This is a genomic window from Aeromonas oralensis, assembly GCF_049665575.1.
Lineage (GTDB): Bacteria > Pseudomonadota > Gammaproteobacteria > Enterobacterales > Aeromonadaceae > Aeromonas > Aeromonas hydrophila.
Window position 1 is genome coordinate 3,785,001 of sequence record NZ_CP187186.1, and the last position, 112,946, is coordinate 3,897,946.

Here is a 112,946-nt window from a genome sequence, read left to right on the forward strand (position 1 = left end):
GGCATTGGGGTTGGTCACGGTGAAGCGGGAGCCTTCCAGACCTTCGGTGTAATCCACGCTGCCGCCAACCAGATACTGCAGGCTCATGGGATCGATCACCATGGTGACCCCGCTCTTCTCGACCACGGTATCCCCTTCGTTGATCTTCTCATCGAAGGTGAAACCATACTGGAAACCGGAGCAGCCACCGCCCGTGATGTACACCCGCAGCTTGAGCTCGGGATTTTCTTCTTCGGTGATCAGGGTCTTCACCTTGTTGGCTGCCGCATCCGTCATCTGGATAGGCAACGGGGCTTCTGCTACTGCACTCATTACTGACCTCACAACCGTTAAATCCACAAACATGGAAACCGCGAAATTATCCAATACCCGACCATTCAGTTCAAGTATTCACCAAGCTTCTTACTGTGCAGCCGGCACGGGTGCCGGTGGAGCGACCACCAGCGGCTTGATTACCTCGCCCCATTCAGCCAGCAGCTCCTGAGCCGGTTGCCGGCCATCCTTGCTGATGGTGACCCGTACCCGATCCGGTACAAAGCCTTCCGGCAACTGCCAGTTGCCTTCCAGCAGCTGGAAGTAACGCAACGCATAGCGCCCCTCCCCCACCTTCATACCCAGCTCGCGGCTGCCGAGTGTTCTGGGCTTGTCGCCTTGACTGCCTTCCACCTTTATCTGTACCTGACCGCGAAACAGTTCGCGCTTCTTGGCAGGCTGAGTCAACGCCAGCCGATAGTGATAACGGCCGGGGATACTGGTCTCCTGCAGGGTGAGGTTGTCGATCACTACCCCCACCTGCTCGCCGGTGGGGCGCATGATCCGCTCGAAGAAGGCCAGCTGGCGCTTCTGTTCCTGTACCTGGGCTTCCTGATCCCTGAGCGTCTGCTGCAACTGCTCGAACGCCGCCTTTTGGGTAGCCAGCAGCGTCTCCTTGATGCCAAGCTCGCTCTTGAGCTGGCCGATGGCCTTGCCTTGACGCTCCAGCGTCTCCTGCTGCACCGTCAGCAGGCTGCTCTGGGCCAGCTCCTGGCGATTACCGACGAAATAGCCGATGAGCGCCCCCACCATTAGCACCGCCAACCACTTCACTATCTGGGACATAAGGCCTCTTTTGTTACTACGCATACTGCGGCCACGCTCCCTTCACTATACGCGACTCAAGCAGATTCAGGCCGGCAGACAAAGGGTTAACCGGCGGTGATGCCGCTTTCTCCCCGCTTTTGACGCGCAGCAAGCCGTAAAGTTCGCTCGAGGATCTGGGAATAAATCGGGCGGCCCCCCAACCACTGAGCCACCAGGGTCGCACCGACCGTGGTGATCATCATGGGCAGGATCAGCTGATAGTTATCGGTCATCTCGGTCACCAGCACGATCCCCGTGATGGGAGCACGCACGGTGGCGGCAAACAGCGCGCCCATACCGGCAATGGCAAAGGCGCCAGGCTCGATGCCCAGCTCCGGGAAGGCCGCATGAAACAGGTGGCCGAACACCACCCCGAACAGGGTGCCCAGCGCCAGGGTCGGGGCAAACACCCCACCCGGTGCGCCGGAGCAGAAACAGACCAGGGTAGCCACCAGCCGGATGGAGAAGATGAGGAACAGGGTGGCCATCGCATACTCCCCGCCCATCAGATGGGGGATGAGCTCGGTACCGCCACCGGTCACCGCCGGGGCAACCAGCGACAGCACGCCGAAAGTCCCCGCCACCAGCGTCCCGATGGCCACAAAACGATGGCGCTTGTTTTGATGCAGCGCCAGATAACCATCCTGACAGGCCAGCACCAGCTTGTTGAAGACAAAACCCAGCACGCCGAAAGCGGCCCCCATGAAGAGGAACAACCAGAGCGCCCTCAGGGCCGGCGCGTCATAGTGAGGCAAGCTGATCACCGCCCCCTGCCCCTTCATGTTCTGCAGCATCAAGGTCGCCATGATGGCGGAGATGCCCACCGCCTTGATGGCCAGAAAGGAGTAGCGAAACTGCGGGCGCATCTCCTCCATCACAAACAGGATCCCCGCCAGCGGCGCATTGAAGGCTGCGGCCAGACCGCCGGCCGCCCCAGCTGCCAGCAGGGCGTGGCCATGCTCCTTCGGCAGCCGGAAGAGATCCGCCACCATCTTGCCGAGGTTGCCGCCGATCTGCACCGAAGGTCCTTCCCGCCCCAGCACCATGCCGGAGCTCAGGGTGCAGATGCCACCGAAGAACTTGACCGGCAACACCCGCCACCAGCGTACCGGGCGCAGCTCGTCCATGGCCCCCTCAATCTCGGGAATGCCCGAACCACCCGCCTCGGGTGCAAAAGTATGGGTCAGGAAATAGCCAATGCAACCCAGCAAGGCGCTGAAGCCAAAGCCGAGCAGGCCGAGCTGCCACCAAGGGCGATCGGCCAGCAGGTCGACACGCTGCTGTGCCAGCCAGTGCACGCCGGACTCGAACAGTCCGCAGACCAACCCGGCCAGGGTGCCGACCAGTGCCGCCAACAGCAGCACCAGCAGGGGCATCTTGTCTTGATGAATGATCCGCCGCAGGACGGGGCCGCGGGGAGGCGAGAGCGGTTCTGAGGAGGAGAGAGCTTGTTGCGACATGAAAAAACCACATTCGTTTGCTGACGGAGGTGACGATCATCCGGCCTGCTGTCCGGCTGCCCAGCACCGGGCCTTTCTGCTATAGTCGGCCCGTTTCATTTAACACGGGGCAGTCCTTGGCCGGGGTCAAGAGCGCAAGCATACTCCAGCGTCCCCTGACTGCCGAGCCGCAATCGGCCACCTGCGCCTGTGTGACGACCAAAATCCCATTAAGGATGATCCATGTCAAAATCAGATCAGCTGTTTGAACAGGCCCGCCAGACCATTCCGGGCGGCGTCAACTCACCGGTCCGCGCCTTCAATGGGGTCGGCGGCACACCCCGCTTCATCGATCACGCCGATGGCGCCTACCTCTATGACGTGGATGGCCAGGCCTATGTGGATTACATCGGTTCCTGGGGCCCCATGCTGCTGGGTCACAACCACCCGGCCATCAAGGCCGCCGTCATCAAGGCGGTGGAGAAAGGGCTGAGCTACGGCGCCCCGACCGAGATCGAAGTGCTGATGGCCGAGAAGGTGCGCCAGATCGTGCCCTCCATGGAACAGGTGCGGATGGTCAACTCCGGCACCGAGGCGACCATGAGCGCCATCCGGCTGGCCCGCGGCTACACCGGTCGCGACAAGATTGTCAAGTTCGAAGGCTGCTACCACGGCCACGCCGACTCCCTGCTGGTCAAGGCCGGCTCCGGCGCCCTGACCCTGGGTCAGCCCAACAGCCCGGGCGTCCCGGCCGACTTTGCCAAGCACACTCTCACCTGTGTCTTTAACGATCTGGACTCGGTGCGCGAAGCCTTTACCCAGTACGGCAGCGAGATCGCCTGTATCATCGTCGAGCCGGTGGCCGGCAACATGAACTGCATCCCGCCGGTACCCGGCTTCCTGGAAGGGCTGCGCACCATCTGTGACGAGTTCGGCGCCCTGCTGATCCTGGATGAGGTGATGACCGGCTTTCGTGTCTCCCTGCGCGGTGCCCAGGGCCACTATAACATCGACCCGGATCTCACCACCCTCGGCAAGATCATCGGTGCCGGCATGCCGGTCGGCGCCTTCGGCGGCAAGAAGAAGGTGATGCAGCACATCGCCCCGACCGGCCCCGTCTATCAGGCAGGCACTCTCTCCGGCAACCCGGTGGCCATGGCCGCCGGCCTAACCATGCTGGATCTGCTGCTGGAGCCGGGCCTCTATGAGCAGCTGAGCGCCAAGACCGCCCGGGTTGCCGAGGGGCTCAAAGCGGCCGCCGCCAGGCACGGTATCCCGCTTGCCATCAACTACGTGGGTGGCATGTTCGGCTTCTTCTTCACCGACGAGTCCGAGATCACCCGCTACGAGCAGGTCACTCGCTGTGACATGGAACGCTTCAAGCGCTTCTATCACCTGATGCTGGAAGAGGGCGTCTATCTGGCGCCGAGCGCCTACGAGGCGGGCTTCCTGTCGCTGGCACACGGCGACAAGGAGATTGAACACACTCTGGCCGCCGCCGAGCGCAGCTTCGCCAAGCTGGCCGGCTAAGCCGCCGCTTGTCGCAAAAGGGCCCTTCACGGGCCCTTTTTCATTGCCGCTTCGGCGCCCTTCGGCCTCCCCCGGTACGCCCGATGTTGGTGCAGCATTTGTGCAAATGACACGGCGCTGTCACCAAATGGTGCATATCCCGCCCCTCTATCCGTCATAAAACGGGCCCACAATTTGCACCCTGCAAGTTGGATGCAAGCCCGTTTGAGCGAGGTGTATATGGCGGAAATGAGCCCCATCGATGTGCTGCGACGCTATCAGGAGTACGAAGCCGAACTGGCCCCCCTGCTGCTGGGGCTGCTCACGGCATCACCCGATTCACTCAGCAGTTATCCCTTCATCCTGAACCAGGCTCCCAGCCGGGAACCGCTCGAGATCCTGCCACCGGTGCCGGCGCCGCAAGCCCGTTTGCATCTAATCGTGAGAGGCCAAGGCCGTGAGCTGACTCTCTGCCTGAACCAACTCATCGCCTGGCTGATGGGGGACAGGGAGCGACGCCGGGCCATGCCCTGGTTCAAGGGGGTTTATGTGGTGCTGAGTCTGGCGCTGTTTCTGATCGTCGCGACGCTCATCTGGCACGGGCTGGAGCAACTCTATCTGCTGCTGTGCGGGGCGCAGCAGAACCGATTGGGGGCCTTCAGCGCCATCATCTTCCTGACCCTGGCGCTGGCGGTATTCGACTTGGGCAAGACCATTCTGGAAGAGGAGGTGCTGCTGCATAAGGACATCTTTCGCCACAGCGCCATTCGCCGCACCATTACCCGCTTCATCGCCGCCATCTTGATCGCGGTCTCCATCGAGGGGCTGCTGTTGCTGTTCAAGGGCTCGCTCGGTCAGAGCGAACTGCTCTGGCCGGCGGTGGGTGTGATGGGGTGCGCCGTGGGGCTGCTGCTAGCCCTCGGGCTCTATGTGTTTCTGGGGGCCAGGGCCGAAGCGGCACTGGTGCAGGCTAGCCTGCGACCTCTGCCAGCCGGGGTTGTGGCGCCCTCCGCGCCGCCCGCCAGGAGGCGTACATGGTCCAGGAGGTATAGATGACGATGAAGGCCACCAGCCATTTGAGCATCGCCATGTCCATGGATTTGACCAGTATGGCCGCCAGCACCACGCCGACAGGGCCGAAGATGGCCACCGCCAGCACCGCCTTGGCGTCGAAGGCTCCTTTGCGGATGAAGGTGCCTGCCGAGAAGACGCTGAGCACGGCGGTGGAGCCCATCATGATGGGAAACGCCGCCAGCGGATTCATGCCGAGCAGATAGACCAGGGTCATGCAGGGGGCGAACAGGCCGATGCCCACGTTCATCAGCACGCCGAAGATGAAGTTGCCGAGCAGCGCGATCCCGAGCTTGTAACCGGTCAGCCCCATGGCGTCGCCACCGAGGGGGAACAGCCCAAGCAGACCCGCGAAGATGAGGCCGGCCACCACCAGCAGGGAGACCGCCATCACCAGCCGGATGGTCTGGCGATCGAACGAGGCGACGTGGCGCGCCCCCCAGGCAGCCCCGGCGGCCGCGGCCACCATCATGCCGATGAGGGTGAGCGGATCCACCTGCACGGCGCCGATGAAAATCAGCGACTGGGTGACCGTCGGCAACACGCACTGGCCGTTGAGGGTGCCCGGCAGCAGCCGATCGTCGATCAGCTTGAACTGCTTGTAGCAAGCAGTCTTCACCGCGAAGCTACCAACCCCCAGGGTATCGAGAAAATTGGCGACAAAACCGATGGCCGCCACCGGCCAGAAGGGGGTCGACTCCAGCCTCCCCTGTTGCCGTTTGTGCCACCAGGCCCGTACCAGCATGAAGATGAACACCAGAGCGCAGATGATGAATATCAGGCGCAAAAGATTAATTAACATACAGAATTCTCCAGCAACGGGCGGCGATTCTAAGGCAGCAAAAATAAAAAATCTTGGTCAGGATCAAGCATTCAGCCCATGCAAACGATTATCTGGAGAAAGTCATGACGAGCACGCCCGAACGAATCTGCTAATACTTGTCTATGAGGGCCAGCAGGCCTGGGGCCACCGGTGGTAGTCATGGTCATTTCGCGACGACCACAGTCACCGGCGGGAAGTAGCCAAAAAGAAGGCCGGTATGCACCGACCTTCTTTTTTATTGCTGACTCGCCGGCGTTTTGCCCGCCAGCCACTGCCAACCCGGCAGGCGTGGCAGTCGCTGGGCAATCCAGCCGATCAGCGCATCCGACAGCCCGGTCAACAACAACAGCGGCAGGCAGAGCAGGGTCAGCGACAGGGCCCCCACATAGACATCCGTCAGCCAGTGAGCACCGGAGAGGATGCGGGGCGCCGAGAACAGCGGCACCATCAGCAGCGCGGTCACCCCGGCCCAGCGCGGCAGATGGCGCAGGGCAAAGCCGGCGAAGATCATCAGGAACAGGGCGTGATCGCCGGGGAAGCTGTCGCTGGAGGAGTCCTTGGTCGGGATCCCGCTGAGCTGGGTCACCCGCAGCGCGTCCGCCACCGTCAGGGTCGGGCTGGGCCGACTGACCGGCAGCAGATGACCGAACTGGTTGATCACCAGGGCCCCCAGCAGCATGACGATCCCCATGGCCACCAGCCGGCGGCGTCCCTGCTCGTCCGCACGCCAGAAGCAGCGAGAGAGGATCAGCCCCATGCAGGAGAGCACCGCCAGATCGAACAGCCGGTTGTTGGTCACGGCCACCAGATTTGCCCACCACTGGGCCTGACCCAGCCAGCCATTGACCAGATGGAAGACGGCGAGATCCCACTGATCCCAGGGACCGTGCTCGGGCAGAGCAGCCCAACTGATGGCGATGAGACCACCCAACAGATAACAGGGTATAAATTTGCGCATACGAACTCTCCTCCCCGAAAAATGGGCCCGTATTTTAAAGCATAAAAATAGTGACGTGAATCACACAAACGGGGGAGGAAGGCGTCATGCCTCCTATCCGGAAAGTCGGCGCGTCCCCTGCCGGCTTGGCCTGTTGCAGCCTTGCGGCTAGTATGGAGTCCCTCTATTTCGCGAGATGACGAGAGCTATGCGCAGCTACCTTCGGATGATGTTGTTTGCCCTGGGCCTGCTGGCCGGCGTGCAGATCCCGGGTCTGATCGACCTCTACTACCAGCGGCTGGATGCCCGCCTGCAGCAGGCCAGTCTCAGCTTGGCCCCTTTTCAGGAGACGGCGGATCAGCACTTCGACGGCGATCTGACGGCCCTGGTCAACCACTACCGCATCAACCCGGATCCGGTATTCGCCAAGGATGCAGCCAGCCTGCAGTTGCTGGTCAGCCAGCGCCAGACCCTGCAGCAGGAGAACATCTACAAGCACCATCCCTGGTACCGGCAACTTTCCCACCTGCTGCTGCGCGCCGAGCCCCAGCTCTGGCAGGATACCCTGCAAAACTACAGCTACATGGTGCCGCTCAAGCAGGCCGCCATCGTCTGCGGCATGGCGGCAGGCCTGCTGGCAGCCCTGCTTGGCGATCTGCTGCTTAGCTTGGTGTTGTTGCCGTTTCACCGGCAGCAGCCCCGAACACGCTACGCGCCGCGCTGACGAAACCGACGCGGTGGCTCAGGCAGACGGAAACAACAAAGGGGCCAATGGCCCCTTTGTTGTTTCCGGCCAGTGTCACAGCTCGTATGGCAGCCGCGACTGGCTCACCAAACGCTGGAGCGCCAGCACCACCTGGGGATCGAACTGGCTGCCGGAGCGTGACTGGATATATTCCATGGTCTGGGCCAGCGACCAGGGCTCCTTGTAGGGACGCTTGCTGAGCAGGGCATCGAACACGTCGACCACGGCCACGATACGGGCCGACAGCGGGATCTGCTGGCCGGCCAGCTGCTCCGGATAACCCTTGCCATCAAAGTGTTCATGGTGACCACGAGCAATCTCGGCCCCCAGCGACAGATAGCTGGTCCCCTCCACCATCTCCCCCGCCTTGTGCAATATGCTGGCGCCGATGTCCGCGTGCTGCTCCATGATGGCTCGCTCATCCGGTTCGAACCGGCCCGGCTTGTGCAGGATGTGGTCCGGCGTGCCCACCTTGCCCACGTCGTGCAGTATGCTGGCCATGCCGATCATGTCGACAAAGCCCGGCGTCAGTTCATCGGGATAGACCCCCGCCTGCTGCAGCTCGGCCACGATGGCATCGGAGAGCTTCTGCACCCTCAGCACGTGATCGCCGGTATCCGAATCGCGGAACTCCGCCAGCGCCGCCAGTGCCACCACGGTCGCTTCCTGGGCCCGCAGCAGCTGGTTGTAGAGATAGAGGTTGTCGTACGCCGCCGAAATGCGCTGACAGAACACGTCCAGCAGGTCGCACTCGAGCGGGTCGAGCGGCTGGGTGGGGGTGAAATTGAGCACGAACTCGCGCCCGTTCTGGGCCGCAATATAAAGCGCATCCTGGGGATGCTCGAAGCGGTTGCAGCGGTTGGTGAGCGCACTCATCACCGAGTCGTGCAGGGCCGGGAAGGTACTGAGCGGCACATCGCTCAGCAGGGATTCATAGTCGCCGGTGGCAGCCAGTATCTCCAGCTCCTGCGAGCCGGGCCGGCGCTCGGCGCAGATGGCGCCTTCGGTGCCCACGTCGAGAATGGCGCTGATCTGCTTGAGCACGCCGGATGCAAATTCCCGCAGCGAATGCAGATGATAGAGATCCCCCGCCCCCTCCAGTATCTTGCCGAGCCCCTGCCGGCTCTTGTCGATGGCGCAGAGGGTCTCGTAGGAGCGCAGGGAGGCGATGACGGTGGTATAGAGCTTCTGCACCGTCAGCTCGGTCTTGGTCTTGTAGTCGTTGATGTCGTAATCGAGGATCACCCGCTGCTCCGGGGCCTGCCCCGGCTGGCCGGTACGCAGCACGATGCGCACCAGGCTGTTATGCATCTCGTTGCGGATCTGGTGCACCAGCCGCAGGCCGGCATCCTCGGTCTCCATCACCACGTCAAGCAGGATCAAGGCGATGCGCGGGTTGGCCAGCAGCATGCGGGCCGCTTCGGCGCCGCTGTAGGCGTTGAGCAGTTCAAGCGGGCGGGATTTGTACTGAATGTTGGAAAGTGCCAGCCGGGTGGCATGATGAATGTCCGGCTCATCATCGACGATCAACACCTGCCAGGGGTTGATCGCTTTGGTTACCACGGCCTCATCGTCATCCAGCTCGATGATGTCGTCATCCAGCCAGAGCTCGTCCTTGTCTTGGGCACTGCTCATATCGTTCACGCCTCCAGGCGCTGCATGAGGGTACTGACAGTATGTACCATCAGGGAGCGATGGATCACAAGCCCCTGCACTTGCCCCCTCGTGCCCGCCCAGTGCCGGCCGGCTTATTCGAACGGTTCGAGATAGGCCTGGATTGCCTTCCTCAGCCAGGCCAACACCTTGCCGTGATAGGCATTTTCCGACAGATAGACGCCGTAGTCACGCCACTGCAGCCTGAACTTGTGCTTCAAGGTCAGCAGCTCCCCTTGCCGCAGCTGGCTCTGGATCAGCGGCGACGGCAGCACGGCCCAGCCGAGGCCGTCGAGCACCGCATCGCGCATCAGCTCGAAGCTCGACAGCCCGATGTGGTGCCCGCCGATGGGCAACAGGCTCTTGACCGAAAATTCGTCCACATAGGAGAGGGTGACCTGGGTATGACCGGTTAGATCCTGCTGCAATACCCGCTTCAGGCTGGCCAGCGGGTGGCTCGGGGCCACCACCATCAGGGTGCGGATCGGGTTGAGCACCTCGATGTTGAGACCGCTGCGCTCCTGCTCCTCGGTGATGAGGCCGAAGGCGGCGTCGACAAACCCCTCCTCCACCAGCGCGGGCAGCTCCGGTGGCGAGGCCAGCACCAGCGAGATGCTGGTGCCGGGAAACTGGTGGCGCAGCGCCCCCAGCATCTCCCGCCACACCGCCTCGGGAATGGCGTCATCCCGCGCCACCCGCAGCGCCACCTCGGCACCGGAGGCGTAGTGTTCGCACTTGAGTTTGAGGCTGTTGGCGGCCTGCAGCAGCCGCTTGCAGTCATCCAGCACCTGCTCGCCAATCTCGGTCAATCGGCTCTGGTTGGCGCCTCGTTCAAAAAGTTCGACGCCAAGCTCAACCTCAAGCGCCGCTATCGCCGTGCTGACTGCGCTGCGACTCTTGCCAAGCCGGCGCGCCGTATTGGCAATGGAGCCACTGCTGGCTGATTCCACAAAGAGTTGTATCTGGTAGAGCTTCATGATCTGGGTCGTGAGCTGGGTATCCGATATTCACCTTACCTTGCCCTCTTCTAGCAAGGCAAACCGTCAGCGTCTGAATTGTCGACGCTCAGCGATTCTGCCGCCTGAGCAAGCTGCGGCTATCATGGCCCCGTCGCAGCAACAAAAGGACATTTTATGTTATTCAATCGCATGCTTCTGGCCCGCATCTTCCTGACGGGCGCCATCCTGACCGAGGTCGCCGGGACCTCCAGCATGGCCATGATCCCGGAGAACGAGGCCGGCTGGCTCAACTATCTGCCGATGTGGCTGCTCATCTCCTTCTCTTATCTGTTGTTGGCCAAAGCCGCCAAAACAATCTCCATTGGTATTGCCTTCGCGCTCTGGGAGGGGCTGGGGATCGCGCTGATCACCGTCGTCTCCGTACTCTTCCTCGACTACCACCTGAATGCTCAGGAGTTGATCGGACTGGCGCTGGCCATAGTGGGTATTGTTCTGGTGACAATGGGTGAAACCCATGATGAACCGACTGCGGACACCGGCAGCATCCGCCGCCTTGGTACTGCCCATGACGAACCGACCGCAGGCACCAGCAGCACCCGCCGTCTTGGCGCTGCCCATGACAAACCGGCCGCAGGTACTGGCAGTACTCGCTGCCTTGGCGCTGCCAAGGAGGCCGTATGCACCCGTTGATCATCGTACTGGGGGCGGCACTGCTGGATATCGGCGCAAACATGGCGATCAACCGCTCGGTTGGTTTTCGTCACAAAGGCTGGGGATTTCTCGGCATCCTGCTGGTGCTGTGTGCCTTCACCCTGCTGTCGGAAGCGGTGAGCACCGGCAAGATCGATCTGGCCGTGGCCTACGCCACCTGGGGTGCCATCGGCATTCTGGGCACCGCCCTCGGTGGCTTGCTGCTGTTTGGCGAGCGGCTCAAGCCCATCGGCTGGGTCGGCATGCTGGTGATGGCCGTCGCGGTCACCCTGCTCACCACCGCCTGATCACCCCCTCACGCACTGCACACCATGAAAAGAAGCCGCCCGGCTAACCGGGCGGCTTCTGCTCTTTATGGGGGCAATGCAGGCTTGCGGCAGGTCTGCCTCAGCGGCCCGCTTCGTAGAGCTCCAGCGGCAAGCCGTCGGGGTCGGCGAAGAAGGTAAAGCGCTTGCCGGTCAGCTCATCCACCCGCACCGGCTCCACCTCGACACCATGACCCTGCAGATGGGCGATGACCCGGTCGAGCTCAGCGACCCGAAAGGCCAGGTGGCGCAAGCCGCACGCCTCCGGCCGGAAGGGGCGCGGCGGCGGCGCCGGGAAGCTGAACAGCTCCAGCTGGCTGCCGTCCGGCAGCGCCAGATCCAGCTTCCACGACTGGCGCTCCTCGCGCAGCGTCTCGGCAATGATGGGCAGCCCCAGCACCTGGTGGTAGAAGTGGCGCGAGCGCGCATAATCGCTGGCAATGATGGCCACGTGGTGAATGGCATCGAACAGGGGATGTGACATAAGCACTCCGGGCAAGCGGGCAGCCTGAGCTGCCCGCTGCGGTCAGTTGAAGAAACCGTTGAACCAGTTGTCCAGCGCATTGGCCGGGCTGGACACCGGGCTGGCGCAGCCCATGGGCTCGGCCAGCCCGGCCAGCTTGGCCGGCACCTGCAGACTGCCCGGGCAGTCGCTGGTGACCCGGGTGCCGCTGGCGCGGGAGAAGCTGGCCCAGCTCACCCCTTGCGGCATGTTCATGGCCAGGCTGTTGACCCCACGCTGACTCATGTAGCCGCTGAACAGCTGCAGAGCACCGCTGGCACCGGTCAGGCCGGCCGGGGTGTTGTCGTCGCGACCGACCCAGATGCTGACCAGCTCGTTGTTGTCGAGCCCGGTGAACCAGGAGTCGCGCAGCTCGTTGGTGGTGCCCGTCTTGGCCGCCATGGTGGTGCCGGGGAACTTGGCACCGAGCGCGCGCGCCGTGCCCTGGCTCACCGTCTTGGTCATGGCGAACAGGGTCAGCCAGCTGGCCTGCTCATCGGTCACCCGCTTGGCTGCTTCGTCATGCTGATAGAGCTTGCTGCCGTCGCTGTTGACCACCGCCCGGATCGCCGACAGCGGCTGGGTCAGCCCCTGGTTGGCGATGGGCAGGTACATCTGGTTCACCTCCATCGGCGAGAGCGCCACCGCCCCCAGCACCAATGAGGGATAGGGCTGGATTTCCTGCTCCACCCCCAGCTTGTGCAGGGTGTCCACCACCTTGTCCAGCCCCACCTGCAGCCCCAGATTGACGGTCGGCACGTTGAGAGAGCTGGCCAGCGCATCCATCAGCGGCACGCTCTGGCGGAACTTGCGATCGTAGTTTTGCGGGGTCCAGATCTGGCCATCCTTGCCGCGAATGCGGATCGGCTGGTCCTTGAGCGGCGTGCCCAGGGTCAGGCCGTTGGAGAGGCCGGTCAGGTAGACCGCGGGCTTGACCAGGGAGCCTATCTGGCGACGGGCATCCAGCGCCCGGTTGAAGCCGGCGTAGCGCGGATCCCGGCCGCCCACCATGGCCACCACCTCGCCCTTGTGCCAGTCGGAGACCACCATGGCCGCTTCCAGCTTCTTCTTGCCGCGCAGCTTCTCGATCTGGGCCAGACCCGACTCCACCGCCTGCTCGGCGGCGTGCTGGGCGATGGGATCCAGACTGGTGAAGATCTTGAGGCCGGACTGCTTGAGCAGATCCGGACCGAAGCGGCTCTGGATCTCCCGCTTGAGCAGGCCCATGAAGGCCGGAGTGCGGCCATAGCTCATCTGGCCGCGGGTAATGATGCCAAGGGGCTGCTTGCTGGCGAGCTCATACTCGGCCGGTTGCAGGCTGCCGTGATCCATCAGCAGCTTGAGCACCAGATCACGACGCGCCTTGGCCCGCTCCGGGAAGCGCCAGGGATCGTAATAGGAGGGGCCCTTCACCATGCCCACCAGCAGGGCCACCTGATCGATGTCCAGCTCGTTGACCGGAATGCCGAAGTAGAAGTAGGAGGCGAGCCCGAAGCCATAGACCCCCTGGGAGAAGTTCTGCCCCAGATAGACCTCGTTGAGGTAGGCCTCCAGGATCTCGTCCTTGCTGTAGCGATAGTCGATCAGCACCGCCATGTAGGCTTCCTGCGCCTTGCGCCACAGGCTCCGCTCCCGGGTCAGGAAGAAGTTCTTGGCCAGCTGCTGGGTCAGGGTACTCCCCCTGCACAGTGCGACCCGCCAGCAGGTTGGCCGCCATGGCGCGCATGATGGCCACCGGCGAGACGCCGCCGTGCTGGTAGAAGTCGCGATCTTCGGTGGTGAGCAGAGTGATCAGCAGGCTGTCCGGCACCTCGGCGATGCGCACCAGCAGGCGGTCCTCCCGATCCTCGGTGTTGAGGCGATCGAGCAGCACCGGGTCCATCTGGGCGTAGCCGAGCTGACGCTGGTTCTCCAGCGACTGGATCCCCTCCAGCCGCGCGCCGTTGAAGGTGAGGCGCAGGCCACGGGCGGCATCGGCTCCGTCATGGAATTCGAACGGCCGGCGGATAAGCTCGATGCGGTTGCCGCTCACTGCATACTCGCCCGGGGTGTGGGGCTGGCGCACCTGCTTGTAGCTCAGCATGTTGAGCTCGCGCAGCATCTGGGCCTGGGAGAGGCGCTGGCTGGGATAGAGTTCCAGCGGCCGGCTGTAGACCATCACCGGCAACTGCCACTTCTCGCCGTCGAAGCGTTCACGCACCTTGGTATCGAGGTAGATGCCAAACACCACCATGAAGGCCGCCCCCACCAGGGAGAGCTTGAAGCCCAGCCAGAACAGCGTGCGCCAGATGGTGCGTTTGGGCGCCGCCTTCTTGGGGGTGCGCTTGCGTCGTTGCGTTGCCATAAATCCTCTTTGCTTTCCTTTCTACTTGTTATGTCGCGTTCGCGAACGTCCGATCAGACTTGGCCAATCGAACCTACATCCCCATCTTCTTCTTGGTGACCCTGGTCGGCATCGCCTCCAGCGGATTGTCCGGCCAGTAGTGGCGGGGATAGCGTCCCTTCATCTCTTTTTTCACCAGCTCGTAGGAACCGGCCCAGAAAGCAGCCAGATCGGCGGTGATCTGCAGCGGCCGCTGGGCCGGGGAGAGCAGCTCCACCACCAGCGCCACCCGGCCATCGGCCACGCACGGGGTCGCAGCCTGGCCGAACATCTCCTGAATGCGCACCGGGATCACCGGCGCCTGACCCGGCTGATAGCGGATCCGCACCCGGCTGCCGGTCGGCGCGGTAAAGTGGCCGGGCAGCGCCTCATCCAGCCGCTTGGGGAATGGCCAGGGTAGCGACTGGCGCAGGATGTCGCTCATATCGAGTTTTTTCAACTGCTCCAGCCGGGTCATGCCGCTCACCGCTGGCAGCAGCCACTGCTCGAGGTCGGCCAGCAGGCTCGCCTCGTCCATGGCTGGCCACCCTTCGTCGGGCAACCAGTCGCGGGCACAGCGCAATCGGGCCAGCAACCCCTCGCTGGCGTCATCCCAGGGCAGCACATGCAGCCCCTTGCGCCGGATGCCCTGCAGCAGGCAACGCCCCTTCTGTTCATCGGAGAGATCCGTCAGCGGCCGCTGGCTCAGCACCAGCTCGCCGAGCACCTGCTGGCGTTCGGCCCGCACCCGCTCCTCGCGCTCGTCCCAGTCGAACCACTGGCGCTCGCTCACCAGCTCAGGCAACTGGCGTACCAGTTCATCCAGCTCTATCGGTTCGGCGATGAAGATGCGGCTGCCGCGCTCGTTCTGGCCCATCTCGATGGCAATGAGCGCCCCCTGCCCCTGACAGGGGTGACCTTCTACCAGATCGCAGCTCACCCCGCCACTGAGCTGATAGCGGCTGCCGCTGCGCAGCTTGCCGATGCGATCGGGCCAGGCGAGGGCGCACAGCAGCCCCAGCCATTGCCCCTGAGCACTGGCGGCACGGGCGCCGAGCCGCTCGAACCAGCGGGCCGCACTCTGGCGCAAGGCCCCCTGGCGGCGGTGAAACAGCACGGAGAGGCGCTCCGATCCTCGCAGATCTTCTTCCAGCAGCGCCACCAGGAAAGCCGCATCGGCGACAATCCCTGTCAGACCCTCGGCCTCCAGCTCGCGCGCGCGCAGCAGCATCCGGGCCAGCCGGGGATGGGTACCGAAGGCCGCCATGGCGCGGCCGGCCGGGGTAAGTTGTTGCTCACCCTCCGGCTTCATGGCCCCGAGGCTCACTAGCAGCCGCTGGGCGCTGGCGACGGCGGCGGCCGGCGGCATGTCCAGCAGTGGCAGCTCTTCGACCTTGGCCCCCCACTGGGCGGCGTCCAGCAGCAGGCCGGTCAGCTCCTGGGTGAGGATGTCGGGTGGGCTCTGCTCGGCGAGGCGCTCCTGCACCTCGCTGCTCCAGAGCCGGTAACAGACACCGGGGCCGAGACGACCGGCACGACCCGCCCGCTGGGTGGCGGAAGCTTTGGCGATGGGGCGGGTCTCCAGCCGGGTGACGCCGCTCTTGATGTCGAAGGAGGCACGCCGCTCCAACCCGCTGTCGACGACGACGGAGATCCCCTCGATGGTGAGCGAGGTCTCCGCCACATTGGTGGTGAGCACCAGCTTACGGCGCCCCGCAGGTGCCGGCTCGATGGCCGCCTGCTGGGCCGCCATGTCGAGGCGACCGTAGAGGGGGGCGAGGGTCACCTCGTCCGGCAGCCGCCCTTCCAACCACTGCGCCAGCCGCTCGATCTCCCCCTGGCCCGGCAGGAACACCAGCAGGCTGCCGGCGTGGGCGGCCAACGCCTCCAGCACCACGGCGCCGACCTGGGGTTCCAGCCACTGCTGGCGATTGGCGGGACGATAGTGGTAGTCGATGGGAAAACCGCGCCCCTCCGATCGAACCACTGGGGCCTCCGGCAGCAGGGTCTCCAGCGCCATGCCATCCAGGGTGGCGGACATCACCAGCAGCTTGAGGTCATCGCGTAGCCCTTGCTGGCTCTCGATGGCGAAGGCCAGCGCGGTATCGGCATGCAGGCTGCGCTCGTGGAACTCATCGAAGATGACTAGGGAGACGCCGGTGAGCTCAGGATCCTGCTGCAGCATCCGGGTCAGCACCCCTTCGGTGACGATCTCGAGCCGGGTGGCGGCACTGGTGCGGCTCTCGCCACGCACCCGCAGGCCGATGCGCTCGCCCACCTTCTCCCCGAGCTGACGCGCCAGAAAACCCGCGATGTTGCGCGCTGCGAGGCGTCTGGGCTCCAGCATGATGATGCGACCGGGCAGCCGATGCTGGCGCACCAGCTCCAGCGGCAACAGGGTCGATTTGCCCGCGCCGGGCGGCGCCTGCAGGATCACGCTGGCATGGTTGTCGATGGCGGCAAAGAGTGCGGGCAGCACCGACACTATGGGGAGGGAAGACAAAGGGATCTGCACCTTCTTGTTGCAAGTCGTAAAACGGCGCCTATTCTGCCACAGCCTGCCCGGCCACCGTGAGCGGATGTCGGGCCGGCGAGACAGGATGCAGTGGCTGCCATAGAATGGGCCACCCTGTCTGCGTGAAAGAGGCATGCTCACCCGAATGGCCAAACTCTTCTTTGCCCTGCCCGCCGAGGCGCTGGCACCCGATCTCGTCGCCTGGCGCGACCAGCTGCCCTGGCCGGGTCAACCGGTGCCCGCCGCCAATCTCCACCTGACGCTGGCCTTTCTCGGCGAAGCGGATCAGCTCACCACCACCCGCCTGATGGCCGCCGTCGAACGCCAGCACTGCCCGCCGCTCACCATAGCGCTCAATGAAACCGGCTGGTTCGGCCGCGCCAAGGCCGCCTGGGTTGGCCCGACGGAGTGGCCCAACGAGCTCACCGTGCTGGCCAGGGCGCTGCGTCGCCACGGCGAGAAGCTGGGGCTTGGTAACGGCGAGCAGGGCTATCGCCCCCACGTCACCCTGTCGCGCAAGGCGAGCGAACCGCCGGCACTGCTGCCCGCCCCCGATTTCGTGCTGCAGGCCGACCGCTTCTGCCTCTATCAATCCCTCTCCACCCCGGACGGGGTACGCTACGAGCCCCTCGCCTGCTGGCCGCTGCGGGCCAGAGAGAAAATGGCATCCTGACCGGCGGCCATGCCCAGACTCATCGATTAAGAGAGCCATACCATGATCTTCGATCCCCCCTGCAATCCGGGCAGCTGGTCTCCCGTTACAAGCGCTTCCTGACCGACGTGCAGCTCGACAACGGCGAGGTGATCACCATCCACTGCGCCAACACCGGCGCCATGACCGGCTGCGCCGAGCCGGGCACCCGGGTCTGGTACTCCACATCAAGCAACCCCAAGCGCAAGCTACCCCACAGCTGGGAGATCGCCGAGAGCCCGGCCGGTCACTTCATCTGCGTCAACACTGCCCGCGCCAACCAGCTGGCTCGCGAGCTGATCGAGCAGGATGCTCTCGCCCCGCTGCGCGGCTATGCCAGGCTGCGCACCGAGGTGAAATACGGCGAAGAGAACAGTCGCATCGATCTGCTGCTGGAAGATGACCACCGGCCTGCCTGTTATATCGAGGTGAAATCGGTGACCCTGCTCGACGAGCGGGAGCAACCCGGCATGGGCTACTTCCCCGATGCGGTCACCACCCGTGGCGCCAAGCACTTGCGTGAATTAATGGCCATGAAGGCGGCAGGCCACAGAGCCGTGCTGTTATTTATGGTTTTGCACTCCGGAATCGTGAGAATGCGCTCGGCAGCGCATATAGATCCGCACTATAGTCTGCTTATTGAGCAAGCAATTACGGCAGGGGTTGAAATTTTATGCTATCGACCCCATGTTGGGGTGCAGAGCATGGTGGCCCAAGATTTTATCCCGTTTGAATCTTGTCACCTGCTACCCGAGGGCAGCGAATAAATGTTGGAGTGGGTAACATTATTGGTACGGCTTGTTTGCCTCCACGTTACCCTTCTGCTATAGATGTCGCCCTCAATTTATGGATGGCACGGGTAGCGTGCTGAATTAGGAGACAGGGCATGCCAACAGGCGAAAACAGGAAATCTCTGGGCCCCCTGGCCATTGCGGGTGTGGCGCCTTACCAGGAAAAACCGGGTGAGGAGTACATGAATGACCAACAAAAGGCACATTTTCGCAAGATCCTGGGAGCCTGGCGCAACCAACTGATGCAGGAAGTTGACCGCACCGTTGACCATATGAAAGATGAGGCTGCCAACTTTCCGGATCCCGTGGATCGCGCCGCGCAAGAAGAAGAGTTCGCTCTTGAACTGCGTACCCGCGACCGTGAGCGCAAGCTGATCAAGAAGATCGAGAAAACCTTGCTGCTGCTCGAAGACGATGACTTCGGTTACTGCGAACACTGCGGTATCGAGATCGGTATCCGACGTCTGGAAGCCAGACCCACCGCCGACCTCTGTGTCGACTGCAAGACCCTGGCTGAAATCAAGGAAAAACAGATGGCCGGTTGATACCGACCTCTGGCATAACAGAAAAAAGGGAGCTCGCGGGCTCCCTTTTTTATTGAGCTTTTGGCCGGGCCGTCCCAGAATGCAGCCTCAATGTCCCGTTTGCCCAAATCCGCATGCCCGTGAATACCATCCCCTCGTCCCAGGCCCGCCCTTATATCGGCCGCTTTGCCCCCTCCCCCTCAGGTCCGCTTCACTTCGGCTCCCTGATCGCGGCGCTCGGCAGTTTCCTGCAGGCCAGGGCACGACAGGGGCGCTGGCTGGTGCGCATCGAAGATATCGATCCGCCGCGGGAGATGGCGGGAGCCGCCCCGCTCATTTTGCAGACCCTGGAGGCCCATGGTCTGCAGTGGGATGGCGAGGTGATGTACCAGAGCCGGCGCCACGGCCGCTATGACGAGATCATCGACCAGCTCTACCGGGCCGGCGATCTCTACTGGTGTCGCTGTACCCGGCGCGAAATCATGGCGAGCGGTGGCTTTTACAACGGTCACTGTCGCACCCTTGGTCTCACGGCAGAGGGTTGCGCCGCCCGCGTGCGCCAGCACCACCCGGTGTACGATTTCGAGGATGGGCTGCAGGGCCGCATTGCGGTGCCGGCGGCGCTGGCCGAGGAAGATTTCATCGTGCGCCGGCGCGATGGCCTCTATGCCTACAACCTGGCGGTAGTGGTAGACGACATGGATTGCGGCATCACCGAGATAGTGCGCGGCGCCGATCTGCTGGAGCCGACGGTGCGCCAGATTGCCCTCTACCAGACGCTGGACGCCCCCGTGCCCGCCTGGGTGCATCTGCCGCTGGCGGTGCAGGCCGACGGCAACAAGCTCTCCAAGCAGAATCACGCGCCGGCGCTGGCACAGGACGAGGTGCGCCCGGCCCTGTGGCAGGCGCTGCACTTTCTCGGCCAGTGCCCGCCTCCCGAACTGATGGCGAGCCGGGTGGACGAGATCATCGACTGGGGCATCGCCCACTGGCAGCTGGCCCGGGTGCCTGCCAGCGAGAAGATTGCGCTGACAGCAGGCGTAAACGAATGGACAGTTCAGGGATGATTTGGGTGTGAATCAGCGCGGTTTGCGGTGATTTAGCCGGGATAATCCGAGTCAAACGAGATCAATTGCCAGCACGGTTTTTCATTTGGTTAGGCGTGAGCTATGCGCAGGTAGACCGCTATTTTTTGGCTCGGTTTGATTCAAATGAGCTGAAGTAGCCACATGGTTTTTCATTTGTGCAGGCGTGAGCTATGATAGGCCGCTATTTTTTTGGCCTCCCGTCAATTTGAAGTCATAACGAGGTGTACCATTTTTTCCCAGATCGCAAACTTTTGCCGCAAAGTGCTCGGCAAGGAAGACGGCGAGCAGTCGGCGGAGTCCCCCATTCCGGCCCGTGTCGCCGGACAACGTCGTACCTTGAGCCGTGACCAGCACCCGATTTCGCGCAAAGAGATCAGCGAGAATGCACTCAAGGTGCTCTATCGCCTGAACAAGGGCGGCTACGAAGCCTACCTGGTCGGCGGCGGAGTCCGGGATCTGCTGCTCGGGAAGACGCCCAAGGATTTCGACATCGCTACCGATGCGACGCCGGAGCAGATCAAGTCACTGTTCAGCAACTGCCGCCTGATCGGTCGCCGTTTCCGGCTGGCCCACATCGTCTTTGGTCGTGACGTGATCGAAGTGGCCACCTTCCGCGGTCACCACCATCAGGTCAATACCAGCAAACATGTGTCGGCCCAATCCGATGAAGGCATGCTGCTGCGCGACAACGTCTACGGCACCATCGAAGAGGATGCCGAGCGTCGCGACTTTACCGTCAACGCCCTCTACTACAGTGCCAAGGATTTCACCCTGCACGATTTCGAGGGCGGGCTGGAAGACTTGGCCGAGCGCAAGCTGGAGCTCATTGGCGATCCCGAGACCCGCTACCGCGAAGATCCGGTGCGGATGCTGCGCGCCGTGCGCTTCGCCGCCAAGCTGGACATGACCATCAGCCCGCGTACCGCCGCCCCCATCAAGGAGCTGGCGCCGCTGCTGCAGGATATTCCGGCGGCCCGCCTGTTCGAGGAAACCCTCAAGCTGTTCCTGGCTGGCGATGGCCTGGCCACCTACAAGCTGCTGCGCGAATACGGCCTGTTCCAGCAGCTGTTCCCGCAGGTGGCAGCCCTGTTCACTCCGCACGGCAACTCGCCCTACGAGCAGTTCATCGAGCTGGCGCTGATCGATACCGACACCCGGGTCCGGGAAGACAAGCGCGTCACCCCCGCCTTCCTCTACGCCACCCTGCTGTGGGGCTGTGTCGAGGCCCGCGGCCGGGTGCTGGAGAACGAGAGCGGCCTGCCCTGGTATGACGCCTTCATGCTGGCGATCAACGAGGTGCTGGACAACCAGGTGCGGATCATCGCCGTCCCGCGCCGTTTCACCACCGATGTGCGCGACATCTGGGCCCTGCAGCAGCGGCTGACCCGCCGTCAGGGCCGCCACCCCGAGCGGGCCATGGAGCATCCCAAGTTCCGCGCGGCGTTTGACTTCCTGTTGCTGCGTAACCGGGTCGAGCGCGGTCTGGGCGAGCTGGCCAGCTGGTGGGAGCGCTACGTGGAATCCAATCCGGACGTGCGCCCGCAGCTGCAACGGGAAGCGACCCGCCGCCCGGCAAGCGGTGAGCGCGGTCAGGCCGGTGAGGCCCGCAGCAACGATGGCGAGAAGCGCAGCAGCAACAGCAGCAACCGTCGTCGCCCCCGTCGCCGCAAACCGAAAGCGGCCGAGTGACAACTGACGTGATGACAGAGGTCTTCATCGCCATTGGTTCCAACCTGTCTGACCCGCTCGGTCAGGCTCGTCGCGCCGTCGCCGCCCTGGCAAGGTTGCCGGAATCCGTGCTGGTGCAGGCCTCGTCGTTTTACAGCAGCCGCCCCATGGGCCCTGCTGATCAGCCGGACTACGTCAATGCCGTGGCCCGGCTCAACACCCGGCTGACGCCGCTGGCGCTGCTGGATGAACTACAAAGCATCGAGCTGGAACAAGGACGTGTGCGCAAGGATGAGCGATGGGGGCCGCGGACCCTGGATCTCGATCTGCTGCTGTTTGGCGATCAGGTCATCAGGCATGAACGCCTCATCGTTCCCCATTACGGCATGAAGGAGCGGGAGTTCGTGCTGCTGCCCCTGGCCGAGATTGCACCCGCTCTGGTACTGCCTTGCGGCACCCCACTCGCAGAACTGGTTGCCCGCTGCCCGCACAATGATCTCGCCATCATTGCCACCGGAGCAGACGAACAGGAGCCTCTATGAGCAAGATCACCACCACCAACCTGCTGAAGATGAAGCAGGAAGGCCAACGAATCACCGCCATCACCGCCTATGATGCCACCTTTGCCAAGCTGTTCGACGACGAGGGCGCCCACGTGCTGCTCATCGGCGACTCGCTGGGCATGGTGTTGCAGGGGGGTCAGGATACCCTGGGCGTCAGCATGGATGAGATGGTCTATCACACCCGTTGCGTGGTGCGCGGCACCACCAATGCTCTGGTGGTGACCGACATGCCGTTCATGAGCTATGCCACCCCGGAGCAGACCTATCAGAACGCTGCCCGGCTGATGGCAGCCGGAGCCCGCATGGTGAAGATGGAAGGGGGCGACTGGCTGTGCGACTCCATCCGCCACCTGACCCGCAACGGCGTGCCGGTGTGTGGCCACCTCGGCCTCACTCCGCAATCCGTGCACGTATTCGGCGGCTTCAAGGTGCAGGGGCGCGACGAGTTCCAGGCCCAGGAGATCTACCGTCAGGCCCTCGAACTGCAGGCTGCCGGTATCCAGTTGCTGGTGCTCGAGTGCGTGCCCACTTCGCTGGCCGAGCGCATCAGCAAGGCGCTGCGCATTCCGGTGATCGGCATCGGTGCCGGCCCCGTTACCGACGGCCAGATCCTGGTGATGCACGATGCCTTCGGCATCACCTCCGGCTATGTGCCCAAGTTCACCAAGAACTTCCTGGCCGAGACCGGCGACATGCGTGCCGCCATCCGGCTCTATGTGAAGCAGGTGAGCGAAGGGACCTTCCCCGGCCCGGAGCACTGCTTCAACTGATCCGATAGCGTGACGAGAGCGGGGGCCTGCGCCCCCGCTTCGCCCTCTGGTACTGACTGAGCAACCCGTCTCTTGATGATTCATCCCAAGGTGACCTGTCGATGATACTGACCGTTGCCACTCCTCTCTTACCCATGCGGGCCCATACCGCCCGTCTCTCTTTGATCTTTTCGAAGGTGAACTGCTGATGTTGGTCGTTAACAATCCCGCCGCTCTGCGTGAACAGATCGGCCAATGGCGCCGTGACGGGCTCACAATCGCATTCGTGCCCACCATGGGCAATCTGCATCAGGGCCACCTGACCCTGGTGAAGGAGGCGCACAGCCACGCCGAGAAGGTGGTGGTCAGCATCTTCGTCAACCCGATGCAGTTCGACAAGGCCGAGGATCTCGCCAACTACCCGCGCACCTTGGAACAGGACTGCGCCGCGCTGGAAACGGCCGGGGTAGACATGGTATTCACGCCGACGCCGGAGATCATGTATCCGCAGGGGCTGGCCAGCCACACCTTCGTCGAGGTGCCGGGCCTCTCCGGTCTGCTGGAAGGGGCGCTGCGCCCGGGTCATTTCCGCGGCGTCAGCACCGTGGTCACCAAGCTGTTCAATCTGGTACAGCCGGATGTGGCCTGCTTCGGCCAGAAGGATTTCCAGCAGCTGGCGCTCATTCGCAAGATGGTGACCGACATGGCAATGCCCATCCAGATCGTCGGCGTGCCCACCGTGCGAGCCGAGGACGGGCTGGCGCTCTCCTCGCGCAACGGCTACCTGACCGCCGCAGAGCGGGCCTTGGCCCCCGAGCTGGCGCACACCATGAACTGGATCGCCGAGCAGATCGAAGCGGGTGATCACCACCTGCCCTCCCTGGTGGCCCAGGCCAGCCAGCGCCTCGACAACGCCGGTTTTCGGACCGACGCCATCGACATCGTCGATGCCGCCAACCTCGAGGCTGCTACCGACGAGAGCGAGCAGCTGGTGATCCTGATGGCGGCGTATCTCGGCAAGGCCCGTCTTATCGACAACCGCGTCGTCACCGTAAAGAAGTAATTCCCCCGATTGTCAGCGGACGCCTTCCCGGGCGTCCGCTGCTTTTTCACGCCTGCACTCTCCTGCATCCCGGCGTTTTGTTCTGCGGCCCTGCCCGCATTCCCCTTCGTCTCAATCCACTTTCGGCCTGATGGCCGCTACAGGTATTCATGATGTTTGTCCTGATTGCATCGCTTGTTTTCTGTCTGCTCTGCTTTGCTCTCACCCGGTTGCCCACCGGGTTGCCGCTCTCGCGCAAGGTGCTTGCGGGCCTGCTGTTTGGCACCCTGTTCGGGCTGGCTCTGCAACTGGGCTGGGGCGCCGATGATGCTGGCGTCCAGCAGACCCTGGAGTGGGTCAATATCGTCGGCGGCGGCTATGTCAGCCTGCTCAAGGTGGTGATGATGCCGCTGGTGTTCACCTCGATCCTCTCCGCCATCAACAAGCTGGAGCAGGCCCAGTCCCTCGGCAAGATCAGCACAGTGCTGATCGGCTCCATGCTGACCCTGGTGATGATTGCCGGTATGGTGGGGATGACGGTGACCCATCTGAGTGGCCTCACTGCCGAGGGGCTGCTGAGCCACGGCAGCGACACGGCTGCGCTGCAACAGAGCATGAGCACCATCGACAGTGCCCAGACCCTGCCGGCCCTGCTGCTCTCGCTGGTGCCCACCAACTTTGCCGCCGACATGGCGGGTAGCCGCGGCCTCTCGGTGATCGGCGTGGTTATCTTCACCGTGCTGGCCGGGGTTGCCCTGTTGCAGCTCAAGGCGGAGCATCCGGAGGCTGGTGCTCGCGCTGCCGTGGCCATCGACACCCTGCAACTGTGGGTGATGAAGATGGTGCGGGTGGTGATTGCACTCACCCCCTATGGCGTAATGGCGCTGATTGCCCGGGTGGTGGCTCACTATCCGTTGAGCGAGATCCTCAGCCTGCTCGGCTTTATTCTGGTCTGCTACGTCGCCATTCTGGCGATGTTTGCGGTACACATGGTGATCCTGCTGCTGATCGGCCAGAACCCGCTGCACTACCTGCGGGAAGTGTGGGGCGTGCTCACCTTCGCCTTTATCTCCCGCAGCAGCGCGGCTTCCATCCCGCTCAGCATCGAGACCCAGCAGCGTCTTGGCGTGCCCTCCAGCATCGCCAACTTTGCCGCCTCGTTCGGTGCTAATCTGGGTCAGAACGGCTGCGCCGGCATCTATCCGGCCATGATGGTGGCGATGATTGCCCCCATGCTCGGCATCAACCCGTTTGACCCCCTGTTCCTGCTCACCCTGCTGCCGGTGATTGCGCTGGGCTCCATCGGGGTGGCAGGCGTAGGCGGTGGCGGTACCTTCGCCGCGCTGATCGTGCTCTCCACCCTCAACTTCCCCATCGCACTGGTGGGGGTGATGATCGCCATCGAACCGCTGGTGGACATGGGCCGTACCGCTCTCAACGTCAACGGCTCCATCATGGCGGCCATGATCACCAAGCGCCTGCTTGGCCAACAGGCGCAGAGCGATGTCGCGGAAGGTGAAGCGTCCCGAGTAGCCAGCTGACAGCAAGCATTGAAATGAGAGAAGCCCGCAGTTGCGGGCTTCTTTTTGGGGCGAAAGGTCGGATTACTCGGCCGTGATGGGGTAACCGGCCCCTTTCCAGGCGAAGATGCCGCCCGGCACCCGATAGACCTGCTGATAGCCCTGAGTGACTGCCCAGGCGGCTCCGTTGTGACTGCGACCGCACTTGACGAAGCCGCAATAGAACACCACCGGGCGGGTCTTGTCGTCCCCCAGCAGGGCCAGCAGCTGTTCGGGCGTGCCGCTCCCCTCGATGATCTGGCTCCAGTCATCGCCGGACTTGGCCTCCTTCACGAAGGCAAAATTCTTGGCCCCCTGGATGTGCTCCTTCTTGTAGGAGTCCTCGAACGGCATGGTGTCGATGATCACCAGCGCCTCGCCTTTATCCATCCGGGTTTTCAGCTCGGCCACGGTCAGCAGCTGATAGCCCCCCTGCTGGGTCTCCTGCGAAAGCTGTACCGCCGCCTGCTCCAGCTTGGTCTCCTGCTCGAACTGGTTGTCGCCACAGCCACCGAGGGCAAAGCTGGCCGCAATCAACGAGGCCATCAGGGTGCGGGATTGCAATCTCATCATGTCACTGCTCCTTTGAAACGGTCAAAACGGGGCGGGAGTGGCGCAGCAAGGCGCCCGCAAGCGTCAACAGCAGCAGATCCCGCAAGAGCGCCTGTGGCAGCAAGCTGAGATCAGCCCTGCCAAGACAGCCGCAAGAGATGTCGAGCCCGATGGCGATGCCATAGCCCAACACCGGAATAAACAGGGCCAAGAGGGCCACCACCAACCAGAGCCCCCAGCGCCGGTTGGCGATCACCGCAAGCCCGGCACAGAACTCCAGCCCGATAAGCCCCCAGACGGCAAGAGGAATGAACGGCGACCAGAGCAGGCCGAAGGCGCTGATCTGCTCGGCGAACAGCTCCGGCGCCACCAGCTTGAACCCGGCGGAAGCGACGAAGAATCCCCCCAGCGCCAACCTGGCCAACACCCGCAGATAAACGGCCATGGGATAGCTCTTTATCATCCATGCCCCCCACTGCCAACTCCCCGAGCAGGCGTCACCATGCCCTAGCCGGCGGCTGGGTAACGGGCCAGTTCGCAATACTCACCGTCTTCGTCACAACGAAAGACGGCGGCGGTTTCGCCGCGCTGGCACCACTGCTGCCACTCCTCGGACGGGCAGTGCAGGCGGATGGCGAGGCCGCAGCCGGCGCTGAGCCGGCGCGGTACGTCGCAGACCCGAAAGGCGTGGGGCTGCTGCTCCAGCCGCTTGCGCAGCCTGACCGTGCCGAGGGTGGAGTGGAACAGATAGAGGAACTCTGCGTTCATGACTTGCCTCCCGTGCGGGCACGCGCACCGAACAGGGCCGCCCCCAGCGCACCGGCAAACTGGGCGTCCGGGTGGGTGGCCACTTCGCAGCCCAATCCTTGCGCCAGATAGTGGCGGAAGGTGGCGCAGTGGCTGACGCCACCGGTAAAGAGCACTGTCGGTCTGGCACCGAGGCGGCCGATGAAGTTGGCACTGCGCCGGGCCATGGCGCGGACGATGCCGGCCAGGATCGACTCGGCGGGAATGCCCGCCGAGCGCAGGCTGATCGCCTCCGACTCGGCAAACACGGTGCACATGCTGCTGATGTCGTGGGGCTCGGCCCCTTGCAGCAGCTCGTCGAGCTGTTCGACCCGCGCCCCCAGGGTGCGGGTGATCACCTCGAGAAAGCGGCCGGTGCCGGCGGCGCACTTGTCGTTCATCAAAAAGTCGGTGAGGTTGCCCTCGCCATCGAGCTGGATCACCTTGCTGTCCTGGCCACCGATGTCGATGACGGTGTGCACCGACGGGCAGAGCAGACGCGCCCCCAGCCCGTGGCAAGAGATCTCGGTGACCCGCCGATCGGCGAACGACGCCAGATCCCGGCCATAACCGGTCAGGGTCAGATGGGGGCGCTCTGGCAAATTGGCCGAGAGCGTCTCCCAGCCTTGCTCGATGGCGGCCAGCGGACGAAAGGGGGTCGGCACCAGAAAGCGGCGGACGATGCGCCCGCTGTCCCTGTGGTCGAACAGGATCCCCTTGGTCGCGGTGGAGCCCGAGTCAATCCCGATGGTGAGTGACACGGCGCCTCCTCACAGCATTTCGATAAAGGCGGCCAGCCGGGTGGCCAGTTGTCCCTTGTCGGCGCTGGAGTAGTCGGTCTCCACCGCCATGTAGGGGATGCCGTGGCGCTCGCGCACGTGGCGCTTGATGGCGAGCGACTCCACCGCATAGGTGTGACAGGCCTGCAGGATCACGTCGATCACCCCGTCCGCCTGATACTCCTCCACCATCTGGCTCAGCAGATTCATGCGCTGGTGGTTGGGGGAGATGCAGGAGCAGCCGATGGCCAGATACTTGTCGGTCAGCGCATCGAACAGGTCGCCCTCCTCGCTGACGCACTGCTCGGTCGCCTTGGCGCCCGTGCAGTTCTCGTAACCCACCACCCAACCGCCGTGCTCCTCGATAAGGCGCACCACCTTGTCAGCGGCGCCGCCGATGGGGCAGCCGGTGATGAGGATGCGCGGGCGGGCATCGAGCCGCTTGCCGTCGGCGTACTCGGCCTTGATGCGGCGGGTCATCTCCTGCAGCTCGCCGATGAGCTGCTCCTTGTCGAAGCGGAAGGTGGCACCATAAACCACCTTGAGCAGATCGGTGCCGCTCAGCGCCGGCGGATTGAGCTGGCCCAGCCGGTAGAAGTCGGCCAGCGCGCGGCGCTCGCGGTTTTTCAGCACGATGGCGTCGCGCAGCGCCTGCTCGCTGATGGGGTTGCCGAACTGCTGCTCCAGCAACGCCTTGAAGCGGACGATTTCGCTGCGCCACAGGGTGCGGGAGGCCTCGTCATCGGCGCGGTTGGGCAGCTGCATCACGTGCACCGGTTTAAACTCGGCCATGTACTCGTACATCTTCTTCTTGCCGTCGCAGGTGGTTTCCCCCACCACCAGATCGGAGAAGTAGAAGTAGGGGCACTTGTCGGTCTTGCCGAAACCGTAGCTGCTCTTGATCAGCGGGCAGAGGTTGCGGGGCAAGTCTTTCTCGGCCTCCTCGATGGTCTCGTCGCTGGTGGAGCAGAGCGATACCACCACGGCGCCGGCGGCCATCGCCACCTCGTGCGGCATGAAAGTGCAGTAGGTGCCGACCAGGGGGATCTGTCGCTCCTTGAGTGCCATCACGGCCAGAAAACCCTGACGGCGGGCATCTGAAAAACTGTCGAAAATGGCTGGCAACTCGGTGATCAGTGACATAGGCGATCCTGCCCTGGTGAGAAAAAGAAGAGACGGAGGGCCTCCATTGTGCAGACCTTCCAACCGCGGGAATTATACCTTTGGGGGTAATCTGAAAATTGCGGTGGATCACAAGGTGCCGGATAAAACCTTGATAAGAAGGCGGTTATTGACCCTGTTCGAGAAGGAGCCAGCGCAGGAGAGGTAAAAGCGGCGACAAAGAAACGGACACCCTAGGGTGCCCGTTGCATTCAATCAGTGGCGCAGCCCGGTGCCGCGCGAGATGAGCCACCAGGCCAGGCCGTAGAGGGCTACGATGAAGCCGATGATGATGAGGTAGGCGGTGCCGAGCGGCACGTCGGAGATACCGAGGAAGCCGTAACGGAACGCGTTCACCATGTAGATGATCGGGTTCACCTGGGAGACTCCCTGCCAGAAGGGTGGCAACAGGCTGATGGAGTAGAACACCCCGCCCAGGTAGGTGAGCGGCGTCAGCACGAAGGTGGGGATGATGCTTATATCGTCGAAGGTCTTGGCAAACACCGCGTTGATGAGGCCGCCCAGCGAGAAGAGGATGGCGGTCAGCAGCACGGTGAAGCAGACGCTGAACAGGTGGTGGATCTGCAGCGGCACAAAGAACAGCGACACCAGGGTGACGATGAGACCGACGCAGAGTCCACGCGCCACGCCACCGCCCACGTAGCCGGCGATGATGACGTAGTTGGGCACAGGCGCCACCAGCAGCTCCTCGACGTTGCGCTGGAACTTGGCGCTGAAGAAGGAGGAGGCGACGTTAGAGTAGGAGTTGGTGATCACCGACATCATGATGAGGCCGGGCACGATGAACTCCATGTAGGTGAAGCCGCCCATATCACCGATACGCGAACCGATCAGGTTGCCGAAGATGACGAAGTAGAGGCTCATGGTGATGGCGGGCGGCACCAGGGTCTGGATCCAGATCCGGGTGAAGCGGCTGATCTCCTTGGCCAGAATGCTCTTGAAGGCGATGTAGTAAGTGGTCAGGTTCATGCTTTTCTCCCCTCCTCGACCAGGGTGACGAACAGCTCTTCCAGCCGGTTGGCCTTGTTGCGCATGCTCAGTACCTGCACCTGCTGGTGTGACAGCTGCTCGAACAGGCTGTTGAGCGACTGGCTCTTGTCCAGATCCACCTCCAGGGTGCGTTCGTCCTGCATCCGGCCGTTGAACTCGGGCACGTTCGGCACGGCGGAGCCCGGCGCCAGATCCAGCATGAAGGTCTCGCGGCCCAGCTTGCCCAGCAGATTCTTCATGCTGGTGTTCTCGATCAGGCGGCCCTTGTCGATGATGCCGATGTTGCGGCACAGCATCTCGGCCTCTTCCAGATAGTGGGTGGTGAGGATGATGGTGACACCCTGCTCGTTGAGATCCTTGAGGAAACTCCACATGGAACGGCGGATCTCGATATCCACCCCGGCGGTCGGCTCATCGAGGATCAACAGCCTGGGCTCGTGCATCAGGGCGCGAGCGATCATCAGCCGGCGCTTCATGCCGCCGGAGAGAGTGCGGGCCGGCATGTCGCGCTTGTCCCACAGGTCGAGCTGGCGCAGGTACTTCTCGGCACGGATCTTGGCCTCGGCACGCGGCACGCCATAGAAGCCGGCCTGATGGGTGACTATCTGGATCACCTTCTCGAACTGGCTGAAGTTGAACTCCTGCGGCACCAGCCCGAGCTGGGCCTTGGCCTCTTCCAGGTGAGTGTCGATGTCGTAACCGAACACCTTCACCTTGCCGGCGCTCTTGTTCACCAGCGAGCTGATGATGCCGATGGTGGTGGACTTGCCCGCCCCGTTGGGGCCGAGCAGCGCGAAGAAATCCCCCTGCTTGACGGTGAGATCGATGCCTTTAAGGGCTTCGACGCCCCCCTGATAGGTCTTTTTCAGGCCGCTGATTTCCAGTGCGTTCATTGCAACCCCTGTGATGGCGCATCCCATCTCGAGACAGAAAAGGCGGCCAAGGCCGCCTGCAGACAGAAAATGGCGCTCTGCCACCTCGCCCGTAATATTCCTGAACCTTGCTTACTCTTGCGGTACTACCTTGCCGATGAACTTCAGATTGCGGTACTTCTGGGCATAGTCGATGCCGCAGCCCACCACGAATTCATCGGGAATGGAGAAACCGATCCAGTCTACCGGCACCTGCACTTCGCGGCGGGACGGCTTGTCCAGCAGGGTGCAAATGGCCAGGGATTTCGGCTCGCGCAGAGAGAGGATCTCGCGCACCTTGTTGAGGGTGTAGCCGGTATCGATGATGTCTTCGACGATCACCACGTCCTTCCCTTTGATGTCGTCATCCAGATCCTTGAGGATGCGCACGTCACGGGTGCTGTGCATGCCGGAGCCATAGCTGGAGGCGGTCATAAAATCCAGGGTGATGGGCAGCTGGGTCTGGCGGCACAGGTCGGCCAGGAAGATGCAGGAACCACGCAGCAGGCCGATCATGACCACTTCGTCAGAGCCCTGATAACGGGCGGTGATCTCTTCACCCAATTTGGCGATCCGGGCGGCGACTTCAGCCTCGGAGATCATCACCTCGACAGTGTGTTTCATCACTTACTCCATAATGGCCAAAGCGAATTTGGCCGTTCATTAACGTCAAAACCGATGATTCTACCATTCAAGCCGAAGGGCGTCAGGCATACGTGATGCTTTTATCGGCTTATTTTAATTGATAGAGTTAGCAGGCCCTCGGGCATTATCGGTGACAATACTATAAACACCATAATCAATAACTATTAGATGAAAAAACTATGGAACCACGCGCAGAAATAAGACGTCGAACCCGGCTTTCTCCGGAGGCCCGACGCAATCAATTGATGGAATGTGCCATCGAGGTGTTCTCCCGTCGCGGCATTGGCCGTGCGGGTCACGCCGAAATCGCAGAACAGGCCAAGGTCTCGGTTGCTACCGTGTTCAACTATTTCAACACCCGTGAAGAGCTGGTGGATGAAGTGTTGGCCGAGATCGAACGTTTCGTGCATCAGATGCTGGAACAGGCCTACACCGGCCAGGGCCCGGTCAGCGACAGTATTCGCCGCCACGTGAAGCTGTTTGTCGACGCCGCCTACGATCAGCCTGACCACGCCAGCATCTGGCTGGAGTGGAGCTCATCGGTGCGGGAAGAGGTCTGGCCCCGTTACGCCAAGCTGCTGGACAAGGCACTGGAGCGCATTGCACCCCACCTGCAACGCGCCATGGATGCCGGCGAGATCCAGAGCGTGCTGTCCGCCCAGGACTTGGCCCGCTCCCTGACCGGTTTTGGTTACGTCATGATGCAGATGATCAATCAGCCACAACGCCCTGACCGGGAAGAAGTGACCGATTTTCTGTTCAAGTACGTGACGGCCCCGATCCAGGCAGCCTAACCCGCTCCGTCAAAATAAAGCGGCGCCGAACTGTTCAGGTCGGCGCCGCTTTTGTTTGTCCGCTATCTCTCGTCTCACCCTTTGGCATAGCCCCAGCGGCGAGTCAGATCGTGCTCGATCCCCAGATGGTCGAGGATCCTCGCCACCATGAAGTCCACCAGATCCGCGATACTTTTTGGCTCATGATAGAAGCCCGGTGCCGCCGGCATGATGGTCACCCCGAGCCGCGCCAGTTTCAGCATGTTCTCCAAGTGGATCGCCGAAAAGGGGCTCTCGCGGGGCACCAGGATCAGCTGGCCGCGCTCCTTGATCACCACGTCCGCCGCCCGCTCCAGCAGGTTGTCGGAGGTGCCGTTGGCAATGGCCGAGACGGTACCCATGGAGCAGGGACAGACCACCATCTGTTTGGGCGCCGCCGAACCGGAAGCCACCGGCGAGAACCACTCCTCCTTGCCGCAGGCCACTATCTGCCCCTCGCTGGCGCCATATTGACGACAGAGAAAGGCAGAGAGCTCTTTGGGCGAGCCGGGCCACTCCTGCTGCTGCTCGGTCTTGAGTACCACACGAGCCGCCGAGGAGGCGAGCAGGTAGACCCGATAATCCGCCTGCACCAGGCATTCCAGCAGGCGCAGGGCATAAGGGGCGCCGGAGGCGCCGGTCAGCGCCAGGGTGATCGCTTTGTTCATAGCTGGCCGTGATAGTCCTTGAGGCGGACGATCAGCTTGTCATGAATGCCGCCGAAGCCGCCGTTGCTCATGATCAGAATATGATCGCCATCGCGGCACTCGGCCACCAACCGGTTGATCAGGGTCTCCAGATCGTTGAACACCTTGGCCGGTCGGGTCATGTGGGCGGTCACCTCGCCAAGATCCCAGCCGATGTTGGGCGGCTGGAAGAAGAACACCTCGTCGGCGCCGTCGAAGCAGCCGGCCAGCTCTTCCTTGTGCACTCCCAGCTTCATGGTGTTGGAGCGGGGTTCCAGCACCGCCAGAATGCGGGCCTTGCCCACCTTGGCGCGCAGCCCGCCGAGGGTGGTCTCGATGGCGGTGGGGTGGTGGGCGAAATCGTCATAGACGCTGATGCCGGCTACCTCGCCTTTGAGCTCCATCCGCCGCTTGGGGGATTTGAACTGGCAGAGGGCCGCAATGCCGTGTTCCACCATGACACCAGCATGGCGGGCGGCAGCGATGGCCATCAGGCCATTGTTGACGTTGTGTTCGCCGATGCACTCCCAGTGCACCTCGCCCTGTTTCTCGCCATCCAGCCACACCTCGAAGGCGGAGCCGTCATCGGCCAGCTTGACCGCCTTCCACTTGGCGTCGTCCTGACCCACCAGCTCCACTTCGCTCCAGCAGCCCATCTTGCGCACAGCAGCCAGGTTCTCATCCCCCTTGGGGAAGAGCACCCGGCCATTGCTCGGTACGGTGCGCATCAGGTGGTGGAACTGGCGCTGGATGGCGGCGAGATCCGGGAAGATATCCGCGTGGTCGAACTCCAGGTTGTTCATCACCAGGGTGCGCGGGTGGTAGTGAACGAACTTGGAGCGCTTGTCGAAGAAGGCGCAGTCATACTCGTCCGCTTCGATGACGAAGAAGGGGGCAGAGCCCAAGCGGGCCGAGACCGGGAAGTTGCCCGGCACGCCGCCAATGAGGAAACCGGGCTCCAGCTTGGCGTACTCCAACACCCAGGCCAGCATGCTGGCGGTGGTGGTCTTGCCGTGAGTGCCGGCGACGGCCAGCACCCAGCGATCCTGCAGCACGTGCTCCAGCAGCCACTGGGGGCCGGAGATGTAGGGCAGATTGCGGTCCAGCACATACTCCACACAGGGGTTGCCGCGGCTCATGGCATTGCCGACCACCACCAGATCCGGCGCCGGATCGAGCTGGGAAGGGTCATAGCCTTCGGTCAGTTCGATGCCCTGTTGCTCGAGCTGAGTACTCATGGGGGGATAGACGTTGGCATCCGAACCGGTCACCCGGTAACCAAGCTGTTTTGCCAACACCGCCAGACCACCCATGAAGGTGCCGCAGATCCCGAGGATGTGAATATGCATACCGCTTCCTTTCGCAGTAAAGGGAAGTGCGCATTCTAGCAAGGTGACGGCAATTTGGCAGACCCAAGCTGTGCGGTATCCACCAACTCTGTCGCAGTGGCCCTGAAATATGGTCATTTGACGCGACATCGCTATAATATCGGCCTGCAAACTTGACTCCAACACTCAAAGGAAACGTCATGAGCCTGAACCTGGTCCCGGCTGGCAAGAGCCTGCCCGACGACATCTACGTCATCATCGAAATCCCGCAGAATGCCGACCCGATCAAATACGAAGTCGACAAGGACAGCGGTGCCATCTTCGTTGATCGCTTCATGTCTACCCCGATGTTCTACCCGTGCAACTACGGCTACGTGAATGCCACCCTGTCTCTGGATGGTGATCCGGTCGACGTGCTGGTGCCGACTCCTTACCCGCTGCTGGCCGGCTCCGTCATTCGCTGCCGCCCGGTTGGCGTGCTGAAGATGACCGACGAATCCGGTGAAGATGCCAAGATCGTGGCCGTTCCGCACTCCAAGCTGACCAAGCAGTACGATCACATCAAGGATGTGAACGACCTGCCCGAGCTGCTGCGCGCCCAGATCCAGCACTTCTTCGAGCGCTACAAAGAGCTGGAAGCAGGCAAGTGGGTCAAGGTTGAAGGCTGGGGCGACAAGGCCGCCGCCGAAGCCGAGATCATTAGCTCTGCCGAGCGTTACGCTGCCAAATAAGCGCATCTCCCGTGAAAAAGGCGCCTCAGGGCGCCTTTTTTATGGGCTGTTGCGGGCGCTGACCCGGCGTCACACCGGCAGGATTCCCCTGGATATAGATGTCGCGCCCATCCTGCCGATAGGACCGATAGTAGTCTCCCCCGCAGCGATAGCTGCCATCCTGATCGCTCATCAGCTCGCAGTTCACCGGCAGCACCTCCAGCCACTTGATGGCCTGCTGGAAACGCAGCCACTCCTGCCACTCATGCTCTCGCGCCAGCTTGTCCCGCAGGGCAAAGGTATCGGCGCTGGACATCCCCTGGTTGACGATGACCGGCCCCGCCGCGGCCGGCAAGGTGGCCAACAGCAGCAACAACGGTGTGATTCGCTTCATGACGGTTTCCTGCATGACTTATTTCCAGAATTAAATTAAAAGCCCGATCAATCTGTTATCAAAATCACAGATGCCAGACTCATCCAAAATCGGCCAGCTCACCTAGTTGTTTATTATCACCCCGAGCAGGATGCACATCATGAAACTGGCACAAGGTCTGTTGTTGAGTCTAGTGTTCGCGTCCATGGCCGGGGCCAACGAGGTCACCCTGAGCTGGCAGTGGCAATCGGCCGACGGCCAGCAGAAGCATCTGCTGCTGAACACGGATGAGCGGGTCCTCTCCGCCAGCCGCCACGAGATGAGCCTGCTCGATGCCTCCCTCAACTATCCGCTGGAGACCCTCTACTCCTACATCAGTCCGCGGCTCTACAACAGCATCAATCTGATCAATCAGACCAGCCCCGAGACCGCCACCAAGTTTCGCAATCTGGAGCAGGCCTTCACCCTGCACGACGACAGCATGGAGTCGACCCTGTTCTGGCAGGCCTACCAGCAATATCAGGACGATGCCTTCTATCAGATGCGGGTGGTGCCCTGCGTCCATCCCGCCAATCGCAAGCTGCCATGCGTGCGTCCCAACTATTCGCAGCTGTTCTACCAGTTCAAGGGCGACCTGAGGCCCCTGGCAAAACAGTTCCTGGCCAAGGATCTGGCCACCAGCGTCGGCCTGCTGCAGGAGTGGCTGAGCGGCATTCCTACCCCGCCCGAGCAGATGGACCACTTCGCGCCGCCGCTGCAAGCCTTGCAGAGCAACAAGGCTGACAGCGACGAGAAGGCGCTGCTGATGGCCAGCCTGCTGGCCGAGCTGGCCCCCCAGTACATGCTCAGCATCATCTACCCGAACATCAGCATTGGCAGCGTCTCGCCGGCCTGGCTGGCCATCACCGCCGACAGCGGCCTGAAAGGGGATACCGTGGTGATCGGCAACCAGCGCCACATTCTGCTGACCGGCTCTCCCTTGCTGGCCCAGCAGATGACCATGGCCAAGATCCCGCTGGTGAGCGAACCGCTCTACTGAGCCCTCCCCCTCCAGTCTGGCTGCAGGCCGCAGTCAGACTCCTCAAACCAGTTGATAAGCAATTGATTTTTATCGACTGCGTGCCATCCTAGCCGCCTTTGCCAGCTAGGCCCCGTGCTGACGGGCAGGCAAGCGGGCCAAGCACACGTTTATTTAACACTTCTTAAACAGATCCGATCAGTTTAGGATGAGTACTGCCCCATTCCCTCAATGCAAAAATCGTTATAACATAACAAAAGGAGTGTCATCAGGATGAAACATCTCGTACTTACTCTGGCGCTGCTGCCAACCCTGGCCCTGGCTCACAACATCAAGGAGTCGGCCCAGGTGCCGCTGGTCAACATCAGCGACAAGGGTGAGCTGGTTCTGAAAGAGAAAGAGATCAGCTATCAGCCCTGGCAAAGCAAGGTGCTGGCCGGCAAGGTCTTTCTGATCCAGCACATCGCCGGTCGTTCCAGCGCCAAGGAGCTCAACGCCCCCATGATCGAAGCGATCAAGGCGGCCAAGCTGCCCCACGACAAGTACCAGACCGTCACCATCATCAACAGCAATGACGCTATCTGGGGCACCTCCGGCTTTGTGAAGAGCAGTGCCGAGGACAGCAAGAAGGAATTCCCCTGGTCCGCCATGGTGCTGGATGCCAAGGGCATGGCCCGCAACGCCTGGGATCTGGCGCCGGAAAGCTCGGCCATCATCCTGCTGGACAAAGAGGGCAAGGTGCTGTTTGCCAAAGATGGCCAGCTCGATGCCAACAATATCGCTACCGTGATGGGGCTCATCAAGTCCCATCTCTAAGTCAGAGAGAAGGGGCGCTGATGGCGCCCCTTTGATAGGGGTCTATGGGTCGTACCAAGCTGAAAATCTGGTTGCTGCTGCTGGGCTGGTTGTGGTTGCAACCGGTGCTGGCACAACACCCGCTGGAAGCCGACCTGCCCGGCCACAACCACGCCTGCGTCCTCTGCGCCCTGCATCTGGATGGCAAGCTGGCACTCACCCCAACCCTGGTCATCCCGTCTTCACAAGTGGTCATCGGCACGCTCGTTGATGCCACCTTGCCCACAACTCATGCCACCCCGTCAGGCCAGTGCCGCATTCGCGCGCCGCCACTGCTTCATCGCTTATCCGGCTAAATCCATTTTTCAATAAATTTTTCAAAGGATTAACGATGAAAGCAGTCACCCTGTTACTGGCGGCCGCCGCATTTGGCGTGCAGGCAAACCACGATGAACACGACAGTCACGGCCACGGCGCCCACGAGCACGGCCACGGTCACCTCAATCTGGTGCTCGATGGCAACCAGCTGATGATCGAGTTGCAGGCCCCCGCCGCCGATCTGGTGGGCTTCGAACACGCCGCCAAGAGCGACGAAGAGAAGGCGCAATACGCCAAGGCAGTCGCTCAACTCAAGCAACCCGATGCCCTGTTTCGCTTCGACCCGGCCGCCGGCTGCAAGCTGACCCAGCAGGAGCTGCAGGCCGCCAAGGAAGATCACGACCACGATCATGACCATGACCATGACCATGACCATGACCATGACCATGACCATGACCACCAGAAGTCTGACGGCAAGCACGACGAACACCAGCACGACGATGCCGGTCACGCCGACATGGGCGCCATGTACACCTACACCTGCGCTACCCCGGCCAAGCTGACCGGGCTGGAGGCCACCCTGTTCAGCGTCTATCCGAGCCTGGAGAAGCTGAGCGTGCAGGGTATCCTGCCCAGCGGCCAGACGGCAGCCGAGCTGACCCCCTCCGCCAACAAACTGAACTGGTAACGCCATGAAAAATGCCGTGGTTGAGATCCGCGATCTGGCCTTTGCCTGGCCGGGTCACGAGGTTGTACTCGATCTGCCCGCCCTCACCATCAGCGAGGGGGAGCGGGTGTTCATCAAGGGACCGTCGGGCTCCGGCAAGTCGACCCTGCTCGGCCTGCTGGCCGGGATCCAGACCGCCAACCACGGCACCCTGGAGGTGCTGGGCCAGCCGCTGGCCCGGCTCTCTGGCCGTGCCCGCGACCACTTCCGGGCGGCCAATCTGGGTTACATCTTCCAGCAGTTCAACCTGCTGCCGTTTTTATCCGTGCAGGACAACGTCACCAGCGCCCTCACCTTCTCCCCCGAGAAGCGGGCCCGGCTGCAGGGCAGCCCGGCCGAGGAGGCACGCCGCCTGCTGCGGGAGTTGCAGCTGCCCGAGGAGGCGCTGCACAGGCCCGTCCATGCCCTCAGCATCGGCCAGCAGCAACGGGTGGCCGCCGCCCGCGCGCTGATCGGCTCACCACCACTGGTGATCGCCGACGAACCCACCTCGGCCCTCGATACCGACAACCGGGCCGCCTTCATCAAGCTGTTGTTCGAGGAGTGCGACAAGCAGGGCTCGACCCTGGTCTTCGTCAGCCACGACCCCTACCTCGAACCGCTCTTTCCGCGGGTGGAGAACCTGCAACAACTCAACCGGAGGGCATCATGCTGAAACTCGCCCTGCAAAGCCTCTGGGCCCGCCGCCTCACCGCCGGGCTAACCCTGCTTGCCGTCGCCATCAGCGTCACCCTGCTGCTCGGGGTGGAGCGGGTGCGCAACCAGGCCCGCGAGAGTTTCGCCAATACGGTGTCGGGCACGGATCTCATCGTCGGCGCCCGCTCCGGCCAGGTGAACCTGCTGCTCTACTCGGTGTTTCGCATCGGCAATCCCACCAACAACGTGGGCTGGGATGCCTATCAGGCCATCAAGAACCAGCGCGGCATCGCCTGGACCATCCCGCTTTCACTTGGCGACTCCCACAAGGGGTTTCGCGTGCTTGGCACCAATGGCGACTACTTCACCCACCTGAAGTACGGCCAGCAGCAGGCGCTGGAGTTGCGTGAAGGACGAGCGTTCGACACGCCGTTCGAGGCGGTGCTCGGCGCCCAGGTGGCAGAGAAGCTCGGTTATCATCTGGGGCAGTCCATCGTCATCGCCCACGGTGCCGGCAACACCTCGTTCAGCCAGCACGACAACCTGCCGTTCAAGGTGGTGGGGATCCTGGCACCGACCGGTACCCCCATCGATCGCACCATCCATGTGCCGCTGGCCGGCATTGAGGCGATCCACCTGGGCTGGGACACCGGCCGCCACAGCAAGAACGTGACTGCCGAACAGGCGCTGGCCCAGGATCTCACCCCCAAGACCATCACCGCCTTCATGGTAGGGCTCAGCAACCGGATATTGGCGTTCCAGCTACAGCGCAGCGTCAACACCTACCGGGGCGAGCCGCTGATGGCGATCCTGCCGGGGGCCGCCCTGCAGGAGCTATGGAGCCTGATGAGCGTGGCGGAGACGGCACTGTCGGTGATCGCCGGCTTCGTGGTGGTGGCGGGCCTCATCGGCATGCTGACCACCCTGCTGGCCGGTCTCAACGAGCGGCGCCGGGAGCTCGCCATCTTGCGCTCTCTCGGCGCCGGCCCCGCCCATCTGTTCCTGCTGCTGGCACTGGAGGCGATGGCCCTCACCACCGCCGGCATCGCGCTCGGGGTGGCGGTGCTCTACCTGGGGCAGGGGCTTGCCACCCCCTGGCTGCTCAGCCACTATGGCCTGCAATTGAGCCTGGGGCTGCCAAGCGCCCACGAGTGGCTGCTGCTGGGGCTGGTCTGGCTGGCCGGCATGGTGATCGGCCTGTTGCCCGCGGCCCGCGCTTATCGCTACAGCCTGAGCGATGGCATGAGCATTCGCGTCTAGCCAGGCGCCCATAAAACGAGAAGGACAGATGATGAAGTGGAAAATTGTGGCGCTGCTGGCCGCCCTGCTGACGCTGCCGGCCATGGCCGCCGATTACAAGACCATCGACTGGGATGTGCTCATTCCGGAAGGTGAAAAACTGCTGCCGCCCCCCAAGTGAGCCACGACGGCAATCTTGCCTCGGTGCCGCAACCGGTGGGCGGGGTGAACAAGAAGCTGGACAACCAGGATGTGCGCATTCCGGGCTTTGTAGTGCCGCTGGAAGGGGATGCCAAGAAGATCACCGCCTTCCTGCTGGTGCCCTACTTCGGCGCCTGCATCCATGTGCCGCCCCCGCCCACCAACCAGGTGGTCTACGTGAGCTACCCCAAGGGAGCACCGGTGGACGACCTGTGGGATGCCATCTGGGTGAAGGGCAAGATGCGCACGGTCAGCTCCAGCCACGAGATGGCCACCGCCTCCTACTCCATGGAGGCGGTCGAGGTCAGCGTCTACGAAGAGCAGTAACCAGGCACACACGGCCTCCCTCGGGAGGCCGTTTCGTTATCCGCGACGACCGGATCCCCGCCGGCCCCTGCCTGAGGGATTGCCCGCCATCCCGGTTGGAGTAACATTTAAGGCTAGACCTTGCGATCACGGAGCCAGCATGGCTGACCTGCCCCCGCCCAAGAAAGAGAGTTCCATCCTAAGCAGCCAGGAGCAGACCCTGCGCCTGGCCCGCAGCCGCGGTATCGACGGCATGCTCACCCGCAACAGCGACAGCACCTTCGAGCAGCGCGCCACCTTTCGCCAGCTGGCGGATCAGGCTGCCCGCCAACGCAACCTGGAAGCCATCATGGTGATGGCCTCTCGCCACTGCGAGGAGACGGCCGCCGGCGGCGAGATGGACAGCGACTGGCTGACCCGCTTCCTGCAACTGGCGGAAGACATCAGCATGGTGCCCATGCAGCAGCTGTGGGGCCGCATCTTCGCCATCGAGGTCGCCACCCCGGGCCGCTTCTCCATCCGGGCGCTCTCCACCCTCAAGGAGATGACCCAGCGCGAGGCCCAGCTGTTCCAGCGCATCTGCTCCCTCTCCTGCCACTACGTGGGCAGCGACGAGCAACGGCTGCTGCTGGGGTTGCACAAGGGGGCCAGCCTGCTCAGCCGCGCCCGGGTGACCCGGCTCGGCCTTGGCAAGTACCGCATCCCCTACAACGCCCTGCTGCAGTTGTTCGAACTCGGCCTGCTGCACCGGGGCGAGCTGGAATCCGGCCCGCTGCCCGCCGACGGAGTGGAGCTGGAGTTCGGCGATCAGCGCTGGCGCCTGCAGCGCAAGCAGGCCAACATCACACTGCTCTACTACCGGCTGACCCCGGTCGGCAACGAGCTCGCCCAGCTGCTGCAGGAGCCGCCGCTGGAAGAGTACCTGCAGGATCTGAAAACCGTGCTGGTGCAGGGGCTGCAGATCGAGACCATGATGCTGACCCCGCCCGCCGGGCCTGAATCTGCTCCGGCCGACCCAGCCCCCTGATCTCCCCTGGAGCCCGCCCTCGGGCTCCGTGGTTTCGCGCATCAGCGCAGCATCTTGCGAAATAGTGGCCTGCCGTTGCCAAAACAGTTCCTGAAATGCAAATACCGTCAGCCCTGGCACCTCATGCCACAGGCTACCCCAGCTCAATGCCGTGACAAGAGGCGTGTGACAAGCTCACCGAGGATCTGGCCCGCCCCTTGCTACCGTCCATTTGCAGGCAGGCAATGAGCGGCAATGGTCAACCAAGCTCCCCCGCTAGCCCGCCGGATCCAGTCACCGGACGGTGCCTGCCAGCTGGACTTGCAGAACGTGCGCTAACAACAAAAAAGATGGGCCCGCCGTCGTCACCGACAGCGGGCCCATTTATCTCCGGTGGGACATGCAGAGTTGACCGGATGGAGACGCCCATACCATCACGGCCCCAACCTTGATGCCCTCGCCCTGCTATCTGTGCTGCGCCTCACTCAACAGCGTGACTGCCCCGCAGTTCATTCCCCGTCCAAATGCGCAGCGAGCATTGAGAAAGTACGGACGCAGGGATCCCCCATCGCCCGACCATCACCCCATGGCAGCTCAATTTATTGATCTTGCCCGAGAAATCACTCACTCCCCCTTCCCTAACCAGCTCCGTTCGGTAACATGGCCATCAGGATCACCTCTTGTCGGAGTCCGCCATGTACCAGACCGGAGCTATATCGCAGGGAAAGCGCAGCAGGCTGGAGGCTGAAATTCAGGGGCGGTAGCCTTGCCTGAATGTTGGGAAGATCACGACCAAAGAGGTAAAAGTTTGAAAAGAAAACCAATAATAAAGCTTTCTCATATTCAAGAAGTTATCAAGTTATTTAATTCAATAAGCCAAGACGCGAGCTTACCTGATTCATATTACGAGATGTCTCGTTATATAAGCTCAACCGAATATGATGAAATGAATTTGTATGAACTTTCTTTTGAGCCATATTTATCTATAGCTAAGCAATGTGACATGAGCTTTTTCGCCCTGTATCGGAGCAAACAACGAATATATCTTGCTCATTGTAACGATGCCGGTCACCCCCCACCTCGATGGGAAGCCCATCCTATCAAATTATCCCAACTTAAGGATATTGAGTTGATGATGTTTTTATTGCGAGATCACGCCTATCAGCTAGTGCTCAGAAACAAGCAAGGTTTAGCCTATGAAATTTAAATAATTCAATATTTCCAAATAGATAAACCGATAAGATTGATAGCATGTGATTACCACATTCTTCTTAGTATCAATCATTAAAAAAACACAACCATCATATTCAACATGAAAGTTCTATTAATATTTTTTGGTTTTCTCTTTTTGACGAGTTCGGTGAACTCTCAGGAGATCATGACTCGCACAGCCAGCAGGGATGATGGTTCGTTTATCTCCTATTATCTTGTCCAACATCTCCATGACACAGATACACTGCTGTTGATCCTGCAAGGCTCTGATTGCAATAGTGTCTTGAAAATAGAGTCCATACTCACCGAGTATAAAAATGTCTGGCCAGAAGCTGATGTGTTGCTAATCGAAAAGTACGGCATTAATCGCAAATTAAAATACAGTAAAGATGCCGAACGCAAGGATTGCCCTGCCCAGTACCTTGAAAAGGACAATCCTGCGCAGCGGGTCGCGGATATCAAAACAGTGCTCGATATCGTTAGAAAAGATGGGCAATACAAGACATTTATCCTCTTGGGCGGCAGTGAAGGTGCCGTTATCGCCAACCGGGTGAGCGCAGATATTGACTCTATCGATGCCACCATCGCATTTAATGGCGGTGGCCGCTGGTTTATCGATGACGTCTCATACAGCATCGCTGCAGAGCATAAAAATCCCGCAGCTGCGAGAAAAGAGATCGACGGTTTTAAAGGGTTTGCCGAACATGTTCTTAACAGCAAGCCCTTTGAACTTGATGTGAGCGGACATGGCTATCATTGGTGGCAGCAGATGCTCTCCATCGATCAGCTTGATACCCTGAAAAACGTAAAATCTCCTTTGCTGGTCATTCAGGGAGGGAGAGACACTTCGGTATCACCTCAAAAAACAGATGAGTTGATGCAGCGTCTTAAAGTCCTCGGGAAAAGCAATATTGAGTATCGGCGTTACAAAACACTGGATCATGGATTGAAAAACAGTGACGGGAAAAGCCAGCGCAAAGAAGTCGTGAGCGATATAAGTATGTGGTTAAGGTCGAAGCTAGGTAACCCAGCCAATACGTCCAGCGGCAACTGATTGAAGTGGGGATAAGCATGCTAGTAAATTGCCTCCTTATACATTGATAAACAGTTTATTAATTTATCTCTCGTCGGAGTCTGCCATAAGCCAGACCAGAGCAACACTCCAGGTAAAAAGCAACATGCTGGAGACTGAAATTCAGAGGCGGTAGCTTCGTCTGATGGGATAGATAAGCAGGTGGTGAGATGCTATGCTTCATTCAATATGGTGACGGTACTGATTTCATTCACTTTTCTGCACTGCGGAAATGGCAGAGCAGAAGATGAATCTCAAACGAGCACGTTAAGATACCAGATATGGAGTCGCAATATCATGATTTAAGATGAATTTATCCGTGGCGGTTACAAGGGAGACTGAGTTATACGGAAGACTCGATTATCTGATTAGCACCACCCTCTATCTAATCACTGTTATGAAAAAAACATGAGAGCACATAGATGAATCTTCACGATTATAAAATTCCAAATGCGGACGGGCCGGACGAAAGCCTTTCCGACTACAGTGGTATTTCCTCAAGCGGAGATGCACATGTCTATTTCAGAAATTTAGAAAAAGAGCTTATTAAACGGATTGATTCCGCAGATGTGGTTCTCGGTTGCATAGCATGGCTTACAAGCGAAAAAATTATTTCAGCCCTATCTAAAAAACAGGCGATTAGTATAATCGTACAAAAAGAGGATTTCTTGAGGCCAGATATTGATGGTAGATCACAATGGAAAAGTTATTTAGCTGGATTGTATTCTAAATTGAAGAATGGGTTAATTCGATACGACGAGGGTCTTCAAGGGACAGCTATCCATATGATGTCTTATTGCGCGGATCCTACTTTAGAATCCGTGCGCTGCGTCGGTAATCATAATAAAGAAAAGAAACCAGCATTTCCTAGAATGCATAACAAATTCCTAATCTTTTGCAAGGTTCCCGATGACGGCCATGAAAATGGGGGTTTCAAGCCTTATGAAGTCTGGACTGGGTCATTCAACTTCACGAAGAATGCTACATGTTCATTTGAAAACGCTGTTGTATTAACAGACCCAAAAATTGTTGATGCTTTTTTCAAAGAGTATGGCCAGATAGCAGCTCTAAGCGAACCGTTGAATTGGTCTAGTGATTGGGTGGAACCGGAGTTTAGAATTGGCTCTTAAAATATCAGCCAGGTAATATCATAACAAGGCCCGCCAAAGGGGCAGCCAAACAGCCCGTCGGTTCTAATAGCGCAGCGTATTCGGACAATCGCGAATAACCCCGCCACGGCATCTGCAAGGATCGGGAAATCCCCTTGTGAGGCTGATATCGGCAGCCTTGAGGTGGCTCTTAGCTCACCGGTGCCACTATAAGCTGGATTTATGGGGTTTCCACTGATAACCCAACTTCTGCTTATAGTGGCTGCTGCCAGCTCATAAGCGCCTGTGGTAGCCAACTGAACGGCCGCCAGGCACTTGTTTTAGGTTCTTCCGATCCAGTGACTGGCAGGCGAGGCGAGCAAAGATGGCCTGAGCTCTTGCGACCCGCGCCTGCTCTCTATTTGCTGCTGGCGGCTTGCTGCCCGAGTGATTACCCAGTTATCGGGATAACAACCCAGCTCCTAAGACGGCGCCACTCAACAACTACAGGTAGTTCCGCTGCCGCAGGGCGGTCAGCAGCTCATCCACCAGCGCTTCCACCGGCTTGCCGGCATTCAGCAGATGGATCTCCGGTTGCTCGGGGGCCTCATAGGCAGAGTCGATACCGGTGAAGTTACGAATCTCACCTGCCCGCGCCTTCTTGTAGAGCCCCTTGGGGTCACGCTCTTCGCACACGCTAAGGGGCGCATCCACAAACACCTCGACGAACTCCCCTTCACCCACGAGATTGCGCACCAGTTGTCGCTCGGCACGGAACGGCGAGATAAAGGCGGTGAGCACGATAAGGCCCGCATCCACCATGAGTTTTGCCACCTCGCCGACCCGGCGGATATTCTCCTGGCGGGCGGCGTCATCGAAGCCGAGATCGCCGCACAGGCCGTGGCGCACATTGTCCCCATCCAGCAGGTAGGTGTGCTTGCCCGAGGCGGCCAGCGCCTGCTCCAGCGCCCCCGCCAGGGTGGACTTGCCCGCCCCGGAGAGTCCGGTGAACCAGATCACCAGGGGTTTTTGCCCCTTCTGCTCGGCCCGGCTCTGTTTGTCGACGGCATGGGCATGCCACACGATATTGCTCATCCAACACTCCTTGATTGGCGCTCACGCCTCAAAACTTAAACTGTCCGGCACCACAGGGAGCCGCCTCGCGATGAGGCGGCAAGGTGCTGATGCCCTGAGATTGCGCATGCAACCCCCCTGATTGGCGCTCACGCCTGGATGCCAGTGCCCTGGCACTCCCCTGCATCATAAGCAGCCTTGATAAAAGCTGCGTTAACATAAGCAGCCCTTAACACATTCCCCGGTATCAGACCTTAAAACGGAAACAGCAGGGGCACCATGACGATCACCCCGATGCTGTAGGCCAGCGAGACCGGCAGGGCTAATTTAAGGTAATCCGGCATCTTGTAGTTGCCCGCCGCATAAACCATCAGATTGGTCTGGTAGCCGTAGGGCAGGATAAAGCTGGAACTCGCTCCGAACAGCACCGCCAGAATGAACGGCATGGTGGAGACGTCCATGCTAAGCGCCAGCTGGAATCCCATGGGGAAGGCCAGGGCCGCGGCGGCGTTGTTGCTCATCAGCTCGGTCAACACCAGAGTAAACAGGTAGATGCCGATAAAGGCGATGATGGGGCTGGCGCCGTTGAACTCCCCCATCAGCCAGTCGGCGATGAGCTTGGCCAGGCCGCTCTTCTCCAGCTGATCGGCGATGGCCAGCGCCCCGCCCACCACCAGCCAGATATCCAGCGGAAAGCGGCGACGGATCTCGTCCAGGGTCAGGATGCGGGAGAGCAGCAGCACCACCAGCATCACCAGCAGCCCCTTGAACAGCGGCACCAGATCGAACACCGACAGCGCCAGCACTCCGAGAAAGCCGCCCACCACGGCGGCGCTGCGCGTGGCATCGAGCCGAGTGGAGGCTTCCAGCCCGCTCACCACCACGAACTCGCGGGAGAGAGACTTGTTGCCCGCAAACTTGGGGCCGGGGGCCAGCAGCAGAGTGTCCCCTGCGTGCAGTTCAATCTGGCCGAGGCCACCGGTGAGCTGGGTCTCGCCGCGGCGCACCGCCAGCACCACCGCATCGAAGTGGGTGCGAAACTCCGCATCCTTGATGGTCTGGCCCACCAGCCGCGAACTGTGGCTGACGATCACCTCCACCAGGTGCTGGCCGTTGAGCCTGTGCTGGCCGTAGAGATCCAGCCCCTTGAGCTCCTGCAGCACGCCGACGCTCTCCACGTCGCCGCAAAACAGCAGCATGTCCCCCTCGTGCAGCTCGTGTTCCGGCTGCACCGGGCAGATCACCTGGTTGCCACGGATGATCTCGGCGAGATAGAGGCTTTTCAGGCTGCGCAGGCCGTTCTCCTTGACGCTGCGCCCGGCCATGGGCGAGCCGGGGCCCACCTTGGCCTCGAGAAAGTAGCCGGATTCGCGGCTCATCTCGGTGTCCTGCTCCGGCAGGTGGCGGGCAAACAGCAGCACGGCGATGAGGCCAGTCAGCAGGGTCCCCGCCCCCACCATAAAGAAGTCGAACATGCCGAGCGGCTTGGCCCCCATCTTGATGAGGAAGCTGTTGACGATGAGGTTGGTGGAGGTGCCGATCAGGGTCAGCACACCGCCAAAGGTCGCCGCGAAGCACATGGGCAACAGCAGCCGTGAGGGCGCATGGTTGGGGTTGCGTTTGACCGCCCCCAGCATGGACGCCACCACGGCGGTGTTGTTGACGAAGGCCGACAGGAAGGCGGTGGAGAACCACACCTTCACCAGCACCTTGTTGAAGGAGCCGGTGCCCACCAGATTCGCGAACCAGCTCATGACCCGGGTCTTTTCCACCGCCAAGGAGACCAGCAGCAACAGCACCAGGGTCAGCAGGGCACTGTTGGTGTAGCCCGCCACCACGGCGTTGATGTCCGCCAGGCCGCTCAGATAGGTGATGAGCACGGCGCCCGAGAAGAGCAGCGCCGGCCGGAGTTTGCCCTGGATCAGCAGGGCGACGAGGGCAGCCAGCAGACCCAGCACCAGGGATTGTTGCCAGGTCATGGGCTTATTCCTTGCTTGCGTCGTTGCTGATGGTCAGCGCCTGCCAGTGGGGGAAGTGCTTGCGCACCAGGGCGTTGAGCTCCACTTCGAACTCGCTGTAGTGCCCTGTTGCCACTGTCGCGGCCAAGCCCTCCACTATCATGCCGGCACCGACGGTGACGTTGGTCAGCCGGTCGATCAGGATGAAGCTGCCGGTATCGCGGATCTCCTGATACGGGTCGAACGCCACCGGGTCGGTCAGGCTCAGCTCGCACAGACCGATCTCGTTGAGCTTGAGTTCGCTCGCATCCAGCTCATCGAGCTTGTTGATCTCGATGCGGTGGCGGATGGCCTCCACCTGGCCACGGCTCTTCTTGGTGGCCAGCTTGACGTCGTAGACCCGGCCCGGTTGCAGGGACTCCTCCCCCATCCAGACGATGTGAGCCAGCACATTCTGGGTCACCAGCGGCTTTCTGGCGGCATCCACCAGCAGGTCGCCCCGGCTGATGTCGATCTCGTCCGCGAAGGTGACCGTGATGGCCTGACCCGGCAGGGCGTAGTCCAGATCGCCGTCGAAGGTGACGATGCGAGTCACCGTGCTCTCTTTGCCGGACGGCAGCACCGCCAGCTTGTCGCCGACCCGCAGGATGCCGGAGGCCAAGGTGCCTGCGAAGCCGCGAAAATCGAGGTTGGGGCGATTCACATACTGCACCGGCAGGCGCACTGGGTGACGCTCCAGCTCGCGCTCTGCATTTTGTATCACATCGGCAGACTCCAGCAATGAGAGCAGGGCTTCACCCTGATACCAGGCCAGCTTGTCGCTTGGGTTGACCACGTTGTCACCGTCCAGCGCCGAGACCGGCACGATATGGATGGTGTCGACGCTGAGCTTCTTGGCGAATTCGCGATACTCCAAGCTGATGCGCTCGAACACCTCCTGACTGAACTCCACCAGATCCATCTTGTTGACCGCTACCACGAACTGCTTGATGCCAAGCAGGCTCGCGATAAAGCTGTGGCGTCGGGTCTGATCCAGCACCCCCTTGCGGGCGTCGATCAGGATGATGGCCAGATCGCAGGTGGAGGCGCCGGTGGCCATGTTGCGGGTGTACTGCTCGTGGCCCGGGGTGTCCGAGATGATAAATTTGCGCTTGGCGGTGGAGAAATAGCGGTAGGCCACGTCGATGGTGATGCCCTGCTCGCGCTCCGCCTGCAGGCCGTCCACCAGCAGGGCCAGGTCCAGCTTCTCGCCGGTGGTGCCGAGCTTCTGGCTGTCGGACTCCAGCGCTTTGAGCTGATCTTCATAAATCTGCTGGGAGTCGTGCAGCAGGCGGCCGATGAGGGTGCTCTTGCCGTCGTCCACGCTGCCGCAGGTGAGAAAGCGCAGCAGGCTCTTGTGTTGCTGGGCGTGCAGGTAGGCTTCAATGCCCTGTTCGCTGATGGCGGTCTGAATGTGGTTGTTCATGTTGCGATTCCTTAGAACATTTTTTTAGAAATAGCCCTGACGCTTCTTCTGCTCCATGGAGCCGGCCTGATCGTGGTCGATGAGCCGCCCTTGCCGCTCGCTCGAGGTGGTGAGCAGCATCTCTTCGATGATCTCCGGCAGGGTGGTGGCAGCGGATTCGATGGCACCGGTCAGCGGGTAGCAGCCGAGGGTACGGAAGCGCACCAGCTCCTGCTTCACCTCATCTTCCGGGCCGATGGGCATGCGCTCGTCATCCACCATGATCTTGATGCCGTTGCGCTCCACCACCGGGCGATGGGCCGCAAAGTAGAGCGGCACTATGTCGATGTTCTCGAGGTAGATGTATTGCCAGATGTCCAGCTCGGTCCAGTTGGAGAGCGGGAACACCCGGATGCTCTCCCCCTTGTTGACCTGGCTGTTGTAGACGCGCCACAGCTCCGGACGCTGGTTTTTCGGATCCCAGCGGTGGGACTTGTCGCGGAAGGAGTAGACCCGCTCCTTGGCGCGGGATTTCTCCTCGTCGCGGCGGGCACCACCGAAGGCGGCGTCGAAGCCGTATTTGTTGAGCGCCTGCTTGAGCCCCTCGGTCTTCATGATGTCGGTGTGCTTGCCGCTGCCGTGCACGAAGGGGTTGATGCCCATGGCAAGGCCATCCGGGTTCTTGTGGACGATCAGATCCAGCCCGTACTTCCTGGCGGTCTCATCGCGAAACTTGATCATCTCCTTGAACTTCCAGTCGGTGTCGACGTGCAGCAAGGGGAACGGGATCTTGCCCGGATAGAAGGCCTTGCGGGCCAGGTGCAGCATGACGGAGGAGTCCTTGCCGATGGAGTACATCATCACCGGGTTTTCAAATTCGGCAGCCACCTCGCGGATGATGTGGATGCTCTCGGCTTCCAGCTGCTGCAAGTGGGTCAGTCTTTCACGGTCCATGTCTGGGTCCTCGGTTCATTGCTAACGCGCCAGGTCAGGGCGCGGTGTTGGTTCAGGTCGGTGCCGCCATGGCCGCACCGTCAAATCGATGGATGTCGCCGCCGGCGCTCAGGCCAGGTTCACCAGCTTGAGGTCGCAGGCGCCCTGCTGTTGCCCCTCGCCAAACCAGGCGAGCCGCTCGCGCAGGGCCACCACTTCGCCGATGACGATAAGTGACGGGCTCACCGCCTGCTGGGCCAGTTCGGCCAGCTCCGCCAAGGTGCCGGTCAGCACCCGCTGGCGGGCGGTGGTGCCGCGCTCGATGATGGCGATGGGAGTAGCGCTGCTGCGGCCATGGCTCACCAGCTGCTGGCGGATATGCTCGGAGCGCATCAGCCCCATGTAGATAACCAGGGTCTGGCTGGTAGCGGCGAGCTGCTGCCAGTCGGGCTCCTTGCCATCGTTCTGACAGTGGCCAGTGATAAAGACGGCGCTCTGGGCATGGTCGCGGTGAGTGAGCGGAATACCGGCATAGGCGGTGGCACCGGCGGCGGCCGTGATGCCGGGCACCACCGAGAAGGGGATGCCCTCCTCGGCCAGCACTTCCAGCTCCTCGCCGCCACGGCCGAACATAAAGGGGTCGCCCCCTTGAGCCGCACCACCCGGTTGCCCGCCCTGGCGTATTCCACCAGCAGGCGATTGGTCTCCTCCTGCGGCACGCTGTGGGCGCCGGCCTTCTTGCCGACCGACACCAGGGTGGCATCGCGGCGCACCAGGTCGAGGATCTCGGCAGAGACCAGCTGGTCGTAGAGCACCACTTCGGCCTGCTGAATTTGTTGCAGCGCCTTGAGGGTCAATAGACCCGGATCACCGGGGCCCGCGCCGACCAGCACCACCTCGCCCACTTCGCTTGTCGCCTGGTCGAGGCCATCGTTCAGCCACTGCTCGGCCCCCTGCCAATCCTCTTTCTCAATCAGACCGGCCAGGGTGTTGGAGGCAAAGGCGCGCTCCCAGAAGCGGCGACGGTCGGAGATCGAAGAGAGCACCCGCTTGGCCTGGTCGCGCACCCGGCCGGAGAGCTCGGCCAGCCCACCGAGATGGCGCGGCAGCAGGCTCTCCAGACGCTCGCGCAACAGGCGCACCAGCACCGGCGCCTTGCCGCCGCTGGAGACGGCCACCATGATGGGGCTGCGATCGATGATGGAAGGGAAGATGAAGCTGGAGCGCTTGGGGTCGTCCACCACGTTGACGAACAGACCGAGCTGGTTGGCGCTCTGATAGACTAGGGCGTTGACCTCGAGATCGTCGGTCGCAGCCACCACCAGGATCTGGCCGGCCAAGTGGGCCGGGGTGAAGCGCTCCGCCAGATGGGTGAAGCGATCGGTAAATTGATGGAAGTCGGGTTCCAGCTCGGGGGAGACGATGGTCAGCCTGGCACCGGCCGCCAGCAGCAGGCGCGCCTTGCGCAGGGCCACTTCGCCCCCTCCCACCAGCAGCACCGGGCGACCGTCCAATTTGGCAAACATCGGCAAATAATCCATTTCGGCCCATCCCTCGGAACACGACTAATATGGGGCGACTATAGGCAGGGCTGCTTATCCCTCAAAATAATAAAAAATGCTTTTTAATGCATTTTAGTAATTAACAAAGCCGTATGATGACAAAGGCGAAGCAAGGCGCTTGTGGTGCCAGGCGCAAGGCCATAGGCTAGTGAAAGTGTTTCATAAGGAGCTTAATAATGAATGAGTCATTGATTGTGCTGGGGATCTTCGTGTTTCTGGTGCTCGCGACCCTGAGCGCCGGCATCAAGATAGTGCCGCAGGGCTACAACTGGACCGTGGAGCGCTTCGGCCGCTACACCCGCACCCTGGTGCCGGGCCTCAACCTGCTGATCCCCTATGTGGACAGGGTCGGCCACAAGATCATCATGATGGAACAGGTGCTGGACATCCCGGCGCAGGAGGTGATCTCCCGTGACAACGCCAACGTCACCATCGATGCCATCAGCTTCGTGCAGGTGGTGGACGCCCGCAAAGCCGGCTATGAAGTCAACGATCTCACCAGCGCCATCCGCAATCTCACCATGACCAACATGCGCACCGTGCTCGGCGCCATGGAGCTGGACGAGATGCTCTCCCAGCGCGACACCATCAACGAGAAGCTGCTGCGCACCATGGATGCCGCCACCGCCCCCTGGGGCATCAAGGTGACCCGCATCGAGATCAAAGATGTACGTCCGCCGCTGGCACTGGTTGAAGCCATGAACGCCCAGATGAAGGCCGAGCGCCAGAAACGGGCCGAGGTACTGGAAGCCGAAGGGGTGCGCCAGTCCAAGATCCTGAAAGCGGAAGGGGAGAAGCAGTCCCAGATCCTCAAGGCCGAAGGTGAACGTCAAGCCGCCTTCCTCGCCGCCGAAGCGCGCGAGCGGGCCGCCGAAGCGGAAGCCAAGGCGACCCACATGGTCTCCAAGGCCATCGCCGAAGGGGATCTGCAGGCCATCAACTACTTCGTGGCCCAGAAATACACCGAGGCACTGGCCCGCATCGGCGAAGGCCCCAACAGCAAGGTGGTGATGATGCCGCTGGAGGCGGGCAGCCTGATCGGCGCAGTGGCCGGCATGGCCGAGCTGTTCAAGGATGGTAAGGGCGGCAAATCATGACAGCCCTGTTCGAGGGGCTGACCCACTGGCACTGGCTGGGGCTCGGCTTCGCGCTGCTGGCCATCGAGGTGCTGGGCTCGGTGGGCTTTCTGCTCTGGACCGGCATCGCCGCGCTGGAAGTGGGCCTGCTGCTGCTGGTCTGGCCCTTCGGCTGGCAGGCGCAACTGCTGCTGTTTGGCCTGCAATCCCTGCTCACCACTTGGGCCTGGTGGCGCTGGCAGCATCGCCGGGATCGCTCCAGCCGGGATGCCGCCGCCCCCATCAACGAGCGGATGCAGGGCTATCTTGGCCGCGAGCTGGTGCTGCTGGATGACGTGACTCAGGGGATGAGCCGGGTACACCTGGACGACACCGCCTGGACGGTGCGCTGCAACCAGCCACTGAGCGCCGGCAGCAAGGTGCGGGTGACGGGGCATGACTCCCATATCCTGCTGGTGGAACCGCTGCCCTGACACAGGGGCAAGGCGCCATGACCGCCAACGACAAAGGGCTCCTCGGAGCCCTTTTCGCTGTCTTGTAAGCTGTGCTGGCGGGCTAAAAAGCGTCGCTGTCGAGGGCGGCGCGCAGCAGATCCTTCCAGCTGATGATGCCGACCAGGGCGCCGTTTTCCAGCACCGGCAGGCAGGAGACGTTCTTCTCCAGCATCATCTTGACCCCGTCCCGCACCGTGAGCTGGGGGGCGATGGTGATGGGGTGGCGGCTCATGATCTGGTGGGCGCGCCGGTTGAGGGTCTCGGTGTCGCGGCTCATCTCGGCCTCGGAGTCCAGATAGGGGCTGATGGCGCGGAACAGATCCCGATCCGAAATGACCCCTACCAGCTCCTCCTCTTCCAGCACCAGCAGGTGGCGAAAGTGAGCCTGCTCGAAGATCTCCTTGATGACATTGAGCCTGTCATCCATGGAAACGGTGGCGACCCGGGTCGTCATGATGTCCCTGATAAGCATGCTAACCTCCCCAACCCTGACTGATTGCTCTGTTATGGCATGTTTTTGCCCCCCAGCCAGTGGTTGCCCCCCGCCTCAAGTGCAAATCTGCGCCGTTTCACGTAAGATCCGCGCCAGTTTTTCTCCTCCATTTGAGCCAAGCAGACCAATCCATGATAGTTGCCAGTCAAATCGAACTGATCCGCGGCGGCCGCAAGCTGCTGGACAACGCATCCGCCACCATTCATCCCGGCCACAAGGTGGGTCTGGTGGGCAAGAACGGCTGTGGCAAGTCCACCTTTTTTGCACTGGTACGGGGCGAGCTGGCCATCGACAGCGGCACCTTCAGCCTGCCCGCCGGCTGGCAGATTGCGGGCGTGGCGCAGGAGACCCCGGCGCTGGACTGCTCCGCCCTCGACTACGTGATCGACGGCGACAAGGAGTTCCGCGCGCTGGAGGCCCAGCTGGCCCAGGCCGAGCAGGATGACAACGGGCTGCTGGTGGCCGAGCTGCATGGCAAGCTCGACACCATAGGCGCCTACAGCATTCGTGCCCGCGCCGCCGAACTGCTGCACGGCCTCGGTTTCAGCGACGAGCAGCTGAGTTCGCCGGTGCGCAGCTTCTCCGGTGGCTGGCGCATGCGCCTGAACCTCGCCCAGGCGCTGCTCTGCCGCTCCGATCTGCTGTTGCTCGATGAACCGACCAACCACCTGGATCTAGATGCCGTCATCTGGCTGGAGAAGTGGCTCAAGGCCTATCAGGGCACGCTGGTGCTGATCTCCCATGACCGCGACTTCCTCGATTCGGTCATCAGCCGCATCATCCATATCGAGAACGGCAAGCTCAACGAATACACCGGCGGCTACTCCGACTTCGAACTGCAGCGCGCCGAACACCTGGCCCAGCAGCAATCCATGTACGAGAAGCAGCAGCGCGAGATGTCCCACATGCAGGCGTATGTGGACCGCTTCCGCTACAAGGCTTCCAAGGCCCGCCAGGCCCAGAGCCGGCTCAAAGCGATGGAGCGGATGGAGAAGATCCTGCCCGCCCACGCCGACTCCGAGTTCAGCTTCGAGTTTCGCGAGCCGTCGGCCCTGCCGACTCCGCTGATTGCCATGGAGAACCTCAGCGCCGGTTATGGCGACAAGGTGATCCTGGAGAAGATCAAACTCAACCTGGTGCCGGGTTCGCGCATCGGCCTGCTCGGTCGCAACGGCGCCGGCAAATCCACCTTCATCAAGATGCTCTCGGGCTCCAACCCGCCGCTCTCCGGCAAGCTCGAGGTGAGCGCCGGGGTCAGCATCGGCTACTTCGCCCAGCATCAGCTGGAGACCCTGCGCCTGGACGACTCGCCCCTCGATCACCTGGTGCGCCTCGCGCCGGACAAGACCGAGCAGGAGCTGCGCAACTATCTGGGCAGCTTCGGCTTTCACGGTGACAAGGCGCTCGACAAGGTGGCCCCCTTCTCCGGCGGCGAGAAGGCGCGGCTGGTGCTGGCCCTCATCACCTGGCAAAAGCCCAACCTCTTGCTGTTGGATGAACCGACCAACCACCTGGATCTGGAGATGCGCCACGCCCTGACCATGGCGCTGCAAGGCTTCGAGGGCGCCATGGTGGTGGTCTCCCACGACCGGCACCTGCTGCGTACCACCACAGATGACTTCTATCTGGTGCACGGTGGCCGGGTCGAGCCGTTCGACGGCGATCTGGACGACTACCACAAGTGGCTCGGCGAGCAGGAGAAAGAGGCCAACGCCAAACCGGACGATGGCCCGGTCTCCGCCAACTCGGCGGTGGCGCGCAAGGATCAGAAGCGGCGCGAGGCGGAGTTCCGGCAAGCGACACGGCCGCTGCGCCAGAAGCTGGAAAAGCTCGAAACCAGCATGGAGAAACTGCAGGCCAAGCTGGCCGCGGTGGAAGATCAGCTGGCCGATCCCGCCATCTACGAAGAGAGCGCCAAGCAGAAGCTCTCCGAGCTGCTCAAGTCCCAGGGCCCCATCAAGGAGGAGCTGGAAGGGGTGGAGCTGGAGTGGATGAGCCTCAGTGAGGAGCTGGAAACCATGGAGCAGGCCTTCCTTGCGTGACGAACAGCTGATGGCGAGCGAGCGGATCGCCGCCCACGAACTGCCGGGCCCGCTCGACTTCTGGCAGTGGAGCGGCGAGGTGTACGGTGCGCGCAGCCAGGACTGGCTCAGCGTGCAGGCGCAGGGGGGCAACGTCAATCTGGCCCTGTTGCTGCACCGGCTGGATCAGTGCGGGATCCCGGTCGATCTGACCGACCTGCAACCGGCGCTGGTGCAGACCGAAGCGGTGCTCGGCCCCTGGCGCACCCTGCGTTCGAGCGCCAAGGCGCGGCTCGGCGAGCAGGAGTATCAGGCCATGCTGGCCCATGAGCTAGAGCTGGAGCGGCTGCAACAAGGGGTCCTGCTGCAGACTCTGCGCAGCCTCACCCTGTTTCGCGGCAACAGCCGCAACCTGTTGAACTATCTATTGTTACTGGGGGCCCAGCAGGGCCCCCTCAGAGACCTAATATGCTGAGTTATCGCCACGCCTTTCACGCCGGCAACCATGCCGACGTGCTGAAACACGCCGTTCAGGCCCTGATCATCGAGTCCCTCAAGAAGAAGGAGAAACCCTTCATCGTGCTGGACACCCATGCCGGTGGCGGTCTCTACGACCTGCGCGGCGACTGGTCCCAGAAGAAGGCGGAATACGCCGACGGCATCGACCGGCTGTGGGACGAGCGGGCCCAGTGGTCCACCATGGCCCCCTATCTCGGCGTCATCGAGGAGATGAACCAGAACGGTGAGCTGCACTACTACCCCGGCTCGCCGGAGCTGTCGCGTCGCCTCGCCCGCGAGCAGGACAAGCTGGCGCTGATGGAGCTGCATAACAACGAGGTGGAAGACCTGCGCGCCAACATGGGTTACGACCCTCGCGTCGCCGTGCACCATAGGGACGGCTTCGAGGGACTGGTGGCCCTGCTGCCGCCCACGCCGCGCCGCGGCCTGGTATTGATCGACCCGCCCTATGAGCTGAAGGAAGATTACTTCGCGGTAGTCGATACCCTGAAAAAGGCGCAAAAACGCTGGGCCACCGGCATCTATGCCCTCTGGTATCCCATTCTGGGGGAAGAGGCGGACAAGTCCCGCGACATGCTGCGCGCCATCAAGCGCGAGAACTTCGGCAACGTCCTGGTGGCCGAGCTGGAAGTGGCCGGCCAGACCAAAGATTGGGGCATGAACGGATCAGGCATGCTGATAGTGAGCCCCCCTGGCTGCTGGACGAGCAGATTGAAGCCTTCCTCAAACCGTTGTGTGCCAAGCTGGCCCAGGGCGCCGGCGCCCAGTACAAGGTCGAGTGGCTCAACAAGGTTGAAGCGTAAGCTCGTATCAACCCGCTCTGGCGCCCGGTCAACGCGCCAGCAAGTCGCTCACCCAAGCCGTTCACCGTGGCGGCATGGCCAGCAAAGAGAAGCCCCGTTCAGGGGCTTTTTGTTTTTTACCCGCTACCGCTTTACCCACTAACTGTTTTCCTCACCAATGGCAGCACCCGCTCCATCTGCACACCAGATCAGTCGTTATTGACTAATTAGTCGATCCAGATCAGAAATCGGCCATCTGGTCCTTTCCCTCCGCCTACCCGCCGCTAATATACCCGATTGGCAACAAAGCCTCGTAGGAGTCACCCCATGAGCCATGCCAACCCCATCCCGTTGGTTAAACGCAGCAGACTGGAGGCTGAAATTCAGGGGCGGTAGCCATACCGGATGGAATGGGTAAGCGAACGTTGCCTACGACCCACTCAACATAGTGACAGCCTTATGCTGATTTCTGACCTGTTCATGCAGGCGTGCTTTGACGGCGCTTTCCACGACTGCGCTGAGCACTGATTTTTCATACAGTAGTAACGGTGGCGCAAAAAGAGGAAGTCAAGCGAATACGCCCAGCACGAGAAGCAAGCTGGTAATGTGTTGATTTAATGATAATTTTTACTTGGCGGCAGTGAGAATGTTACGGAGTTATATGGAATCCTCTGCTAACGGATTAGTGCCGCCTTCTATCTAATCACTGTTAGACCCTCACCAAAGGAGATACCAATGTCACTCGATGTAATCCGTTCAGCAATTGAACAAAAGAAGCCAATTGCGTTTGAATATAACAAGCCGGGAAAGACCCCTGGCAGACGAATTGGGAATCCTCATGCAGTTTGGGTCATGCGGAAAAAGGATGGAACGGAGAGCACAAAGGTGCACATTGTTCAGGTAGGTGGCGTCACTGATAGCGGCCAAGAATTTCCCAGTTTCAGAATGTTTGATTTAGGTGAGATATCACACGCTACGGTAGAGGTCGATTCCCCTACTTTTGAGGTTGACGAAAATTATAACCCTGAATGGGATGGCTACACATTCATAATCGCGAAAGTGTAGTCATGTCTGTTGATCATTCCTATGTCATTGCAAACGATGGCACTAGCGATGTGCGCGTCAACATTTCAGGGCTAGATGCAGATGAACGCAATAAGGAAGAGCTTGCTGCCCATCTGTATGCGACATGCTCCAAAACTGGAACCTCGAAATTTACGTGCTCACTGTCTATTGACCAGTTGTCTGGGCTGTACGCCTTTCTAGGTCAGTACGAAATGATCAAGGAGCAGTCAAAGAGAAAATCCGGTACTTTCGTTCAAGTTGCGAAGGGTAACGAAGAGTTGATTGCTATCCTGCAAGCATCGAATCACGAACAGGTTATCCCGGCATTACGTGCAGTAGTGAAGGAGAACCTGTCCGATGATGACTTAAATACTATTTTGGGGCGACGAGAAGCGTGGGATAAATTCAATCAAATGCTGAACGATGATCCACCGCATACAGAACCAGAATATCAGCAGTTTTTGGAACAGAATGACTGGATACTTGGATATGGCTTACGCTATTGCTACCTGTCCATCCTTCAAAGGGAATGCCGTGTTTCAGGTACCGATCTTGACGGGGGCAATTCCGTCATCTCTGACTTCTTGCTTTCAGACACGCGGTTCACAAAACTAGTTGAACTGAAACGACCCGACACCCCGTTATTCAAGAATAAACAAAATCGCTCAGAATCATGGCAGCTTAGTGACGACTTAACCCATGCGGTTAGCCAAATTCTAAGCCAGAAGGCTCAATGGCAAATTGAATCCACAGGCAACTGCTTCACGGGAGATGGGAAAAGGATAACTGAAAAAACTCATGATGTAGACTGCATACTTGTCATTGGCACTAGTGGGCAATTTGCTGGCGATAATAAGGAGGCCGAAATCAAAACATCAACCTTTGAATTGTACAGGCGCAATATGCGCAATATTGAAATAATCCTCTATGATGAATTACGAGAAAGGGCCAAGTTTATCGTGGATGGGTCTAACAAGGCGATTCAGGCGGACGCCTCCGGCGCCGCTGATCTTTGACGTTACAATTTTTGAGGAAGTCATGATCAAAATAACAGATGAGTTAAATTCAGTCTTAGAGGCACAAATCTGGGACACCCACCTTTTTGAGCAAGGCGTAGCATAGCCCGAACCCAAAAGATGGGTGTCCAAGGTCTTCTGTACAGGGTCGAGTGGCTCAACAAGGTCGCAGAGTAATAGCGGCCCTGTGCCAGGGTAGACAGAAAAGCGAAGCCCCGTCACGGGGCTTCCTGTTTTTATCCGGCCTGCCCGAAATGCTGGCACACCGCGAGCCTGCTTCACGACAGTGCGGAGGCACTTTTCCTTTGATAGGTTTTCCCTATCCGGGCAATAGATGAGAATGGTTTTCATTTAGTCTCATTTTGGCGGATACTCTCATCATCAACAGAGGGAGCCGCCATCATGAAAAAGACCATCAGCTTTGCCATCCTGCACTTCGGTGTCGCCTTTACCGTGGCCTACCTGCTGACCGGTGAGCTTCTGACCGCCAGCCTGATCGCCCTGATCGAGCCCGCCGTCAACACGGTCGCCTTCTACTTTCATGACCTTGGCTGGCACAAGCTCAAACCAAATCACAGCCTGCAGGCCAAGACCAGCAGCTTCGCGGTGGTCCACTTCTCGGTGGCCTTCGGTGTGGCCTTCCTGCTGAGCGGCGAGCTGCTCACCGGCGGCGTGATGGCGATGATCGAGCCTGCCATCAACACTGTGGTGTTCTTCTTCCACGAGCGGCTGTGGCGCGCCCGCCAGCCACTGGCACTGGCCTGAGGGAGGGGCAACTGCCCTTCCCCACACCTGAACAAGCCTCTCTCCCCCGGCAAGGGCCCCCCCTGCCGTACTGACCAATTTGTTGATCCCGCCCCAACATTTATCACCTCGCCCTTCCCCTGCGCCTCTCTCTCGCTACCATACCCGAATGGCAACCCAAGCCTCGTCGGAGTCACCCATGAGCCCTCTCCGCCATCCCCGTTGGTTACAAAGCAGCAGACTGGAGGCTGAAATTCAGGGGCGGTAGCCATGCCATCGGCTTGCCAACTCCTGCCGATCACAGCGAGGGGTGGCCGGCGACTCATCCACAACATGCAAAGCAAGGTGGTGTATGGAAACACAAACATTGCATCGCGGTCGGCTGATCGACCATCTCCAGCTGGTGGTGAAAGACCTGGCCGCCAGCCAGCGCTTTTATACGGCCGCACTGGCCGCACTCGACATTCCCATAGGCGGCACCGGTGAGGGCTACTTCTGGGCAGACGAACTGTTTGTCACCGCCATCGACAGCCCGGCGGCGCTGGGGGCATTGACCGGCCGCCACCACCTCGCCTTTCAGGCACAAGACAGGGCCATGGTGGATCGCTTCTATCAGGCAGCGCTGGCCCACGGCGGCCAGGACAACGGCGCCCCCGGCGAGCGGATCTATCACCCCGGCTATTACGCCGCCTTTGTGCTCGACCCGGACGGCAATAATATCGAAGCGGTTTATCACGGCGAGGCAAGGCGCAGCGAAAAATCGGTGGAAATTCGATTTGATAAATAGAATGGGATACCAGTAATTTAAAAGATCCAATATTTTCCATACACAATAAACATGTTCTACCTAAACTTAAAAGAGAACTCTAACCTTCATTATTCACTAGTATCTATGAATATTATTTAAGTGACAGGGTGGTTTGTTCTTAAATAATAAAGCTCTGCATCATGATGCATTATCAATGTATATTTTCAAAACCTAATAAATTTGCTTTCCATAAGAATTTATTTACATCCACCATCACAGGAGCACAACAACCTTTTTCTCTTATATAAAATAATCAATATGGCACGAATGAATAACAGAACCTCGCTACATAAATATCCTTTAAATTTAAAAACCTAACAAAAATATAGCGCCATCCACTAACTTATAATATCAGGATGAAAAATTGAGACCAATAGCACAAATTAAGAAGAGTCGAAATGAACTTTCACTTCTATTAGTTACAGCGATTATATTTTCGCTTGGGATAAACTTATTATCCACATCTATTTATGAATTAATAGGGTACATGCCTATTTCTTTTTTTTCGGCTACAGTTGTATTAATCATTGCCTTCTACTTAGCAGACAAGCTTTTGGGAGCTGGCCAGTATAGGAAAATAAATTTACCAGGAGCTGTCGCATTCATCATCAAGGACGATGAAATCATAAAAAAACCCATCTACAGCTATGAATTCAATGATGATTTCATAGAGTATCTTGTTGGCTTTCTAAATGAAAACATGGCCTACAAAAAAGCATTCATAAAAACAAATAGCGATGAAATAAAAAAAGCAAACACATTAAACTTAGATCAAGTAGATTACTACAGCATAATGAACAGCGTTTGTGAATTAATGTTTCTAAAACAACTAGACTACCATTTAAACTCATACTTTGTAGAAAATGAAATAGAAAGTAACAAAATCAAATGCCTTGAACGAAGTGATCTAGGAAGTAATATTTTAAAAAATAGAGTGATCGATTTAATCACAAAAGATATGTGTGAGCGAGAAGCATTTATTAATGATGGGGATGACCCTGATGAAGGGGTCGTATACTCTCATTCCGGTGGAAAAAATGGAGCTATTTATGAGCGAATCAGCTTAGAACTCCCTCCTGGATGTTCGTTAGATAGAAATGAAAAAGGGTACTTGGTAATAAATAGCAAAATATTTAAAATGACCTTTCGCCCTAAATTTGAGGGATTCGCAACATTCATTTCCCCTGAACTAACGAAGTATGATGATGAATATTACAGCCCCCTTTTTATGAGTGCGTACCTAGATTTAGAAGTAAAAAATAGAATGTGGGTGTCTCATGACGAGATAGAACTTTATGAATGGCTTGATTCATTTTTGATAAAAATCGAGGAATATTTCTCAAGCGTACAACTGGAACAACGAGTAAACTTGACTTTGCTTAGGGCTCTTCGCTCATAAAAATTATTTATAGCTCACAGGTTCGAATAGTACAGCATATTCTGACAATTATAAATAACTCGACCCAAAAAATCCGTGCTACCCACCATCTCGATAGCAGATTTTCCTGATATGGTGGGAGTCTTCTGTCAGTCACTGGTTAATCTTTCGTAATATTTCCATCCAACTGGAATAAGTAATGAAATACCTATTAAATTGGAAGCACCCATTGCTATCAATGAGCAAGCGGTTCTTTATATTTATCACATTGATGTTTGCAGGGGGTGTTGTACTCTCCACATACAAAACGCAACTCAACATGGAGTTGGGCGTCTGGCTCTTTTACCAATATCTGGAAATACTGCTGGCAGCCTTCGCTGTATTGTTCATGATGGCGCAAGCCTCCAGATTGTTTTCCGTCGAATTGAGATCTGAGGATGTAATAGGTAGAAACCGATTTTTCCGAAAAGTATCCATACCATATACCGAGATGGTGGGGGTCAGCATGGGAAAAGTGCTTATAGTCGATTGCATGGTCATTCGAACCAACAGCCTCAAACGTATTTACGCCCCTTTTGATCTGGACGGTTTCCAAGATCTTTCGGATAAAATCGACGCCAGATTAAAGCATCGCAAAGCATCAAGGAGTGATTCGTAACCTCTGGAATTTTGCTCGGTACCGATGTTGGTGTTCAGTTCACAGGTGCGAATAGCTCAGCGTATTCAAACTATCGTCTATAACCCAGCCACGACATAAACAAGGGTCGGGAAATCCCCTTGGGGAGCCCATTTCGGCCACCAGGTGGTCCTGCCTGGCTCGCCAGAGTCACTATAAATGGAATTTATGGGTTCTCCGTGGATGACCACATTTTCTCTTATAGTGGCGATCACCAATCCACCAGCGCCTGTTGCGGCCCCATCACGGGTCAGCTCGGCCATATCCCGCCCCTACGACACACCTCACTGCGCCGCAGACAGGCAGGGTATTGTTTCCCCCTGAAAGCCGCCGAGCCGAGTTCAACGGGTCAGGAGCGCCGTCATGGACGACGGCGCAGCCGCAGGCGGCGCAGGGATGTGCCGTGTGCGGCGATCCGTCCGACCCGATGAAGGAGGCTAGGGAATCCGCGAAGCGGACGGCTTGCCGGGGGAAAAGACCTGTGGTGACTTTGGGTCTTTCCAAAGTCACTCGCCCCGGCCCTCGCATTCTATGGGGCAAAGCCACATCCAGAGCGCTGCTGTGCAATGCACTGCGCCGACAGCTCCTCCATGGGGATTCTCTCCCGCCAGCCACTGACCTATAGTGGGCACCTCTCAAACCACCTTTGCGAGCAGCACCATGTTTATCGGCGAATTTGCCCGGCTGGCGGGCACCACCCCAAAGGCTGTCCGCCTCTATGAGCAGCTCGGGCTGCTGCCCGAGCCCAGGCGGAGCGGCAGTTATCGCGTCTACCGGGCCGAGGATCTGGAGTGGGTCGGTTTTATCCGCGAGGCCCAGCGGCTTGGCTGCAAGCTCGGGGAGCTGGTTCCCTTGCTCGCGGGCGTCACCAGCCTCGACCACTTCCCCTGGCAAAAGGTGGAGCAGCTTATCGCGGACAAGCTGGCACAGATCGAGGCGGAGGTCGCCAAGCTGCAACGCCAGCATCAAGGGCTGAGCCAGTGCGCCATGCTGCTCGCGCAGCACACCTGCCGCTATGGCGCTCCGGTCCAGCACGACCCCGACGAGCAGGGTCATCCCGCAACAACGGATCGGGGGCACAAGGTGGCTTGACTCTGTCCCATGGGACAAGGGGTGTAATGGGGGCTCACTTCAAGGAGCCATACCATGACCCCCAACCTGCTTGTTCTCAACGGCAATCCCAAACCCGACAGTTTCTGCCATGCCCTGGCCCGCGAGTATGCTCGCAGCGCCGAGGAGGCTGGCGCAGAGGTCACTCTGCTGCACGTGGGTGAGCTCGCTTTCGAGCCGGACTTGCGCCATGGCTATGACCTTATGCCACCGCTGGAGCCGGATCTGCTGGCGTTGCAGCAGAGCCTGACTGCCGCTCATCATCTGGTGATAGTCTCACCCCTCTGGTGGGGTGGCATGCCGGCCCGTCTCAAGGGCCTGCTGGATCGCACCCTGCTCTCCGGCTTCGCCTTTCAATATGTCAAGGGCAAGGCCCAGCCACTGCGCCTGCTCGCAGGCAAAACGGCGCGGCTGCTGCTCACCATGGACAGCCCAGTCTGGTACTACCGCTGGTGGCTGGGGGAGCCCGCCTCGCGGATCCTCGACAAGCAGGTACTGGGGTTGTGCGGCATCCAGCTGACCCACCGCCAGCATCTGGGGCCCATGCATACAGCCAACAATCAGGACAGGGCCCGCTGGCTGACACGCACCGGTGCGGCGGCCCGCGCCGATGTACACCGGCTAAATCGTCGTCCATAAAAAAGCCCCGCGATGCGGGGCTTTTTGTTATCGGCAGTAGCCAACTCAGTTGACTGCAACCGGCTGACCCAGCGCATCCGGCGGGGTCTGGAACTCGCGCTCGGCGTCGTCGAAGCGCTCCAGCATGGCCTTGGAGGGGGCCTTGTCCAGCAGGCTGAACACCACGATGGAGAGTCCGGAGAAGAGGAAGCCAGGGATGATTTCATAGAGCCCCAGCCAGCCGAACTGCTTCCAGACGATGACGGTCAGGGCGCCCATCAGCATGCCCGCCAGGGCGCCGTTGCGGGTCATCCGCGACCAGAGCACGGAGAGCAGCACCACGGGGCCGAAGGCGGCACCAAAGCCGGCCCAGGCGTAGCTCACCAGCCCCAGCACCCGGTTCTCCGGGTTCATGGCAACGGCGATGGCGATGAGCGCGATCACCAGCACCATGGCACGACCGACCCACACCAGCTCCTGCTGGGAGGCGTTCTTGCGCAGGAACGGCTTGTAGAGATCCTCGGTGATGGCGCTGGAGCAGACCAGCAGCTGGCAACTGAGGGTACTCATCACCGCCGCCAGGATGGCGGAGAGCAGCACGCCGGCGATCCAGGGGTTGAACAGGATCTTGGAGAGTTCGATGAAGACCCGCTCCGGGTTGCTGGTGACGCCGGCGGCCTGTTCGGTGAAGGTGGAGAAGTAGGCCAAGCCGAAGAAGCCGATGGCCACGGCGCCGCCGAGGCACAGCAACATCCAGGTCATGCTGATGCGGCGGGCATTGGCCATGGAGTGGTGGGAATCCGCCGCCATGAAGCGCGCCAGGATGTGGGGCTGACCGAAGTAGCCCAGGCCCCAGGCCATCAGCGAGATTATGGCGATGAAGTCCAGGTTCTTGAACATGTCGAGGTTGCTGGCGTTCTGCGCCGCCACCTGCACCATGGCGGTGTCGATGCCGCCCACCGCGATGATGACGAACACAGGGGTGAGGATCAGGGCGAAGATCATCAGGGTGGCCTGCACCGTATCGGTCCAGCTCACCGCGAGGAAGCCGCCGAAGAAGGTATAGGTGATGGTGGCCGCGGCGCCGACCCAGAGGGCGGTGTCATAGCTCATGCCGAAGGTGCTCTCGAACAGGCGGGCACCGGCCACCACGCCGGAGGCGCAGTAGATGGTGAAGAACAGCAGGATCACCAGGGCGGAGAGGATGCGCAGCACCCGGCTCTTGTCCTCGAAGCGGTAGGTGAAGTAGTCCGGCAGGGTCAGGGCGTTGCGGTTCTTCTCGGTATGCACCCGCAGCCGGCCGGCGACCCAGCGCCAGTTGAGATAGGCCCCCAGGGTGAGGCCGATGGCGATCCAGCTCTCGGAAATGCCGCCGATGAAGACGGCGCCCGGCAGGCCCATCAGGAGCCAACCGCTCATGTCGGAGGCGCCAGCGGAGAGGGCGGTCACCCAGCTCCCCATCCGGCGGCCGCCGAGAATGTAGTCGTCAAAGTTGCGGGTGGCGCGATAGGCGATAAAGCCGATCAGGACCATCCCGAGGATGTACACCAGAAAGGTGATGAGCATGGGTGTGCTGGCTGTCATTCAAAACTCCGTTATGTGACGTGTGTACCCGTTCTGACGACGGGCTCTTCCTTAAAAAAACCGCCCTAGCTTAATCAGCAGATCCCATGACCTCAACCTTTTTTAACAAACATAAAACACAATATAAACGTTTCATCTTTAACCAACAGACCAGCTTTGCCCCGTTACACCAGATTTTATCCTGACGCAGCAACTGCTTATCCGCCGGGCACTAGCAGTGGCACAGCCCTGCCACGGCCGCAAAAAAAAAGCCCCGACCAGAGGTCGGGGCCATGTCGGCAAGCGCCAATCAGCGATTGATCGCGATCGGCATGCCGCTGCGCTGCTCCAGCGCCTGCTTGACCAGCTGGGAGTCGCTGTCGGCATGGGCGATGAAGCGGGTCACCGCCGGGGTCATCGGCAGCGGTGCAGGCAGGCTGGAGTTGAACTCCTCCTGATTGCGGGAGAGCGGCTGATGCACTTCCAGGTAGCGGCGACCATCCGGCTCGACGCTGGCCTTGATCGGCTGGTTGACGAACTGGACGCGGGTACCGACCGGTACCTTCTTGAACAGGTACTCGATGTCGTCGTTGCGCAGGCGCACGCAGCCGTGGCTCACCCGCAGGCCGATGCCGAACTGGGCGTTGGTGCCGTGGATGGCGTACATCTTGCCGATGTAGAGCGCGAACAGCCCCATGGGGTTGTCCGGGCCGGCCGGCCACACTGCCGGCAGGCTCTCGCCACGGGCGGCATATTCGGCATGCATCTTGGCGGTGGGGGTCCAGGTCGGGCCCGCCTTCTTGCGCTGCACGCTGGTCACCCAGTTTTCCGGGGTGTCGGTACCGAGCTGGCCGATGCCGATGGGCAGCACTTCCACCACCTTCTTGCCTTTCGGGTAGTAGTAGAGGCGCATCTCGGCCACGTTCAGCACGATGCCTTCACGGGGCGCATCCGGCAGGATCAGCTGGTGCGGCACGATCAGCTTCTCGCCGGTCTGCAGCAGCAGGGGATCCGCCTTGGGGTTGGCCTCCAGCATGTTGGTCAGCCCCAGCTGGAATTTGGCGGCAGCGGCCTCCAGCGGCTGGCCGTTTTCTTCGGCCGGGACCACGTATTCCAGATTTTCACCCACCAGGCGGCTGTTGGCCGCAGGCAGGGCATATTCAACAGCGAGCGCAGGCGCGGCGCCCAAGAGGAGGCTGCAGCACAGCGCGGCCGCAGTAGTGTGAAGGAGCTTCATAACTTTCCTGTAATGGATGACGTGGTTCAAGACTCTGGGCTGACCCGGGAGCGGCGGGCGATCCAGGGGGCGAAGAGAAGGCCGCCATTTTTCTCCTCTGCCGGGCAAATTTCAACTGACAAGTGGCGGCGGGTCAGCGATTAATATCGCTTTTTTTATCCGCCGCCAGCCCCTGCCGGTCGGTGGTTTATCCCTTTTGCCAGGCGCGCATATCGTAACCTGTGGGAGATTGATGCAACCGCAGATGAAATTGCTCAATGATGGCAAAGATGTGGTCGAAAATGTCGGCCTGGATCCCTTCGTAATCGGCCCAGGCGGTAGTCGCCGTGAAGCAGTAGATCTCCAGCGGCAGGCCGTCCGAGGTCGGTGCCAGCTGGCGCACCATCAGGGTCATGTCCTTGCGAATGCCGGGGTGGGCGCGCAGGTAGGCGTCCAGATAGGCGCGCAGGGTGCCGAGGTTGGTGAGGTGGCGGCCGTTGATAGGGCAGCTGATGGCGTCGCTCAACTGCTGGTTGTAAGCGCTCAGCTCCTGCTCCTTGCGGCTCAGATAGGGCGCCAGCAGCTGGGCCTGCTTGAGCTGCAGCTGCTCGTCCGCCGTCAGGAAGCGCACGCTGGTCATGTCGATGTTGACGCTGCGCTTGATGCGCCGGCCACCCGACTCCGTCATCCCCTGCCAGTTCTTGAAGGAATCCGAGATCAGGGCATAGGTGGGGATGGTGGTGATGGTCTTGTCCCAGTTCGACACCTTGACCGTGGTGAGACCAATGTCGGTCACCTCGCCGTCGGCGCCGTACTTGTCCATCTGCAGCCAGTCACCGACGCTCAGCATGCGGTTGGCAGAGAGCTGGATCCCCGCCACCAGCCCGAGGATGGGGTCCTTGAACACCAACATCAGCACTGCGGTCATGGCACCCAGACCGCTGAACAGGAACAGCGGCGACTTGCCGAGCAGCAGGGCGATCATCAGGATGCCCACCAGGATGCTGCCCACCAGCTTCACCCCCTGGAAGATACCGCGCAGGGGCAGATCCCGCCCGAGCCGGGTATAGCGGCTCACCGACAGCATGCAGTCGAGCAGGGCAAACAGGGAGAGCAGCAGGAACAGCAGGATCCAGAACTGGGCCACCATCTCGATCAGTTGCAGGCTATCGGAGTTGCGCGGCAGCCAGATCTCGGCCTGACCGAGCAGCACAGCCCCCTGCAGCACGAAGGCGAGCCGGTAGAACAATCGCTGCTGCAACTGGGGCGGCAGCCACACCTGCTTGGTCTTGCCGAGCACCCCCACCAGCCGCACCAGCAGCACCCGGTGCAGCAGCATGTGCAGCAGCAGCGAGGTGAGCACGATAAAGCCCAGAGCGATCACCAGCCCCATCATGCCGGTTACCTCCAGCCCGAGCCCGGCCAGCCAGCGAAAAAACATCTCCTTCATCCCATCCTCCTGTGCGTGAAACTGCGGTCAGGGTACGTATCTGCCACCCCATGTCAAATGACAGCCGGCGCCACGGCCGCCACAAACGACAACGCCCGGCAGGGGCCGGGCGTTGTCTGGGAGCGAGGGGGCGTTAGCCGACCAGGCTCAGGGCATCGCGGGCGATGACCAGCTCTTCGTTGGTGGGCATCACCAGCGCCAAGCGGCTGCCTTCGGCCGTGATGGGGCCTTCACCACCCAGCACCGCGGCGTTGTTGGCTTCCTTGTCGATCTTGAAGCCGAACAGGGCCAGACGGGCCAGCACCATCTCGCGCACCATGGCGGCGTTTTCACCGATGCCGCCGGTGAACACCAGGGCGTCCAGACGACCATCCATGGCGGCAGCGTAGGCGCCGACATACTTGGCCACCCGGTAGGTGAACACGTCCAGCGCGCGCTTGGCACCGGCGTCGGTGGCGTAGTTGGTGGTGACGTAGCGGCAGTCGCTGCTCGCCTCGGTCATGCCCAGCAGGCCGGACTCGCGGGTCAGGGTGTGGTTGATCTGCTCCACGCTGTAACCGAGCTGGTCGTGCATGAAGAAGACCACGGCCGGGTCTATGTCGCCGGAGCGGGTGCCCATCGCCAGCCCTTCCAGCGGGGTCAGGCCCATGGAGGTGTCGACGGATTCGCCGCCACGGATGGCGCAGACGGAGGCGCCGTTACCCAGGTGGCAGTTGATGATGTTGAGCTCGGAGAGCGGCTTGCCCAGCGCCTTGGCGGTCTCTTCGGCGATGAAGCGGTGGGAGGTGCCGTGGGCGCCGTAACGACGGATGCCGTTCTCTTTGTAGAGCTTGTAGGGCAGCGCGTAGAGGTAGGCTTCCTCAGGCAGGGTCTGGTGGAAGGCGGTGTCGAACACGGCCACGTTCTTCTCTGCCAGCGCCGGGAACACCTTGAGTGCGGCACGGATGCCGATCAGGTGCGCCGGGTTGTGCAGGGGAGCGAACGGAATGGCGGCTTCGATGCCGGCAATCACGCCGTCATCGATGCGAACGGAACGGGAGAACTGCTCGCCACCGTGCACGATGCGGTGACCGATGGCCACCAGCTGCTCGGCCAGGGTCGGATCCTGCGGCAGGATGTGACCCACGATGTGGTCGAGGGCCTCCTGGTGCGCGGCGCCCGCGCCCAGCATGGCTTCGCCCTTGACCCCGTGGAGTTTCCATTTGATACGTGCATCATCCAGATTGAAGCATTCGGCCAGGCCGGACAGCATGTCCTCACCTGTTTCGGCGTCCATTACGGCAAATTTCAGGGAAGAGCTACCGCAGTTAAGGATCAATACCAACTTGCTCATGTTCTACATCTTCCTGTGCTTCGGCTTTATGCCGACAGTGTCGTGTCATCCAAAGTGGATGGGATTCCCCTGCCGGGGGCTTATGGTCGCAGGAAAGTGCGCCCAATTTTTCAATATGTTAAGTGCAAATCCGGATCATTCCGGGCACTCGTCTCAGCCAGGCTGCGCCAGCGGTCACAGGCCGGCCAGCAGATCCCGGTGCACCTTGACCACCAGCTTCTTCACCTGAGCCGGCTGGTTGGGGGTACAGAGGGGGCGATGCAGTTCTCCCGGCCAGAAGATGGCGAAGTCGCCGGGCTGCAACGCCAGATAACTGGTCTGTTCGTCCTCGACGAACCAGAGGTCGGGATGGGGATGATCGGCGCCTTCGGCAACATAGCCATGGGGCCCGACCCCGATCCACTCTTCGCCACGCAGCAGCAGCTGGATGTCCAGATACTGCTGATGGAACTCGCCACGGCGATCCGCGGCCGGCTCGGTCAGCTCTTCGCTCACCAGGCAGAACAGCGTGAGGCCGTCGATATCCTGCTTGCCGAGCGGCGCCTGCAGCCACTGTTCGACGCTTTGCACCACCTCGACCATGATGCGGTCCAGCGGGGCGGGCAGCGGCGTGCGCTGCAGGGTGTTCAGACTGCCGGTGATCATGGCGCTTCCTTAGGTGTATTCAGGCGACATCTTAGCCGCAAAATGAAAAAGGACCCTGTTGAGGTCCTTGTGTCACACCGCCTGCAATCCGTGCAGACAGAGATAGAGCATTTGCTCGTATCAAGCGGGATGGGTGCACTGTTACACACTCATCCGCGGCTTGCCAAGAGGCGCAAGCGCGTTCGCCCAGTGATCGTACCAGCTGAAACAATATTATTCACTACTCCAGCACCGTCGACTTTGACCAGACGCAAAAACGGGAGCATCTGCTCCCGTTTTTTTCGCATTACCCGGTGATAACCGGTGCCATTCAAGCCTTGCCGGCGTTCTCCACCGGCTTGGCGTACATGGCGCGCCAGATGGCCTTGTGCTCTTCCGGCACCTCCGACTGACGGCTCAGGAAGGCAGCCTGCTCGATGGTGTTGGCCTTGCCTGCCACATCGGCAGCCAGGTAGTTGCCCGGGAAGAGGCGGTAGTTGCCCCAGATCGCCTTGTCGATCAGCGCAGCCAGCTCGTCCGGATCGCTGAAACCCTCGGTGATGGGGGCACCGAAGGAGACATGAACCCGCCCCTTCTGGCCGACGATGCCGGCGACGATGCTCTCGATGTCTTCGAACTCGCCCTTCTCGTAGCTGCCGTTGACCGACTTCTCGTACAGCTCGCGCGCCTTGGCCTTGTCGGTGGGGTCCAGCTCGTAGCTGATGCTGACCGGCACGATATTGAGGCTGCGCATGTAGTCGACGAACTCGATCTTCTGCTTCTTGCCGTCCACGTAGAACATCTTGAGGATGGCCGGATCTGTCTTGTCATCGCCGTTCTTGGCGCGCCCTTCCTTCTGGGCGATCCAGATGGAGTGGCCTTCGTGCACCGACTGGCCGATGTAGGCCGACAGCTCGCCGAGCGCTTTCATCATCTCCCGCGGCCCCTTGGCGGAGCGCTTGACGATGAAGCTCTTGTTGAGCTTCATCAGCTCGGTGGCGCAGGGTTTGCGCAGCAGGTTGTCGCCGATGGCAATGCGCACGGTATCGAAACCATGGGTGTGCAGCCCCCAGTTGACGAACGCCGGATCCATGGCGATGTCCCTGTGGTTGGAGACGAACAGGTAGCCCTGCTCCTTCTTCAGATGCTCGAGTCCGGAGAAGGTCACCCCCTGGGTGGAGGTGGCGATCATCCGGCTCATGTAGCGGGTCACCCCCATCTGCACCTGATGGATGGTGGTCACCTTGGACCACTTGTAGCGCAGGAACTGGCGGATCAGCGGGCGGATGGCCCAGCCCAGCCAGCTCATCAGGGAGCCGAAACGATACTTGGCGATGGCGCCGACAAATTCATCATCCCGGATCAGCCGTTCGATGGCTGCCGGCACTTCCTCATCGCGGTAGGGGCGAATGTCCGCGAATCTATCTACTTCAGTCACAGTGTCAGCCTTGCAGGTAAGGAGTCGCGGCCAGCGCGCGCTGGCCGGAAAATTCAGGGCGCAATTTTACACGCTTTTATGCCGAGGGGTATGTGGCGTGCATAGATAGTGAGATCTGACCAGTGAAATGAACAAATGGCCCCGTTCGGGCCATTCTTTTTTACTCTTCCACCGTGAACGAGAGCATCATGCCGGTATCCTCGTGCTCCAGCAGATGGCAGTGGGCCATGTAGGCCCGCTCCTTGGGCGCCGTGTGATCGAAACGCACCAGCACCTCGCTGCGCCCCCCTCCACCTTGACGATGTCCTTCCAGCCGGCGCGATGGGGGGCCACCGGCTGGCCGTTCTCGCTCAGGATCCGGAAGCGGGTGCCGTGAATATGGAAGGGGTGCAGCATCATGTCCCCCTGCCCCGAGATGATCCAGCGCTCGGTACGGCCGCGCTTGACCGCAAACTGCGGGTCGTTCATGGCGAAGGCCTGGCCGTTGATGCGGTTGCCGCCGTGCAGATCCAGCGGCTTGGCACTGCCCTTGTCCTCCTGCATCCCGGCCATGGTGTCGTGCTGCATCTGGCCCGGCTGGGCCCTGAGCTGAAACACGCCGCTGGCGTCCGCCTCCAGCAGCGCAGGAATCGGCAGGGCTGGGCGCTCGGCGGCAACCGCTCGCCCCCACCAGGGCAGGGCGCCGGCGATACCGACGGCGGTGGAGAATTTGAGAAAATCGCGACGCTGCATGAGTCGTTCCTCGTTGGCCAAAGCGGAGCTTCAGCCTAAGCAGCAACCCTGCAGCAAGGTCAAGCCCTGCCGAGCCGGCGGCCGGACAATGCCTGGCTTATCCGCTTGCCAGCAGAGCCATGGTCGTCAAGCCAGTACCAGGGTTACCGCCACCTCGGCGTGGATCGCCATGGTTGCGTCGTAGAGCGGCACCGTGGCGCCGGCATTTTCCAACCCACTACCTGCCTCACCTGCTTGCCAGCAGGCCCCTGTCGTCAAGCCAGCGCCAGAGTGACTGCCGCCTCGGCGTGGATGGCGGTGGTATCGTAGAGCGGCACCGCAGCCTCAGCGTCCCCCACCAGCAGGGCTATCTCGGTGCAGCCGAGGATCACCGCCTGGGCACCCGCGTCGGCCAGCGCGGCGATGATGGCCAGATACTCGGCCCGCGATGCGTCGCGAATGTCGCCAAGGCACAGCTCGTCATAGATGATGCGGTGCACCCGCTCCCGCTGCGCCTCGCCGGGCACCAGCACCTCCAGCCCGAATTTGTTCTGCAAGCGCCCCTTGTAGAAATCCTGCTCCATGGTGAAGCGGGTGCCGAGCAGGCCGACCCTTTGGATCCCGTCCGCTTGCAGCTGACGCGCGGTGGCATCGGCGATATGGAGCAGCGGGATGTCGATGGCGGCCTCGATCTCGGGCGCTACCTTGTGCATGGTGTTGGTGCCGATCAGCAGAAAATCGGCGCCGCCGGCCTGGATGGCCCGCGCCTCGGCCGCCAGCAGGCGGGCGGTGGCGGGCCAGTCTCCGATGTGCTGCAACCGTTCTATCTCGGCAAAGTCGACGCTGCTCAGCAGCACCCGCGCCGAGTGCAGGCCGCCCAGCCGCTCGCGCACGCCCCGGTTGAGCGCCTGATAGTAGCTGACGGTGGACTCCCAGCTCATGCCACCCAGCAGACCGATACATTTCATGGGACCTCCTTGTGTAAGCCGATCGTGTGAATCAATCGTGCAAAACGATCGTGTACACCATTGTGCAAATCAACCGGAGGGCGGCGCGCGTCATCGCACCGCCCCGTGAATAAAAAAGGCCCCGCAGGGCCAACAAGACAGCCGGTAAAGGTCCGGGCGCAGGCCCGGACTAAATCCAGATCATCAGCACGCAGGCCGCCGTGGCGACCCCCATGCCGAGATTGAAACGACGCCAGCCTCTGGCGGTGCGAATGAGGCGTCGCACCTGGGCACCGAACAGCACCCAGAAGGCCCCGGTATAGAGGCCGGTCACGAAGAAGATGCCGAGCACCCAGATGGCGGAGGGCCAGTAGGCCTCCCCCGCCAGGGTGAAACCGCTGATGGCGGAGAGCGCCATCATCCACGCCTTGGGGTTGAGCAGCTGCAACATGGCTCCCTGATGGGCCGGGATGAGCGGCCGGTTGCCCTCGGCCGGGCCGCTGGCGGTCGCCACCTTCCAGGCCAGCCAGAGCAGGTAGGCCGAGCCGATGAGCTTGAGCCCGTCGTGCAGCAGCGGCAGCTGCTCGAACATCACCCCCAGCCCCAGCGCCGTGGCCAGGATCATCAGGTTGATCCCCCCCACCACTCCCACCAGCAGGGGCACGCTGCGGCGAAAGCCCTGGGCCGCACCGGCACTGGTGAGCAGCATGTTGTTGGGGCCCGGCGTACCGCAAGTGATGAGGGCAAAGCCCGCCAGGGGAAGCAACCAGTTCAGATCCATCTCAACCTCTTGATGATGCAGGGGCCGACTCGGCGACAAGCCTTCTAATATGCAGAGCCGGTGCCCGTCAGACAAGGCCGCAAATGCACTTTCTTCGCATCTTTATGCGGCCCCTGGCGGCACTCAGTACCAGAGCATCACCACGCAGAGCGCAGTCAGCGCCCCCAGGCTGCCGTTGAGGCGGTGCCAGCCTGTGTCGGTGTTGATCCAGCGACTGAGCTGATGACCGAACAGCACCCAGGCAAAGCAGACTGGCAATCCCGCCATGGGGAAGACGGCCATGATGCCCCACAGACTCGGCCAGTAAGCACTACCCGGCAGACTGAACAGACTGATGGCGGAGATCCCCATCATCCAGGCCTTGGGGTTGAGGAACTGGAAGCCCAGCCCCTCCAGCAGGGTCAGCGGGCGCGAACGTCGTTCCGGATCGCCGGGGGCGCCGGCCACCGCGATGCGCCATGCTAGCCACAACAAATAGAGGCTGCCCAGCACCTGCAAGCTCAGCTTGAGCAGCGGCCAACGCTCGAACAGGGGGTAGAGCCCCAGCGCCAGCACCAGTTGCAGGACCGGTTGTCCCACCACGACACCGATCAGATGGGGCAGGGTGCGGCGCACCCCGAAGTTGGCGCCGGAGGCGGTCAGCATGAGGTTGTTGGGGCCCGGCGTGCCACAGGTGAGCAACGCAAAGCCAAACAGGGTGGCATACCATTCGATCGTCATTTTTGTACTCCTGAACTGCGCACATTGTATCGATACAATGTACCGCTTTTGGTTGTTATAGGGTTCAAATTCACGCTATATTGCCGATACATTTCGATCAATGGATTTATTGTCACCATGACAATCTGGACCCCGGACCTCACCCCCTTCGCCGGCCCCCTCTACCTCAAACTGGTGAAGGCCATCGAGCAGGCCATTCAGGACGGCACCCTGCCGCCCGAGACTCGGCTGCCCACCCACAGGGCGCTGGCGGACAAGCTGGGGGTCACCGTCGGCACTGTCACCCGCGCCTATGGCGAGGCGGAGCGGCGCGGGCTGCTGGCCGCCCGGGTAGGCCACGGCACCTGGGTCAAGGGGGAGCATGAGGATCCGGCCAACGCCTGGGTGATCCGCAAGGAGGAGGGGCACCGCATCGAGTTGTGGCAGAACCTGCCGGTGCAGCTGGATCGGGCCGCCATCATCCGCCCCATGCTGGCGGAAGTGGCGGACGGGGATCTCAATCCCCTGCTTGGCTATCACAAGGAGGCGGGCCAGCCGAACCAGCGCCAGCTCTTTATCGACTGGCTGACCGAACAAGGGGTGGCGGGCAGCGAGGAGTATCTGCTGTTCAGCCACGGCGCCCAGCACGGCATCATGCTATCCCTGCTGGCCACCGGCTGCGTGGGGGAGACCCTGTTCTGCGAAGGGCTTAGCTACCCCGGCATGCTGGGCAACGCCCGTCAGCTGAAGAACCAGGTGGTGGGACTGGCGATGGACGCAGAGGGGCTATTGCCAGACGCGCTGGAGGCGGCCTGCCGTACCCGCCGTGCCAAGCTGCTCTACCTCACCCCCACCCTGCAAAATCCCACCACCGCCACCATGAGCCTGGCGCGGCGCGAGGCCATCGTCGCCATCGCCCATCGCCACGACCTGTTGATCATCGAGGACGACGTCAACGGCCTGCTGCCCCAGCAACCGGTGACGGCGATGGTCAACCTGGCGCCGGAACGAGTCATCTATCTGGGCAGCCTGGCCAAGATCGCCTGTGGCGGCCTGCGGGTTGGCTTCGTGCTGACCCCGCCGGCCCTGCGCGGTGCCTTCGCCCAGGCGATGCGGCTGTCGAGCTGGATGGTGAGCCCGCTGCTCATCGAGCTGGCCTGCAAGCTGGTGAGCCAGCGCCAGATCATGCCTCTTGTAGAGCAGCAGCGGCAGATCCTGGCACGTCGCGGCGAGCTGCTGCGCCATCTGCTGCCGGGGGCCTGCTGGCAGGCGGGCTCCATGCACGCCTGGCTGCCACTGCCGGAGCCCTGGCGCAGCCAGGAGTTCGCCGAGGCCGCCAACGCCCTTGACGTCGGCGTGGCCAGCGGGGAACACTTCGCCGCCGGCCAGTTCGCCGCCCCGCAGGGAGTGCGGCTGAGCCTGAGCCAGCCAGCCACCGACGCCCGCGTCGCCGAGGGGCTGGAGCGGCTCGCCGGCCTGCTGCGCGCCGCGCCGCCCACCAATACCCTGCTATAGTCAGCCCCGGCCCAGCCCATCCGTGCGCTCAAAGGAGAGCCCATGCACCCGACCCGCGCCCCCTTGTTGCTCCTCACCCTGCTGCTGGGGGGCTGCGCCGCCCCCGCTCATCAACAGCTGGGAGCCGCGCTGAGCGGGCTGGAGGGGGAGTTGCAACGGCTGGAGGAGGAGCTGGCGGCCATGAATGGCCTCCACTACCAGAAGGCGATCGATGCCCCCCTCAGCCTGCGCCGCCGGCTGAGCACCCCCGTCCCCACGGCGGAAGGGCTGCTGCCCAGCCGCAGCACGCTGACAGACGGCCCCCTGCTGCGCTACGACTACCGGCTGCCGGCCGGCATGGCCAGCCTGCCCCTCACCGAACCCTGCCTGCGCTACGAATTCGAGCTGCGCCACCTGGGCCGCCTCGGTCAGCTCGCCCTGCACTGGCAGGGGGCGGCGGGCTCGGGGGAGCAACTGATCCAGCAGCTCGACTGCCCCTTTTCGGCCAACGGGCCCGGTCTGCAGTAAGCCCGCTGGCGGCCTACCTGCCCCTATGGTCAGTTGAAAGGGGCGAAGGCATCTTGTAGCGTGCCAGCATCCCGACTCCTGCTGGAAGCGCCCATGAAACTGACTCCCCTGTGGCTGGCCCTGTGCAGCCTGCCCGCCCTGGCCTGCGGCCCGGATGGCTGCGAGACGCCACTCACCCTGCAACTGACCGCCGCCCAGTGCCATCTGAACGGGCTGCCGTTCCTCTCCCCCGACAACGACACCCGCACCAACCTGGCACTGCTGCTGGCCGATGAGCAGGCTTTCTCGCTGCCCAAGGCGCCATTGCCGCTGCCCTTCGCCATCGAGGATCTGCTCAACCCGACCCAAGCCGAGCCGGCCCCCGCCGGGCCGGATCCCCTGCTGGCGCTGGCCGCTGGTCTCGGCATCGAGCAGAGCACCACCCAGGCCGCCCTGGAGCGGGCCGCCGGCTGGAGCGAGGGGCGCTGCATCAGCAACAACCCCGTTTCTGCCGAAGCCTTCCTGCAGGCACTGGTCGACACCCCGGCGCTGGGTGCCGACGAGCGCAGCCAGCTGGCCCGCCAGCGGCTGGCCATGCTGGGCCAGTGCGCCCAGCAAGACGAAACGGCGCCGGAGGCCAAGGCCGCACCGCTGTCGGTCGCCGGCCAGGGCTTTGCCGACTACCTGGCCGCCAGCCAACGCTTCTATCAAGGGGAGTTCGCGCAGGCCGATGTGCTGTTTGCCGCTCTCGCCGGGCAGGATCAGCCCTGGCTGAGAGAGACGGCGGATTACATGCGGATCCGGGTCGCCCTCAACCAGTCCCAGCAAAGCGCCTTCGATGACTGGGGCACCCTGGATCGCAACCAGATTGACCAGGCCGCCGTGCAGCGTGCCGAGCAGTTCATCGCCGACTATCGCAGTCGCTACCCAGAGGGGCGCTATCTCGACTCCGCCAACGGGCTGCTGCGCCGGCTCGCCTGGTTCAAGGGGGACGAGGCGGCGCTGGCCAGCCTGTTCCAGCAGGCGAGCCGCCAGCCGGGCAACCCGGATCTGCTCAACGAGATCGACCTCAAGCTGCTGATGCAGCCCGGTTTCACCGGCTCAGCCGCCATGCCGCAGCTGACCCTGGTGCAGGATCTGCGCCGGCTGCGTTTGCATGAGAGTTGGGACGAGTGGCAACCGCTGCAACCCGGAGAGCTCGCGCAGCAGAACACCCAGTTTGCCAGCAACCCGGCCTGGCTCACCTATCTGCAGCAGGCCGAGCGCTACTATCTCGCCAAGGATTATGCCGCCGTCATCGCCGCAGCTCCCGCCCTCGGCAAGGGGCCACTCGACAACCTGGCCTTCAGCCAGCAGGTGCTCAAGGGCATGGCGCTGGCGGCAAGTCAGGCGCTGCCCGAGGCGGAGCAGCAGTGGCGCGCCCTGCTCGCCAGCCAGCCCACCCCCTTGCAGGATCAGTTGTTGCAACTGGCGCTGGCCATGACCCTGGAGCGGGCCGGCCGACTGGAGCAGGTGTTCGCCAAGGAGAGCCCCATCCAGAGCGATCACTACCGCATTCCCCTGCTGGAGTACGTGGCGCCGGCCCCGCTGCTGCGCCGCATGGTGCAGGATGAGCAGGCCTCCGACACCCTGCGCCAGCGCGCCGGCCACACCCTGCGCTACAAGCAGCTGACCCACGGCGACTACCGGGGCTTCCTGCAGGATCTGGCGCTGGCTCCGCTGGCCGCTCCGTTCGACTGGCAAGGGAGCCAGGAGTATCAGTGCCCGGCACTCACCGCGGTGGTCACCACCCTGGCGGACAACCCCAAATCCCCCAAGGCGCTCAACTGCCTCGGCGAGTTTTTCCTGAGCCAGGGGCTGGACTGGGATCCGCTCCTGCAGCGGCCGGGCGTCGACACCCTGGCGGGCAGCCGGGATCTGTTTGCCGGCCAGCAGCGCAGCCGGCTCGACTGGTATCAACAGGTGATCGCCAACCCCAAGGCTGCCAAGGAGGAGAAGGCCTACGCCCTCTACCGCGCCATCAACTGTTACGCCCCGAGCGGCAACAACAGCTGCGGCAGCCAAGAGCTCCCCCTTAGCCAGCGCAAGGGCTGGTTCAATACCCTCAAACGCCAGTACGGAACGAGCCAGTGGGCCAAGCAGCTCAAATATTACTGGTGATGCTGGCGCTGTTGGGCGCCGAGGCCAGCGCCGCCGTCGAGGCGAGCCACTACCGCCAGTTCTGGCTGTGGGCCGGGGTCAAGCCCCAGCCGGTGCTGCAGCAGGCCGAGCGGCTCTATCTGCATCAGGGGGAGATAGGCCCGCTCGATGCGCGCCAGCCCGTGCGCTTTCAGGGGCAGGGCATAGCGCCGAGCAAACTGCCGGTAAAGGAGCTCTGGCTCGCCTATCGGGTGGAGCGGCTCGACTGGGATGAGGCCCTGCTCAAGAGCCTGACCAACCAGCTGGCGGCCTGGCAGCGCAAAGGCAATGAGGTGCGCGGCGTCCAGATCGATTTTGATGCCCGCACCCACCGGCTGGCCGACTATGGCGACTTCCTGCGCAAACTGCGCAGCCAGCTGCCCGCCGGCTGCGCCATCAGCATCACCGGCCTGCTGGACTGGACCCGCACCGGCGACGTCGCCACACTAAACGCCCTTGCCGGCATGGTCGACGAGCTGGTGGTACAGACCTATCGCGGCCGCCGCACAGAGCCGGGCTACGCGCGCTACCTGCAGACGCTGACGCGGCTGACCCTGCCCTTCAAGGTGGGGCTGGTACAGGGAGGCGAATGGGATCAAACGTGGGAAAGCAGGCTGGCCGACTCGGCGGCCTATGGCGGCGTGGTGGTGTTTCTTGTCAACCCGGCAAGATTAACAAACGCGCAGAGCAGGCAGACCGGTGTACACTTCTCAAGAGAGGAAAAAAGCCCTCTTTGAATCCTTTTGGGTATCATACTTGTCCCTAGCCTGAACCAGCCAAGGAGCACCAAGGATGCAGATCCTCCTGATCGAAGACGACACCATGCTCAGCATGGCGCTCTGCCAGGGGCTCAGCCAGCAGGATATAGCGTCCTCCCAGCTGACCCACTGCAAGGAGATTGCAAGCCTGCCCACCCTGCTGCGCCAGCAACCGTTCGATGCGATCATATGCCGCCAGAATCATCATCAAGGCCAGGAAGGGATACGCATGCTGCAGGAGGCCCACTACCTGGGCCTGCTTGAGCCGGGCTGCGTGCTGCTGTTGCTCGATGCAGATCTCGACTTACAACAATATCCTCCCTCGGATCTCTACTTTCCGCTGCAACTGGCCATCCCCTTCACTGCGGATCAACTGACTGCCATCTTGCGTGAGCTGGTGCTGCTGACCGGGCTGACCCGGGCCCTGCCCGCCCCGATGCGGCTCAGGGAGTGGCAGGTAAGCTGCGCCCTGTGCGAGGATCTGCTCTATCAACAGCAGAAGTACCGGGAGCTGGGGCCGCTGCTGGACAGGATCAAGGGTTACATGCTGCTGCAACAGCAGAATTACTTCCACGCCGCCCAGCACTACGCGGTCTGCACCACGGAACACGACGCCTGGTGGCCGCGCAAGGGACTGATCCACGCCCTGCTGGGTCTTGGCAAGCTGGAGAGTGCCCGCAAGGATCTGGCCCGCAACCGGGAACGACTGCCACCAGCCCTGCAACTGGAGCTGGCGCTGGCCTGTCTGCTGCACGAGCGGCAATGGGAAGGGGCCTGGGACGTGCTCAACCAGCTGCTGCAACGGCAAGCCTGGCTGCCGGAGTGGCGCCAGGCAGCCATCCTGCTGGCGCTGCTGCTCAAGGATGAGGGCAAGGCGCTGGAGCAGGCCAACGCCCTCAGCCTGCGCTTTTTCTCCGGCCACAAGTTCCGGGTATCCATCGATAACTTCATCCTCAATGCCAGTCTGGCGGTGCTCTGGCACTACCCGAGTGCCGCCCGGATCAGCGCCCTGCAGCAGGAGCATCGCTACCTCAGCCAGGCCGTCACCCTGCTAGCTCACGAGGAGGCCCTGCTCAGAGCGCTGATGCTGAGCCTGGACTACCGCTTCGACGAGGCCCTGTTGCTGCTCGCCAAACACCCGCCAGAAACGGCGCGGGACAACCACCTCAACCAGCTGCTCGGTTTTGCCGTCAGCCAGTTCTGCGGCCTGCCCCACCACGCCCAACGCTACCTGAGCCAGCTCAGCCAGTATCAGGCCAGAGTCGCCCCGGCCCCGCAGATCCAGCAGCTGTTCAAGCAGGTCGTCAGTGACTTCATGAAACAGCTGGAGCGGCGCGAGCTCAGACTGACCTATCTGCGTCAGGAGCGGCAGCGGGCCAGCGCGGCGGGCCAGCACCAGCTGGCCGTGCAGTATGCATTGACCCTGCAGGAGGAGTTCCCGGCCCTGCCGGGTGATGCCTGGCAACTGCTGGAGCTGCTGCAACTATGCTGGCCGGCCGGCATGGCCGCCCCCAGGGTGGCACTGCTGGTGGATCGGCTGGAGCGGCGTCTCAACCACAGCGCCTCTTTCATGGAGCATCACGCCGAGGAGTACCGCAAGACGCTGCAGCAGATCCGCACCCATCTCACCCCCAAGCTGCCCCCCACCCCGCACGGTCAAACCTGACCCGGCCCTCTGGGCCGGACGGCTTACAACAGCCCGCGCACCAGGATGCCGGCGATCAGCAGCGGGGCCACCAGCCGCCAGCACCAGAGCAGGCAGCCGCGCAGCAGCGGCGACAGACCGGCGGGCAACACGGACTCACCCAGTCGCCAGCCCAGCAGCAGGGTCAGCACCAGGCCGAACAGCGGCATCATCAGGTTGGAGGTGAGGTAGTCCAGCAGATCGAAAATGGTCTTGCCGAACAGGGTCAGCTCGCTCCAGGGGCCGAACGACAGGCTGACCGGAATGCCGGACGCCATGATCAGCAGGGTCAGCACCCGGCAGGCACCACGGCGCGACCAGCCCCACTCCTCGGTAGTGAAGCGCACCAGGTGCTCGAGCATGGATATGGAGGAGGAGAGCGCCGCCACCAAGAGCAGCAGGAAGAACACCACCGCCAGCCCCTGGCCGAACGGCAGATGGTTGAACACCGCCGGCATGGTCATAAAGGTGAGGCCTGGTCCTGCGGTGGGATCGATGCCGGTGGAGGCGAGCACCGGGAAGATCATCAGCCCCGCCAGCACCGAGATGAGGCTCGCCAGCGTCACCACCCAGACGCCGGAGCGCAGCACGCCGTCACTGTTCGGCAGGTAGGCGCCGTAGGTGGTGTGTACCCCCAGGCCAATGGAGAGGGAGAAGAAGGCAAGCCCGAGGGCATCCAGCACGCCCTGGCCGGTCAGCATGGAGAAGTCCGGCAGCAGGAACTGGCGCACCCCGGCCATGGCGCCGGGCATGGAGAGGCCAGTCACCACCAGCAGCAGCATCATTACGAACAGGGCAGGCATCATCCAGCGCAGCGCCCGCTCCACCCCCTTCTGCAGGCCGCCCTGCACGAACCACCAGGTGAGGCCGGCAAACACCAGATGGGTCAGCACCGGCCACCAGGGGTGGCTGACATAGCCGTTGAACAAGGCGGTCAGCGCCGTACCCTCGCTCAGGTTGAGCTGCCCGCTCACCGCCAGCGCCGCGTAGCCCACGGTCCAGCCGCCCACCACGCTGTAGAAGCTGTAGATGAAGAAGCCGCACAGGATCCCCATGTACCCCATCCAGCGCCAGTTTGGCCCCGCCAGCTTGTGGAAGGCACCGAGCACCCCGCGCTGGCTGCGGCTGCCAAGCAGGGTCTCACCCACCAGCACTGCCACCCCCAGGGTGAAGCTGAACAGCAGAAACATCAGCAGGAAGGCACCGCCGCCATTGGTGGCCGTCACATAGGGAAATTTCCAGATGGCGCCAAGGCCGATCGCTGAACCGGCGGCTGCCAGCACATGACCGATACGGGAAGACCACTGAACCTGGCTCATACAACCTCCGGGCAAGACAACATTCGATACTCCATGGATAACCGCGCTGGGCGGGGCAACAAAAAAGGCCGCCTGGTGGCGACCTTTGCAATGAACATTCAGACAAGCTGCGCGTGCAAGGTCACCTCTCTTGCGAGCTAAAAAATCGACCGAACAGGGCAACGCGACGTGACATGAATAATCTGATCTGAATGCTGAAAAGGGATCACAGCCTAAACCATGGAAAGAAAAATTGACACAACATGACCAAACTTTTTTTCATGCGGCCAAAAAAATCTTGTTTTCATGCGGCCGGCGTCAAAAATCAACGCCGCAGCCTCCCCGCCCACGGCCTTGAACGATAATAGTCTTAGCTTGGGCAGCCCAGATGCAACCATATGTAGCTGGCCCGCCCTGCCACTCCCTTGCGCAACATGGATGTACCGACGTGACGCACCTGCCCGGATACTGGATGAAATGGCTGCTGCCCTGGCTACTGTTGCCCGGCCTGGCGCAGGCCACGCAACCCCCGCTGACCCTGCTCAGCCACGAACTGCCCCCTTTACCCACACCAGTAACGGCAAGCTCGGTGGGCTAGCGGTGCAAATGGTGCAGGAGGCCCAGCAGGAGATGGGGGTCGACTACCCCATCAAGATCTACCCCCTCAAGCGGGCGCTGGCGCTGACCCGGGTCGAGCCCGGCTTCGCCCTGTTCGTCATTCTGCGCACGCCCCAGCGGGAGCCCCAGTTCAAGTGGGTAGGGCCGCTGTTTCTGAACCGGGTGGTGACCTACCAAACCAGGGGCAGCCAGCCGCTGACCGATCTGGCCCAACTGCGCCAGCTGGCGCGGGTCGGCGTGCTGCTCGGCAACGCCGATGACGAGCTGCTCACCCGCGAGGGCTACACCAACCTGGTGCGCTGCCAGACCATCGAAGACGCCATCGAACGACTGGTGCTCGGCAAGATAGACGCCTTCCCCATGGGGGAGCAGATCATGCCGGCCATCCTGGCCAAGATGAAGTTCTCCCCCCGCAGCGTGGTGAACTCCGGGCTGCTGCTGCAGGAGAACTGGCTCTACATCGTCTTCTCGAAGAGCGAAGATGACGCAGTGATCGCCCGCTGGCAGGCGGCCATCGACAAGGTCAGAGACCGTCACCAGCAGGCGCAGCAGCCCATCCGCCAACCCTGATTACACCAGCCCGCGCACCAGGATGCCGCCGATCAGCAGCGGCGCCAGCCAGCGCCAGCAACCCATCACCAGAGTACGCCAGTGCAGCGCCAGCCCGGCGGGCAACGCCTGGCGACCCAGTTTCCAACCCAGCAGCAGGGTGAGCGCCAACCCGAACATGGGCATCATCAGGTTGGAGGTGACGAAATCGAGCAGCTCGAAGATGTTCTTGCCAAACAGGGTCACCTGGGCCCAGGGTCCGAACGACAGGCTGACTGGAATCCCCCCGCCATCACCAGTGCGGTGATGAGGCCGCAAGCGGCCCGCCGTGACCAGCCCAAGCCTTCGCTGACGAAGCACTGCAGGTGTTCCAGCAGCGAGATGGCCGATGACAGCGCCGCCACCACCAGCAAGGCGAAGAACACCACCGCCAGCCCCTGGCCGAACGGCAACTGCTGGAACACCGCCGGCATGGTCATAAAGGTGAGACCCGGGCCGGAGGCAGGATCGATGCCGGTCGCTGCCAGCACCGGGAAGATCATCAAACCCGCCAGCACGGCGATGAGGCTTGCCAGCAGCACCACCCAGAGGCTGGAGCGGCCGACCCCGTCACTGGAGGGCAGGTAGGCGCCATAGGTGGTGTGAATGCCAAGGCCGATGGAGAGGGAGAAGAAGGCCAGCCCCATGGCGTCGAGCACGCCGGACATGCCGAGCTTGCTGAAGTCCGGCATCAGGAAGTGGCGTACCCCGGCCATGGCGTTGGGCAAGGTAAGGCCGAAGGCCACCAGCATCAGGATCATGATGAACAGGGCCGGCATCATCCAGCGCAGGGTGCGCTCCACCCCCTTCTGCACGCCACCCTGCACGAACCACCAGGTGAGCCCGGCAAACAGCAGGTGGGTCAGCACCGGCCAGAGCGGGTCACCCACATAGTCGTTGAAACGGGCGGTGAGGGCCGCACCGTCGCCGTGCTGCAGACTGCCCGCCAGTGCCATGCCGGTGTAGCCCAGGGTCCAGCCACCCACCACGCTGTAGAAGCTGTAGATGAGCAGGCTGCTGAGCAGCCCCATGGCGCCGACCCAGCGCCAGCGCTTGCCCATCAGTTCACCGAAGGCCCCCACCACCCCGCGCCGGCTCAGACTGCCGAGCAAGGTCTCCCCCATCAGCACCGCCACCCCCAGGGTGAAGCTGAACAACAGAAACACCAGCAGGAAGGCGCCACCGCCGTTGGCAGCCGTCACATAGGGGAACTTCCAGATAGCGCCGAGACCGACTGCGGAACCGGCGGCGGCCAGGATATAACCGAGCCGCGATGACCATTGGGACTGCTTCATAAGAACTCCAACCGTGGGGCCCGCCACAAGGGGCCCAGAATGACGCTCAGAGTACGGGGGGGGCTGCGCAATCACAACGCCGCTTATCTGGATAAAACATGCATTATTGGCATCATTGACCAATTAAATTCTATTTGACGCGCAATCCTGCCAACAAATAAAAACCGGAGCAATTTTGCTCCGGTTTTACAGGGTGGTGAGCCAGGTTCGGGGACTAGATCACCCCCAGCTCCCGCAGCCGTTCCATCAGGTAGCTGTGGGCGGTGTGACGCTCGGAGAGCACCACGTCCGGGCGCGGATGGAGGAACAGCGGCAGGGAGATGCGAGACTTGCTGGCGCTGCCGCCGGTCGGGTTGATGACCCTGTGGGTGGTGGAGGGGTAGTAGCCGTGGGAGGCCTCCTGCAGCATGTCACCGATGTTGATGATGAGAGTGCCAAAATCGCACGGTACGTCCATCCACTCGCCGTCGGAACCCTTCACCTGCAGGCCCGGCTCGTTGGCGGCAGGCAGGATGGTCAGCAGGTTGATGTCTTCATGGGCGGCGGCGCGGATGGCACCCGGCTCCTCGGTGCCGTCGAACGGCGGGTAGTGCAGCACCCGCAGCAAGGTCTTCTGGCTCTCTTCGATCATGGAGGAGAGTGGGCAGCTGTAGTGGGCAGCGATGTCGTTCGGGGTATACTGCTCGACCCAACCCAGCAGCTCGGCCGCCAGGTTGTTGGCGAGACGGTAGTACTCCATCGCCTGCTCTTTCAGCTCCGCCGGCATCTGGCCCCAGGGATAGAGGTGGAAGTACTCCTTGATGTCCTTCTGGCTGTGGCCCTTGGCCACCTCGGACACCGACGGCGGGAAGTAGCCGTCCTGGGTCTCGCGATTGAACAGGAAATCCTGCTTCTGCTCGCTCATGAAGAAGCGGTACCAGTTGTCATAGATGGACTGCACCAGCTCTTTCGGGATGGGGTGATTGGTCAGTACCCCGAAGCCGGTGGTCCGCAGGGATTCGGTGAAGCGCTGCGCCGCATCGGGCGAGCGGTAATCGACGGTCAGGACTTTCATTATTTTTGTTACGCGCCAGTTAAAAGATGGCGCAGTTTACCCCGTGACCGACAACAAGGAAAGGGCGCGGGCCGCAACGCCGCCAGCCCGCGCAAATAGTGACAAACCGCTCAGAAAACGGCGCCGGCCAGCACCGTTTTTCATCCCTTGTCCTGCCCCGGCATCCTCTCTAGAATGCCCCCATCATTCCTCTCGGAGCCCGTCGTCCATGTCCCCCAAAATCCTGTTGCTGACCCTGCCTTTCCTGCTCGCCGGTTGCAGTTCGCTGTCGGAAGAAGAGTGCCGCACCATGAGCTGGTACAACCTGGGTTATCAGGATGGCGAACAGGGCAAGACCCGGGCCGCCACCCGCGACTACGTCTCGACCTGCGGCGAATACGGCCTCAAGGTGGACGAGGCGGAGTGGAAACGGGGTTATGCCAAGGGGCTGGAGCTCTACTGCATTCCAGAGCTCGCCTACAGCAAGGGCAAGTCCGGCGCCGAGTATCAAGGAGTCTGTCCCAACGATGCCAGCTTCCTGACCCAGTACGATCGCGGCCGCCAGGAGTACCTGGTGGAGAAACAGCTCAGCGACCTCAAGAGCGACATGGAGCGAACCGAGCGCGACATCGAGACGCTGGAGCGCCAGATCCGCAACGAGAACGACAGCAAGCAGCGCGACTACTACCGCGCCCAGCGCGAGCGCGCCATCCGTCACTACGAGGGGCTGCGCCGTGACTACAACCGGATCCGCTTCCCGGATCGGGTGATCAAGTTCTCCTTCGGGAACTGACAAACCAAAAAGGGGCCGACATGGCCCCTTTCTGTTTCTGTCCCTCTCTGTTTCTTCCCCTCAGGCGGGCAGGACCCAGCGCTGCAGCGCCAGTGCGATGCCATCTTCGTTGTGATCGGCGGTGACCCGATCTGCCAGCGCCTGGATCTGTGACGCCGCGTTGCCCATGGCCACCGCCAGCCCCACCTGCTCGAACATGCTGATGTCGTTGTTGTTGTCGCCAAACGCCACCACGTTCTCCATCGGGATCCCCTCGCTCGCCGCCCACTGGGCCAGCCGGTTGCCCTTGCTGCAGCCGGGTTGCACCAGCTCCACCGCATAGGGCGCCGCCCAGTCACGGGTAAAGGGCAGCTGTTCGACCACCTCTGCCATGAAGTGATGGAGCAGGGCGGGATCCTGGTTGAACAGCTCCAGCTTCCAGACTGGCCGGCTGAGCCAGCTCGCCAGATCCTCCGCCGGCAGCAGGGAGATCTTGAGATGATCCGGCTGGCTCGCCGACCAGTGGCGCATCCTGGTCACATGCTCCTCGCAGCCGAGGTAGCCGATCCCCTCATCAAGGTGGAACAGGGCCCCCATCTGGTGCGCCTGCACCTCCGCCAGCAGCCGGCTGAGGGGAGCCACCGCCAGCGGATCCCCGACCTGGATCTTCTCCTGCACCGGATCATAGAGGTAGGCGCCGTTACTGCAGATGATGGGGGTGTCGAGGGCCAGCTCGTGATGGAAAGGACGGGCCGTCATGAAGTGACGCCCCGTCACCAGCAGCACCTTGATGCCGTGGGCGCGGGCCTGGGCCAGCGCGGCCCGGGTGGCGGACGAGATCTTGTGATCCCGGGTCAGCAGGGTACCGTCCATATCCAACGCAATGGCCTGAAAACGACTCATATCACCTCCAACATGTCGAAACGAATGAATGCAGCGCCATACCAACCCGATTTCAACGCCATGGCCTGATAACGATTCACGCCATCGCCAAAGGCTGAGCATAACGGGAGCTATGGGCGATCGGGCAAACGAAGCAAAGAGCCATACCGTCCCAGAGTCGGCGCCACGATGCAAGTCCGGCCCGCCATCCCGTCGCCGAACTGTGATCCCGTCAGCCGGCTTCTATCTGGACGTCGAGCCGCTGCCGCCGATCCGCCGCCCGGCGCAGCCCATAAAAGCCGATGGCACAGAGCAGGCTGCACAACGCCGCCAGATAGAAGGGCCACTCGGTGCCCGCCAGCAGCACCAGACTGCCGACCACCACCGCCAGGATCTCGCTGCCCACCGCCAGCCCACGATAGAGCCCCATCGCCTGTCCCTGCTGCTCGGCATGGCTGCGATTGGAGACCGCCACCGAGGTCGCCAGCTCCCCCAGGCTCATGCCGATGCCGGTGGGAATAAAGGTGAGAGCCAGCCCCCACCAGTGGCCGGGCAGCACGAACATCAGCATACCTGCCGCCATCACCAGATGACCGGCCACCCCCAGACTGCTGCCGCGCCAATGGCGAGCCAGGCGGGAGCCCAGCCAGGATCCCAGGATCATGGGCACGCTCACCATTACGGCGGCCTGCGCCAGTTGCACCGGATCCCAGGCCAGCCGCTCCACCAGCCAGACATTGAAGTAGGTGAAGTAGAGCTGCACCGCACCGTAGCTGAGCAGGGTCAGCACGAAATAGGGCAGCAGCGCCGGTTGCAGCAGCAGCTGGCGAGAAGAGAGGGCCGGTGCCGGCTGCTCACTACGGGCCGCCGCCGGCCGATTGGGCAGCAGCCAGAGCACCAGCAGCAGGTTGACCAGGGTCATGGCCACCGCCAGCCAGGCCGCCAGGCTGTAATCACCGGACACCACGGCGGCATAACCGCCGATCATGGGGCCCACCACCCAGCCCAGGTTCATGCCGATGTTGATCCAGGCGAAGCTGCGCGCCTTGGTTTTGGCGGTGCTCATGTCGGCTGCCATGGCCTGCACGATGGCGATGTCACCGTTGAAGAAGCCCTCCACCACCCGGCTCAGCAACAGCAGCGGCAAGGATCGCCAGGCGATCCCCAGCGCCATCAGGGCATAGCCCACCAGCACGCCCACCAGACAGAGGGTCAGCACCGGCTTGCGGCCATGGCGATCGGAGAGCTTGCCAAGCCAGGGGGCTCCTACCAGCTGAAATAGCGGATAGAGCCCCATGATGACCCCCAGCCACACCTTGCGGCTCCAGTCCGACGCTTCCGGCGTCAGCATGCCCTGGGCCGGATCCAGCAACAGCGGCGCCAGCACCGGGGATGGCAGGCTGAAGCCCGCCACCGCCAGCGTCACCGTCATCACCAATACCCACAGGCTGGCCTGCCCCTTGATCCCTTCCATGTCTGCCCCATTAAATAAAGTTATTGGTTTATTTATGTTGGCGTTCAAACCAGATTAAGTAAAGTGAATTATTGATTTAAAAAATCCCCCTCCCCATAATGTTCTTATCCATGCCAGAACCGCTGCCGCGCAAGCGGCCGTACCTGCCGACGATGAGAGCCTTGCCATGAATGCCAGCACCGACAAGATACTGTTTCTGCTCAAGAGCCACGGTCCACAGAGCGCCGCCGAGCTGGGAGAGCAGTTGCAGATGACCTCCATGGGTGCCCGCCAGCACCTGATGACGCTGGAGGCCGACGGCTGGGTGAGTTTCAACGACGAGGCCCGCGGGCGCGGTCGACCGGTACGGTTGTGGCATCTGACCGAGCAGGCCTGGCAACGCTTCCCAGACAGCCACAGCGAACTGACGCTGCAGCTTATCGACAACATCCAGCAGCTGTTTGGCGAGGTGGGCATGGAGCGGTTGATCGCCCAGCGGGAGCAGCAACAGCTGGCCCGCTATCAGGCCGAGCTGACCCAGCCCGCACTGGCCGACAGGCTGGCGGCACTGACGGCGCAGCGCACGCGAGAGGGCTATATGGCGGATTTTCGCCAGGAGGAGGATGGCAGCTGGCTGCTGTGGGAGAGCCACTGCCCCATCTGCGCGGCGGCGCGGGCCTGTCGGGGCTTTTGTCGCAGCGAGCTGGAAATGTTTCGCCGCTTGCTGGCGCCGGCCGGGGTGGAGCGGGAGCAGTATCTGCTGAAGGGGGATCACCGCTGCCTCTATCGCATCAGGCCGCAGCCCTGATCCGCGAACGCCAGAAACAACAAAGCAGGCGCCGGGATGCCTGCTTTGTTGCCTTCGGGGAGGGGATGCTCTCGTTCCAGCCCGTCGTTGCCCGATAAGGTGAGACGGCTGATGGGGTTGTTGACCCGGTAAGGTCCTTCACCACAGAGACCGGGTTGGGTTTCTGTCTTGCCACCGGAAGATGTAACCATGGTATCCCTGCCGGCCCGGTGAGTGGTTGCGAAGTAGCATGTATTTTCAGTTGTTTTTGCAATAGTTCACCCTTAATCTAGGAAAAGTGAATTAGTAATTGCAACGAGGAACGGAGAATGCTGAAACTTGATCGCATAGACAGGCATATTCTGGAGTTGATGCAGGAGAATGGCCGCATCAGCAACCTGGAGCTGGCCGAGCTGGTCGGGCTCTCCCCCTCCCCCTGCTCCCGCCGGGTCAAGGCGCTGGAGGATGCCGGTCTCATCGACACCCACGTCACCCTGCTCAACGCCCGCCAACTGGGGCTGACCCTCACCGCCTACATTCACATCTCCATGGACCGGCACACCCCGGAGCGGTTCGAAAATTTTGACCGCGCCATCAGTGAGCTGCCCGAAGTGCTCGAGTGTGACCTCATCACCGGCAACGACGCCGACTACCAGCTCAAGGTGGTGGTGCGGGACATGGAACACTACCAGCACTTCCTGCTGGACAAGCTGACCCATATCCCGGGGGTGACCGGGGTGCGCTCCAGCTTCGTGCTGCGCCGGATCAAGCACAAAACGGCGCTGCCGCTCAACCATCTGGGCTGATCGGCGAGCCAGACCGGATATAAAGAAGAGGAGGCCACTGGCCTCCTCTTCTTTTATCTTCAGTCAGCTACCTGCACTCAGACCGCTACCTGGCTGACATCCTGCACCTGCAACAGCCAGCCGGCCTGTTCCTGCTGGGGCTCGCCGCTGACCCGCAGCCGCTCGCCGGTCGGCACCCACTGCCCCTCGGGCAGGGAGACCAGCAGGCTCTCGCTGCCGTTGTCGAACAGCCAGCGATCTTCACCCAGCGACTCTATCAGATAACCTTCCATCTCCACTCTGGACTCGGCTTGCCAGGATGGCGCAACGGAATCACGGCTCTCGATGAAATCCCCCTGAACACCAAAACTGGCCAGCCCCCACAGAATGGAGAGCCCAACCAACGATGATTGCATCTCGTCTCTCCTCTTTTGGAACTGTAGGGCCAGTATGGGAAGAGAAAACTGAGCGCACCATGAACAAGATGGCAAAGTGCCGACGGGATCGCGAAAAAAACCGGCCAGTCGGCCGGTTGTGTCATTTTATGGCGCCTGGATCACACTATTTGGCGGCTTCCTCTGCCATCCGTGCGGCTCTTGGCTTATTCGTCCACATGGCAACACCGCGATGATCCGCGCAGATCCCCTCCTCCACCACAGCCCGCACCCGGGTACCGTCCTTGCAGATAGCCTGCCAGGCATCGGCATCATCGATGGCCATCGATGGAGAGTGGGAACTGGTGCTGCAGGCACCCAGCAACAGGGCAAACAGGGGCAACAAGATTCTCATGGAGGGCTCCTCAGACGGATGGTCGGTCGAACTCAGCGCCCCAGCTGGGCCGAGATGCGATCGCAGAGCTGCTTGAGCTGGGCCAGTTCAGCATCGGCCAGATCCACCTGATTGCGCAAGTTGTCCGCCAGACAGCATCCCCTCACCTCCTGCTGCAGCTGACGCCCCGCCTCGGTCAGGCCGATGCATTTTTGCCGCTCATCCTCGCTGGAGACGGTGCGGGTCAACCAGCCCTTGCTCTCCAGCCGCTTGACGATGGGGGTCAGGGTGCCCGCATCCAGCCCGGTCTCCTGACCGATCTCCTTGAGGCTGACCTCGTCCCGCGCCCAAAGCGACAGCATCACCAGATACTGGGTGTAGGTGAGATCCAGCTTGTCCAGCAGCGGCCGATAGGCCCGCATCACCGCGTTGGAGGCGCTGTAGAGGGCAAAACAGACCTGCTTTTTCAATTCACTCATGGGGCACCTCGCTGACGACTGGGGCCAGTATACCCCAGGAAAATCGGGGGTCGAATAATTTGCACACAAAATAGTTGTCAACCCGTATTTTCGGGATTAGTCTGGATTTACTTTGCACACAAACAAAATCAGAGACCCCGACATGAAGACGCTCTATCGCACTCAAGCCATCGCCCAGGCCGGCCGCAACGGTGAGGTTCACACTCTGGACAACAGCCTGCAGCTGGCACTGGCCCTGCCGACCGCCCTCGGCGGCAACGGCAAGGGCAACAACCCGGAGCAGCTGCTGGCCGCCGGTTATGCCGCCTGCTTCTCCAATGCGCTGATCCACGTGGCCCACAAACTCGGCGCGCCCCTCTCCACTGCTCCCGTCACCGCCGGGGTCGAATTGCTGGCGCTGGACGATGGCCGCTTCAACTTCGCCATCACGCTGGACGTAGCGCTCGCCGCGACCCAACCTGAACAGGCGGCGCAGGCCGAGCAGATAGTGCGGCTAGCCCACCAAACCTGCCCCTTCTCCAACGCCATGCGGGGCAATGTGGTCACCCGGCTGCTGCTCAACGGCGCCCCGCTGGATGAAACGGCGTGAACCCGTTCAACCTCAATCCCTTGGAAATAGCCATGCTGGCGACTCGCAGGTTGCCAACCCCTCTCACCCTGGAGAAAAAACCATGAATCAGTCCAGCCATCAGATCCAGCTGCTGCGTCGCCCGGTCGGCCTGCCCAGTCTGGCCGATTTCACCCTGACCGAAGTGACCCTGCCCGATCTGCAAGAAGGAGAGGTGCAGGTCGCCAACCAGTGGCTGTCGGTGGACCCCTACATGCGCGGTCGCATGAGCGAAGCCAAGAGCTATGTGCCCCCCTTCCCCCTCAACGGCCCCCTCGATGGCGGCGCCATCGGCGTGGTGGAAGCCTCCAGTCACCCGAACTTCGCGGTGGGCGACCGGGTGAGCAGCATGCTGGGCTGGCGCGATCGCTTCGTCGCCAATGGCGCCCAGCTGACCAGACTGCCCGACACCCGCTTGCCACCCCAGCTCTTTCTCGGCGCCCTCGGCATGCCGGGCATGACCGCCTGGACCGGGCTCAACCGCATCGCCAAACTGCAGGCCGGGGAAACCGTGCTGGTGTCGGCCGCCTCCGGCGCCGTCGGCACCATGGCAGTCCAGCTCGCCAAACGGGCGGGTGCCCGTGTCATCGGCTCCACCGGGTCGGCCGACAAGGTGGCCTACCTCAAGAGCCTGGGGGCCGACGAGGTGATCAACTACCGGGCAACCCCGGACCTCGATGCCGAGCTGGCCCGGCTGGCGCCGGAGGGGATCCACGTCTACTTCGAGAACGTGGGGGGGGCCATGCTGGACGCCGCCCTCAACCACATGGTGGTACACGGTCGCATCGTGATGTGCGGCCTCATCGAGCAGTACAACGGCCAGAGCGAGGCGAGCGGCCCGCGCAACCTCTCCCAGGTGATCCGCAAGCGCATCCTGATGCAGGGGCTGCTGGTTTCCGATCACTGGCAGCACTACGGGGAGTTCCTGGCCGAGGCCATACCGGCCTTCGAGGCGGGCGCCCTGCAGACCGAAGAGACCGTCTATCAGGGGCTCGCCAGCATGCCGCAGGCCTTCATCGGGCTGTTCGAGGGGCGCAACACCGGCAAGATGCTGGTCAAGCTGGCGTGATCCGCAGCACTGGCACCTGACACCGCAGACTGCTTGCATGACGGGCCCATTCGCCCTAAGGTGGGCCCGTTTTTCATGGTATGTCTCGTCTTTGCAAGGAGCCCTTCTTATGTCTACCTCCTATCCCCGCGTCGGTGTCGGCGTAATCCTCACCAACCGCCAGGGCCAGGTGCTGCTTGGCAAGCGCAAGGGCAGCCACGCCCCCTACTGGTCCATCGCCGGCGGCCATCTGGAGCTGGGAGAGACGTTCGAATCGGCAGCCATCCGGGAGGTGGCCGAGGAGACCGGTTTTCAGATCAGCAATCCCAGCGTCATCGCCGTCACCAACAACCTGGAGACCTGGCGTGAGAGCGGCCTGCACTATGTCTCGGTCACCCTGCTGGCCGAGGTAGAGGGAGAGCCCCAGCTGCTGGAGCCGGAGAAGTGCGAAGGCTGGGTCTGGTGCGACCCGCGCAATCTGCCCGAGCCCCACTTCGATGCCAGCCGCCAGTCCATCGCCTGCTGGCTGGCTGGCCGTTGCTATCTGCCGACGCCAAACCAGCCCACCCCATAGACCATCGCCTGCTGGTTGGCGAATCGTTGCTACCTGCCGACTTCGAGCCAGCCGGCCCCATAAGCCATCGCCTGCTGGCTGGCGAATCGTTGCTACCTGCCGACCTCGAGCCAGTCGGCCCCATAAGCCATGGCCTGCTGGCCGTTGCTATCTGCCATAACCAGGTCAGCCGATGGAATGATCATGGCCTGCGGCTGGCAAGGCGCGGCTACCTGCCAGCAGCCCCCTGATTTGTCATAAAAAAGTCACCGCTTTGTCATATCATCGGGGTCGACGATGACAACGAGGGAGCGATGAGGTGGGACAGGTATTTATGCAATTTCTGTGGCTGGGCTGCATCAGTTTTGGCGGGCCGGCCGCTCACATAGGCTACTTCCAGCGCACCTTCGTCGAGCGGCTGGGCTGGCTGACCCAGGCCGAATTTGCCCAGTTGTTGGCCCTCTGCCAGCTGCTGCCGGGCCCCGCCTCCAGCCAGCTCGGCTTTGCCATCGGCCGCCAGCGGGCCGGGTTCGCTGGGGCGCTGGCCGCCTTCGCCGGCTTTACCCTGCCCTCCTTCCTGCTGTTGCTGGCCGCCGCCATCGGTCTGGGCCAGCTCGGCAACAACATCTGGCTCGATGCCGCCCTGCACGGTCTCAAGCTGCTGGCGCTGGTGGTGGTCGCCGATGCGGTGCTCACCATGAGCCGCCAGTTCTGCAAGACGACGCGCAATCAGGGGATCATGGTCGCCACTGCGGCCGCCCTCTGGTGGCAGCCCGGCCTGCTCACCCAGCTCTTCATGCTGGCGGGCGCCGCCCTGCTCTGTGCCCGCGTCGGCACGCCGCAAACTACGGACCCACAGCCCTCACCCGCTCAGTCCATGCCTGTGCATCAACCCCACTGGCCCACCCTGCTGCTGTTTGCCCTGCTGTTTGTCGGCCTGTCACTGCTGGGGGGCCCCGTCGGCCAGCTGGTCGCCGACTTCTACCGGGCCGGCAGCCTGGTGTTTGGCGGTGGTCACGTGGTATTGCCGCTGCTGGCCGAGAGCGTGGGCCACACCCTCAGCGAGCAGCAGTTTCTGACCGGCTACAGCCTGGCCCAGCTGGTGCCCGGCCCCATGTTTACCCTGGCGACCTATCTCGGCGCCCAGTTGCTGCCGGCCACCCCGGTGGGCGGCGCCCTGCTGGCGACGCTGGCGCTATTTCTGCCCGGCTTTTTGCTGCTGTGGGCCATGGGCCCCTGCTGGCAGAGCTGGCTGGCCCGCCCTCGCCTCGCCGGCGCAGTGGCCGGCATCAACGCCGCCGTGGTGGGTCTGCTGTTGGCGGCGCTCTATCAGCCGGTCTGGCAGAGCGCCGTGCTGGCCCCCACCGATCTGGCGTTGGCCGCCATCGGCTTCTATCTGCTGCGGGGACTCAAGCTGCCCATTCTGGCGCTGGCCACCCTGCTGGTGGTCGCCACCCTGCTGCTGGCCTGATAGGCCCTGGCTGCGGCCACAAAGAAACGGCCCCCTGCCAATGTAGGGGGCCGTTTTTGCATGCATGCCGGGCGCCAGACTCAGGGCTCGGGATCGAAATCCAGACTCAGGCTGTTGACGCAGTAGCGCTGACCGGTTTCGGTCGGCCCGTCCGGGAAGACGTGGCCGAGATGAGAGCCGCACTGACTGCAGGTGATCTCCACCCGTTTCATGCCGTGGCTGCCATCCTCGGTGTAGGTCACGGTCCCCTCGATGGCCCGATCGAACGAGGGCCAGCCGCAGCCCGAGTCAAACTTGGCATCCGAGTGGAACAGCACCTGCTTGCAGCAGACGCACAGGTAGTCTCCGCTTTTGCGGTTGTGGAGCAGGGCGCCGCTGTAGGGACGCTCCGTGCCCTTCTCCCAGCAGACGTGATACTGCTCGGCGCTCAACTGCCGGCGCCACTGCTCGGGGTTGGGGGTGTTGCCGCTCATACTGACTCCTTGCCGTGAATATCGGTGCCCAGCATACCCAGTCAGGGCGCCGCGCTCTACCCCGCCAGCGGGAACTGTGATCCGCTTGGCAACACGACGGCAACATCCGGGGTGGCGACCACTCCCTCCTCGGCCAGCGCCACCGCACTCAGGGCGACCCTCTCCAGCAGCTTGAGGGAGTGGGCCCGGCCCACCGCCACCTGCCGCTTGATGTCGTCGGGCAGGAACGGCAACCCGTCGTTGGTGGCGGTATCGATGGTCTGGATCCACTCCAGCCCCTCCCCGGGCGGCGGCAGACGGAACTGGATGTCGTAGTCGCTGGCGTTGAACAGCACGTACCAACGCTCCCCGCCGCAGTCGATCATGCCGATGTCCATGGCGAACGCCTGCCCCATAGGGGCGTGCCAGTCCTGATCGGTAAGCTGATGGCCGTCCGGGTGATACCAGTTGACCTGGTGGCAACTGCTGGGGGCGCCGTTCCAGCTGTCGTCGCTCAGCTGCAGGTTGGAGAAGACGGTGGACTCCGCCCGTAGCGCCAGCATCTGCTGGGTGAAGGCGAGCAGCCGCTCATCCTCCGGCCGCCACTGCCAGTTGACCCAGCTGATCTGGTTGTCCTGGCAATAGGCGTTGTTGTTGCCGAGCTGGCTGCGGCCCATCTCGTCGCCGGCGAGGAAGTGCGGGGTGCCTTGCGACAGCAGCAGGGTGGCAATCAGGTTGCGCTTCTGCTGCTGGCGCAGGTTGTTGACCCGCGGATCCAGGGTCGGCCCTTCCACCCCGTGGTTATTGGAGAGGTTGTTGCCGTGGCCGTCCCGGTTGTCCTCGCCGTTGGCCTGGTTGTGGCGCTGGTTGTAAGAGACCAGATCCTCTAGGGTGAAGCCGTCGTGATAGCAGAGGTAGTTGACGCTGGTATGGGGGGAGCGCCAGTTCTTCGGGAACAGATCCCGCGAGCCGACCAGCCGGGTGGCAAAGTCCCCCATCTTGCCCGCATCGCCGCGCCAGAAGGCGCGCACCGTGTCGCGGTAGCGGTCGTTGATCTCCAGCCACTGGCTCGGGAACTGGCCGAGGCGGTAGCCAAACGGGCCGATATCCCAGGGCTCGGCGATGAGCTTGACCCGTGCCAGCACCGGGTCTGCCATCATGGCCTTGAAGAAGGCCCCCATGGGGTCGAACTCGCCCGCCTCGCGGGCCAGGGTGACCGCCAGATCGAAGCGAAAGCCATCCACCTGCATCTCGGTAACCCAGTAGCGCAGGGCGTCGAGCACCAGTCGCAGGCTGTTGGGGTGATCCAGATTGACGCTGTTACCGCAGCCGGTGACGTTGGCGTGACGGGTGTAATCTGGGCCGTGGGAGCCCGCCTCGAAGGCGTAGTAACCGGCGTTGTCAAAGCCCTTGAAGGAGAGCATGGGGCCGTCGAAGCCCGACTCCGCGGTGTGGTTGTAGACCACATCCAGGATCACCTCGAGCCCGGCCTTGTGCAGCTCGCGCACCATGGTCTTGAACTCGGCCACCGCCTCTTGCGCCGCATAGCGCGGCTCGGGGGCGAAGAAGGCGATGGGGTTGTAGCCCCAGTAGTTGGTCAGCCCCAACTGCTCGAGCCTGGGCTCGGACATGAAGGCCGCCACCGGCATCAACTGCACCGAGGTGATGCCGAGGGATTTGAGATGCTCGATGATGAGCGGGTGGCAGATGCCCAGATAGGTGCCGCGCAGCTCGCTCGGCACCCCCTGATGCTGGCGGGTGAAGCCCTTGACGTGGGTTTCATAGATGACGGTGCGAGCCGGCTCGATGGCTGGCTTGCCCACTCCCTGCCAGTCGAAGGCATCATCCACCACCACGGATTTGGCCACCATGGCCGCACTGTCCCCCTGATAGAGGGCGTCATCCCAGTGGGTCGGGCGACTGAGCGCCTTGGCGTAGGGATCGATCAGCAGCTTGTCAGGGTCGAACAGCATCCCATCCTGCGACGTGCCATGCACCCGGTAGCCGTAACGCTGACCGGCCTTGACCCCGCGCACATGGCCGAAGCGATACTGACCGCGCCGACCGGGCAGCTCGAGGCGGGCCAGCTCCCGCTCCTGCTCGTCGAACAGGCAGAGCTCCACCTTGTCCGATTGCGGCGCCCAGACGCAGAAGTGACAACCCGTCTCGTCGAGCAGGGCCCCCAGTGGATGGTCCTGCCCCTTTTCCATTACGAACATCAAGACTCCTGTTTGATGAACAAGGTCGCGAGCGGCGGCAGATCCAGCACTATGCTGTGCGCCATCCCCTGCCAGGGGGTCGGCTCGGCGACAAAGACCAGACCCACATCATAGTTGCTGCCCCAGTAATGCTCGCTGTCGGTGTTGAGCACCACCCGGTAGTGGCCGGCCGCCGGTACCCCGAGCCGGTAGGCAAGCCGCGGCACCGGCGTGAAGTTGCAGGCCACCACCAGCGGGTTGGCCCCCTGCTTGTCGGCCCGCAGCCAGGCAAAGATGCTGTTGTCGGCGTCGTTGTGATCCAGCCAGCGGAAGCCGTTTTGCTCATAATCCGCCTGATACAAGGCAGGTTCATGACGGTAGAGGTGGTTGAGATCGTGGATCAGCCGCTGCTGGCCACCATGCTTGGGATACTGCAGCAGGTGCCAGGGCAGTTGGGCATCGTGATTCCACTCGTTGCTCTGGGCGATCTCGGTGCCCATGAAGTTGAGCTTCTTGCCGGGGTGGGCATACATGAAGCCCATGTAGGCGCGCAGGTTGGCCGCCTGCTGCCACTCGTCCCCCGGCATCTTGTAGAGCATGGAGTGCTTGCCGTGCACCACTTCGTCGTGGGAGAGCGACAAAATGAAGTTCTCGTCATAGTGGTACACCATGGAGAAGGTCATGTCGTTGTGGTGGTAGCGACGGTGAATGGGCTCTTTCTGCATGTAGGTGAGGGTGTCGTGCATCCAGCCCATATTCCACTTGAAGCCAAAACCCAGGCCGCCCAGGAAAGTGGGACGGGAGACCCCGGCAAAAGCGGTGGACTCCTCGGCGATGGTCATGGCGTGGGGGTACTTGCCGTACACCTCCTCGTTGGTCCACTTCAGCAGGCTGATCGCCTCGTAGTTGTGGTTGCCGCCATCGACGTTGGGCACCCACTCGCCGGCGTTGCGGGAATAGTCCAGATAGAGCATGGAGGCGACCGCATCCACCCGCAGGCCATCGACGTGGAACTTGTCGAGCCAGAACAGGGCGCTGGCCACCAGGAACTGGCGCACCGTATTGCGGCCGAAGTCATAGATGTAGGAGTTCCAGTCCGGGTGCCAGCCGCGGCGCGGATCCTCGTACTCATAGAGCGGAGTGCCGTCGAAGCGGGCCAGCCCGTGGGCATCGGACGGGAAGTGGGCGGGCACCCAATCCAGAATCACGCCAATGCCGGCCTGGTGGCACTGATCGACGAAGTACTTGAAATCATCAGCCGTGCCGTAGCGACTGGTGGGCGAGAACATGCCCACTGGCTGGTAGCCCCAGGAGCCGCTGAACGGGTGCTCGGAGACCGGCAGCAACTCGATGTGGGTGTACTCCATCCCCTTGACGTAATCCACCAGCTCCACCGCCAGTTCGCGCCAGCTCAGGCTGTCACCGTTGGGGTGACGCTTCCAGGAGCCCACGTGCAGCTCGTAGATGGAGAGCGGCTGCTCGCGTTTGTCGTTGAGCTGGCTCTCGCGCCAGGCGGCATCCTGCCACTGGTACTGGTCGTGGTCATAGACCACGGAGGCGAACGAGGGGTACTGCTCGCAATAGAAACCGACCGGGTCGCTCTTGTGCGGCAGCCGGTTGCCGGCCGGGTCTTTCAGTTCGAACTTGTAGCGATCCCCGGCCTTGAGGCCCGGCACGAACAGCACCCAGTGGCCGCACTGGCTGCGCTGCATCGGGTGGCGACGGCCATCCCAGAAGTTGAAATCGCCGATGAGGCTCACCGCAGTGGCGCTCGGCGCATAGACCGCAAAGCGCACCCCTTCCACTTGCTGATCCAGATGCACCACGGTGCGCAGCTGGGCACCGAGCGTGTGGTAGAGGTTTTCCGGCTGGTAGGTAAGTTCCGCCAACCCGGCCCAACCCGCATCCTGGAACTGGTAGGGATCGATGACCTCGACGCTGGCATCTGGGTAGTCGGCAAGCAACTGATAGGGGAAGGGATTTTTACGGCGGGTGAAAACAGTTTCAAAGAGGCCCGAATCATCGGTGGGCGCCAGGGTGGCAACAATCTTGCCCGACTTGAGATCCCTGACCCGTACGGCCTGGGCATCGGGTAACCAGACGGTCAGCTTGAGGCCGGGCCCATCCGGATTGGCCTGCAGGCCTAAGTGGGAGAAGGGATCGGAACAGCGGGCTGCAACCAAACGTTCAACGAGCATCGAGATTTCCTTTCATAGCTGAGCATCCGCTCCGGCCTGGGCCGAAGCGGATGTAAGTGAGTCACGTTTTGTCGGCAGTGGCTCAACGACTGGCCTCGTCACGGGCCTGGCTCATCTTGCCTGCCAGCGCCTTGAGCGCCTCATTGGCAAAAATATCCTCCAGATCGGTAGACAGCTTGCGGCGCCAGTTCGGGTACTCGTAACTGGTGCCCGGCACGTTGACCGGCTTGTCCATCTCCAGCCAATCCTCCAGCTGGGTGCTGAACAGGGCGCAGCTACCGCGAGACATGTGCAGTTGCAGACCGTGGTTGAGCTCGGTGTTCATGCCGACCCAGTTCACGTCGTGGCTGATGTTGCCGGAGATCACCCCGTGGCCGTGCAGGCTGTCGAGGATCCGCTGTTTGGCCTGGTGGCGATCAGCATACAGGGTCTTGAGTACGTCTTCATCCGGATACAAGCCCAGCTCGCGCCCCAGCGCCAGATCGTCGCAATGCCAGAAACCCTTGAGGGTCGGCATGTCGTGGGTGGTCAGCGCCGACATCGCCTGCTCGGCGTAGTGAGCCGGAGAGATGAAGCCGCCATCGGCCTTGGAGCGCTCGAAGAAGAACACCTTGTAGGAGTGGACGCCGTTCTCTTTGAGGGTCACGTCGATCCCCTCCGGCACGGTACCCAGATCCTCGCCGATCAGCAGACACTGATTGCGGTGGGACTCGAGGGCCAGGATGCCGAGCAGGTCGTTGACCGGGTAATAGATGTAGGCGCCCTTGGCGGCAGACTCTCCGGGCGGCACCCACCACAGGCGCAGCAAGGCCATTACGTGGTCGATGCGCAGCGCGCCGCAGGAGCGCATGTTGGCACGGAACAGATCCACCATCGGCTGGTAGGCCGCCTCGAACAGCTGGTTCGGGTTCATGGGGGGCAGACCCCAGTTCTGGCCAAGCGGACCCAGAATATCGGGCGGCGCACCGACCGAGGCTTTCGGGCAGTAGAGATCCCGGTTGGCCCAGATCTCGGTGGAGCCTTCGGAGACACCCACCGCCAGATCGCGGTAGATCCCCATCACCATGCCGGCCGCCTTGGCACGGGCGTCGGCCCGGGCCAGCTGCTCGTCAGCCAGGAACTGCAGATAGAGGTAGAAATTCACATCCTGGCTGTGCTCGGCCATCCAGGCCGCCACTTCGGGATTGTGGTAATCACGGAACGGCTCCGGCCACACCGGCCAGCCCCAGGCATTCTCGCCTTTGGCGTAGAAGTGGGCCTGCAGGGCATCGAAGGCGGCCTGTTGCTGCAGGCTGTCGCCGCCGGCGGCAACGAAGGCATCAAAGGCGGCCTGACGCTCGGCGCCGAGGCTGGCCTGGTCGAACACCTGACGCAGCATGCCGAGTTTGGTCTCGATGACGCCGGTGTAATCCACGTTGCCCTTGGCGCGCAGCTCGCTCAGGTGCTGCTGGAAGGCGGGGTTCGCCACCTCGGCCTTGAGCCGGGCATTGGCCAGAAATTCGGGCACCGCTTCCACATCGATGTAGGCCACGTTGAGCCAGCGCCGGGACGAGGGGCTGTAGGGGCTGGCGCTCTCCGGGTTGGCCGGATACAGGGCATGAATCGGGTTGAGACCGACGAAGTGAGCACCCCAGGCGGCCATCTTCTCGACCAGCTGGCCCAGATCGCTGAAATCGCCGATGCCCCAGTTGTGGCGGCTGCGCAGGCAGTAGAGCTGCACGCTCGGGCCCCACACCTTGCGGCCATTGGCGATGGGAGGCTGCTTGTAACACGCCTTGGGCGCGACGATGAGGCGCATGCTGGCGAGCGGCTCGTCATTGCCCTCCTCCAGCAGGATCAGATCGTGATAACCCAGCTCGGGCTGCACAGCCAGGGCCACGCGATAGGCCTGGCACTCCATCTCTTCGAATTCGGCCACGCCGACCAGCTCGCCGTCGATGGGGGTGAGCTGACCGGACAACACACCACCTTGCTCCAGCTTGAGTTGCCAGCTGAGGGCGTCGTTGACGAATTCGATGGGCAGACGGACTTCGAGGGTAATGGGCTCGCCGCTGCGAACCACCATCACGGGATCCAGCGCACGCAGCCAGTGCTGGCGGTGCTCCTGCTCAAGCTGCTCGGTCAGGGCGGCCTCGTCATCGACGCGGTAACCCATGGCGCCCAGCATGGCGGCCTTGCTCTCTTCGGATACCTGAGCCGGGTGGCCCCAGGCATCAACATACTCGCTGGCGATACCTTTGGCGGCAGCCAGCTGTTCAATCAGGGTGGTCATAGTTTGAGAATTCCCGCTGTGGATTCTATCTATACTATTTTGATTAATTTTTATGGGTGGTACTTGAACAGTGGCTCTATGGGCCATGCTAAACCGCGCACATTTTTACACATCTGCCTGGCTGGTTGTGTGACCGAGCAGGCACTATTGTTGATAACCGCACCGCCAGGAGATAGATAGTTATTTCGACAAAAGCTGGTAGTCAGTTACATAAACAGAAAATAAATTTCACAGTTTTTCATGATATAGCGCAATTTCAGACAGATTGTTGGTTGACTCACGGGGGAGTTCTAGTAAATTTACAAACGGAATTTTCTTTGACTACTGAACAGTTAGGTAACCAATTATGACTATCAAAGTAGGTATTAACGGTTTTGGCCGCATCGGCCGTTTCGTCTTCCGTCTGGCCGCTGAGCGTTCTGACATCGAAGTGGTTGGTATCAACGATCTGATCGACGTTGACTACATGGCCTACATGCTGAAGTACGACTCCACTCACGGCCGCTTCAAGGGCACCGTTGAAGTCAAAGACGGCAACCTGGTTGTCAACGGCAAAACCGTACGTGTTACCGCTGAGCGTGACCCGGCCAACCTGAAATGGGGCGAAATCGGTGTTGACGTTGTTGCCGAAGCTACCGGTCTGTTCCTGACCGACGAGACTGCTCGCAAGCACATCGCTGCCGGCGCCAAGAAAGTCGTTCTGACCGGTCCGTCCAAAGACGCTACCCCGATGTTCGTAATGGGCGTTAACGACGCTACCTATGCTGGCCAGGACATCGTTTCCAACGCTTCCTGCACCACCAACTGCCTGGCACCGATCGCCAAGGTTCTGAACGATACCTTCGGTATCGAGTCCGGCCTGATGACCACCGTTCACGCTACCACTGCTACCCAGAAGACCGTTGATGGTCCGTCTGCCAAAGACTGGCGCGGTGGCCGCGGTGCGGCTCAGAACATCATCCCGTCCTCTACCGGTGCTGCCAAGGCTGTTGGCGTGGTTATCCCGGAACTGAAAGGCCTGCTGACCGGTATGGCTTTCCGCGTTCCGACTCCGGACGTGTCTGTTGTTGACCTGACCGTCAACCTGAAGAAAGCTGCCACCTACGCAGAAATCTGCGAAGCGATGAAAGCTGCTTCCGAAGGCGCCATGAAGGGCGTTCTGGGCTACACCGAAGACGAAGTGGTTTCTACCGACTTCCTGGGTGAGCGTCAGACCTCCGTATTCGACGCCAAGGCTGGTATCCAGCTGAACGACAAATTCGTTAAAGTTGTATCCTGGTACGACAACGAAATGGGCTACTCCAGCAAAGTTCTGGACCTGATCGCTCACATCTCCAAGTAATTTGGGATACGCAATCAAGTAGCTTGAAAAAGGCGGCCAATGGCCGCCTTTTTGTATTCTGGACCGGGATTTTTCCAACCCTCTCTTCTGAATGTGCGCGAGCACAGGAGTCCTCATGCAACCGACACGCTCTCTGACTGCCTACTGTACCCTCAGCCACCACCCGGCTGGCCAACCCCTGCTGACCGTCGACAACGGCTACGCCAAGGCAGAAATTAGTCTGTTTGGCGCCCACGTGCTGAGCTACCAGCGTCACGACGAACCCGCCTCCATCTGGCTCAGCGACAAGGCAGTGCTGAATGGCAGCAAACCCATTCGCGGTGGCATTCCCCTCTGCTGGCCCTGGTTCGGCCCGGCCCCTGCCCGCGTCGGCAGCGGCAAGCCCTCCCACGGCTTTGCCCGCACCAGCCTGTGGACGCTGGACGGTGTTTCCGATCACGGTGACGGTACACTCGTCCATCTGTCTCTGCGTGACAACGAGGCAACCCGTCAGCTCTGGCCTCATGCCTTCGAGCTGGAGCTCGACGTGCTGGTCGGCAAGGAGCTGGCCCTGGTACTGACCACCCGCAACACCGGCAAAGCGCCGCTCGCCTACAGCGGTGCTCTGCACACCTACCTGCAGATAAGTTCACCGGAGTCAGTAAGTGTCAGCGGCCTTGGCGAACCCTACGCCGACAAACTGACTGGCCAGAATGGCCTGCAGCAGGGTCCTCTGCCCCTGAACGGCCCGCTGGATCGGGTCTATTGGCAGCCTGCGGCGCACGTCAGCATCCAGGATGGCGAACGCGAGACCCGGGTAGTCAGCGGCAACCACGACAGCGTGGTGGTCTGGACCCCCTGGCTGGAAGGTGCCCGTGCCATGGCCGACATGAGCGATGATGGTTATCGCACCATGCTCTGCGTCGAAGCAGCCATCGCCAGCGAGGCAGGCGTGACCGTCGCACCGGATGAAGAGCACAGCTTCTCCACCGTGATAATCTGAGCCGAATGAGGTTCAGATAAATAAAGAGGGCTCCCGCAGGAGCCCTCTTTGCATCTCTTCATCACCCCAGTCAGGCATTGCCCTGGGTCTTGAGCTTGAGCTCGGCGGCGAAGTTGAGCATGCGGTCGAGCGGGATCAGGGCTTTCACCCGCAGATCCTCGTCCACCAGGATTTCGTGACACTCGGCGCCATCGGTGAGGGCCTCCTTGATGGCCACCAGGCCGTTCATCGCCATCCAGGGGCAGTGGGCACAACTACGGCAAGTCGCGCCATCACCACCGGTCGGTGCTTCCACCATCTCTTTCTCCGGGCAGGCCTGCTGCATCTTGTAGAAGATGCCCCGATCGGTCGCCACGATGAGCTTCTGCTGGGGCAGCTCCTTGGCCGCCTTGATCAGCTGGCTGGTGGAACCCACCGCATCGGCCAGCTCGATCACCGAGGCGGGGGACTCCGGGTGGACCAGCACGGCGGCATCCGGATTCTGCTCCTTCAGCTCACGCAGGGCACGAGCCTTGAACTCGTCGTGGACGATACAGTGCCCCTGCCAGCGCAACATCTCGGCGCCAGTCTTCTTCTCGATATAGGCACCGAGGTGACGGTCCGGGCCCCAGATGATCTTGTGACCCTGGCTGTCCAGATGTTCGACGATCTCCAGCGCGATACTGGAGGTGACCACCCAGTCCGCCCGCGCCTTGACCGCCGCAGAGGTGTTGGCGTAGACCACCACGATATGGTCGGGATAGGCGTCACAGAAGGCGGAGAACTGCTCGATGGGGCAACCCAGATCAAGCGAACACTCGGCCTCCAGCGTCGGCATCAGGACTCGTTTGTGGGGGCTCAGGATCTTGGAGGTCTCTCCCATGAAGCGCACCCCGGCGACGATCAGGGTCTGTGCGGCGTGATCTCGACCAAAACGGGCCATCTCGAGGGAGTCACCGACGAAACCACCCGTCTCCTCCGCCAGCGCCTGAATTTCGGGATCCGTGTAGTAGTGGGCGACCAGCACCGCCTTGCGCTCCTTGAGCAGTGCCTTGATGTCTGCGATCAGGGTCGTCTTCTGCTCGGCGCTCAGGGGAAGGGGCTTGGCCGGAAACGGATAGTCCATCTCGACTACCGGCGGGACATTGTTCAGTGCATTGCTCATTGCGACTGTTCCATCAACGCTTGGAAAGGCAAAAATTATAACCAGAAGCAGCGCACAAACCCATCAACAAATCCGGTGCTGCGCAAGTGTCCGAATATACTCAAGTAATTCGTTGTCATTCTTGCCAAAGGAGTTGTCGAATGAAACAACGCTCTCTCAAGACCAAACTGCTAATGCTCACCATGGGGCTGTTTCTCGCCAGCGGCCTCGCCATGACCCTGATGCAGTCCTCCTCCCTGAACACCCTGCGCAGCAACATCGTCAGCCAGACCCGCCAGGCGCTGGAGCAGGAAGTCTCCCGTACCCTGCAGTTCCAGGCTGAACGCTATGCGGTGCAGATAGCCGACCTGTTGCAACAGTCCTATCAGGTGCCGCTGGGCATGGCGGCACAGCTGGAGGGCAGCATGGCGCAGCCGGACAGGCTGCTTAGCCGTCCCCAGATCGAGACACTGCTTCACAGTCGACTGCAGCAAGCGGGCGGCATCAGCTCCATCTACGCCCAGTTTGAACCCGATGGGTACGACGGCCAGGATGCCAGCTGGCAGACCGGCGCCCCCCACTCCGTCGCCGGTAAGGGCAGCCTGGAAATTTATTTCACTCGCGACCAGGGCGGCCAGATCAGCCAGCAGCCAGTGGATGCCGCCACCAGTGCCGCCAAATACGATACCTCGGTCAACGAATTCGGCATTCGCAACAGCGAATGGTATCTGTGTGGCCGCGACACCCTGCGCCCCTGCCTGATGGAGCCCTACCTCTACGAGATAAGCCCAGGCAACAAGATGCTGATGACCAGCCTGACGGTACCCGTTCTGAAAGCCGGCAAGTTTGCCGGCATCACCGGCGTCGACATGAACCTGCCCATCTTCCAGCAACTGGCCGAGAACCTCGGCAAGAGCCTGTATGACAACCAGGCCGAGGTCACCCTGGTCAGCAAGATGGGCCTCATCGTCGGCAGCAACCGTCACGCCGACAAGCTGGGACGGCCGCTGACGGAAGCCGGCCTCACCGCCCCCACCGGCCAGGAGCAGGACACCGAGACCGATTTCATCCTGCAACAGCCGGTCAGGATCGACGCCGCCGACACCCAGTGGTGGCTGATGCTCAAGGTGCCCAAGGCGCTGGCACTCAGCCAGGCCAACACCATCAGCAACCAGCTTGGCGACTTGCTGCAGGCCACCCAGCAACAACAGCTTATCGCCATCGTCATCATTACCCTGCTAGCGCTGGCGCTGCTCATCTGGTTCATCCAGACCATCACGGCCCCTCTCTCCCTCATCAGCCGCCATGTATCCCACCTCTCCAGCAACGAGGGGGACCTGACCCAGCAGATGAGGATAGATACCCACCAGGAGCTGATCGAGCTGGGCGGCCACCTCAACGCCTTCCTCGGCAAGTTGCGCGGCATGGTGCAAGGTAGCAAGCAAATCGGCCAGCAGGTGCACCAGCAGGCCCAGGGCATGAAGCAGACAGCCGACACCATGCGCAGCAGTCTGGACGAGCAGAGCCTAGAGCTGGAGAGCGTGGTCAGTGCCATGCATCAGATGAGCACCACTGCGGTCAGCGTGGCGGGCTATGCCGAGCAGGCAGCCCAAGAGTCGGAAACGGCCACCCATCACATCAGCACGGCACAGCAGACCCTGAGCCGTGCCCGCACCGAGATCCATACCCTGGTTGAAGACATGCACCTCGCCGACAAGGCCGTCGCCCAGGTGGCTCAGCGCAGCACCAACATCAGCCGTATTCTCGACGTGATCAGGGCCATCGCCGAGCAGACCAACCTGCTGGCGCTCAATGCGGCCATCGAGGCGGCGCGCGCGGGTGATATGGGGCGCGGTTTTGCCGTGGTGGCGGACGAAGTGCGGGCGCTGGCCAACAAGACCCGGGAGTCCACCGACGAGATAGGTCAGCTCATCGGCAGCCTGCAGACCGAGGTCAACAGCAGCCAGCAGTTGATGAGTACCGGCATCACTCGCTCGGCCAGCACGGTGGAAGGGACGGAGCAGGCTTTTGAGGCCCTCAATCAGGTGGTCACCCAGATCCAGCAGATCCACGATCACATCAGCCAGGTGGCCACGGCGGCCGAGCAGCAGAGCGCCGTCAGCGACACCATCAACCAGAATCTGATGCGGATCGGCGACGCCGCCACCACCCTGGGGCAGGAGGCCAACGCCAGCCATCACCTGAGCGAGCAGCTGGAGCAGGCTGCCACGGCACTGGCTACCCAGCTCGATCGACTGAGAACCTGATGCCGAACGGCCATAAAAAAAGCCCGCATTGCTGCGGGCTTTTTCAATCTGGTGGTCGTTACTGGGATCGAACCAGTGACCCCCTCCTTGTAAGGGAGGTGCTCTCCCAGCTGAGCTAAACGACCTGGGATTCTTGAAATGATGGTGGGTCGTGCTGGATTCGAACCAGCGACCAATTGATTAAAAGTCAACTGCTCTACCGACTGAGCTAACGACCCATCTAAATCATTTTTTACAAACTGGTGGTCGTTACTGGGATCGAACCAGTGACCCCCTCCTTGTAAGGGAGGTGCTCTCCCAGCTGAGCTAAACGACCTGGGATTCTTGAAATGATGGTGGGTCGTGCTGGATTCGAACCAGCGACCAATTGATTAAAAGTCAACTGCTCTACCGACTGAGCTAACGACCCATCTAAATCATTTTTTACAAACTTGGTGGTCGTTACTGGGATCGAACCAGTGACCCCCTCCTTGTAAGGGAGGTGCTCTCCCAGCTGAGCTAAACGACCTGGGATTCTTGAAATGATGGTGGGTCGTGCTGGATTCGAACCAGCGACCAATTGATTAAAAGTCAACTGCTCTACCGACTGAGCTAACGACCCATCTAAATCATTTTTTACAAACTTGGTGGTCGTTACTGGGATCGAACCAGTGACCCCCTCCTTGTAAGGGAGGTGCTCTCCCAGCTGAGCTAAACGACCTGGGATTCTTGAAATGATGGTGGGTCGTGCTGGATTCGAACCAGCGACCAATTGATTAAAAGTCAACTGCTCTACCGACTGAGCTAACGACCCATCTAAATCATTTTTTTTACAAACTTGGTGGTCGTTACTGGGATCGAACCAGTGACCCCCTCCTTGTAAGGGAGGTGCTCTCCCAGCTGAGCTAAACGACCTGGGATTCTTGAAATGATGGTGGGTCGTGCTGGATTCGAACCAGCGACCAATTGATTAAAAGTCAACTGCTCTACCGACTGAGCTAACGACCCATCTAAATCATTTTTTTTACAAACTTGGTGGTCGTTACTGGGATCGAACCAGTGACCCCCTCCTTGTAAGGGAGGTGCTCTCCCAGCTGAGCTAAACGACCTGGGAATTCTTGTGGCCAGATTGGTGGGTCGTGTAGGGATCGAACCTACGACCAATTGATTAAGAGTCAACTGCTCTACCGACTGAGCTAACGACCCACACCGACTTGCCTGGCACACTGTTTGCCTTGGCAAACAGTTTAAAACTGGTGGTCGCTACTGGGATCGAACCAGTGACCCCCTCCTTGTAAGGGAGGTGCTCTCCCAGCTGAGCTAAGCGACCTGGGAATGCTGTCTCCACCTTGTGGAGAGAATGGTGGGTCGTGCTGGATTCGAACCAGCGACCAATTGATTAAAAGTCAACTGCTCTACCGACTGAGCTAACGACCCTCACCACGACCAGGACCGACTGCAATACTGCACCGGCTCTGACGGCGGCCTATATTACGGATTTATCATCCTGGCGCAATAGAAAAATCTTAAATTCAATCTGTTTGTTCATTGCGCATACAAAGCGGGGCTGTATTTACAAGACTGTTACGAAAACAGTGACATGCAGCAATGTTACAGCTTGCTCAAACTCTGCTTGGCCAGTTGGGCCGGCGAGGTGTTCGGGTAACCCTTGATCACCTGCTCATAGAAGTTCTTCGCTTCCGCCTTCTTGCCGTCAAGCTGTGCCAGCATGCCCAGCTTCAACAGCGCATCGGCTCGCTTGGGCGACTTGCTGAACTTGGTTGCCACCGTGGTGAACTGGGCAGCAGCGCCCGTCCGGTCACCTTTGTTGAACAACAGCTGACCCAGCCAGTAATGGGCATTGGGGACATAGCTCGAGCTTGGATACTGTTTGATGAACCCTTCGAAGGCGGGGATGGCCTTGTCGTAGTTCTTCTCCTTGAGCACCATGTTTACGGCCGCATCGTAGGCCTGGTTCTCATTCAGGTTGGTCGAGTAGTTGGCCGCAGCAGCCGGTGTGGCGCTTGCAGCGGCGGCGGCCGGGGCTGCTGGCGTAGCAGCAGGCTGGCTGTTGGCCACCTTGTCAAGCTCCTGATAGAGCTGACGCTGACGCTCTTGCGACTGTTCCATCTGGTAGGTCTGCTGTTCCAGCTGACCGCGCAGCTCGGAGACCTCCCCCTGCAGGGAGTCGACCTGCTGCTGCAATTCGGCTTGCAGCCGCAGACGGGCATTGAGGGTGCGCTCCAGCAGGGCAACCCTATCTTCCAGGCTGCCGGTAGGCACGATGGCGCCGTTGTTGCCGCTAAGGACAACTCCGCCACCCGAGTCACCACTCAGATCGCTGACGGGAGCCGCCGCCTGCGCATTCAGAGCAACCAATACGGCCAGCGCAACAACAGCTTGCTTGTACACAGATTTCATTCGGATCAAACCTTAGCGTTTAGGGCAAATAAAACGGCCAGCGCCATCGTCGCTCGCTTATGCAGATTTCATTCGGATCAAACCTTGGCGTTTAGTGCAAATAAAACGGCCATCGAGATGGCCGCTTGCATATAAACGAACTTCGTTCGGTTTAAACCTTAGTAAACCAGAACCGCACGGCGGTTTTTGGCAAAGGCATCCTCGGTGTGGGACATGTCCAGCGGCTTCTCTTCGCCATAGCTGACGATGGAGAGCTGCTCGGCCTGCACACCCAGGGTTTGCAGATACTTGGCAACGGCCTTGGCACGACGCTCGCCCAGGGCGATGTTGTACTCCGGAGTACCGCGCTCGTCGGCGTGACCTTCGATCAGGACTTTAACGCTCGGGCGCTCGCGCAGGTAGCTGGCGTGGGCATCCAGCAGATCAGCGTACTGACCCTGGATATCGTAACCGTCGAACGGGAAGTAGATCACGTTGTCACGTTGCAGCGCTTCGAACTTCTGACGCATCTGCTCTTCCGGGGACAACATGCCGTTGGCGCCGCCGGTTTGTACACCGCCCATGCCGTCGGTCATACCTGACTCGGCGCCAGCGGCGTCAGAATCAGAAGAAGAGCTACAAGCGGCCAGGGTGAACAGTGGCAGTGCGATGGCCAAACCCTTGAGCAGTTTATTGAGTTGCATGCTATTTCCTTAAACCTTTATAACAAAACAAAAAACAATTGGATTTTTATCAATTCAAGAAGGGCGACCAAGCTGGTGCACGAATTTCACCGCTACTGGTCGGAAGCACAGCCTTGAAGCGACCATCAGTCGACACCAACGCGAGACTCTTACGACCCTGATAGATGGTGGCATAAATGATCATGCTGCCATTGGGAGCCACACTTGGCGACTCATCCAGCGCACTCTGGGTAAGGACCAGCAGGGCATTGTTTTCCATGTCCTGGCGGGCAATACGGTACTGCCCCTGAACACGAGTCACCATCACCATGATTTTGCCATCAGGAGTGATGGATGCGCCCTGGTTGGATTCACCTTCCCAAGTCATCCGGCGAGTCATACCAGTCGCCAAATTTACGCTATAAATCTGGGGTTTGCCACCACGTTCAGAGGTGAACAACAAATTTTGCCCGTCCGGCATCCAGGAGGGTTCGGTGTCGATCACCCGGCTTGTTGTGACGCGGGTCAGCTGCTTGCTAGCGACATCAACCACATAGAGGTTCGGTGACCCATCCTTGGAGAGAACGATAGCCAGACGACGACCATCCGGAGACCACTCAGGCGCGCCGTTGATCCCGCGGAAACTGGTGATCAGGCTGCGCTGCTGGGTGTAGATATCCTGCACGTAGATCTCGGACTTCTGGTTCTCGAAACTCACGTAGGCCAGCTTGCTGCCATCCGGCGACCAGGAGGGAGACATCA

The 112,946-nt window shown here is 61.4% G+C and carries 102 protein-coding genes, 14 tRNA genes and 10 pseudogenes (2 of these 126 cut by a window edge); 56 read left to right on the forward strand and 70 right to left on the reverse strand.

What is annotated here, in order from left to right:
* From erpA to clcA, 3 genes are all read right to left on the reverse strand, one after another.
* A protein-coding gene (erpA, locus tag ACPDZI_RS17500; RefSeq protein WP_005304404.1) for an iron-sulfur cluster insertion protein ErpA crosses the window boundary here: on the reverse strand, positions 1-312 show its 5' portion. It extends 39 nt beyond the left edge of the window; the window shows 312 of its 351 coding nt (coding positions 1-312); it begins with the start codon at positions 310-312; its stop codon lies off the left edge, out of view.
* Positions 313-402: 90 nt separating this feature from the next.
* Positions 403-1,098 carry a DUF6776 family protein gene (locus tag ACPDZI_RS17505; protein WP_207137295.1) on the reverse strand — a complete coding sequence of 232 codons (696 nt, stop codon included), beginning with the start codon at positions 1,096-1,098 and terminating at the stop codon, positions 403-405.
* 86 nt (positions 1,099-1,184) lie between these two features.
* Positions 1,185-2,579, reverse strand: a complete 1,395-nt coding sequence (gene clcA, locus ACPDZI_RS17510) for a H(+)/Cl(-) exchange transporter ClcA (RefSeq protein ID WP_438833548.1) — start codon at positions 2,577-2,579, stop codon at positions 1,185-1,187.
* A 222-nt stretch (positions 2,580-2,801) separates the two neighbouring features.
* On the opposite strand from clcA, the gene hemL reads away from it, so the two are divergent.
* Positions 2,802-4,088, forward strand: a complete 1,287-nt coding sequence (gene hemL, locus ACPDZI_RS17515; protein WP_187268810.1) for a glutamate-1-semialdehyde 2,1-aminomutase — start codon at positions 2,802-2,804, stop codon at positions 4,086-4,088.
* A 219-nt stretch (positions 4,089-4,307) separates the two neighbouring features.
* The gene (locus tag ACPDZI_RS17520; RefSeq protein WP_187268811.1) at positions 4,308-5,123 is read left to right on the forward strand and encodes a hypothetical protein; all 816 of its coding nucleotides are present in this window, start codon (positions 4,308-4,310) and stop codon (positions 5,121-5,123) included.
* Here ACPDZI_RS17520 and ACPDZI_RS17525 read toward each other — a convergent pair.
* Together ACPDZI_RS17525 and ACPDZI_RS17530 are read right to left on the reverse strand one after the other, a co-directional pair.
* Complete coding sequence (locus tag ACPDZI_RS17525; protein ID WP_268013693.1) at positions 5,038-5,940, reverse strand: sulfite exporter TauE/SafE family protein; 903 nt, start codon at positions 5,938-5,940, stop codon at positions 5,038-5,040. The two genes, ACPDZI_RS17520 and ACPDZI_RS17525, sit on opposite strands and share 86 nt — an antisense overlap.
* A gap of 256 nt (positions 5,941-6,196) precedes the next feature.
* Positions 6,197-6,919 carry a phosphatase PAP2 family protein gene (locus ACPDZI_RS17530; protein ID WP_207137298.1) on the reverse strand — a complete coding sequence of 241 codons (723 nt, stop codon included), beginning with the start codon at positions 6,917-6,919 and terminating at the stop codon, positions 6,197-6,199.
* 175 nt (positions 6,920-7,094) lie between these two features.
* On the opposite strand from ACPDZI_RS17530, the gene ACPDZI_RS17535 reads away from it, so the two are divergent.
* On the forward strand, positions 7,095-7,622 hold the full coding sequence (locus tag ACPDZI_RS17535; protein WP_438833549.1) for a DUF2937 family protein: 528 nt from the start codon (positions 7,095-7,097) through the stop codon (positions 7,620-7,622).
* 75 nt (positions 7,623-7,697) lie between these two features.
* On the opposite strand, the gene ACPDZI_RS17540 is transcribed toward ACPDZI_RS17535, so the two are convergent.
* Complete coding sequence (locus tag ACPDZI_RS17540) at positions 7,698-9,278, reverse strand: DUF3369 domain-containing protein (protein WP_438833550.1); 1,581 nt, start codon at positions 9,276-9,278, stop codon at positions 7,698-7,700.
* A 113-nt stretch (positions 9,279-9,391) separates the two neighbouring features.
* Positions 9,392-10,273, reverse strand: a complete 882-nt coding sequence (locus ACPDZI_RS17545) for a LysR family transcriptional regulator (protein WP_438833551.1) — start codon at positions 10,271-10,273, stop codon at positions 9,392-9,394.
* A gap of 156 nt (positions 10,274-10,429) precedes the next feature.
* Between ACPDZI_RS17545 and ACPDZI_RS17550 the strand changes: the two are divergent.
* Positions 10,430-10,792 (forward strand): annotated as a pseudogene (locus ACPDZI_RS17550) (SMR family transporter); the annotation flags it as partial.
* 140 nt (positions 10,793-10,932) lie between these two features.
* On the forward strand, positions 10,933-11,253 hold the full coding sequence (locus tag ACPDZI_RS17555) for an SMR family transporter (RefSeq protein WP_011707272.1): 321 nt from the start codon (positions 10,933-10,935) through the stop codon (positions 11,251-11,253).
* Positions 11,254-11,353: 100 nt separating this feature from the next.
* Here ACPDZI_RS17555 and gloA2 read toward each other — a convergent pair whose 3' ends face one another.
* The 3 genes and pseudogenes from gloA2 to hrpB form a co-directional block, all read right to left on the reverse strand.
* Positions 11,354-11,755: an SMU1112c/YaeR family gloxylase I-like metalloprotein gene (gene gloA2, locus ACPDZI_RS17560; protein WP_438833552.1), complete on the reverse strand. Its 402-nt coding sequence runs from the start codon at positions 11,753-11,755 to the stop codon at positions 11,354-11,356.
* Between the two features lie 42 nt (positions 11,756-11,797).
* Positions 11,798-14,117 (reverse strand): annotated as a pseudogene (gene mrcB, locus ACPDZI_RS17565) (penicillin-binding protein 1B).
* A gap of 73 nt (positions 14,118-14,190) precedes the next feature.
* The gene (gene hrpB, locus ACPDZI_RS17570; RefSeq protein WP_438833553.1) at positions 14,191-16,638 is read right to left on the reverse strand and encodes an ATP-dependent helicase HrpB; all 2,448 of its coding nucleotides are present in this window, start codon (positions 16,636-16,638) and stop codon (positions 14,191-14,193) included.
* Between the two features lie 157 nt (positions 16,639-16,795).
* Here hrpB and thpR point away from each other — a divergent pair, with 157 nt between their 5' ends.
* The 9 genes and pseudogenes from thpR to ACPDZI_RS17615 all read left to right on the forward strand — a co-directional run bounded on the left by thpR (position 16,796) and on the right by ACPDZI_RS17615 (position 25,307).
* A complete protein-coding gene (thpR, locus tag ACPDZI_RS17575) occupies positions 16,796-17,323 on the forward strand; it encodes an RNA 2',3'-cyclic phosphodiesterase (RefSeq protein ID WP_029302259.1) in 528 nt (175 codons plus the stop codon).
* Positions 17,324-17,365: 42 nt separating this feature from the next.
* Positions 17,366-18,108: pseudogene (gene sfsA, locus ACPDZI_RS17580) on the forward strand (DNA/RNA nuclease SfsA).
* 119 nt (positions 18,109-18,227) lie between these two features.
* Entirely contained in the window at positions 18,228-18,677 is a 450-nt protein-coding gene (dksA, locus tag ACPDZI_RS17585) for an RNA polymerase-binding protein DksA (RefSeq protein ID WP_005304459.1), read from the forward strand.
* Between the two features lie 113 nt (positions 18,678-18,790).
* A complete protein-coding gene (gluQRS, locus tag ACPDZI_RS17590) occupies positions 18,791-19,723 on the forward strand; it encodes a tRNA glutamyl-Q(34) synthetase GluQRS (protein ID WP_438833554.1) in 933 nt (310 codons plus the stop codon).
* Positions 19,724-19,933: 210 nt separating this feature from the next.
* Positions 19,934-21,433, forward strand: coding sequence for a polynucleotide adenylyltransferase PcnB (gene pcnB, locus ACPDZI_RS17595; RefSeq protein ID WP_438833555.1), 1,500 nt, complete (start codon positions 19,934-19,936; stop codon positions 21,431-21,433).
* 11 nt (positions 21,434-21,444) lie between these two features.
* The gene (folK, locus tag ACPDZI_RS17600; protein ID WP_438834591.1) at positions 21,445-21,954 is read left to right on the forward strand and encodes a 2-amino-4-hydroxy-6-hydroxymethyldihydropteridine diphosphokinase; all 510 of its coding nucleotides are present in this window, start codon (positions 21,445-21,447) and stop codon (positions 21,952-21,954) included.
* Positions 21,951-22,745, forward strand: a complete 795-nt coding sequence (gene panB, locus ACPDZI_RS17605) for a 3-methyl-2-oxobutanoate hydroxymethyltransferase (protein WP_226032312.1) — start codon at positions 21,951-21,953, stop codon at positions 22,743-22,745. The genes folK and panB overlap by 4 nt, the downstream gene beginning before the upstream one ends.
* 187 nt (positions 22,746-22,932) lie before the next feature.
* Positions 22,933-23,787, forward strand: coding sequence for a pantoate--beta-alanine ligase (gene panC, locus ACPDZI_RS17610; protein WP_263681170.1), 855 nt, complete (start codon positions 22,933-22,935; stop codon positions 23,785-23,787).
* Positions 23,788-23,939: 152 nt separating this feature from the next.
* Complete coding sequence (locus tag ACPDZI_RS17615) at positions 23,940-25,307, forward strand: cation:dicarboxylate symporter family transporter (RefSeq protein ID WP_438834592.1); 1,368 nt, start codon at positions 23,940-23,942, stop codon at positions 25,305-25,307.
* A gap of 63 nt (positions 25,308-25,370) precedes the next feature.
* On the opposite strand, the gene ACPDZI_RS17620 is transcribed toward ACPDZI_RS17615, so the two are convergent.
* The 8 genes from ACPDZI_RS17620 to hpt all read right to left on the reverse strand — a co-directional run bounded on the left by ACPDZI_RS17620 (position 25,371) and on the right by hpt (position 31,149).
* On the reverse strand, positions 25,371-25,898 hold the full coding sequence (locus ACPDZI_RS17620; protein ID WP_438833556.1) for a rhodanese-like domain-containing protein: 528 nt from the start codon (positions 25,896-25,898) through the stop codon (positions 25,371-25,373).
* A 1-nt stretch (position 25,899) separates the two neighbouring features.
* On the reverse strand, positions 25,900-26,322 hold the full coding sequence (locus ACPDZI_RS17625; RefSeq protein WP_408756090.1) for a MauE/DoxX family redox-associated membrane protein: 423 nt from the start codon (positions 26,320-26,322) through the stop codon (positions 25,900-25,902).
* Positions 26,323-26,384: 62 nt separating this feature from the next.
* Entirely contained in the window at positions 26,385-26,645 is a 261-nt protein-coding gene (locus ACPDZI_RS17630) for a DUF3343 domain-containing protein (RefSeq protein WP_146061091.1), read from the reverse strand.
* Positions 26,642-27,424 carry an acyl-CoA dehydratase activase gene (locus tag ACPDZI_RS17635; RefSeq protein ID WP_408756091.1) on the reverse strand — a complete coding sequence of 261 codons (783 nt, stop codon included), beginning with the start codon at positions 27,422-27,424 and terminating at the stop codon, positions 26,642-26,644. Before ACPDZI_RS17635 ends, ACPDZI_RS17630 begins: the two co-directional genes overlap by 4 nt.
* A 9-nt stretch (positions 27,425-27,433) precedes the next feature.
* Positions 27,434-28,585 (reverse strand): double-cubane-cluster-containing anaerobic reductase, encoded by a 1,152-nt coding sequence (locus tag ACPDZI_RS17640; protein WP_408756092.1) that lies wholly within the window; start codon positions 28,583-28,585, stop codon positions 27,434-27,436.
* Between the two features lie 234 nt (positions 28,586-28,819).
* Complete coding sequence (locus ACPDZI_RS17645) at positions 28,820-29,593, reverse strand: ABC transporter permease (RefSeq protein ID WP_017411025.1); 774 nt, start codon at positions 29,591-29,593, stop codon at positions 28,820-28,822.
* On the reverse strand, positions 29,590-30,507 hold the full coding sequence (locus tag ACPDZI_RS17650) for an ABC transporter ATP-binding protein (protein WP_201887076.1): 918 nt from the start codon (positions 30,505-30,507) through the stop codon (positions 29,590-29,592). Before ACPDZI_RS17650 ends, ACPDZI_RS17645 begins: the two co-directional genes overlap by 4 nt.
* 111 nt (positions 30,508-30,618) lie before the next feature.
* Positions 30,619-31,149 (reverse strand): hypoxanthine phosphoribosyltransferase, encoded by a 531-nt coding sequence (gene hpt / locus ACPDZI_RS17655; RefSeq protein WP_011707288.1) that lies wholly within the window; start codon positions 31,147-31,149, stop codon positions 30,619-30,621.
* A gap of 200 nt (positions 31,150-31,349) precedes the next feature.
* Between hpt and ACPDZI_RS17660 the strand changes: the two genes are divergently transcribed.
* Complete coding sequence (locus ACPDZI_RS17660; protein WP_011707289.1) at positions 31,350-31,964, forward strand: TetR/AcrR family transcriptional regulator; 615 nt, start codon at positions 31,350-31,352, stop codon at positions 31,962-31,964.
* 74 nt (positions 31,965-32,038) lie between these two features.
* On the opposite strand, the gene ACPDZI_RS17665 is transcribed toward ACPDZI_RS17660, so the two are convergent.
* Both ACPDZI_RS17665 and mpl read right to left on the reverse strand, forming a co-directional pair.
* Positions 32,039-32,650 (reverse strand): flavin prenyltransferase UbiX, encoded by a 612-nt coding sequence (locus tag ACPDZI_RS17665; protein ID WP_045789054.1) that lies wholly within the window; start codon positions 32,648-32,650, stop codon positions 32,039-32,041.
* The gene (gene mpl / locus ACPDZI_RS17670) at positions 32,647-34,017 is read right to left on the reverse strand and encodes a UDP-N-acetylmuramate:L-alanyl-gamma-D-glutamyl-meso-diaminopimelate ligase (protein ID WP_438833557.1); all 1,371 of its coding nucleotides are present in this window, start codon (positions 34,015-34,017) and stop codon (positions 32,647-32,649) included. Before mpl ends, ACPDZI_RS17665 begins: the two co-directional genes overlap by 4 nt.
* 179 nt (positions 34,018-34,196) lie before the next feature.
* On the opposite strand from mpl, the gene ppa reads away from it, so the two are divergent.
* Entirely contained in the window at positions 34,197-34,727 is a 531-nt protein-coding gene (gene ppa, locus ACPDZI_RS17675; RefSeq protein ID WP_011707292.1) for an inorganic diphosphatase, read from the forward strand.
* A gap of 25 nt (positions 34,728-34,752) precedes the next feature.
* On the opposite strand, the gene ACPDZI_RS17680 is transcribed toward ppa, so the two are convergent.
* Positions 34,753-35,115, reverse strand: coding sequence for a hypothetical protein (locus ACPDZI_RS17680; protein WP_378010782.1), 363 nt, complete (start codon positions 35,113-35,115; stop codon positions 34,753-34,755).
* 124 nt (positions 35,116-35,239) lie between these two features.
* On the opposite strand from ACPDZI_RS17680, the gene ACPDZI_RS17685 reads away from it, so the two are divergent.
* From ACPDZI_RS17685 to ACPDZI_RS17735, 11 genes and pseudogenes are all read left to right on the forward strand, one after another.
* The gene (locus ACPDZI_RS17685; RefSeq protein ID WP_045789053.1) at positions 35,240-36,118 is read left to right on the forward strand and encodes a hypothetical protein; all 879 of its coding nucleotides are present in this window, start codon (positions 35,240-35,242) and stop codon (positions 36,116-36,118) included.
* 252 nt (positions 36,119-36,370) lie between these two features.
* A complete protein-coding gene (locus ACPDZI_RS17690; protein WP_011707296.1) occupies positions 36,371-36,913 on the forward strand; it encodes a YtfJ family protein in 543 nt (180 codons plus the stop codon).
* Positions 36,914-36,957: 44 nt separating this feature from the next.
* Complete coding sequence (locus ACPDZI_RS17695) at positions 36,958-37,248, forward strand: hypothetical protein (RefSeq protein WP_438833558.1); 291 nt, start codon at positions 36,958-36,960, stop codon at positions 37,246-37,248.
* Positions 37,249-37,283: 35 nt separating this feature from the next.
* Positions 37,284-37,898 (forward strand): DUF2796 domain-containing protein, encoded by a 615-nt coding sequence (locus tag ACPDZI_RS17700; protein WP_438833559.1) that lies wholly within the window; start codon positions 37,284-37,286, stop codon positions 37,896-37,898.
* Positions 37,899-37,902: 4 nt separating this feature from the next.
* A complete protein-coding gene (locus tag ACPDZI_RS17705) occupies positions 37,903-38,592 on the forward strand; it encodes an ABC transporter ATP-binding protein (protein ID WP_171279668.1) in 690 nt (229 codons plus the stop codon).
* Positions 38,586-39,833 (forward strand): ABC transporter permease, encoded by a 1,248-nt coding sequence (locus ACPDZI_RS17710; protein WP_011707300.1) that lies wholly within the window; start codon positions 38,586-38,588, stop codon positions 39,831-39,833. Before ACPDZI_RS17705 ends, ACPDZI_RS17710 begins: the two co-directional genes overlap by 7 nt.
* A gap of 28 nt (positions 39,834-39,861) precedes the next feature.
* Positions 39,862-40,340: pseudogene (locus tag ACPDZI_RS17715) on the forward strand (DUF3299 domain-containing protein).
* A 139-nt stretch (positions 40,341-40,479) separates the two neighbouring features.
* Positions 40,480-41,346, forward strand: coding sequence for a TIGR03899 family protein (locus ACPDZI_RS17720; RefSeq protein ID WP_016351904.1), 867 nt, complete (start codon positions 40,480-40,482; stop codon positions 41,344-41,346).
* A 787-nt stretch (positions 41,347-42,133) separates the two neighbouring features.
* Positions 42,134-42,532 (forward strand): hypothetical protein, encoded by a 399-nt coding sequence (locus ACPDZI_RS17725; protein ID WP_089503669.1) that lies wholly within the window; start codon positions 42,134-42,136, stop codon positions 42,530-42,532.
* A 171-nt stretch (positions 42,533-42,703) separates the two neighbouring features.
* The gene (locus ACPDZI_RS17730; RefSeq protein ID WP_438833560.1) at positions 42,704-43,591 is read left to right on the forward strand and encodes an alpha/beta hydrolase family protein; all 888 of its coding nucleotides are present in this window, start codon (positions 42,704-42,706) and stop codon (positions 43,589-43,591) included.
* 440 nt (positions 43,592-44,031) lie between these two features.
* Complete coding sequence (locus ACPDZI_RS17735) at positions 44,032-44,739, forward strand: phospholipase D-like domain-containing protein (protein ID WP_139399242.1); 708 nt, start codon at positions 44,032-44,034, stop codon at positions 44,737-44,739.
* A 462-nt stretch (positions 44,740-45,201) separates the two neighbouring features.
* Here ACPDZI_RS17735 and cysC read toward each other — a convergent pair whose 3' ends face one another.
* The 5 genes and pseudogenes from cysC to ACPDZI_RS17760 form a co-directional block, all read right to left on the reverse strand.
* A complete protein-coding gene (gene cysC, locus ACPDZI_RS17740) occupies positions 45,202-45,792 on the reverse strand; it encodes an adenylyl-sulfate kinase (protein ID WP_438833561.1) in 591 nt (196 codons plus the stop codon).
* A gap of 233 nt (positions 45,793-46,025) precedes the next feature.
* Positions 46,026-47,750, reverse strand: a complete 1,725-nt coding sequence (locus ACPDZI_RS17745) for an SLC13 family permease (RefSeq protein WP_438833562.1) — start codon at positions 47,748-47,750, stop codon at positions 46,026-46,028.
* 4 nt (positions 47,751-47,754) lie between these two features.
* Entirely contained in the window at positions 47,755-49,194 is a 1,440-nt protein-coding gene (cysN, locus tag ACPDZI_RS17750) for a sulfate adenylyltransferase subunit CysN (protein ID WP_438833563.1), read from the reverse strand.
* Positions 49,195-49,218: 24 nt separating this feature from the next.
* Positions 49,219-50,127, reverse strand: coding sequence for a sulfate adenylyltransferase subunit CysD (gene cysD / locus ACPDZI_RS17755; RefSeq protein ID WP_016351912.1), 909 nt, complete (start codon positions 50,125-50,127; stop codon positions 49,219-49,221).
* A gap of 224 nt (positions 50,128-50,351) precedes the next feature.
* Positions 50,352-51,647, reverse strand: a pseudogene (locus ACPDZI_RS17760) (uroporphyrinogen-III C-methyltransferase); the annotation flags it as partial.
* A gap of 197 nt (positions 51,648-51,844) precedes the next feature.
* Between ACPDZI_RS17760 and ACPDZI_RS17765 the strand changes: the two are divergent.
* Both ACPDZI_RS17765 and ACPDZI_RS17770 read left to right on the forward strand, forming a co-directional pair.
* A complete protein-coding gene (locus tag ACPDZI_RS17765) occupies positions 51,845-52,765 on the forward strand; it encodes an SPFH domain-containing protein (RefSeq protein WP_011707311.1) in 921 nt (306 codons plus the stop codon).
* The gene (locus ACPDZI_RS17770; RefSeq protein WP_011707312.1) at positions 52,762-53,217 is read left to right on the forward strand and encodes an NfeD family protein; all 456 of its coding nucleotides are present in this window, start codon (positions 52,762-52,764) and stop codon (positions 53,215-53,217) included. The genes ACPDZI_RS17765 and ACPDZI_RS17770 overlap by 4 nt, the downstream gene beginning before the upstream one ends.
* 82 nt (positions 53,218-53,299) lie before the next feature.
* Here the strand turns inward: ACPDZI_RS17770 and ACPDZI_RS17775 are convergent, their stop codons facing one another.
* A complete protein-coding gene (locus tag ACPDZI_RS17775; protein WP_011707313.1) occupies positions 53,300-53,710 on the reverse strand; it encodes a CBS domain-containing protein in 411 nt (136 codons plus the stop codon).
* 152 nt (positions 53,711-53,862) lie between these two features.
* Here ACPDZI_RS17775 and ACPDZI_RS17780 point away from each other — a divergent pair, with 152 nt between their 5' ends.
* From ACPDZI_RS17780 to ACPDZI_RS17830, 11 genes and pseudogenes are all read left to right on the forward strand, one after another.
* A complete protein-coding gene (locus tag ACPDZI_RS17780; protein ID WP_323934742.1) occupies positions 53,863-55,773 on the forward strand; it encodes an ABC transporter ATP-binding protein in 1,911 nt (636 codons plus the stop codon).
* Positions 55,766-56,227, forward strand: a complete 462-nt coding sequence (locus tag ACPDZI_RS17785) for a DUF2390 domain-containing protein (protein WP_016351916.1) — start codon at positions 55,766-55,768, stop codon at positions 56,225-56,227. The genes ACPDZI_RS17780 and ACPDZI_RS17785 overlap by 8 nt, the downstream gene beginning before the upstream one ends.
* A pseudogene (locus ACPDZI_RS17790) lies at positions 56,221-57,074 on the forward strand (23S rRNA (adenine(2030)-N(6))-methyltransferase RlmJ). Before ACPDZI_RS17785 ends, ACPDZI_RS17790 begins: the two are co-directional and overlap by 7 nt.
* A gap of 714 nt (positions 57,075-57,788) precedes the next feature.
* Positions 57,789-58,118, forward strand: coding sequence for a hypothetical protein (locus tag ACPDZI_RS17795; protein WP_215783444.1), 330 nt, complete (start codon positions 57,789-57,791; stop codon positions 58,116-58,118).
* 2 nt (positions 58,119-58,120) lie between these two features.
* Entirely contained in the window at positions 58,121-59,134 is a 1,014-nt protein-coding gene (locus tag ACPDZI_RS17800) for a Shedu immune nuclease family protein (RefSeq protein WP_044800749.1), read from the forward strand.
* Positions 59,135-59,536: 402 nt separating this feature from the next.
* The gene (locus ACPDZI_RS17805; protein WP_270831825.1) at positions 59,537-59,899 is read left to right on the forward strand and encodes a DUF2061 domain-containing protein; all 363 of its coding nucleotides are present in this window, start codon (positions 59,537-59,539) and stop codon (positions 59,897-59,899) included.
* Positions 59,900-60,230: 331 nt separating this feature from the next.
* Positions 60,231-60,665, forward strand: a complete 435-nt coding sequence (locus ACPDZI_RS17810) for a VOC family protein (RefSeq protein WP_438833565.1) — start codon at positions 60,231-60,233, stop codon at positions 60,663-60,665.
* Between the two features lie 385 nt (positions 60,666-61,050).
* Positions 61,051-62,085, forward strand: coding sequence for a hypothetical protein (locus tag ACPDZI_RS17815; RefSeq protein ID WP_438833566.1), 1,035 nt, complete (start codon positions 61,051-61,053; stop codon positions 62,083-62,085).
* Between the two features lie 178 nt (positions 62,086-62,263).
* Complete coding sequence (locus ACPDZI_RS17820; protein WP_207137329.1) at positions 62,264-62,722, forward strand: hypothetical protein; 459 nt, start codon at positions 62,264-62,266, stop codon at positions 62,720-62,722.
* 678 nt (positions 62,723-63,400) lie between these two features.
* Positions 63,401-63,832 carry a MerR family transcriptional regulator gene (locus ACPDZI_RS17825; protein WP_324040080.1) on the forward strand — a complete coding sequence of 144 codons (432 nt, stop codon included), beginning with the start codon at positions 63,401-63,403 and terminating at the stop codon, positions 63,830-63,832.
* A gap of 54 nt (positions 63,833-63,886) precedes the next feature.
* A complete protein-coding gene (locus ACPDZI_RS17830; RefSeq protein WP_324040081.1) occupies positions 63,887-64,489 on the forward strand; it encodes an NAD(P)H-dependent oxidoreductase in 603 nt (200 codons plus the stop codon).
* A gap of 45 nt (positions 64,490-64,534) precedes the next feature.
* Here ACPDZI_RS17830 and putP read toward each other — a convergent pair whose 3' ends face one another.
* The 12 genes and pseudogenes from putP to ACPDZI_RS17890 form a co-directional block, all read right to left on the reverse strand.
* Positions 64,535-66,052, reverse strand: a complete 1,518-nt coding sequence (gene putP / locus ACPDZI_RS17835; protein WP_438833567.1) for a sodium/proline symporter PutP — start codon at positions 66,050-66,052, stop codon at positions 64,535-64,537.
* 289 nt (positions 66,053-66,341) lie between these two features.
* Positions 66,342-67,268 (reverse strand): L,D-transpeptidase family protein, encoded by a 927-nt coding sequence (locus ACPDZI_RS17840; protein WP_016351926.1) that lies wholly within the window; start codon positions 67,266-67,268, stop codon positions 66,342-66,344.
* Positions 67,269-67,455: 187 nt separating this feature from the next.
* Positions 67,456-68,697 (reverse strand): mechanosensitive ion channel family protein, encoded by a 1,242-nt coding sequence (locus ACPDZI_RS17845; RefSeq protein ID WP_438833568.1) that lies wholly within the window; start codon positions 68,695-68,697, stop codon positions 67,456-67,458.
* 133 nt (positions 68,698-68,830) lie between these two features.
* Positions 68,831-70,030 carry an acetate kinase gene (locus ACPDZI_RS17850; protein WP_043160403.1) on the reverse strand — a complete coding sequence of 400 codons (1,200 nt, stop codon included), beginning with the start codon at positions 70,028-70,030 and terminating at the stop codon, positions 68,831-68,833.
* Positions 70,031-70,204: 174 nt separating this feature from the next.
* The gene (locus ACPDZI_RS17855) at positions 70,205-70,675 is read right to left on the reverse strand and encodes a YhcH/YjgK/YiaL family protein (RefSeq protein ID WP_207137334.1); all 471 of its coding nucleotides are present in this window, start codon (positions 70,673-70,675) and stop codon (positions 70,205-70,207) included.
* A 310-nt stretch (positions 70,676-70,985) separates the two neighbouring features.
* Entirely contained in the window at positions 70,986-72,092 is a 1,107-nt protein-coding gene (locus ACPDZI_RS17860) for a 1-acyl-sn-glycerol-3-phosphate acyltransferase (RefSeq protein WP_060390729.1), read from the reverse strand.
* 160 nt (positions 72,093-72,252) lie between these two features.
* Positions 72,253-72,659: pseudogene (locus ACPDZI_RS17865) on the reverse strand (multicopper oxidase domain-containing protein); the annotation flags it as partial.
* A gap of 93 nt (positions 72,660-72,752) precedes the next feature.
* A pseudogene (locus ACPDZI_RS17870) lies at positions 72,753-72,824 on the reverse strand (twin-arginine translocation signal domain-containing protein); the annotation flags it as partial.
* 126 nt (positions 72,825-72,950) lie between these two features.
* Positions 72,951-73,082 carry a hypothetical protein gene (locus ACPDZI_RS17875; protein ID WP_438833570.1) on the reverse strand — a complete coding sequence of 44 codons (132 nt, stop codon included), beginning with the start codon at positions 73,080-73,082 and terminating at the stop codon, positions 72,951-72,953.
* The gene (locus ACPDZI_RS17880; RefSeq protein ID WP_438833571.1) at positions 73,079-73,771 is read right to left on the reverse strand and encodes an aspartate/glutamate racemase family protein; all 693 of its coding nucleotides are present in this window, start codon (positions 73,769-73,771) and stop codon (positions 73,079-73,081) included. The genes ACPDZI_RS17875 and ACPDZI_RS17880 overlap by 4 nt, the downstream gene beginning before the upstream one ends.
* A gap of 169 nt (positions 73,772-73,940) precedes the next feature.
* Positions 73,941-74,531: a LysE family translocator gene (locus tag ACPDZI_RS17885; RefSeq protein ID WP_017411093.1), complete on the reverse strand. Its 591-nt coding sequence runs from the start codon at positions 74,529-74,531 to the stop codon at positions 73,941-73,943.
* A gap of 123 nt (positions 74,532-74,654) precedes the next feature.
* Positions 74,655-75,251 carry a LysE family translocator gene (locus ACPDZI_RS17890; RefSeq protein ID WP_101150580.1) on the reverse strand — a complete coding sequence of 199 codons (597 nt, stop codon included), beginning with the start codon at positions 75,249-75,251 and terminating at the stop codon, positions 74,655-74,657.
* 117 nt (positions 75,252-75,368) lie between these two features.
* On the opposite strand from ACPDZI_RS17890, the gene ACPDZI_RS17895 reads away from it, so the two are divergent.
* The 5 genes from ACPDZI_RS17895 to ACPDZI_RS17915 all read left to right on the forward strand — a co-directional run bounded on the left by ACPDZI_RS17895 (position 75,369) and on the right by ACPDZI_RS17915 (position 81,833).
* Complete coding sequence (locus tag ACPDZI_RS17895) at positions 75,369-76,745, forward strand: PLP-dependent aminotransferase family protein (protein ID WP_438833572.1); 1,377 nt, start codon at positions 75,369-75,371, stop codon at positions 76,743-76,745.
* Positions 76,746-76,787: 42 nt separating this feature from the next.
* Entirely contained in the window at positions 76,788-77,252 is a 465-nt protein-coding gene (locus ACPDZI_RS17900; protein ID WP_438833573.1) for a hypothetical protein, read from the forward strand.
* A 93-nt stretch (positions 77,253-77,345) separates the two neighbouring features.
* Complete coding sequence (locus ACPDZI_RS17905; RefSeq protein WP_438833574.1) at positions 77,346-79,391, forward strand: hypothetical protein; 2,046 nt, start codon at positions 77,346-77,348, stop codon at positions 79,389-79,391.
* Positions 79,361-80,146, forward strand: a complete 786-nt coding sequence (locus ACPDZI_RS17910; protein ID WP_438833575.1) for a DUF3142 domain-containing protein — start codon at positions 79,361-79,363, stop codon at positions 80,144-80,146. The genes ACPDZI_RS17905 and ACPDZI_RS17910 overlap by 31 nt, the downstream gene beginning before the upstream one ends.
* Before the next feature lie 55 nt (positions 80,147-80,201).
* Entirely contained in the window at positions 80,202-81,833 is a 1,632-nt protein-coding gene (locus ACPDZI_RS17915) for a hypothetical protein (RefSeq protein ID WP_263681090.1), read from the forward strand.
* 23 nt (positions 81,834-81,856) lie between these two features.
* Here the strand turns inward: ACPDZI_RS17915 and ACPDZI_RS17920 are convergent, their stop codons facing one another.
* Entirely contained in the window at positions 81,857-83,170 is a 1,314-nt protein-coding gene (locus tag ACPDZI_RS17920) for a sodium-dependent transporter (protein ID WP_194759212.1), read from the reverse strand.
* A 451-nt stretch (positions 83,171-83,621) separates the two neighbouring features.
* Between ACPDZI_RS17920 and ACPDZI_RS17925 the strand changes: the two are divergent.
* Positions 83,622-84,337, forward strand: a pseudogene (locus ACPDZI_RS17925) (substrate-binding periplasmic protein).
* Here ACPDZI_RS17925 and ACPDZI_RS17930 read toward each other — a convergent pair.
* Positions 84,338-85,650, reverse strand: a pseudogene (locus ACPDZI_RS17930) (sodium-dependent transporter).
* Between the two features lie 214 nt (positions 85,651-85,864).
* Positions 85,865-86,704: an isopenicillin N synthase family dioxygenase gene (locus ACPDZI_RS17935; RefSeq protein ID WP_438419869.1), complete on the reverse strand. Its 840-nt coding sequence runs from the start codon at positions 86,702-86,704 to the stop codon at positions 85,865-85,867.
* A 208-nt stretch (positions 86,705-86,912) separates the two neighbouring features.
* Between ACPDZI_RS17935 and ACPDZI_RS17940 the strand changes: the two genes are divergently transcribed.
* The gene (locus tag ACPDZI_RS17940) at positions 86,913-87,476 is read left to right on the forward strand and encodes a DUF2799 domain-containing protein (RefSeq protein ID WP_024945813.1); all 564 of its coding nucleotides are present in this window, start codon (positions 86,913-86,915) and stop codon (positions 87,474-87,476) included.
* Between the two features lie 60 nt (positions 87,477-87,536).
* On the opposite strand, the gene ACPDZI_RS17945 is transcribed toward ACPDZI_RS17940, so the two are convergent.
* On the reverse strand, positions 87,537-88,358 hold the full coding sequence (locus tag ACPDZI_RS17945; protein ID WP_024945814.1) for a Cof-type HAD-IIB family hydrolase: 822 nt from the start codon (positions 88,356-88,358) through the stop codon (positions 87,537-87,539).
* Positions 88,359-88,569: 211 nt separating this feature from the next.
* The gene (locus ACPDZI_RS17950) at positions 88,570-89,811 is read right to left on the reverse strand and encodes an MFS transporter (protein ID WP_024945815.1); all 1,242 of its coding nucleotides are present in this window, start codon (positions 89,809-89,811) and stop codon (positions 88,570-88,572) included.
* Positions 89,812-89,977: 166 nt separating this feature from the next.
* Here ACPDZI_RS17950 and ACPDZI_RS17955 point away from each other — a divergent pair, with 166 nt between their 5' ends.
* Positions 89,978-90,598: a helix-turn-helix transcriptional regulator gene (locus ACPDZI_RS17955; RefSeq protein ID WP_331413860.1), complete on the forward strand. Its 621-nt coding sequence runs from the start codon at positions 89,978-89,980 to the stop codon at positions 90,596-90,598.
* Here ACPDZI_RS17955 and ACPDZI_RS17960 read toward each other — a convergent pair.
* A complete protein-coding gene (locus tag ACPDZI_RS17960; protein WP_123785047.1) occupies positions 90,574-90,789 on the reverse strand; it encodes a hypothetical protein in 216 nt (71 codons plus the stop codon). The two genes, ACPDZI_RS17955 and ACPDZI_RS17960, sit on opposite strands and share 25 nt — an antisense overlap.
* 117 nt (positions 90,790-90,906) lie before the next feature.
* Between ACPDZI_RS17960 and ACPDZI_RS17965 the strand changes: the two genes are divergently transcribed.
* Entirely contained in the window at positions 90,907-91,383 is a 477-nt protein-coding gene (locus ACPDZI_RS17965; protein ID WP_005304871.1) for an Lrp/AsnC family transcriptional regulator, read from the forward strand.
* Positions 91,384-91,460: 77 nt separating this feature from the next.
* On the opposite strand, the gene ACPDZI_RS17970 is transcribed toward ACPDZI_RS17965, so the two are convergent.
* From ACPDZI_RS17970 to ACPDZI_RS17980, 3 genes are all read right to left on the reverse strand, one after another.
* Positions 91,461-91,778, reverse strand: coding sequence for a hypothetical protein (locus tag ACPDZI_RS17970; protein WP_016351944.1), 318 nt, complete (start codon positions 91,776-91,778; stop codon positions 91,461-91,463).
* Between the two features lie 145 nt (positions 91,779-91,923).
* Entirely contained in the window at positions 91,924-92,151 is a 228-nt protein-coding gene (locus ACPDZI_RS17975; RefSeq protein WP_005304875.1) for a hypothetical protein, read from the reverse strand.
* 32 nt (positions 92,152-92,183) lie between these two features.
* Positions 92,184-92,609 carry a MarR family winged helix-turn-helix transcriptional regulator gene (locus ACPDZI_RS17980; RefSeq protein ID WP_202012063.1) on the reverse strand — a complete coding sequence of 142 codons (426 nt, stop codon included), beginning with the start codon at positions 92,607-92,609 and terminating at the stop codon, positions 92,184-92,186.
* Positions 92,610-92,751: 142 nt separating this feature from the next.
* Between ACPDZI_RS17980 and ACPDZI_RS17985 the strand changes: the two genes are divergently transcribed.
* The 4 genes from ACPDZI_RS17985 (at position 92,752) to chrA (ending at position 96,288) form a co-directional block, all read left to right on the forward strand.
* Positions 92,752-93,198, forward strand: coding sequence for an organic hydroperoxide resistance protein (locus ACPDZI_RS17985; protein WP_162901797.1), 447 nt, complete (start codon positions 92,752-92,754; stop codon positions 93,196-93,198).
* A gap of 82 nt (positions 93,199-93,280) precedes the next feature.
* Positions 93,281-94,285 carry an NADP-dependent oxidoreductase gene (locus ACPDZI_RS17990; RefSeq protein WP_202012059.1) on the forward strand — a complete coding sequence of 335 codons (1,005 nt, stop codon included), beginning with the start codon at positions 93,281-93,283 and terminating at the stop codon, positions 94,283-94,285.
* Between the two features lie 109 nt (positions 94,286-94,394).
* The gene (locus ACPDZI_RS17995; protein ID WP_168755451.1) at positions 94,395-94,838 is read left to right on the forward strand and encodes a nucleotide triphosphate diphosphatase NUDT15; all 444 of its coding nucleotides are present in this window, start codon (positions 94,395-94,397) and stop codon (positions 94,836-94,838) included.
* A gap of 298 nt (positions 94,839-95,136) precedes the next feature.
* Complete coding sequence (chrA, locus tag ACPDZI_RS18000; protein WP_207137348.1) at positions 95,137-96,288, forward strand: chromate efflux transporter; 1,152 nt, start codon at positions 95,137-95,139, stop codon at positions 96,286-96,288.
* Between the two features lie 80 nt (positions 96,289-96,368).
* Here the strand turns inward: chrA and msrB are convergent, their stop codons facing one another.
* The 4 genes from msrB to malQ form a co-directional block, all read right to left on the reverse strand.
* The gene (gene msrB, locus ACPDZI_RS18005) at positions 96,369-96,761 is read right to left on the reverse strand and encodes a peptide-methionine (R)-S-oxide reductase MsrB (protein WP_017411114.1); all 393 of its coding nucleotides are present in this window, start codon (positions 96,759-96,761) and stop codon (positions 96,369-96,371) included.
* 56 nt (positions 96,762-96,817) lie between these two features.
* Positions 96,818-98,959, reverse strand: coding sequence for a glycogen debranching protein GlgX (glgX, locus tag ACPDZI_RS18010; protein WP_268032162.1), 2,142 nt, complete (start codon positions 98,957-98,959; stop codon positions 96,818-96,820).
* Positions 98,959-101,136 carry a 1,4-alpha-glucan branching protein GlgB gene (glgB, locus tag ACPDZI_RS18015; RefSeq protein WP_323901331.1) on the reverse strand — a complete coding sequence of 726 codons (2,178 nt, stop codon included), beginning with the start codon at positions 101,134-101,136 and terminating at the stop codon, positions 98,959-98,961. Before glgB ends, glgX begins: the two co-directional genes overlap by 1 nt.
* A gap of 82 nt (positions 101,137-101,218) precedes the next feature.
* Entirely contained in the window at positions 101,219-103,408 is a 2,190-nt protein-coding gene (malQ, locus tag ACPDZI_RS18020) for a 4-alpha-glucanotransferase (protein WP_268032160.1), read from the reverse strand.
* Between the two features lie 346 nt (positions 103,409-103,754).
* On the opposite strand from malQ, the gene gap reads away from it, so the two are divergent.
* A complete protein-coding gene (gap, locus tag ACPDZI_RS18025) occupies positions 103,755-104,750 on the forward strand; it encodes a type I glyceraldehyde-3-phosphate dehydrogenase (protein WP_011707358.1) in 996 nt (331 codons plus the stop codon).
* Positions 104,751-104,865: 115 nt separating this feature from the next.
* Positions 104,866-105,732, forward strand: coding sequence for a D-hexose-6-phosphate mutarotase (locus tag ACPDZI_RS18030; RefSeq protein ID WP_438833576.1), 867 nt, complete (start codon positions 104,866-104,868; stop codon positions 105,730-105,732).
* 70 nt (positions 105,733-105,802) lie between these two features.
* Here the strand turns inward: ACPDZI_RS18030 and nadA are convergent, their stop codons facing one another.
* Positions 105,803-106,876 (reverse strand): quinolinate synthase NadA, encoded by a 1,074-nt coding sequence (gene nadA, locus ACPDZI_RS18035; protein ID WP_438833578.1) that lies wholly within the window; start codon positions 106,874-106,876, stop codon positions 105,803-105,805.
* A 140-nt stretch (positions 106,877-107,016) separates the two neighbouring features.
* Here nadA and ACPDZI_RS18040 point away from each other — a divergent pair, with 140 nt between their 5' ends.
* Positions 107,017-109,122, forward strand: coding sequence for a methyl-accepting chemotaxis protein (locus ACPDZI_RS18040; RefSeq protein ID WP_438833579.1), 2,106 nt, complete (start codon positions 107,017-107,019; stop codon positions 109,120-109,122).
* Between the two features lie 49 nt (positions 109,123-109,171).
* On the opposite strand, the gene ACPDZI_RS18045 is transcribed toward ACPDZI_RS18040, so the two are convergent.
* The 17 genes from ACPDZI_RS18045 to tolB form a co-directional block, all read right to left on the reverse strand.
* Positions 109,172-109,247: transfer RNA gene (locus ACPDZI_RS18045), tRNA-Val, on the reverse strand.
* Between the two features lie 17 nt (positions 109,248-109,264).
* Positions 109,265-109,340 (reverse strand) — tRNA-Lys (locus tag ACPDZI_RS18050).
* Positions 109,341-109,362: 22 nt separating this feature from the next.
* Positions 109,363-109,438, reverse strand: a tRNA-Val gene (locus tag ACPDZI_RS18055).
* 17 nt (positions 109,439-109,455) lie between these two features.
* Positions 109,456-109,531 (reverse strand) — tRNA-Lys (locus ACPDZI_RS18060).
* Positions 109,532-109,554: 23 nt separating this feature from the next.
* Positions 109,555-109,630: transfer RNA gene (locus tag ACPDZI_RS18065), tRNA-Val, on the reverse strand.
* A 17-nt stretch (positions 109,631-109,647) separates the two neighbouring features.
* Positions 109,648-109,723 (reverse strand) — tRNA-Lys (locus ACPDZI_RS18070).
* A 23-nt stretch (positions 109,724-109,746) separates the two neighbouring features.
* Positions 109,747-109,822: transfer RNA gene (locus tag ACPDZI_RS18075), tRNA-Val, on the reverse strand.
* A gap of 17 nt (positions 109,823-109,839) precedes the next feature.
* Positions 109,840-109,915: transfer RNA gene (locus tag ACPDZI_RS18080), tRNA-Lys, on the reverse strand.
* Between the two features lie 25 nt (positions 109,916-109,940).
* Positions 109,941-110,016: transfer RNA gene (locus ACPDZI_RS18085), tRNA-Val, on the reverse strand.
* Between the two features lie 17 nt (positions 110,017-110,033).
* Positions 110,034-110,109: transfer RNA gene (locus tag ACPDZI_RS18090), tRNA-Lys, on the reverse strand.
* A 25-nt stretch (positions 110,110-110,134) separates the two neighbouring features.
* Positions 110,135-110,210, reverse strand: a tRNA-Val gene (locus tag ACPDZI_RS18095).
* 21 nt (positions 110,211-110,231) lie between these two features.
* Positions 110,232-110,307 (reverse strand) — tRNA-Lys (locus tag ACPDZI_RS18100).
* A 48-nt stretch (positions 110,308-110,355) separates the two neighbouring features.
* Positions 110,356-110,431, reverse strand: a tRNA-Val gene (locus ACPDZI_RS18105).
* Positions 110,432-110,462: 31 nt separating this feature from the next.
* Positions 110,463-110,538, reverse strand: a tRNA-Lys gene (locus ACPDZI_RS18110).
* Positions 110,539-110,712: 174 nt separating this feature from the next.
* The gene (ybgF, locus tag ACPDZI_RS18115; RefSeq protein WP_024945827.1) at positions 110,713-111,522 is read right to left on the reverse strand and encodes a tol-pal system protein YbgF; all 810 of its coding nucleotides are present in this window, start codon (positions 111,520-111,522) and stop codon (positions 110,713-110,715) included.
* A gap of 158 nt (positions 111,523-111,680) precedes the next feature.
* Positions 111,681-112,205: a peptidoglycan-associated lipoprotein Pal gene (gene pal, locus ACPDZI_RS18120; RefSeq protein WP_005304908.1), complete on the reverse strand. Its 525-nt coding sequence runs from the start codon at positions 112,203-112,205 to the stop codon at positions 111,681-111,683.
* A 49-nt stretch (positions 112,206-112,254) separates the two neighbouring features.
* Positions 112,255-112,946, reverse strand: the 3' portion of a protein-coding gene (gene tolB / locus ACPDZI_RS18125; protein WP_076361802.1) for a Tol-Pal system beta propeller repeat protein TolB. The gene runs 634 nt beyond the window's last position; only the last 692 of its 1,326 coding nucleotides appear in the window; its start codon lies off the right edge, out of view; it ends in the stop codon at positions 112,255-112,257.

Coding starts and splice junctions, on each gene's coding strand:
- ACPDZI_RS17505 (WP_207137295.1), bottom strand. CDS start 1,098: ATGTCCCAGATAGTGAAGTGGTTGGCGGTGCTAATGGTGGGGGCGCTC.
- clcA (WP_438833548.1), bottom strand. CDS start 2,579: ATGTCGCAACAAGCTCTCTCCTCCTCAGAACCGCTCTCGCCTCCCCGC.
- hemL (WP_187268810.1), top strand. CDS start 2,802: ATGTCAAAATCAGATCAGCTGTTTGAACAGGCCCGCCAGACCATTCCG.
- ACPDZI_RS17520 (WP_187268811.1), top strand. CDS start 4,308: ATGGCGGAAATGAGCCCCATCGATGTGCTGCGACGCTATCAGGAGTAC.
- ACPDZI_RS17525 (WP_268013693.1), bottom strand. CDS start 5,940: ATGTTAATTAATCTTTTGCGCCTGATATTCATCATCTGCGCTCTGGTG.
- ACPDZI_RS17530 (WP_207137298.1), bottom strand. CDS start 6,919: ATGCGCAAATTTATACCCTGTTATCTGTTGGGTGGTCTCATCGCCATC.
- ACPDZI_RS17535 (WP_438833549.1), top strand. CDS start 7,095: ATGACGAGAGCTATGCGCAGCTACCTTCGGATGATGTTGTTTGCCCTG.
- ACPDZI_RS17540 (WP_438833550.1), bottom strand. CDS start 9,278: ATGAGCAGTGCCCAAGACAAGGACGAGCTCTGGCTGGATGACGACATC.
- ACPDZI_RS17545 (WP_438833551.1), bottom strand. CDS start 10,273: ATGAAGCTCTACCAGATACAACTCTTTGTGGAATCAGCCAGCAGTGGC.
- ACPDZI_RS17555 (WP_011707272.1), top strand. CDS start 10,933: ATGCACCCGTTGATCATCGTACTGGGGGCGGCACTGCTGGATATCGGC.
- gloA2 (WP_438833552.1), bottom strand. CDS start 11,755: ATGTCACATCCCCTGTTCGATGCCATTCACCACGTGGCCATCATTGCC.
- thpR (WP_029302259.1), top strand. CDS start 16,796: ATGGCCAAACTCTTCTTTGCCCTGCCCGCCGAGGCGCTGGCACCCGAT.
- dksA (WP_005304459.1), top strand. CDS start 18,228: ATGCCAACAGGCGAAAACAGGAAATCTCTGGGCCCCCTGGCCATTGCG.
- gluQRS (WP_438833554.1), top strand. CDS start 18,791: ATGCCCGTGAATACCATCCCCTCGTCCCAGGCCCGCCCTTATATCGGC.
- folK (WP_438834591.1), top strand. CDS start 21,445: ATGACAGAGGTCTTCATCGCCATTGGTTCCAACCTGTCTGACCCGCTC.
- panB (WP_226032312.1), top strand. CDS start 21,951: ATGAGCAAGATCACCACCACCAACCTGCTGAAGATGAAGCAGGAAGGC.
- panC (WP_263681170.1), top strand. CDS start 22,933: ATGTTGGTCGTTAACAATCCCGCCGCTCTGCGTGAACAGATCGGCCAA.
- ACPDZI_RS17615 (WP_438834592.1), top strand. CDS start 23,940: ATGTTTGTCCTGATTGCATCGCTTGTTTTCTGTCTGCTCTGCTTTGCT.
- ACPDZI_RS17620 (WP_438833556.1), bottom strand. CDS start 25,898: ATGATGAGATTGCAATCCCGCACCCTGATGGCCTCGTTGATTGCGGCC.
- ACPDZI_RS17625 (WP_408756090.1), bottom strand. CDS start 26,322: ATGGCCGTTTATCTGCGGGTGTTGGCCAGGTTGGCGCTGGGGGGATTC.
- ACPDZI_RS17630 (WP_146061091.1), bottom strand. CDS start 26,645: ATGAACGCAGAGTTCCTCTATCTGTTCCACTCCACCCTCGGCACGGTC.
- ACPDZI_RS17640 (WP_408756092.1), bottom strand. CDS start 28,585: ATGTCACTGATCACCGAGTTGCCAGCCATTTTCGACAGTTTTTCAGAT.
- ACPDZI_RS17645 (WP_017411025.1), bottom strand. CDS start 29,593: ATGAACCTGACCACTTACTACATCGCCTTCAAGAGCATTCTGGCCAAG.
- ACPDZI_RS17650 (WP_201887076.1), bottom strand. CDS start 30,507: ATGAACGCACTGGAAATCAGCGGCCTGAAAAAGACCTATCAGGGGGGC.
- hpt (WP_011707288.1), bottom strand. CDS start 31,149: ATGAAACACACTGTCGAGGTGATGATCTCCGAGGCTGAAGTCGCCGCC.
- ACPDZI_RS17660 (WP_011707289.1), top strand. CDS start 31,350: ATGGAACCACGCGCAGAAATAAGACGTCGAACCCGGCTTTCTCCGGAG.
- ACPDZI_RS17665 (WP_045789054.1), bottom strand. CDS start 32,650: ATGAACAAAGCGATCACCCTGGCGCTGACCGGCGCCTCCGGCGCCCCT.
- mpl (WP_438833557.1), bottom strand. CDS start 34,017: ATGCATATTCACATCCTCGGGATCTGCGGCACCTTCATGGGTGGTCTG.
- ppa (WP_011707292.1), top strand. CDS start 34,197: ATGAGCCTGAACCTGGTCCCGGCTGGCAAGAGCCTGCCCGACGACATC.
- ACPDZI_RS17680 (WP_378010782.1), bottom strand. CDS start 35,115: ATGCAGGAAACCGTCATGAAGCGAATCACACCGTTGTTGCTGCTGTTG.
- ACPDZI_RS17685 (WP_045789053.1), top strand. CDS start 35,240: ATGAAACTGGCACAAGGTCTGTTGTTGAGTCTAGTGTTCGCGTCCATG.
- ACPDZI_RS17690 (WP_011707296.1), top strand. CDS start 36,371: ATGAAACATCTCGTACTTACTCTGGCGCTGCTGCCAACCCTGGCCCTG.
- ACPDZI_RS17695 (WP_438833558.1), top strand. CDS start 36,958: ATGGGTCGTACCAAGCTGAAAATCTGGTTGCTGCTGCTGGGCTGGTTG.
- ACPDZI_RS17700 (WP_438833559.1), top strand. CDS start 37,284: ATGAAAGCAGTCACCCTGTTACTGGCGGCCGCCGCATTTGGCGTGCAG.
- ACPDZI_RS17705 (WP_171279668.1), top strand. CDS start 37,903: ATGAAAAATGCCGTGGTTGAGATCCGCGATCTGGCCTTTGCCTGGCCG.
- ACPDZI_RS17710 (WP_011707300.1), top strand. CDS start 38,586: ATGCTGAAACTCGCCCTGCAAAGCCTCTGGGCCCGCCGCCTCACCGCC.
- ACPDZI_RS17720 (WP_016351904.1), top strand. CDS start 40,480: ATGGCTGACCTGCCCCCGCCCAAGAAAGAGAGTTCCATCCTAAGCAGC.
- ACPDZI_RS17730 (WP_438833560.1), top strand. CDS start 42,704: ATGACTCGCACAGCCAGCAGGGATGATGGTTCGTTTATCTCCTATTAT.
- ACPDZI_RS17735 (WP_139399242.1), top strand. CDS start 44,032: ATGAATCTTCACGATTATAAAATTCCAAATGCGGACGGGCCGGACGAA.
- cysC (WP_438833561.1), bottom strand. CDS start 45,792: ATGAGCAATATCGTGTGGCATGCCCATGCCGTCGACAAACAGAGCCGG.
- ACPDZI_RS17745 (WP_438833562.1), bottom strand. CDS start 47,750: ATGACCTGGCAACAATCCCTGGTGCTGGGTCTGCTGGCTGCCCTCGTC.
- cysN (WP_438833563.1), bottom strand. CDS start 49,194: ATGAACAACCACATTCAGACCGCCATCAGCGAACAGGGCATTGAAGCC.
- cysD (WP_016351912.1), bottom strand. CDS start 50,127: ATGGACCGTGAAAGACTGACCCACTTGCAGCAGCTGGAAGCCGAGAGC.
- ACPDZI_RS17765 (WP_011707311.1), top strand. CDS start 51,845: ATGAATGAGTCATTGATTGTGCTGGGGATCTTCGTGTTTCTGGTGCTC.
- ACPDZI_RS17770 (WP_011707312.1), top strand. CDS start 52,762: ATGACAGCCCTGTTCGAGGGGCTGACCCACTGGCACTGGCTGGGGCTC.
- ACPDZI_RS17775 (WP_011707313.1), bottom strand. CDS start 53,710: ATGCTTATCAGGGACATCATGACGACCCGGGTCGCCACCGTTTCCATG.
- ACPDZI_RS17780 (WP_323934742.1), top strand. CDS start 53,863: ATGATAGTTGCCAGTCAAATCGAACTGATCCGCGGCGGCCGCAAGCTG.
- ACPDZI_RS17795 (WP_215783444.1), top strand. CDS start 57,789: ATGTCACTCGATGTAATCCGTTCAGCAATTGAACAAAAGAAGCCAATT.
- ACPDZI_RS17800 (WP_044800749.1), top strand. CDS start 58,121: ATGTCTGTTGATCATTCCTATGTCATTGCAAACGATGGCACTAGCGAT.
- ACPDZI_RS17805 (WP_270831825.1), top strand. CDS start 59,537: ATGAAAAAGACCATCAGCTTTGCCATCCTGCACTTCGGTGTCGCCTTT.
- ACPDZI_RS17810 (WP_438833565.1), top strand. CDS start 60,231: ATGGAAACACAAACATTGCATCGCGGTCGGCTGATCGACCATCTCCAG.
- ACPDZI_RS17820 (WP_207137329.1), top strand. CDS start 62,264: ATGAAATACCTATTAAATTGGAAGCACCCATTGCTATCAATGAGCAAG.
- ACPDZI_RS17825 (WP_324040080.1), top strand. CDS start 63,401: ATGTTTATCGGCGAATTTGCCCGGCTGGCGGGCACCACCCCAAAGGCT.
- ACPDZI_RS17830 (WP_324040081.1), top strand. CDS start 63,887: ATGACCCCCAACCTGCTTGTTCTCAACGGCAATCCCAAACCCGACAGT.
- putP (WP_438833567.1), bottom strand. CDS start 66,052: ATGACAGCCAGCACACCCATGCTCATCACCTTTCTGGTGTACATCCTC.
- ACPDZI_RS17840 (WP_016351926.1), bottom strand. CDS start 67,268: ATGAAGCTCCTTCACACTACTGCGGCCGCGCTGTGCTGCAGCCTCCTC.
- ACPDZI_RS17845 (WP_438833568.1), bottom strand. CDS start 68,697: ATGAAGGAGATGTTTTTTCGCTGGCTGGCCGGGCTCGGGCTGGAGGTA.
- ACPDZI_RS17850 (WP_043160403.1), bottom strand. CDS start 70,030: ATGAGCAAGTTGGTATTGATCCTTAACTGCGGTAGCTCTTCCCTGAAA.
- ACPDZI_RS17855 (WP_207137334.1), bottom strand. CDS start 70,675: ATGATCACCGGCAGTCTGAACACCCTGCAGCGCACGCCGCTGCCCGCC.
- ACPDZI_RS17880 (WP_438833571.1), bottom strand. CDS start 73,771: ATGAAATGTATCGGTCTGCTGGGTGGCATGAGCTGGGAGTCCACCGTC.
- ACPDZI_RS17885 (WP_017411093.1), bottom strand. CDS start 74,531: ATGGATCTGAACTGGTTGCTTCCCCTGGCGGGCTTTGCCCTCATCACT.
- ACPDZI_RS17890 (WP_101150580.1), bottom strand. CDS start 75,251: ATGACGATCGAATGGTATGCCACCCTGTTTGGCTTTGCGTTGCTCACC.
- ACPDZI_RS17895 (WP_438833572.1), top strand. CDS start 75,369: ATGACAATCTGGACCCCGGACCTCACCCCCTTCGCCGGCCCCCTCTAC.
- ACPDZI_RS17900 (WP_438833573.1), top strand. CDS start 76,788: ATGCACCCGACCCGCGCCCCCTTGTTGCTCCTCACCCTGCTGCTGGGG.
- ACPDZI_RS17905 (WP_438833574.1), top strand. CDS start 77,346: ATGAAACTGACTCCCCTGTGGCTGGCCCTGTGCAGCCTGCCCGCCCTG.
- ACPDZI_RS17915 (WP_263681090.1), top strand. CDS start 80,202: ATGCAGATCCTCCTGATCGAAGACGACACCATGCTCAGCATGGCGCTC.
- ACPDZI_RS17920 (WP_194759212.1), bottom strand. CDS start 83,170: ATGAGCCAGGTTCAGTGGTCTTCCCGTATCGGTCATGTGCTGGCAGCC.
- ACPDZI_RS17935 (WP_438419869.1), bottom strand. CDS start 86,704: ATGAAAGTCCTGACCGTCGATTACCGCTCGCCCGATGCGGCGCAGCGC.
- ACPDZI_RS17940 (WP_024945813.1), top strand. CDS start 86,913: ATGTCCCCCAAAATCCTGTTGCTGACCCTGCCTTTCCTGCTCGCCGGT.
- ACPDZI_RS17945 (WP_024945814.1), bottom strand. CDS start 88,358: ATGAGTCGTTTTCAGGCCATTGCGTTGGATATGGACGGTACCCTGCTG.
- ACPDZI_RS17950 (WP_024945815.1), bottom strand. CDS start 89,811: ATGGAAGGGATCAAGGGGCAGGCCAGCCTGTGGGTATTGGTGATGACG.
- ACPDZI_RS17955 (WP_331413860.1), top strand. CDS start 89,978: ATGAATGCCAGCACCGACAAGATACTGTTTCTGCTCAAGAGCCACGGT.
- ACPDZI_RS17960 (WP_123785047.1), bottom strand. CDS start 90,789: ATGGTTACATCTTCCGGTGGCAAGACAGAAACCCAACCCGGTCTCTGT.
- ACPDZI_RS17965 (WP_005304871.1), top strand. CDS start 90,907: ATGCTGAAACTTGATCGCATAGACAGGCATATTCTGGAGTTGATGCAG.
- ACPDZI_RS17970 (WP_016351944.1), bottom strand. CDS start 91,778: ATGCAATCATCGTTGGTTGGGCTCTCCATTCTGTGGGGGCTGGCCAGT.
- ACPDZI_RS17975 (WP_005304875.1), bottom strand. CDS start 92,151: ATGAGAATCTTGTTGCCCCTGTTTGCCCTGTTGCTGGGTGCCTGCAGC.
- ACPDZI_RS17980 (WP_202012063.1), bottom strand. CDS start 92,609: ATGAGTGAATTGAAAAAGCAGGTCTGTTTTGCCCTCTACAGCGCCTCC.
- ACPDZI_RS17985 (WP_162901797.1), top strand. CDS start 92,752: ATGAAGACGCTCTATCGCACTCAAGCCATCGCCCAGGCCGGCCGCAAC.
- ACPDZI_RS17990 (WP_202012059.1), top strand. CDS start 93,281: ATGAATCAGTCCAGCCATCAGATCCAGCTGCTGCGTCGCCCGGTCGGC.
- ACPDZI_RS17995 (WP_168755451.1), top strand. CDS start 94,395: ATGTCTACCTCCTATCCCCGCGTCGGTGTCGGCGTAATCCTCACCAAC.
- msrB (WP_017411114.1), bottom strand. CDS start 96,761: ATGAGCGGCAACACCCCCAACCCCGAGCAGTGGCGCCGGCAGTTGAGC.
- glgX (WP_268032162.1), bottom strand. CDS start 98,959: ATGTTCGTAATGGAAAAGGGGCAGGACCATCCACTGGGGGCCCTGCTC.
- glgB (WP_323901331.1), bottom strand. CDS start 101,136: ATGCTCGTTGAACGTTTGGTTGCAGCCCGCTGTTCCGATCCCTTCTCC.
- malQ (WP_268032160.1), bottom strand. CDS start 103,408: ATGACCACCCTGATTGAACAGCTGGCTGCCGCCAAAGGTATCGCCAGC.
- gap (WP_011707358.1), top strand. CDS start 103,755: ATGACTATCAAAGTAGGTATTAACGGTTTTGGCCGCATCGGCCGTTTC.
- ACPDZI_RS18030 (WP_438833576.1), top strand. CDS start 104,866: ATGCAACCGACACGCTCTCTGACTGCCTACTGTACCCTCAGCCACCAC.
- nadA (WP_438833578.1), bottom strand. CDS start 106,876: ATGAGCAATGCACTGAACAATGTCCCGCCGGTAGTCGAGATGGACTAT.
- ACPDZI_RS18040 (WP_438833579.1), top strand. CDS start 107,017: ATGAAACAACGCTCTCTCAAGACCAAACTGCTAATGCTCACCATGGGG.
- ybgF (WP_024945827.1), bottom strand. CDS start 111,522: ATGAAATCTGTGTACAAGCAAGCTGTTGTTGCGCTGGCCGTATTGGTT.
- pal (WP_005304908.1), bottom strand. CDS start 112,205: ATGCAACTCAATAAACTGCTCAAGGGTTTGGCCATCGCACTGCCACTG.